Origin of the sequence: Vibrio sp. 10N.261.54.A5, assembly GCF_041471145.1 — a bacterium.
GTDB lineage: Bacteria > Pseudomonadota > Gammaproteobacteria > Enterobacterales > Vibrionaceae > Vibrio > Vibrio crassostreae_C.
Genome location: NZ_JBFRNU010000060.1, coordinates 1 through 88,021 on the forward strand (window position 1 = coordinate 1; position 88,021 = coordinate 88,021).

General features: G+C 44.7%; 65 protein-coding genes and 1 pseudogene. 34 read left to right on the forward strand and 32 right to left on the reverse strand.

What is annotated here, in order from left to right; all coding sequences use genetic code 11:
• Positions 1–41: 41 nt before the first annotated feature.
• On the reverse strand, positions 42–1,502 hold the full coding sequence (locus tag AB4329_RS18395) for a DUF2867 domain-containing protein (RefSeq protein WP_372138980.1): 1,461 nt from the start codon (positions 1,500–1,502) through the stop codon (positions 42–44).
• 98 nt (positions 1,503–1,600) lie between these two features.
• On the opposite strand from AB4329_RS18395, the gene AB4329_RS18400 reads away from it, so the two are divergent.
• The 5 genes from AB4329_RS18400 (at position 1,601) to nhaA (ending at position 8,779) form a co-directional block, all read left to right on the forward strand.
• The gene (locus tag AB4329_RS18400; protein WP_017060384.1) at positions 1,601–2,974 is read left to right on the forward strand and encodes an MATE family efflux transporter; all 1,374 of its coding nucleotides are present in this window, start codon (positions 1,601–1,603) and stop codon (positions 2,972–2,974) included.
• 122 nt (positions 2,975–3,096) lie between these two features.
• Entirely contained in the window at positions 3,097–3,768 is a 672-nt protein-coding gene (locus AB4329_RS18405; RefSeq protein WP_017060385.1) for an ABC transporter ATP-binding protein, read from the forward strand.
• Positions 3,749–6,202, forward strand: a complete 2,454-nt coding sequence (locus tag AB4329_RS18410) for an ABC transporter permease (RefSeq protein WP_137001714.1) — start codon at positions 3,749–3,751, stop codon at positions 6,200–6,202. The genes AB4329_RS18405 and AB4329_RS18410 overlap by 20 nt, the downstream gene beginning before the upstream one ends.
• Positions 6,192–7,340, forward strand: coding sequence for a lipocalin-like domain-containing protein (locus tag AB4329_RS18415; RefSeq protein ID WP_017068753.1), 1,149 nt, complete (start codon positions 6,192–6,194; stop codon positions 7,338–7,340). Before AB4329_RS18410 ends, AB4329_RS18415 begins: the two co-directional genes overlap by 11 nt.
• 275 nt (positions 7,341–7,615) lie before the next feature.
• The gene (gene nhaA / locus AB4329_RS18420; RefSeq protein ID WP_372074202.1) at positions 7,616–8,779 is read left to right on the forward strand and encodes a Na+/H+ antiporter NhaA; all 1,164 of its coding nucleotides are present in this window, start codon (positions 7,616–7,618) and stop codon (positions 8,777–8,779) included.
• A 220-nt stretch (positions 8,780–8,999) separates the two neighbouring features.
• Here nhaA and AB4329_RS18425 read toward each other — a convergent pair whose 3' ends face one another.
• Together AB4329_RS18425 and AB4329_RS18430 are read right to left on the reverse strand one after the other, a co-directional pair.
• Entirely contained in the window at positions 9,000–9,611 is a 612-nt protein-coding gene (locus tag AB4329_RS18425) for an OmpA family protein (RefSeq protein ID WP_017060388.1), read from the reverse strand.
• Positions 9,611–10,918, reverse strand: coding sequence for a TolC family outer membrane protein (locus AB4329_RS18430; RefSeq protein WP_017095900.1), 1,308 nt, complete (start codon positions 10,916–10,918; stop codon positions 9,611–9,613). The genes AB4329_RS18425 and AB4329_RS18430 overlap by 1 nt, the downstream gene beginning before the upstream one ends.
• Before the next feature lie 766 nt (positions 10,919–11,684).
• On the opposite strand from AB4329_RS18430, the gene AB4329_RS18435 reads away from it, so the two are divergent.
• From AB4329_RS18435 to fabV, 3 genes are all read left to right on the forward strand, one after another.
• Complete coding sequence (locus AB4329_RS18435; RefSeq protein ID WP_017065403.1) at positions 11,685–12,314, forward strand: TetR/AcrR family transcriptional regulator; 630 nt, start codon at positions 11,685–11,687, stop codon at positions 12,312–12,314.
• Between the two features lie 55 nt (positions 12,315–12,369).
• Positions 12,370–14,652 (forward strand): acyl-CoA dehydrogenase, encoded by a 2,283-nt coding sequence (locus AB4329_RS18440; protein WP_017071963.1) that lies wholly within the window; start codon positions 12,370–12,372, stop codon positions 14,650–14,652.
• 210 nt (positions 14,653–14,862) lie between these two features.
• Positions 14,863–16,065, forward strand: a complete 1,203-nt coding sequence (gene fabV / locus AB4329_RS18445; RefSeq protein WP_017060392.1) for an enoyl-ACP reductase FabV — start codon at positions 14,863–14,865, stop codon at positions 16,063–16,065.
• Positions 16,066–16,370: 305 nt separating this feature from the next.
• Here the strand turns inward: fabV and AB4329_RS18450 are convergent, their stop codons facing one another.
• Both AB4329_RS18450 and AB4329_RS18455 read right to left on the reverse strand, forming a co-directional pair.
• Entirely contained in the window at positions 16,371–18,053 is a 1,683-nt protein-coding gene (locus AB4329_RS18450) for an aspartate:alanine antiporter (RefSeq protein ID WP_017060395.1), read from the reverse strand.
• Between the two features lie 249 nt (positions 18,054–18,302).
• Positions 18,303–18,566: a GrxA family glutaredoxin gene (locus AB4329_RS18455; protein WP_009847069.1), complete on the reverse strand. Its 264-nt coding sequence runs from the start codon at positions 18,564–18,566 to the stop codon at positions 18,303–18,305.
• Between the two features lie 406 nt (positions 18,567–18,972).
• On the opposite strand from AB4329_RS18455, the gene AB4329_RS18460 reads away from it, so the two are divergent.
• Entirely contained in the window at positions 18,973–20,265 is a 1,293-nt protein-coding gene (locus AB4329_RS18460; RefSeq protein ID WP_017060396.1) for an iron-containing alcohol dehydrogenase, read from the forward strand.
• A gap of 124 nt (positions 20,266–20,389) precedes the next feature.
• Here the strand turns inward: AB4329_RS18460 and AB4329_RS18465 are convergent, their stop codons facing one another.
• The 5 genes from AB4329_RS18465 to AB4329_RS18485 form a co-directional block, all read right to left on the reverse strand.
• Complete coding sequence (locus tag AB4329_RS18465; RefSeq protein WP_004734686.1) at positions 20,390–21,244, reverse strand: MurR/RpiR family transcriptional regulator; 855 nt, start codon at positions 21,242–21,244, stop codon at positions 20,390–20,392.
• A gap of 358 nt (positions 21,245–21,602) precedes the next feature.
• The gene (gene panP / locus AB4329_RS18470; RefSeq protein ID WP_017060397.1) at positions 21,603–23,246 is read right to left on the reverse strand and encodes a pyridoxal-dependent aspartate 1-decarboxylase PanP; all 1,644 of its coding nucleotides are present in this window, start codon (positions 23,244–23,246) and stop codon (positions 21,603–21,605) included.
• A 118-nt stretch (positions 23,247–23,364) separates the two neighbouring features.
• Positions 23,365–23,892 carry a hypothetical protein gene (locus tag AB4329_RS18475; protein WP_017066066.1) on the reverse strand — a complete coding sequence of 176 codons (528 nt, stop codon included), beginning with the start codon at positions 23,890–23,892 and terminating at the stop codon, positions 23,365–23,367.
• Between the two features lie 174 nt (positions 23,893–24,066).
• Positions 24,067–24,972, reverse strand: a complete 906-nt coding sequence (locus AB4329_RS18480; protein ID WP_017071961.1) for a lysine exporter LysO family protein — start codon at positions 24,970–24,972, stop codon at positions 24,067–24,069.
• A gap of 54 nt (positions 24,973–25,026) precedes the next feature.
• Positions 25,027–25,947: an HDOD domain-containing protein gene (locus AB4329_RS18485; protein ID WP_372138982.1), complete on the reverse strand. Its 921-nt coding sequence runs from the start codon at positions 25,945–25,947 to the stop codon at positions 25,027–25,029.
• A 357-nt stretch (positions 25,948–26,304) separates the two neighbouring features.
• Between AB4329_RS18485 and AB4329_RS18490 the strand changes: the two genes are divergently transcribed.
• Positions 26,305–26,886 carry a TfoX/Sxy family DNA transformation protein gene (locus AB4329_RS18490; protein ID WP_372138983.1) on the forward strand — a complete coding sequence of 194 codons (582 nt, stop codon included), beginning with the start codon at positions 26,305–26,307 and terminating at the stop codon, positions 26,884–26,886.
• Between the two features lie 161 nt (positions 26,887–27,047).
• Here AB4329_RS18490 and AB4329_RS18495 read toward each other — a convergent pair whose 3' ends face one another.
• From AB4329_RS18495 to AB4329_RS18505, 3 genes are all read right to left on the reverse strand, one after another.
• A complete protein-coding gene (locus AB4329_RS18495; protein ID WP_017065409.1) occupies positions 27,048–27,590 on the reverse strand; it encodes a hypothetical protein in 543 nt (180 codons plus the stop codon).
• 286 nt (positions 27,591–27,876) lie between these two features.
• Positions 27,877–28,374 carry a response regulator gene (locus AB4329_RS18500; protein WP_017071960.1) on the reverse strand — a complete coding sequence of 166 codons (498 nt, stop codon included), beginning with the start codon at positions 28,372–28,374 and terminating at the stop codon, positions 27,877–27,879.
• Positions 28,367–30,310 carry an ATP-binding protein gene (locus tag AB4329_RS18505; protein WP_017060404.1) on the reverse strand — a complete coding sequence of 648 codons (1,944 nt, stop codon included), beginning with the start codon at positions 30,308–30,310 and terminating at the stop codon, positions 28,367–28,369. Before AB4329_RS18505 ends, AB4329_RS18500 begins: the two co-directional genes overlap by 8 nt.
• Positions 30,311–30,493: 183 nt before the next feature.
• Here AB4329_RS18505 and AB4329_RS18510 point away from each other — a divergent pair, with 183 nt between their 5' ends.
• The 4 genes from AB4329_RS18510 (at position 30,494) to AB4329_RS18525 (ending at position 36,424) form a co-directional block, all read left to right on the forward strand.
• The gene (locus tag AB4329_RS18510; RefSeq protein ID WP_017068763.1) at positions 30,494–31,756 is read left to right on the forward strand and encodes a DUF945 family protein; all 1,263 of its coding nucleotides are present in this window, start codon (positions 30,494–30,496) and stop codon (positions 31,754–31,756) included.
• Between the two features lie 163 nt (positions 31,757–31,919).
• Positions 31,920–33,014 (forward strand): 3-phosphoserine/phosphohydroxythreonine transaminase, encoded by a 1,095-nt coding sequence (gene serC, locus AB4329_RS18515; RefSeq protein ID WP_017065411.1) that lies wholly within the window; start codon positions 31,920–31,922, stop codon positions 33,012–33,014.
• A 351-nt stretch (positions 33,015–33,365) separates the two neighbouring features.
• Positions 33,366–34,514, forward strand: coding sequence for an extracellular solute-binding protein (locus AB4329_RS18520; RefSeq protein ID WP_372055821.1), 1,149 nt, complete (start codon positions 33,366–33,368; stop codon positions 34,512–34,514).
• Positions 34,515–34,534: 20 nt separating this feature from the next.
• Positions 34,535–36,424 (forward strand): GGDEF domain-containing protein, encoded by a 1,890-nt coding sequence (locus tag AB4329_RS18525; RefSeq protein ID WP_102320459.1) that lies wholly within the window; start codon positions 34,535–34,537, stop codon positions 36,422–36,424.
• Between the two features lie 210 nt (positions 36,425–36,634).
• Here AB4329_RS18525 and AB4329_RS18530 read toward each other — a convergent pair whose 3' ends face one another.
• On the reverse strand, positions 36,635–37,351 hold the full coding sequence (locus AB4329_RS18530) for a 3'-5' exonuclease (protein WP_017060409.1): 717 nt from the start codon (positions 37,349–37,351) through the stop codon (positions 36,635–36,637).
• A gap of 5 nt (positions 37,352–37,356) precedes the next feature.
• The gene (locus AB4329_RS18535; protein ID WP_372138985.1) at positions 37,357–39,246 is read right to left on the reverse strand and encodes a DUF294 nucleotidyltransferase-like domain-containing protein; all 1,890 of its coding nucleotides are present in this window, start codon (positions 39,244–39,246) and stop codon (positions 37,357–37,359) included.
• A gap of 150 nt (positions 39,247–39,396) precedes the next feature.
• Between AB4329_RS18535 and AB4329_RS18540 the strand changes: the two genes are divergently transcribed.
• Positions 39,397–40,038, forward strand: a complete 642-nt coding sequence (locus AB4329_RS18540) for an outer membrane beta-barrel protein (RefSeq protein ID WP_372138986.1) — start codon at positions 39,397–39,399, stop codon at positions 40,036–40,038.
• Between the two features lie 124 nt (positions 40,039–40,162).
• Here AB4329_RS18540 and AB4329_RS18545 read toward each other — a convergent pair whose 3' ends face one another.
• The 3 genes from AB4329_RS18545 to AB4329_RS18555 all read right to left on the reverse strand — a co-directional run bounded on the left by AB4329_RS18545 (position 40,163) and on the right by AB4329_RS18555 (position 43,647).
• Complete coding sequence (locus AB4329_RS18545; protein ID WP_017065416.1) at positions 40,163–41,353, reverse strand: amino acid aminotransferase; 1,191 nt, start codon at positions 41,351–41,353, stop codon at positions 40,163–40,165.
• Between the two features lie 202 nt (positions 41,354–41,555).
• The gene (locus AB4329_RS18550) at positions 41,556–43,097 is read right to left on the reverse strand and encodes an HD-GYP domain-containing protein (RefSeq protein ID WP_371725315.1); all 1,542 of its coding nucleotides are present in this window, start codon (positions 43,095–43,097) and stop codon (positions 41,556–41,558) included.
• Positions 43,098–43,347: 250 nt separating this feature from the next.
• Positions 43,348–43,647, reverse strand: a complete 300-nt coding sequence (locus AB4329_RS18555; protein ID WP_017060414.1) for a hypothetical protein — start codon at positions 43,645–43,647, stop codon at positions 43,348–43,350.
• Between the two features lie 218 nt (positions 43,648–43,865).
• On the opposite strand from AB4329_RS18555, the gene AB4329_RS18560 reads away from it, so the two are divergent.
• Together AB4329_RS18560 and AB4329_RS18565 are read left to right on the forward strand one after the other, a co-directional pair.
• Entirely contained in the window at positions 43,866–45,269 is a 1,404-nt protein-coding gene (locus AB4329_RS18560; protein WP_371725314.1) for a PLP-dependent aminotransferase family protein, read from the forward strand.
• A gap of 127 nt (positions 45,270–45,396) precedes the next feature.
• Positions 45,397–45,603, forward strand: a complete 207-nt coding sequence (locus AB4329_RS18565) for a hypothetical protein (RefSeq protein WP_004734707.1) — start codon at positions 45,397–45,399, stop codon at positions 45,601–45,603.
• A gap of 133 nt (positions 45,604–45,736) precedes the next feature.
• Here AB4329_RS18565 and asnS read toward each other — a convergent pair whose 3' ends face one another.
• Entirely contained in the window at positions 45,737–47,137 is a 1,401-nt protein-coding gene (gene asnS / locus AB4329_RS18570; protein ID WP_017060416.1) for an asparagine--tRNA ligase, read from the reverse strand.
• A 558-nt stretch (positions 47,138–47,695) separates the two neighbouring features.
• Between asnS and AB4329_RS18575 the strand changes: the two genes are divergently transcribed.
• Positions 47,696–49,186, forward strand: a complete 1,491-nt coding sequence (locus AB4329_RS18575; RefSeq protein WP_017068770.1) for a SulP family inorganic anion transporter — start codon at positions 47,696–47,698, stop codon at positions 49,184–49,186.
• A gap of 118 nt (positions 49,187–49,304) precedes the next feature.
• Here the strand turns inward: AB4329_RS18575 and AB4329_RS18580 are convergent, their stop codons facing one another.
• Positions 49,305–50,927 carry a methyl-accepting chemotaxis protein gene (locus AB4329_RS18580; RefSeq protein ID WP_372074216.1) on the reverse strand — a complete coding sequence of 541 codons (1,623 nt, stop codon included), beginning with the start codon at positions 50,925–50,927 and terminating at the stop codon, positions 49,305–49,307.
• A gap of 780 nt (positions 50,928–51,707) precedes the next feature.
• Between AB4329_RS18580 and AB4329_RS18585 the strand changes: the two genes are divergently transcribed.
• A complete protein-coding gene (locus AB4329_RS18585; RefSeq protein WP_017060419.1) occupies positions 51,708–52,850 on the forward strand; it encodes an amino acid permease in 1,143 nt (380 codons plus the stop codon).
• Between the two features lie 133 nt (positions 52,851–52,983).
• On the opposite strand, the gene AB4329_RS18590 is transcribed toward AB4329_RS18585, so the two are convergent.
• The 3 genes from AB4329_RS18590 to AB4329_RS18600 all read right to left on the reverse strand — a co-directional run bounded on the left by AB4329_RS18590 (position 52,984) and on the right by AB4329_RS18600 (position 56,628).
• Entirely contained in the window at positions 52,984–54,345 is a 1,362-nt protein-coding gene (locus AB4329_RS18590) for an L-serine ammonia-lyase (RefSeq protein WP_017060420.1), read from the reverse strand.
• Positions 54,346–54,465: 120 nt separating this feature from the next.
• Positions 54,466–55,719, reverse strand: coding sequence for an aromatic amino acid transport family protein (locus AB4329_RS18595; protein WP_017065422.1), 1,254 nt, complete (start codon positions 55,717–55,719; stop codon positions 54,466–54,468).
• 309 nt (positions 55,720–56,028) lie between these two features.
• Complete coding sequence (locus tag AB4329_RS18600; protein ID WP_372074218.1) at positions 56,029–56,628, reverse strand: CoA pyrophosphatase; 600 nt, start codon at positions 56,626–56,628, stop codon at positions 56,029–56,031.
• Positions 56,629–56,931: 303 nt separating this feature from the next.
• Between AB4329_RS18600 and AB4329_RS18605 the strand changes: the two genes are divergently transcribed.
• Together AB4329_RS18605 and AB4329_RS18610 are read left to right on the forward strand one after the other, a co-directional pair.
• Positions 56,932–57,474 (forward strand): heme NO-binding domain-containing protein, encoded by a 543-nt coding sequence (locus AB4329_RS18605; RefSeq protein ID WP_017060423.1) that lies wholly within the window; start codon positions 56,932–56,934, stop codon positions 57,472–57,474.
• A gap of 1 nt (position 57,475) precedes the next feature.
• Positions 57,476–59,194, forward strand: coding sequence for an ATP-binding protein (locus AB4329_RS18610; protein WP_372138988.1), 1,719 nt, complete (start codon positions 57,476–57,478; stop codon positions 59,192–59,194).
• Positions 59,195–59,356: 162 nt separating this feature from the next.
• On the opposite strand, the gene pabB is transcribed toward AB4329_RS18610, so the two are convergent.
• Positions 59,357–60,736: an aminodeoxychorismate synthase component I gene (gene pabB / locus AB4329_RS18615; RefSeq protein WP_017065426.1), complete on the reverse strand. Its 1,380-nt coding sequence runs from the start codon at positions 60,734–60,736 to the stop codon at positions 59,357–59,359.
• Between the two features lie 254 nt (positions 60,737–60,990).
• Between pabB and AB4329_RS18620 the strand changes: the two genes are divergently transcribed.
• The 8 genes from AB4329_RS18620 to AB4329_RS18655 all read left to right on the forward strand — a co-directional run bounded on the left by AB4329_RS18620 (position 60,991) and on the right by AB4329_RS18655 (position 68,882).
• On the forward strand, positions 60,991–62,508 hold the full coding sequence (locus AB4329_RS18620) for a fumarate hydratase (RefSeq protein ID WP_102320448.1): 1,518 nt from the start codon (positions 60,991–60,993) through the stop codon (positions 62,506–62,508).
• Positions 62,509–62,672: 164 nt separating this feature from the next.
• Entirely contained in the window at positions 62,673–62,858 is a 186-nt protein-coding gene (locus AB4329_RS18625) for a hypothetical protein (protein WP_004734731.1), read from the forward strand.
• Positions 62,859–63,057: 199 nt separating this feature from the next.
• On the forward strand, positions 63,058–64,431 hold the full coding sequence (locus AB4329_RS18630; protein ID WP_372138989.1) for a YcjX family protein: 1,374 nt from the start codon (positions 63,058–63,060) through the stop codon (positions 64,429–64,431).
• A 14-nt stretch (positions 64,432–64,445) separates the two neighbouring features.
• Positions 64,446–65,498, forward strand: coding sequence for a YcjF family protein (locus AB4329_RS18635; protein ID WP_017068778.1), 1,053 nt, complete (start codon positions 64,446–64,448; stop codon positions 65,496–65,498).
• A gap of 123 nt (positions 65,499–65,621) precedes the next feature.
• The gene (tyrR, locus tag AB4329_RS18640) at positions 65,622–67,166 is read left to right on the forward strand and encodes a transcriptional regulator TyrR (protein ID WP_229647229.1); all 1,545 of its coding nucleotides are present in this window, start codon (positions 65,622–65,624) and stop codon (positions 67,164–67,166) included.
• Between the two features lie 18 nt (positions 67,167–67,184).
• A complete protein-coding gene (gene rimJ, locus AB4329_RS18645; RefSeq protein WP_372138990.1) occupies positions 67,185–67,772 on the forward strand; it encodes a ribosomal protein S5-alanine N-acetyltransferase in 588 nt (195 codons plus the stop codon).
• A gap of 152 nt (positions 67,773–67,924) precedes the next feature.
• Positions 67,925–68,398 carry a DUF2947 domain-containing protein gene (locus AB4329_RS18650; RefSeq protein WP_017060433.1) on the forward strand — a complete coding sequence of 158 codons (474 nt, stop codon included), beginning with the start codon at positions 67,925–67,927 and terminating at the stop codon, positions 68,396–68,398.
• A 268-nt stretch (positions 68,399–68,666) separates the two neighbouring features.
• Positions 68,667–68,882: a hypothetical protein gene (locus tag AB4329_RS18655; protein ID WP_017065431.1), complete on the forward strand. Its 216-nt coding sequence runs from the start codon at positions 68,667–68,669 to the stop codon at positions 68,880–68,882.
• 171 nt (positions 68,883–69,053) lie between these two features.
• Here AB4329_RS18655 and AB4329_RS18660 read toward each other — a convergent pair whose 3' ends face one another.
• The 3 genes from AB4329_RS18660 to AB4329_RS18670 all read right to left on the reverse strand — a co-directional run bounded on the left by AB4329_RS18660 (position 69,054) and on the right by AB4329_RS18670 (position 74,644).
• Positions 69,054–71,894 carry an Hsp70 family protein gene (locus tag AB4329_RS18660; RefSeq protein WP_372138991.1) on the reverse strand — a complete coding sequence of 947 codons (2,841 nt, stop codon included), beginning with the start codon at positions 71,892–71,894 and terminating at the stop codon, positions 69,054–69,056.
• Between the two features lie 153 nt (positions 71,895–72,047).
• Positions 72,048–74,012: an Hsp70 family protein gene (locus tag AB4329_RS18665; RefSeq protein WP_372138993.1), complete on the reverse strand. Its 1,965-nt coding sequence runs from the start codon at positions 74,010–74,012 to the stop codon at positions 72,048–72,050.
• Complete coding sequence (locus tag AB4329_RS18670; protein WP_017060436.1) at positions 74,012–74,644, reverse strand: DUF2760 domain-containing protein; 633 nt, start codon at positions 74,642–74,644, stop codon at positions 74,012–74,014. The genes AB4329_RS18665 and AB4329_RS18670 overlap by 1 nt, the downstream gene beginning before the upstream one ends.
• A gap of 348 nt (positions 74,645–74,992) precedes the next feature.
• Here AB4329_RS18670 and AB4329_RS18675 point away from each other — a divergent pair, with 348 nt between their 5' ends.
• Both AB4329_RS18675 and AB4329_RS18680 read left to right on the forward strand, forming a co-directional pair.
• The gene (locus AB4329_RS18675) at positions 74,993–76,531 is read left to right on the forward strand and encodes a diguanylate cyclase domain-containing protein (protein ID WP_372138995.1); all 1,539 of its coding nucleotides are present in this window, start codon (positions 74,993–74,995) and stop codon (positions 76,529–76,531) included.
• Positions 76,532–76,618: 87 nt separating this feature from the next.
• Positions 76,619–77,149 carry a 3'-5' exonuclease gene (locus AB4329_RS18680; RefSeq protein WP_017068784.1) on the forward strand — a complete coding sequence of 177 codons (531 nt, stop codon included), beginning with the start codon at positions 76,619–76,621 and terminating at the stop codon, positions 77,147–77,149.
• Between the two features lie 122 nt (positions 77,150–77,271).
• Here AB4329_RS18680 and AB4329_RS18685 read toward each other — a convergent pair whose 3' ends face one another.
• The 3 genes from AB4329_RS18685 to AB4329_RS18695 all read right to left on the reverse strand — a co-directional run bounded on the left by AB4329_RS18685 (position 77,272) and on the right by AB4329_RS18695 (position 80,449).
• Entirely contained in the window at positions 77,272–77,721 is a 450-nt protein-coding gene (locus AB4329_RS18685; protein WP_017060439.1) for a TerB family tellurite resistance protein, read from the reverse strand.
• A gap of 146 nt (positions 77,722–77,867) precedes the next feature.
• Positions 77,868–79,895, reverse strand: a complete 2,028-nt coding sequence (locus tag AB4329_RS18690; protein ID WP_372138997.1) for an alkaline phosphatase family protein — start codon at positions 79,893–79,895, stop codon at positions 77,868–77,870.
• Positions 79,896–79,996: 101 nt separating this feature from the next.
• Positions 79,997–80,449, reverse strand: coding sequence for a hypothetical protein (locus tag AB4329_RS18695; RefSeq protein ID WP_102428589.1), 453 nt, complete (start codon positions 80,447–80,449; stop codon positions 79,997–79,999).
• Between the two features lie 80 nt (positions 80,450–80,529).
• Between AB4329_RS18695 and AB4329_RS18700 the strand changes: the two genes are divergently transcribed.
• The 3 genes from AB4329_RS18700 (at position 80,530) to AB4329_RS18710 (ending at position 86,738) form a co-directional block, all read left to right on the forward strand.
• On the forward strand, positions 80,530–81,858 hold the full coding sequence (locus AB4329_RS18700; protein ID WP_017070881.1) for a MipA/OmpV family protein: 1,329 nt from the start codon (positions 80,530–80,532) through the stop codon (positions 81,856–81,858).
• 198 nt (positions 81,859–82,056) lie between these two features.
• Positions 82,057–86,100: an ATP-dependent RNA helicase HrpA gene (hrpA, locus tag AB4329_RS18705; RefSeq protein WP_372138999.1), complete on the forward strand. Its 4,044-nt coding sequence runs from the start codon at positions 82,057–82,059 to the stop codon at positions 86,098–86,100.
• 143 nt (positions 86,101–86,243) lie between these two features.
• Positions 86,244–86,738: an outer membrane beta-barrel protein gene (locus AB4329_RS18710; RefSeq protein ID WP_274134781.1), complete on the forward strand. Its 495-nt coding sequence runs from the start codon at positions 86,244–86,246 to the stop codon at positions 86,736–86,738.
• A gap of 153 nt (positions 86,739–86,891) precedes the next feature.
• On the opposite strand, the gene AB4329_RS18715 is transcribed toward AB4329_RS18710, so the two are convergent.
• Complete coding sequence (locus AB4329_RS18715) at positions 86,892–87,659, reverse strand: hypothetical protein (RefSeq protein ID WP_372139001.1); 768 nt, start codon at positions 87,657–87,659, stop codon at positions 86,892–86,894.
• A pseudogene (locus AB4329_RS18720) lies at positions 87,580–88,021 on the reverse strand (hypothetical protein); the annotation flags it as partial. The pseudogene AB4329_RS18720 and the gene AB4329_RS18715, both read right to left, overlap by 80 nt.

Sequence of the window (88,021 nt, forward strand, 5' to 3'; positions counted from 1 at the left end):
TAGTCTTTTGGCATCCCGCTACTCGAATCCCGTATCTGCTTTTAATCTTTTCGCATCTCGACACTCGAATCTCGCATCTGCTCTTGTGCCTGCTTCTCAATCGCCTTTACCATGCCTTTAAAAATAAACAGGTGGGCTGGCATCATAGCAAACCAATACAGTAACCCTAGAAACCCCTTTGGATGCCACCAAGCCGAGATATTCAGCTCGCGAGAGTCACCGTGGTCAGAGACAGTAATCTCGAGTCGCCCTAAACCGGGGCCTTTCATACCGAAAAGCAGAGATAAAAACTGATTCTCTTCACAGCGAATGACCTTCCATGAATCGATTTTGTCACCGACTTTTAGGTTGGGCCCTTCTGGCATTTGTCGAACCGGTACACCGCCACCGAAAAGAACATCCAACCATTCGCGTGTGCGCCATAAAGTGTTAGCAAAGAAGTAACCTTGCTTCGGGCTTCCGATTTGCTGAGCAACATGCCAAAGCGATTCCAATGAAGCGCTTGAGGTGATACTTGCGCCTGTTTTCTTCGGGTAATAGCCATACCCAGCTTGCCAGCGTTTGAATGCGGTTTTATCAAAGCCCCATACATTGCTTTTGACAAAGTTTCCTTCAGCGTGAATGGCTTGTTCAACCATATTTTCGAATGAGATAAGCTTCTGAGGGTACTTTTCTCTAATGATGGTCGAACTGGCGATGAAGTCGTGCTTTAAGCCTGCAAGTAGTGCTCTACCTATGTTAGACGGTACAGAAGTCACCACGCCTAACCAATATGAAGCAATCTTTGGTGTCAGTAGCGATGTCGCCCATAGCCTGAGTGGACGATCGGCAGTTTTGGCAATATGAGCAAATTGGTTTCGGTAAGAGACAATATCCGGCCCGCCAACCTCAAAGGTTTGGCTTTCGCTAGGCGTGTCTTGTGCGAGTTTTAGTAAATAGTGGTTCAGGTTCTGCAAAGCAATCGGGTTGGCTTTAGAGTCAACCCATTTTGGCGCAATCATAATCGGCAAGTTGTACACGAAATCTCGCATGATCTCGAATGCCGCAGATCCTGGGCCAATGATCACGCCAGCTTGAAGTTCGGTAACGGGTACAGGCCCTTTACGAAGCAGTTCGCCGGTTTTCTTTCTCGCTTGAAGGTGCTCTGAATCACCAGTCTGAGGCTGTAAAGAACTCAGGTAGATGACGTGTTGATTCTTTGGCCCAAGAGCAGAAACAAAGTTACGGGCTAAGTTCAGCTCATAATCGATAAAGTCGTGGCCTTCTGCCATGCCATGGACGAGAAAGAAGATAAGATCAAAGTCGGGGACTAAGGCTTGTGTCGCAGCTTGATCGGCCAGATCAAGATACTCAAGCGATAAGCTTTCGTGAGGCTCGGTCCGTGCCTTTAAATAGTCGATATGCCTTGCTGCTGCCGTGACTTGATAGCCTTGCTCAAGCAGGAGAGGGAGGAGTTGCGAACCAACATATCCAGAAGCCCCTAAAACCAGTACTTTCTTCATTGTTACTCCATTTATATCTGTGGTTAAAAACCGAACATTGATATAATAGCGCGATATTTATCTTTATTCATCAATACGTTCCGTTTAGGTATCTCTCTATGTTGCTCTCTTCAATTATTCATCACACACGAGGTGATTTTGTTCGCAGGCTTATTGCGATTGCACTGCCCATCACCTTGCAGAGCATTATGTTTTCAAGCCGAGGCTTGGTGGATGTATTGATGTTGGGTCAACTTGGCGAAGCAGACATCGCAGCTGTGGGTGTGGCGAGCCGAGCGATGTTCGTGACGACCATTATGCTGGTGGGTGTTACCACGGGCGGTGCTCTTCTTACTGCTCAATATTGGGGCGCGGGTAATAGACAAGGTGTGAGAGAAAGCACTGCGCTGACGTGGCTGGTGTCGACACTGTTTGCTTTACTGACTATCGCGTTTTTCGTTTCATTTCCTGCACAAATCATGGGCGTGACGACCGACTCTCAAGAGGTCATCAACTTAGGCGTTGAATACATCGTAATTACGTCATTTAGCATGCTAGCGGTATCGTGTGTCAGCAGTATGGCTGTGGGTTTGAGAGCGATGCACAAACCCGGGCTAAGTACATTTTTCAGCGGTATCGGCATCCTGTCTAACGTGTTCTTAAACTGGGTGCTGATCTTCGGTAACTTAGGCTTTCCTGCGCTTGGAATCAAAGGTGCGGCGATTGCGACGGTACTGAGTGGCGCGATTGAAGTCGCGACTTTGTTTGGTTATCTCTATTTCTCTAAGCATTTATTAGCATTTAAGTTTTGCGATATTAAAGCGGCAGCTTCGATTGATAAGGTGGTTCGCTTCTTGAAGCTGTCTCTGCCGACCACGTTTAACTTCTTAGCATGGGCGGGTGGTTTGTTTGCTTACCACGCGATCATGGGGCAATCGGGCGTTCAAGGTCTGGCTGCGCTATCGGTCATGACGCCGGTTGAATCTATCTCATTGAGTTTATTGATTGGCCTTTCGAATGCGGCAGCTGTTTTGGTGGGTAATCAACTTGGTGCGAAAAACAATGAAGCGGTTTACTATCAAGCGCTTGGCTTAACAATTTTGTGTTTCTTAACTAGTATTGTTGTAGCCGTTTTTCTCTATTTCGTTCAAACGCCAATACTTAATGCCTTTAGCGCACTGACGGAAGAAACCAGAGCCCTCTCAGAGAAGTTCATTCTGATCCTCTGTGTGGGTATTGTCATTCGCTCGGTGCCATTGACTGTGATCGTTGGGGTGTTGAGAGCGGGTGGTGATGTGAAGTTCTGCCTCTATCAAGATTTGATTGCTCAGTGGGTGATCGGTATCCCATTGGCAGCCATCGCGGCTATCTATTTTAAGTTTCCACCTGAGTGGGTATATCTGCTTTTCCTAACGGAAGAAGTCCTCAAGTGGGGCGGGTCGCTCTATCGCATGAAAACAAGAAAATGGATTAAAAACTTGATAGGAAGTTGAAGTAGGGCGCACCAATCGCATCACTTTATCGTTGGCGTGTGATCTATCTTTCAAAATACTTCCTCCTAACAGGGAATTAGTGTAGATTCTCCTTCCAAATTCTAACTAATGCGAGCTGTTTAATGTTAAAGCTGTCAGACCTATGTAAAGGCTATGTCGATGGGGGGGAGTTTCACCCTGTTTTGCAAGGTGCTGAATTAACATTAAACCAAGGTGACCAGCTGGCATTAATGGGAGAAAGCGGTTCAGGTAAAAGTACTTTACTGAATCTTATCGCGGGCTTAGACCTAGCGGACTCAGGTGAAATCGCTTTTCCTCACTTCAATATGCACGACTCAACCGAGCGTGACCGCACCGCTTATCGCAGAAACAACATTGGCCATATTTTTCAGCAATTCAACTTACTGCCAACGTTAAATATTGCCGATAACATCCGTTTTTGCCGCCAGTTAAAAGGCTTACCTGAAGACAAAGGTCTCTGGAGACAGATTCTCTCTGCTTTAGATCTTATGCCTTTACTTGGCCGTTACCCTGAAGAAGCGTCTGGTGGCCAACAACAACGTGCGGCCATTGCGCGTGCGCTGTATATGGAACCAAAAATATTGCTGGCCGATGAGCCGACCGGTAGTTTAGATGAGCGTAATGCAGAAGCGGTAATGCGTTTGCTGACCTCTTTGGCTCGTCAATTAGAATGTACGTTGCTGTTGGTAACACACAGTGAAAAAGTAGCTCTGCATATGGATGGTAGGATCCGTCTGCAAGGAGGGCAACTGCATGTTATGGCCCGTAGTTAAGGCACTACTCGGTCACTATCGACGTTACCCACTGCAGATTATTTTGGTATGGCTTGGTTTAACCCTCGGCGTATCACTTTTGGTTGGTGTTACTGCTATCAACCAACACGCCAAGCAAAGCTATGCGCATGGCGAAAAACTCTTTTCGAATCCTCTTCCTTACCGTATTCGACCAAAACACAACGCCAATAAAATCCCGCAAGGCTTTTATATCCAACTTCGCCGTGAAGGTTTTCAACAGTGTTCTCCTCTTGATCACCATCGTATCACTGATGAAAATGGCGCAAACTTCATGGTTGTCGGTATAGATCCTGTTTCTATGCTTCAGCTACAACCTGGTATAGCGTTAAAAGATCTCACCGCTTTGAACCTCATGAAGCCACCATATCCAATCCTTGTCAGTGATGATCTTGCTGAACACATGGAATGGCACAACGGTGATTACATCCCTTTGATGGATGGTTCTGAACTTGGTCCTGTGGTTGTTGATCAAAATAATATGATTAATGGTACAAGGTTGATTGCGGATATCTCCTTGCTCCGAATGCTTAAACGCAGTGCTGGGCTTTCAGTGATTGCTTGTTCAGACATGCCCACTGAGAAGTTTGAACGTCTTAAAAATATGTTACCTAATGGTTTGACGATCTCTCGTAGCTCTAAGGCAGAGCTTGAGTCGCTGACCAGTGCGTTCCACTTAAACCTAAAAGCGATGGGTATGCTGTCGTTTGTGGTTGGCTTGTTCATTTTCTATCAAGCAATGTCGCTTTCTTTTATTCAGCGTCAACCGTTAGTCGGGATTTTAAGACAAACGGGTGTGTCTGGTTGGCAACTGACTAAAGCGCTCTGTTTAGAGTTACTGCTATTGGTTTTACTGAGCTGGATCTGCGGCAATGTATTTGGCGTGATGCTAGCAAACCAATTGTTACCTGCCGTATCTTCAAGCTTGGGCGATTTATACGACGCTAACGTCGGCTTAACGATCGACTGGAATTGGCGTTGGAGTGGTTACAGCTTACTGATGGCATTGATTGGTGCTTTCTTAGCGTGTGCGTGGCCACTGGTTCGTTTACTTAAGTCTCAACCGATTCGTCTGTCTTCTCGTTTGTCTTTGATGCGTTTTGCGGGTACCGAGTTCACTTGGCAAGCGTTGATTGGCTGTGGCTTCTTGGTTGCTGCTGTTGCTGTGTATCAAGCCCCTCAGACTCAAGAAACGGGTTTTGCGATTATCGCGCTAATGCTGATCAGTGTGGCGCTATTTACCCCGTTTTTGATGTGGAAGTTATTTAACAGCCTCTCTTATTCGTTGCGCTGGGTTCGTGCTCGCTGGTTCTTTGCTGATGCAGCTTCCAGTATGAGCTACCGTGGCGTGGCGACGATGGCGTTTATGTTAGCCTTAACAGCCAATATTGGTGTAGAAACCATGGTCGGTAGCTTTAGAGATACCACTGATAAATGGCTAACACAGCGTTTGGCTGCCGATCTGTATATCTACCCAACCAACAATGCCGCTGCTCGTATGAGTAATTGGTTATCCGACCAACCTGAAGTGGATTCGGTTTGGTGGCGTTGGGAGAAAGATGTGGCGTCTCCAGTCGGTAGTATTCAGGTGGTCAGTACGGGGCCTTCTGAAGGTGAGCTAGAAGCGCTGACGATCAAATTAGGTATTCCGAATTACTGGTATCACTTACATCACTCTAAAGGCGTGTTGATCAGTGAATCGATGTCTCTCAAGCTGGGGATTCGCCCTGGCGACTACATTGACCTCTATGATAGTCTCGGCTCTGGTTGGCAGGTTGTCGGTGTTTATTACGATTACGGTAATCCTTACCATCAAGTCATGATGTCGCATCGAAACTGGCTGTATGGCTTTGCAGGGCGGGGTAATGTCGGCCTTGGGGTAATACTCAAAGACGATGTGAATTCATTAGGGCTTCGCAGCCGATTAGAAAGCGTATTCAGGCTTGGCTCCGAGCGCGTTTTCGATAACAACAACATCCACAGTCAAGCGATGCGGGTGTTCGATAGGACGTTCGCGATTGCAGATACATTAGGTAACATCACCTTGGTTATCGCCGTCTTCGGTATTTTCTTTGCGACGGTTGCGGGAGAAGTGTCTCGCCAAAGGCATATTTCCTTGCAGCGCTGTTTGGGTGTCTCGGCGAAAGAACTGATCCTGACAGGTAGTTTGCAGTTGTTTGTGTTTGGGCTTATTTCCTCCTTAATTGCGATTCCGCTCGGATTAGCGCTAGCGAGCCTAATTGTTGATATCGTGATAAAGCAGTCTTTTGGGTGGTCACTTGAGTTACAAGTGATTCCTTGGGACTATTTGCAGACATTTGCATGGGCCATGGCAGCATTGATGCTAGCTGGTGCTTTACCAGTGATGAGAATGATTCGGAACACTCCGATGAAGTCACTGAGGGATGCGCTTTAGTATGTTTTTACGGAATACTTCAACTAAGTTAAGACAACGAATTCTGTCTTCTCTGCTATTAATCAGTTTCTTCGGCATCTTTTTAAGTGTTTGGGGTTATTACTCCTATTTCATCGATCCTGGTGAAAAGGGCGTGAATGAAGTTAACTCAATATTGGTTAATGAACACTTCAATGTGTTCGAACCTGTTTTGCCAGACCGTAATGTTTCGCTACCACAAGATTTTAAGTTCCACCCAGAGTTTCAGCACGAGTGGTGGCATTACTTTGCATCTTTGAAAGGTGATGATGGTAAAGACTATTCGGTCCAGTGGAGCTTTTTCCGTATCGCAACGGACGAACGTGAAACACCAGGGTGGCAAAGCCCTCAAGTCTATATCTCAAATGTAGTGGTCTCTTCTAAGTCCAAAGTATGGAAAGAACAGCGCATGGCTCGTGGCGGCATTGGCCAAGCGGGAATGACTAATCGTCCATTCAGGCTTTGGATTGATAACTGGAACTGGCGTGCACTCGGCAACACCCCATTCCCAGGACGCCTTCAAGTGCAAACAGACACGTTTGGACTTGAACTCGACACCATTGCAAAAGGGCCCTATGTGCTCAACGGCGATAACGGTTATCAGAAAAAGCACGACTTATTACCTGTCGCGTCTTATAACTTCAGCGCTCCATTTTTATCGTTGAGTGGTGTGTTGAACCTAGACGGCGTTACCAAGGAAGTGGAAGGAACTGCGTGGGTACATAAAGAGTGGGGCAGTGGCTTACTTGGAGTGGGCCAACAAGGTTGGGATTGGTTTGTATTTAACCTCGATGACGGCACAGCGCTGAGCATTAACCGCTATCGTCATAACCAACAGTTGCCTTACATATTCGGGACATTAGCAACGCGCTCAGGCAAAGTTTACCAATTAACGGAATCCGACATTTCCATTCAACCATTGCAAAATACAACGTTGATGAATGGAAGACGGATGCCTTTGCAGTGGATCATTAACGTCCCTAAGCATGATATTAACCTCACAACGCGTATTATACGCAGGGATATGTGGCTTCCATTTGTCATACCATATTGGGAAGGGCCGATTAAGGCGAGCGGGAGTCATGAAGCGACAGGCTTTATGCAGTTAACTGGCTACTAAAAAACACCTAAGGCTATAATTTGATAGCCTTTTTTTATGCCTGCGCCTTTTAGCGTCCCCCAATGAATTGTGCATACAGGTTCGATGATCTCATCTATACTTAATTCATGGTGCATAACAACATTATGGAATATACGACGTATTGTTTAGTATTTGTAGGAAAAACCGAAGTTAAACATCCGAAGAAGTGATTATCTATCAATTAAACTTGGATATAAACTCGTGGTTATTCTTTGTTATTCGTTTATTTAAATAATAAATATAAGGGCGAAATCATGACCGACGTCATCCGTGACTTCTTTAAAATGGAATCTGCTGGCGGCATCATACTAGTCATCGCTGCGGCGATCGCAATGTTTGTAGCAAACTCACCACTGAACGAAATGTACCAAGGTGTACTTCACAGTTACGTTCTTGGTATGTCTGTGTCTCACTGGATTAACGATGGCTTAATGGCTGTCTTCTTCCTTCTAATCGGCTTAGAAGTTAAGCGCGAACTTTTAGAAGGCGCATTAAAGTCTAAAGAGACAGCAATCTTCCCAGCTATCGCAGCTGTGGGTGGTATGCTAGCTCCTGCACTTATTTACGTGCTATTTAATTCAAGTAACCCTGAAGCGCTTCAAGGTTGGGCTATCCCAGCAGCGACTGATATCGCATTCGCATTGGGTATTATGGCTCTTCTTGGTAACCGTGTACCGGTTAGCTTGAAGGTGTTCCTATTGGCTTTAGCAATTATCGATGACCTTGGCGTTGTTGTTATCATTGCACTGTTCTACTCAGGCGACCTATCAACGCTTGCGTTAACGGTTGGTTTCATCGCAACTGGTGTGCTGTTCATGCTAAACAACAAGCATGTAACTAAGCTGAGTGTGTATCTCATTGTTGGTGCAATTCTGTGGTTTGCAGTATTGAAGTCTGGTGTTCATGCAACGCTGGCTGGTGTAGTGATTGGTTTTGCTATCCCACTGAAAGGCAATAAAGGTGAACATTCTCCGCTGAAGCATCTAGAACATGCTCTGCACCCATACGTCGCTTTTGCAATCTTGCCAGTCTTTGCTTTTGCAAACGCAGGTATTTCATTGGAAGGTATCTCAATCTCAAGCCTAACAGGTATGCTACCGCTTGGTATCGCTATGGGTCTATTGATTGGTAAGCCTCTTGGTATCTTTGCATTCAGCTGGGGTGCGGTGAAATTGGGTGTTGCTAAGCTCCCTGAAGGTGTGAACTTTATGAACATCTTCGCAGTATCTGTCCTGTGTGGTATTGGTTTTACAATGTCTATCTTTATTTCATCACTAGCATTTGGCCCAACGAATGTAGAGTTTGATACGCTTGCTCGATTAGGTATCCTGATGGGCTCAACGACTGCAGCTATCTTAGGTTACTTCCTGCTAAGTATTTCTCTACCGAAAACTAAGCATCAAGAAGTAAAACTATAATCGGTAGTCGGCTCGCTTAATAGGGAGCCTACTCACTGAGTAACAAGTCAACTTCTGAGTAGCAAGAAGAGTCACAGAGTCTCCCTCGACTCATGTGACGACAAAGAACAAAAAAGCCGTGATGGGCAACCCTATCACGGCTTTATTGATCTTATAACTAAGCTGCTGTTGTTCGACACTCGCTCTATGTCACATCTAGATCCACAGTGACAATGTCACGCTACTTTTCAAGCGTGGTAAATATGGTCCACTCCTCGACGATCTGTTCGCTTAGTCCGACAACTGTGGCTGTTACTCGGCGGTTCAGTGCATGAGACGTAGCATCGTTGCCATCGCTCTCTAAGCGGTTTTCACCGTAACCAACAACTCTTACTCGGCTCGGGTCGATACCATTCGACAACAGTTCATCTTCAACGTGGTGAGCGCGTTTCTTTGATAGCTCTAAGTTGTATTGACTCGCGCCGACTTTACTGGCGTAACCTTGAATCTCTATCGATGCACTTTGGTAGGTTTCTAAGAACTCAGCCATAGTGGTGATTTGATCTGAGAAGATAGGGTTAACTTCATAGGAGTCATTGGCGAAAAGGATGTTCAGCCGTCTGACTTCTTGCGAGCTAACCGTCTCTCCACAGCCTTCGTTGTCTACCAGAGACGACTCTGGTGTGCCAGGACAGGTGTCTCGTGCATTGACCACACCATCGTTATCATCGTCTTGCAGGTCTGAAATTTGCTCCGCTTCTGGCGTTTCTATGTAGGGCTCTTCATTTTGGCTAGAGCATGCACATAGCGTTATCGTTAATGCGGAAAGTAATAAATAAGGTCTCTTCATCATTAATACTCCACTGCCGTTGTCCACTCGTCTGGAATGTCGACCAGTAGAGCGTTCAATAGAGAGCCTGTCGCGTTCATTACACGGTATTTAGCGTACTGTTCAGAGTAATGCGCATCTAAGTAATCTTTGCGGGCTTCAAACAATTCGTTTTCAGTGTTAAGCAGATCAAGTAGCGTACGTTTGCCGATTCGATATTGTTTCTCATAAGCGATAACGGTTTCTGACGCCGAATCCACGTGATCAGACAAGAAGTTCTTTTGTTGTAACGTCAGATCCAATGCACTCCAAGAGAGGCGAAGGCCTTCTTCAACTTGTCGATAAGCACGATCTCTTAGATCTTTTGCTTTATTGAGTTGGTAAGCTGCAGCTTCTGAATTAGCACTATCGGTACCACCGTTGTAGAGGTTGTATCGCATTCTCAACATTGCCAAAGTCTCTTGGCTCGAACCTTCATCGCCTCCAGCATCATCTCGCCATGATTGAGATGCCTCGATAGAGAACGTCGGGTAGTTAACCCCTTTTGATTGTTTGTACTGGAAGTGCGCTGAATCGACATCTGCAGTCGCGACTTTGATGACTGGGTGTTGGTCCAGAGCATCAACAAGCGCGTCTGATAATGACAGAGGAATCATAGAAATATCGGCTCTTGGGTAGACTAAGCCAAGCGGTTCTTGACCCACTATTCTTCTAAATTGGGTGTGGGTATCAATTAGGTTGTTCTGTGCGGCTAATAAGTTGCCGTGAGCTTTTGCAATCCTTGCTTCTACCTGAGATACATCTGCGGTTGAGCCTATGCCTGAGACTGCACGCTTTTTGATGTCTTTATAGATTTTCTTGTGGATAGCGAGGTTACTTTCCGAAAGGGCTAAAACTTCAGTTGCTTTGACTGCATCTAGATAGATTTGTGTTACCTCCAGCGCTTTGTCTTCGGCATCCGCGAGCAATTGCAAACGAACCGATTCTGCTTCTGCGGCAGTACGATCAATATCATTGAGAGTCGATGAACCATCCCACAGCAACTGAGTGAGGGAAATCGTCGCTTCCTTTCTTGTGAGATCGGTATCGGGGCCGTTATTTGGTGCAGGGTTTATGCCTTCGTAACCAATACCAGCATCCAGGTCGATACTAGGTCTATAAGCACCACCTGCGGCGTCATTTCGTTTCCGTACACTCACAAACTCATTAAAGATACTCTTTATCTCAGGGTTTGTAGCCAAGGTAATGGCTACGGCCTGTTCTAAAGTTTGAGCAGATAGTGGAGCTGCAATAACTAAGCAACACATAATAGGTAATTTCAACAGTCTCAAAGTAGGTCTCCTTCTACTTTTAAAAGCTCCCGCCGCTTCCCAACAAGCGTTTAACTACTTAATTGAAAAGGGTATTAAACGAAGCTTAGGACATCTGCAAGAAATTGCTAAGTTTGTTGGCTTTATTTCGAATGTAAGTCTCTATCCTTATTGATTAATTTACCAATAGTAGCAAGTGGCAAGCTTCGAATGGATGCACCGTAAATAGAGGAAACGTAGTATTAGGTTTGGACTCAGATAGGTAAACGTTGGCTAGTAGGTTGTTTGAAATACGAGTTCCAGTGATAACAATGTGCCAAGCATGGTAGTTCGATTTTTAGTAAAAAATGACAATATAAAAAGAATCGATCGCGCTGTTTAGTTTGTAGTTGTAGCTGTAGCTGTGAAGAGGGGTAAGTAAGGCTCACTCTCGTCCCAAACAACAAACAAAAAAAAAGCCCAAACCAACGTGGTTTGGGCGGATACAAGTATAGGAGTTAATAAGGAAAATGCAGTAATTAAGAAAGCAGTGAGAAGAACAAGTTTGACGGCCTGTTAAACTTCTAAATACGCTGTTTTCTATATAATTTATGACCCACCATTTCCATTTCAGTTCCAAGAAAATTCATTATTTTTTTCTTTTTTTGTAAACATACAGCGATTCAATCGGTTAGTGCTGAGTTTTATTAACTGGTACGACCAATTTGTGAAAATGTGATGTTGCTTGCTTGTTAAATAAATGTACTAAGCGTATATTTCAAACAGTTGTTTAATACGAGTGATTGAAATGGCACCAAGAAGTACAACCAAAGACAAAATCTTAGATGTGGCTGAAGGCTTATTTGCTGAGCACGGTTTTAATGACACCTCTTTACGCACGATTACGAGTAAAGCGAATGTCAACTTAGCTTCAGTGAACTATCACTTTGGCGATAAGAAGACTCTGGTTCGTGCGGTACTCAATCGTTACTTAGAAGCATTTATGCCAGCACTGCAAGATGCATTAGTGAACTTAAACTTGAACGAAACGTATTCTATGAGTGACGTGTTTGAGTCTCTGAGACAGCCACTAAGAGCACTTAATGATGTTAGGCCAAATGGTACAAGCCGGTTCATGTTACTTATCGGCAGAGGCTATACAGATGTGCAAGGACACTTGCGTTGGTTCATTACTACCCGTTATAGCGAAGTACTTTCTTTGTTTACAACGTCAGTAATGAAGGCGAATCCGAACCTCACTCAAGAACAGTTATTTTGGCGATTACACTTCACCCTAGGGACTTGTGTATTCACCATGGCATCAAGTCAGGCTCTGGTAGAAATTGCAGAGAATGACTATGACAGAAAGATAGATGCTAAGGCAGTGGTCGATATTCTTATTCCATATTTAGCCGCAGGCATGTCAGCAGAAGAATAAAACAATAAAAAGCGAAACATTCACAACCAATATAGTGAACAAAAGGATCTGAACTATGAGCTCTCTAAGACAAAAATGGGTAAGTGACCCAGCTTTTAAACTCTTTAAAAAAGTACTACCACCACTATCTAGCACCGAGAAAGAAGCGATGGAAGCGGGTAGCGTGTGGTGGGACGGAGAGCTGTTTTCTGGTAAACCAGATTTCACTAAGCTGCATCAATACCCAAAACCTCAGCTGACAGCAGAAGAGCAATCGTTCATGGATAATGAGCTTGAAACCTTGCTCGCTATGCTTGATGACCACCAAATTGTAAAAGAAGATCGAGACCTTCCTGAAGAGGTGTGGAACTTCTTACGCAAAGAGCGTTTCTTTTCGCTAATTATTGCGAAAGAGTATGGCGGTCGTGAATTCTCAGCTCACGCTAACTCAACTATCGTAACTAAGATTGCGACTCGCAGTATCAGTACTGCGGTTTCAGTAATGGTTCCAAACTCTCTTGGTCCTGGTGAGCTGCTGTCTCACTACGGCACTCAAGACCAAAAAGACTACTGGCTACCTCGTCTTGCTGACGGTACAGATATCCCATGTTTCGCACTAACAGGCCCAGAAGCGGGTTCTGATGCGGGTGGTATCCCTGATGTCGGTACTGTGTGCATGGGCATGCACGAAGGTAAAGAGACGCTAGGTATCAAGCTTAACTGGAACAAACGCTACATTACACTAGCACCAGTGGCGACGGTACTTGGTCTGGCTTTCAAACTGCACGATCCAGAAAAGCTACTGGGTGACAAAGAAGACATTGGCATCACTTGTGCGCTAATCCCGGCTGACCACGAAGGTGTTGTGATTGGTGAGCGTCATGACCCACTTGGTCTTGCGTTTATGAATGGTCCAACACGCGGTCACGATGTATTTATTCCTATGGAATGGTTAATCGGTGGTGCCGATTACGCAGGTAAAGGCTGGCGTATGCTGGTGGAATGTCTGTCTGCAGGTCGTGGTATCTCATTACCCGCACTTGGCACGGCGATGGGCCACCTAACGGCGAAAACGACCGGCGCATACGCTTATGTTCGTAAGCAGTTCGGTATGTCGATTGGTAAGTTTGAAGGAGTTGCAGAGAGTTTAGGTCGTATTGGTGGCTTAACGTATCTACTAGAAGCGACTCGTACACTAACAACTACTTCACTCGATATGAAAGAGAAGCCGGGTATCGTTACGGCTATCGCGAAATATCACATGACAGAAATGGCGCGTACTATCCTGAATGATTCAATGGATATCCACTCTGGTCGTGCAATTCAAGATGGTCCAATGAACTACTTAGCTGCGCCTTACCTAGGTATTCCAGTTGCTATCACAGTAGAAGGTGCGAACATCTTAACTCGCAACCTGATGATCTTCGGTCAAGGTGCGACACGTTGTCACCCATACGTGCTAAGCGAAATGGAAGCGGCAGCAAACCCAGATGAGAAGCAAGGTGCGAAGGATTTCGATAACTTGTTGTTCAAGCATATCTCTCACGCAACTAAGAACACGTTTGGTGCGTTCGGTGCGGCATTGACAGGCTCTAAGTTCATTAAAGCGGATATGAGCGGTCCAACGAAGCCTTACTACCAAGACTTAACTCGCTTGAGCCGTGCGCTTGCAGTGAGTGCGGATTTCGCAATGCTTACACTAGGTGGCGAACTGAAACGTAAAGAGCTTATCTCTGCACGTCTAGGTGATGGTCTAAGTTACCTATACATGGCGTCTGCAGCGCTTAAGAAGTATGAAGATGAAGGTCGTCAACAAGCTGACCTAGACTACGTACACTACGCGGTTCAACACTGTTTCCATAACGCGGCTAAATCGCTACAAGAAGCGTACAGAAACTTCCCGAACAAGATGGTAGGTAAAGTACTTAAAGGTCTAGTTTTCCCTGTCGGTAACCACTTCGAAAAACCAAGTGACAACCTAACAGTGCAACTAGCAGAAAGCTTGATGACTCCGGGCGCACACCGTGAACGTCTGACTCACCTTTGCTACATCGGCAAAGAAGAAGAGGACAGTGTTGGCCTAATGGAGAACGCGTTCAATGCGATGTACAGCATCAAGCCTCTCGAACGTAAGATCTTCAAAGCAGTGAAAGAGGGCAAAGTGGCTCGTAAAGGTCTATTGCAAGATAAACTTGCTCAAGCACTGGCGGCAGATGTTCTTACTCAAGACGAAGTTGACCAAATCATTGCAGCAGACAAACTTCGCTACGCAGCGATTCAAGTTGACCACTTCAGTCATGATTACAGTGAAACTTTGACGCGAAAAGAGTTAAAACCTAAGCTAAATAGCGTTGCTTAGATAAAGAAATGACAAAAGGCACCTTATTAGGTGCCTTTTTTTGTTTTTGTCGTAGAAGTTGCAATAGACGCGTTAACAAATGGTGACTTAGTCAGCAAATATACACTGAGTGCTCCAACCACTTGCATTTTCACCACATTTTTACAGAAATTAGATGCCATTTGCGTACGAAACTTTTATCCTTAACCTGATTTTTTAAGGAAGTTGAATATGATCATCAAACCTCGAATTCGCGGATTCATCTGTACTACAACACATCCAGTCGGTTGTGAAGCTAATGTAAAAGAACAAATTGCTTACACAAAAGCTCAAGGCCCAATCGCAAACGCACCTAAACGTGTACTAGTTGTTGGCTCTTCAAGTGGCTACGGCTTGTCTTCACGTATTGCGGCTGCATTTGGTGGCGGCGCTTCAACTATCGGTGTTTTCTTCGAGAAAGCCGGTACTGAGAAAAAGCCGGGCACAGCTGGTTTCTACAACTCAGCAGCGTTCGACAAGCTAGCTAAAGAAGAAGGCCTGTATTCAAAAAGCCTGAACGGCGATGCTTTCTCTAACGAAGCGAAACAGAAAACAATTGATCTGATCAAAGAAGATCTAGGTCAAATCGATATGGTTGTATACTCACTGGCGTCTCCAGTGCGTAAAATGCCAGAGACTGGCGAAGTAATTCGTTCATCTCTAAAGCCTATCGGTGAAACGTACACGTCAACTGCGGTTGATACGAACAAAGACACAATCATCGAAGCAAGCGTAGAGCCTGCAACTGAAGAAGAGATCAAAGACACTGTTACTGTAATGGGCGGTGAAGATTGGGAACTTTGGATCAATGCTCTTTCTGAAGCTGGTGTTCTAGCGGACGGTTGTAAGACGGTTGCTTACAGCTACATCGGTACTGAACTAACGTGGCCAATCTACTGGGATGGCGCACTAGGTAAAGCTAAGATGGATCTAGACCGTGCAGCGACAGCGCTGAACGAGAAGCTAGGCCAAACTGGCGGTACTGCAAACGTTGCTGTTCTTAAGTCTGTAGTGACTCAAGCAAGTTCTGCAATCCCTGTAATGCCTCTTTACATCGCTATGGTGTTCAAGAAGATGCGTGAAGAAGGTATTCACGAAGGTTGTATGGAACAGATCTTCCGTATGTTCAGCCAACGTCTATACAAAGAAGACGGCAGCGCGCCAGAAGTGGATGAAGTGAACCGTCTACGTCTAGATGACCTTGAGCTTCGCGAAGACATTCAAGATCACTGTCGTAACCTATGGCCTCAAATCACAACTGAGAACCTAAAAGAACTGACTGACTACGTAGAGTACAAAGAAGAGTTCTTGAAGCTATTTGGTTTCGGTGTTGAAGGTGTTGATTACGAAGCTGACGTTAACCCAGCTGTTGAATTTGATGTAGCTGACATCTAATTCAAGTTATCGAATCTAAACGAAATAGGCGCTCATTGAGCGCCTATTTTTTTGTCTGCTATTTGGTTCAAGAGATTAAGAGCAGATATGGGATTCGAGTGGCGGGATGCGAAGAGATTTAAGAGCGGATACGGCTACCGCGATTCGAAGGGGGACAAGAGTAGAAATAAGGGATGAAGAGAGTTAAGAGCAGGAGTGGGGAAGAAGGCTTGAACCGCTTAAAACAGGTTATAAAAAATGCACTAACCCAAAGTGAATTAGTGCATTTAAAATATCTAATCTAAAGCGCTATAACGCTGAATAAACTAGCTAATGATGATGATAAAAGTACCAGCTAAGGTCATCAATATATTGGCTATCGCATAAGTACCCGCATAACCCAGAGCCGGAATCGTTGAGCGAGCGTGGTCATTTACGATGTCCATCGCTGGAGCGCAAGTTCGCGCGCCAATGATTGCACCGAACAACAAAGCTCGGTTCATCTTCAATACGTAAGCGCCAACCAAGTAAGCGAAGAATACTGGCAGCACACTCACTACTAGGGCAATACCTATTACCTGTGGGCCAACTTGGGTTAAGTGCTCAAATATCTTACCACCGGCGCTCAAGCCGATACCGACCATAAAGAACATCAAACCGAGGTCTTTGACCATGTTCAGAGCACCTTGAGGCACATAACCGAAAGTAGGGTGGTTCGCTCGTAGGAAACCAAGCATGATGCCCGATAGAAGCAGGCCAACCGCGTTACCTAGCCCAAACGATACCTGACCGAATGTCATGGTGATCAAACCAAACAAAATACCCAAAATGAAGAAGCTACAGAAGGCCATCAAATCCGCCATTTGGCTGTGGATTGAGATGAAACCAATTTTCTCAGCTAGGCCGTGCACTCGACTCTTTTCACCACTCACCTGTAGGACGTCACCTTTAGAAAGCACGATGTTTAAGTCCATCGGCATTTCAATCTGAGCACGTACTACGCGGTTAAGGAAACAGCCGTATTCAGACAGGTTTAAGTCTGATAGGCGCTTACCTGCGATACTGTCACTCTTAACGACGATCTCTTCTTCCACGATACGCAGATCGAGAAGGTTACGGTCGAAAACTTCTTTACCGTTACGGAAGCTTGGGTCTAGACGAGCGTGGCTATCTGGGAAACCAACCAATGCGATCTCATCGCCTTCTTGCAGAATTGCATCACCATCTGGATGGGCAAGAATACCATTACGTCGAATACGCTCGATGTAACAGCCTGTTTGGCGATAGATGCCCAGTTCACGCAGATTCTTACCGTCAGTCCAAGAGATGAGCTCTGGTCCCACTCGATAAGCACGAATAATGGGCAAGTAAACCTTACGCTGACCTGAAGCGCCTAACCCACGTTCTTGGGCGATTTGCTCTGCCGAGTCGTGTAGGTTCACTTTTTGAAGTTTTGGAATCAAGCGAGCAAACATAATCATACTGATTAAGCCAACCAAGTAAGCCATCGCGTAACCGACTGAAAGGTTTTCGATAATCAGGCTCAAGTCCATGTTTCTTGGTAATTCTGCAAGCCCAGAATTCAGAGCATCTTGAGCACCTACCAATATCGGCGTTGCTGTTAAGGCACCTGCCATCATGCCTGCAGATAAACCAAAGCCTAGGCCAAGGTAATGACTACTGAAATAGGTTAGGGCAATTGCGGTAGAAAGTACCACAAGGCTCAGAATGAGGTAGTGCTTACCGTCTCTGAAGAAGATACCGAAGAAGTTTGGTCCAGCTTCAATGCCAACACAGTAGATGAACAGCATGAAACCAATGGTGAGCGCATCTGCGTTAAAAGAAAAGCCAAGATGTCCCATGATAAGGGAAGTAATCAAAACACCGATTGAATTACCAAGTTGGAGGCTACCGAAACGAATTTTACCAATGGCTAATCCAATCGATAAAACAACAAAGATGAGGAGAATGGGGTTTTGTTCTAACAGAAAAACAACGTCGATATTCACGGTGGTCGCTCAATAATTGGCGTGGAACACAGGGTAAGTTTGAGAGGTGAATTGTATCTAAATATAAATAAATTATAAGCAATATTTTGTTAATTTACTTGATTTTGACCTTATTCTTATTCCGTATGAAAACTGGTCATAAAAAAGCCCGCTACAGTGAGCGGGCTTTCTATAAATCGTACAGTCTAACGCCTAAATGGGTCAGCTGTTTAAGGCTTTAGCCCTGATTCTCGTTTGAGAAATCCTAGCTTAGTCGAAAAGACCTAGGTTTTCTTTTGCGTATGCTTCAAATTCTGTGCAGCCGCCGATGTGGTCTTGGTCGATGAAGATTTGTGGAACTGTATCGACAGGTTTACCAACAGTCTTCTCTAGATCAGCTTTGCTGATACCTTCAGCGTGGATGTCAACGTAACGGTAGTTGAAGTCATCGCGTTTAGCTTTAAGAGTTTCAGCATGCTCTTTTGCACGAACACAGAATGGGCAAGCAGGGCGACCAAAAATAACTACAAACATTTAATTTCTCCTAAATACGGGATGAGGCTCGTTAACTCGATTATGTTAACTATTCTTTAGTGAATGCCACTCAAAATTTCATAAAACTAACTATGCCTCAATGCCATGGGGAAATAAAGATGGAATTACCTCTTAATACAATAGGTTTTGTCTATCAGAGCAAATAATGGTCACAAAAAGGATCCATGCTGATTTCTGATGGGTATTCAGATTGATTACCCTTAATTTAAGAGTGTGAATTACCCCTAAGAATACGACATTAATCCATCTTTAATGCGACAAGTTGCACCTCGTCAAAAAAAGCGCATACAGAACGAGGCATCTTAATACTGATGCACTATATAAAGGCTAAATTCCAATAACCAAGAGTTCGCAGTTTTGTTCGGTCATAGGCGCAGGAGGCACCATGTTTCAATTTATGACATCTACAAAGATCATCTTTGGTGATGGAGCACTTTCCGCTTCATTGTCTCTCTTTAATCAATATGGCTACAGCGTGCTATTGGTTACAGGCAATACATTAGAGCGCACTTCAATTGTTACTGACTATCTTGATGCGCAGAGTATGCGTTATCAGCACATTGCCGTTTCCGGTGAACCTAATATCAAAATGGTTGAAGAGGCGGCTATTTCTGCTCGTCGATTTAAGCCAGATATGGTTGTCGCCATGGGGGGCGGTAGCGCCATCGATATGGGCAAAGCGTTGGCTGCGGTTTTACCTAATCAAGGCAATTTATATGACTATGTTGAAGTGGTCGGGCGTAATGTTCCTCTTAAAACCAAACCACTTCCGTTTATCGCAATTCCAACCACAGCGAGTACCGGCGCCGAGGTCACTAAAAACGCGGTGCTGAAATCAGGCCAAGACCAAGTAAAAATCAGCCTGAGAAGCCCAGACATGCTGGCCGACGTTGCGATTGTCGACCCAACCCTAACTCATGGAACCAATCTATATCTATCGGGGCGAGGTGCGATGGATGCCTTTACTCATCTAATGGAAGCCTACGTGTGTGGTGAACCGAATCCGTTAACCGATATGATTTGTGAAGAAGGGCTGCGTAAGTTGAGTGGTTCTGTGGTTAAAGCGTGTGTTTATGATGAGCCTCAAGCGCGTTCTGATCTTGCTTTCGCTTCTATGCTCGGTGGTATGGCGATAACTAATGCCAAGCTTGGCGCAGCCCATGGTTTAGCCTCCGCACTAGGAGGTAAGATTTCTGCGCCTCATAGTGTGATTACCGCGCGTTTAGCGCCGTTTGTGATGTTGGAGAACATAGCCGTTGCAAAAGAGCAGCAAAGAAGCGACATCCTAGCGCGTTATCAGCGAATCGCTCAGATAGTAACAGGTAACGTAGAAGCAATAGAAGAGGAGGCAATTTCTTGGTTATCGGAAGTGCTTGATACGCTTAAGTTACCCAACTTGTTGGAATTTGGTGTCTGTGAAGCCCAGTTTGATGAGGTGTCTGCCGACGCGCTCAAATCAGTGGCGATTAAAGGAAACCCTTTGCCGCTTAACCAAGAGAGGCTCGTGCATATTTTGAAGCAAGTATGCGAGAAGTGCAGTTGTAGAGAAGGGCATCATGAGGGAGCTTCAATGAATCAAATTGGGCAAGAGCCAGCTGTCGAGTCGAGCTTTACCATTATCAATTCTTATGCGTCCGAAAACAGCGTGGTTGAGAAGGGCAATAGTTGGACTATCTAACGGTCTTAAACTTGTTCGTTGTATAAGTCATTTTATACAGACAAATAAAAACGGAGCTCTAGGCTCCGTTTTTTTAATTCAACTTGTTCTCTGGTCATCTGTTTTCAGTTCATGACTAAGCAGATTAGAACTGAGAGTACTTCTCGTAACGTGAATCACGAAGTGACTCTTTGACGCGCTTTAGGTTCTCTCTGAAACCAGAACCACGACGTAGCGTAAAGCCTGTCGCTAGCACATCGATAACCGTCATCTGAACAACGCGACTTGCCATTGGCATGTAAACGTCAGTGTCTTCTGGAACATCCAGAGAAATAGACAACGAGCTCGCTTTATCCAGTGGAGAATCTTTTGCTGTGATAGCAATAACTGTCGCACCGTTTTCACGCGCTAAGTTTGCAATCTCAACTTGGCTTTTAGTGCGGCCAGTATGAGAGATAAGAACAATAACGTCGTTATCACTGCAGTTAATGCAGCTCATTCGTTGCATCACGATGTCTTCGAAACATGTGATTGGGATATTAAAACGAATAAACTTGTTTTGAGCATCTTTGGCGACAGCAGAAGAGGCACCCAGTCCGAAGAACGAAATGCGTTTTGCTTGAGTCAGCAAGTCAACAGCACGGTTTACTTGCATCGCGTCTAGACTGTTTTTAGCAACGTCTAGACAAGCCATAGTTGATTCGAAAATCTTATGCGTATAAGCATCTGGACCATCATCTTCTTCAACATTACGGTTCACGTAAGGTGTACCGTTTGCCAAGCTTTGAGCTAGGTGAAGTTTGAAGTCAGGGAAGCCCTTTGTGTCTAATCGACGACAGAAGCGGTTAACTGTAGGCTCACTCACGTCAGCCATTTTAGCTAAGGTAGCAATGCTAGAATGAATTGCAGTTTGAGGGGAAGCCATAATTACTTCGGCTACCTTGCGCTCAGACTTGCTGAAATTTTCCAGGTTTTTTTGTATTTTTTCTAATGTATTCATAGTGTTCACAAGGGTATAGAGAACAACTTGCTAGTTAATATCTTTTACCAGGGGGTATGGCTGAAGCAAATATCAGTAAACACAAAGCCGATGTATATTCGGTTTCGTAAATACTGCTGCGTCAAATAGATATCAAGCTAACTAGCACCATAGAGTCAGTATAAACCCAACATACTATTTACTAATACAAAAACAGGGCATGAATGCTTAAGAATATGACAAACCTCAACAAAATTTTAGAAAACTACAGAATTGGAAGAGAGTTTGAGCAAAAAGAATGCAAAATGGGTATGAACTGACAGCTTAGTTACATCAAAAAGAAAGAAATTTTCAATTTGATGCAACTAAAATTGAATGACTATGCGTTGATTTGCGTAACCAGTTTGTTGATTTTGCCCATCAAGTTTGGTGCTAGTTTAGAGATCTCACGCTGTTCTTCAAGCACTGACGAAAGAATGTCATTGCCTGTTAGTGGGTTTGCTAATACCACGCGGAAAACGATGATTGGCTGATGTACCCATGCTTCAGGGTTTAAGCGTGTACGTGACACGAAAGACTTACCTGTTTCACGCTGCTTCTTCTGAATAAACTTAGTCAGCTCATTGAGCAACTCATTCAGTTCGACACGATGTTCAGGCTCAGCTTTAAGCAGTGCCGCTTTGACTGACTCAGGGACATAGCGATAAGTCAGTAGGCAAAGCTCAGGTTCTGAAACCAGCTCGAAGTCGCTCTGATCTTTAATTAGGTCGGCAAAGTAGCGCGCTTTGTTGATGCTTTGGTCGATCAGCAGTTCATAACCTGGGCGGCTAATGATGTGCATTGCGGCGTAAACCAGCATTGCCATACCTGAACGAGAACCTTCTAACGTATGGCTGCCTAAATCTTTTGAGCCTTTACGAAGAATGTATTGAGCATGATGTTCAATCGCAGTCATCGCATCTGGCTTCTTAAACAGAACCATACCCGCACCCATAGGGATATAAAGCTGTTTATGCGCATCAATCGTGACTGAATCCGCCAGTTCAATACCATCAAGTAGGTGACGATGATTGTTAGACATCAGAGTCGCACCGCCCCAAGCTGCATCAACGTGGAAATGACAATCGGATTCGGCACACACCTCAGCAATGTCTCTTAGCGGGTCGATATTACCGGTTTCGGTTGTACCAGCCACACCAATGACGGCGAAAGGTTTGATCTTGTTCTGCTTGAGCTGCTCGATCTTGAGTCTTAAATCATCAGTACAAATACGGTTGTCGTTATCTGTTTTAACAGACACTAGACCTTCTTGACCAATACCAAGGACATCCGCGGCTTTTTTCAGAGAGTAGTGGCCACGTTCAGAGACTAAGATGGCAAGGCCTTCGTAGTCGTAGTGCTTCATGGCTTTAAACAGGCCTTCTTTTTCTACACCTTTGAACGAACCTTGCGCTTTTAGTGCGTTGTTACGTGCAACCCAGAGCGCTGTAATGTTCGCGATGGTACCGCCAGAACAAAACGCACCTAAAGAGTGGTTTGCGCTGTGCATCCAACGAGAATAAAACTGGTCACTATCTTGATAAATAAGGCGATGTAACATGCCCAGAACTTGACGTTCTAGGGGAGTGAACGCTTTTGAGGTCTCGATTTTTACTAGATTCTGATTCAACGCAATCATGATTTTTGAAAGCGGCATCAGGAAGTACGGCAACGCAGAGGTCATGTGGCCAATAAAACTTGGCGAAGACGTGTGAACCGAATGAGACACAAGAGAATCGAGGAGATGCTCAGTATGTTCAGAAACAAACTCAGGCTGCTCTGGGATATGAGCATTTGAAAAATCTTTCTCAATTTCACGTAGCGGCTTTTCTTCAGCCACAATATGTTCACGTAAGAATTGATTCAGGTTTCGTGAAAGTTTGTCTTCAATTTGAGTGAGTGTTGAATCTGGGCCTTCAGGTACCGTGAAGATACGTAGAAGACTGTCGAAGCTAACATCTGCTGTTTTTTGTTCCGTAACCATAGCAAGCGAGTTATTTTTCTAATATTGACGCGAGCGGGACAATCTAAACGAAAACGGGAACAATGTCCCGTCTTAATTATGAAATCCAACTTCTCAAAAAAGCATATTAAATGCGGGGTTATTTACACTTAATCGCTTCAAGTTTACTGATCGACTGGTTGTAACGCTGCAGCGCTGAGTCGATTTGCTTAGGGTGACTAAGCAGCTCTGCAAAGGCAGAACGTAGTTCGTAGTTTTGAGCGTGAGGCGTTGATTGGCGGTCATCGAATGTTGTTTTCGCGATTTTACCAAGCTCATCATCACGTGTTGATAGCGTTTTAATGTCGTGTTGCTCAAGTTGCAACCAACCTTCTACAGGTTGCTCTGTTGCCACTTTGCTTGAGTCGTTTACTAAGTAGTAGTGAACCGCAGCACGGTTAAGCTCAAAGTGGTGCTTACGACCTTCTAGGAACCACTCACTCACTTCTGTTAGCTCTGGATATTGCTCAGAGGTTAATGCAGCAAGGTCGGCATACCAATTCAAAGAAGCGTCGATGTACGCATCATATTTTTTTGCTTGGCACTGGTTTGTCTCAGACATTGAATCTGCTGCAAAAGAGAAAGTAGAAGTTGAAGCTAGCAGTAATGCGACGCAAAGGCGTTTCATAGTGGTTCCTTTTGTAAGTTTATTCTTTTTATAACTTTGTCGTTACAGGTTACCGTGATCGTTATTTGTTGAGCAATGACACTTAGTGTCTTTTTATTTCGGTAACTGTATCGGTGTCTTAGGCATTGGTATTCGAGTTGCATTCTAATCTAAAACAAACGCTATTCCTGCGATCTAGTTAGCAAGAGATACAAAGAACAACATCAATATCGGAACAAGCAAGCTGAGGATAAAGCCACTGACGATAGCGATAGGCACACATCTAACGCCGCCTGTTGTTTGAATGACCGGTAAGGTGAAGTCCATCGCAGTCGCACCAGCATAACCAATGGAAGTGCATGGGTAGCTGCGAATTAGCACTGGAATCAGTACCAAGGCAACTAACTCTCTTAACAGCTCAAGCATGAAAGAAGCGCCACCATAGACAGGACCAAAGGCGTCACCCATTAAGATACCAGCCAGAGAGTACCAACCAAATCCAGAAGACATTGCCAAGGCTTTGAACAGAGGGATATCTAGGATGTAAGCCGCGATTACACCACCTAACATTGAGGTGATGATAATGGTGATTGCGATAACCATACCGTGCTTGTTGAGTAAGATCTGACGAAGTGTGAGTCCGCTATTACGCAGCTGAATGCCGATAAAGAATAGAAGAACAAACAGAATCCATTCGCTTGCGGTATCAACCCAATCAAGGCCAATAGGCAGCACTAAGCCAGCGATTAGCCCTGAACCTACCACTAAGATGAGTTTTGCAGATTCCATCGCCATAGAAGAGAGGGGAAGCTTCTTCTTGCTACTGTCGGTTTTGAGTGGCAATAACTTATCAATAGCGGGCAGTGCCATTAGGTTACATACGCTTAAGCAGACAAAGAAAGTGACGGTATATAGAAGGATTGTCTGCAGGTTACTGCCTAGGTTATCGAGGGCGGCTAAGCTTAGTCCCATTAACGCCAGAATCACGTAGATCAACCGCGATGTTGAGCGGTTGATAAATTCTAATGTCTGAGCGTTCGAAATTGCAAAAAGATACCCCACGACGAGTGGCGCAAATATAAAGATCATCCCTGTAAACATGCTTTCCCCATTGCATTTACTTCATATTACACTTACTTGTAATTTAACAGTGACTTAGAAGCCGCTAGTATTGATCACGTCGCTTAGCTTTGCATTAAAATCATGCTTGCTCAAGTTGCTTAATTTATAAAGCACCTCTGCACCTGTCACGTTAAGTTCAACTTCGTGATCATCGATGTTCTCATCCTTGTTTCTGAACATCAGCAGGTGGTTAGCGATTCGAGCGATATCTAAGTAAGAGACTTCACGCTGTTCGTGGTTATTGATGGTATTGCTGCACACATCAATAAAGTCGCTGTCGAAGCCCCAACGGTTAAGCACCAATTTACTGGTAGCAGAACATTGGCCTTGGAAGATTTGTAGAGCGATGTCGTGATCTAGGTAATTGCCATTTTCGAGGTAGAGGTGGTATTCGCTAACCAAACAGAACAAACCAATATCAGCCAGTAATCCAACAAGCAGCGATTTTTCATGCTCAAGGTAACGGTATTCAGTAGGGGAGAGCTCTTTGAAGCTGTTGGTAACAAGCACCATAGTAGCGCCCAGCTCTTTTGATACAGAAGCGCTCTGAACCAATACCTTATTACATTCTTTACTGAGGTTGACTGAGTGTTTGAGTTGCTCAATAGCCTGAGCCGTCACGATGTCACGTACTCTTAATATGCCAAGGCGCGACACCGCCGTCATAATATCAACACAAGTAATATTACGTCGGTTAAAGACGACAGAGTTAGCCACACGAATGACAATAGCAGCGAGGCCTGGGTCTTCGAGTAAGCACTCGGCAACGTCAGCAATCCCAGTTGATTCAAGGGTACAAAGCGATTGAATCTTCAGTACAACGTTAGGGATAGGAGGAAGTGTTATTTTTCCCGCTGAGATAGAATGTCCAACAAGTTGGGCAAACTCTGATTCTAGACCCTTTAAGAGAAGAGCCTTATTTTGAGGTAGCCAGAAAAACGATAAATGATTCATATAAAAAGTAAAAACAGGTCTGTCCTGCCATTTTACAAGCCACGATGCTGCGAGGCAATACTCACCCGTCTACATAACCTTTAATAATTTGAACCGGTGTATCACTAGGTGTCCAAATTCAAGCATGGTTTGATAGTTTACTGTGAAGTCAATCATGAAAAACCGGAATACTCAATTGATTGATGTGAACTAAGTCCAGACTTATTTTTCTTTTCGAAGTATGATTTATTTAAAGGTGAAAAACGAAACCATAATATTCACCTATAGAATAACAAAATAGATTTAAAATTTTCGCATAACAAGCTGCTTGTCTGGTGATCAACCTAATCGGGGTAATTTGATTAAGGATCAACGGATATGACCGAGACAGCATTTATTAATTACGTGAATCAATTTGGTGAGCATCAAAAACGTTCTATGTTCGGAGGTATTGGCCTCTTTCAAAATGACGCTATGTTCGCTTTATTGAGTGAAGGTTGTTTATTCATTAGAGGTGGAAAATCATTAGATAAAAAACTGACCGATCTTGATTGTGAAAAGTATCGTCATGTAAAGAAGCAGACAACAGCAACCGTAAACTATTACGACATTACGGATCTGTTTACCTGTGAACATCCTGAATTGGATAGTATTATTCGTACTTCAATCGATAATTCAATTCAGCAGCGTAGCTTCAAGAAGTCATCAGCTAGCCGTAGATTAAGAGATCTACCAAACATGCAGCTTACGTTAGAGCGCATGGTTAAAAAGGCGGGTGTGGATGATGTTTCAATGTTTATGCAGTTGGGCGCATCTGAAGTGTTTAATAAGGTTCGCGAAGCGTACGGAAACGATGTTGACCTAAAACTACTTTGGAAATTTGCGGGTGCAATTGATGGTATTCACTGGAAACTATTACAAGAGCCACGCAAGCAGCAATTACTAAAGAGCTGCCACTAAAGAAGTTTACCTTATATGCTTAAGATTACTGTTAATAAATAAAAACCGAGGAATGTCCTCGGTTTTTTTGTTTCTGTCTTAGCCGGATTTCTTAAAAGACTAAGTATCAAAAGGCTAAGTGCTCATAGATAGCTTATTTGCTAGGGCTTGAGCTTTAAGTATTAGTACTTGAAGCGAGCAGTGAACATAAGTTGGTCACCGTAGAAGTCGTTAATACGAGCTTCAGCACCTAAAGAGAAAAGCTCTGTAGAGTGGAAACGCGCGTAAACAGAACCTGTCCAATCATCGTTGTCATCGATAGAAACGTAACCACCTTTACCACCAACTTCTAGTTGTGGACCAAGCCATTGGCGAACACCAATGTTGATTTCCATACCGATATCAGTAGAGCTTGAGTTCTCAGGTTGAACGATACGAGCTAGCATTTCACCTGTTAGGTCTGCCCAGTTGTTTAATGGAGCGTGGAAACCAAGACCTACAGCTGAGTCGTAATCGCTTTCAAATTCTGAATCGATACGTGCTATAGCGTGAGCGTTCGGGTGAATGGACTTACTGAACGCACCACCAAATGTTACTGGGCTAGCACCGATACGTGCTTCAAAGTAATCATAGTTAAAGTTGCTCATTACCTGTGGTTGTTCATCAACAGCTAGTGCTTGACCAGAAGCCAATAGCATAGCGGTAGTAAGTAGAATTTTGCGCATAACGACCGTAAACCTATATTAGTGTTAATTCCTTTGGTTTGAGACAAATCGGCAAACCATAAACATTGAGACAGTTTAATCTAACTCACGGAAAAGTAATCCTTTAAAATGTAAAACCTTACTCATTTAGTTAAAAAACAAGCAAATTAAGGATCAGTATGTAACGGAGATCTCATGTTTAGGGCGAATGAGAAAAATAGACGAGCGAATTATCCAAAATTTGTATACATTCGGAAGGTTTTTATATCGGATGACGCTATTCTCAGTATCCATTAACCAATCAGTGCTATTCACCAAAACTGGTGCGTTTATCCGCCATTGAAGTCAGTATGCGCTCGGTATCTAAGATGGAAGTCCAGTTTAGCAATTGCTTGTCGTTGGCAATGACATAGTCAGTCAATTGTTGAGTAATCGTGTCTCTCAGTTGATCGCCTTGCCAAGGTTTTGAAATATAGAAATCAAGTGCAGCGTTGTTAATGGCCGTGACGGTATCTTCCAGCCCAGCTTGCCCTGTGAGCAGCAGCTTACGTGTTGGTTTCGTCGCGTCGTGTTGGTTGAGTTCGATCAGAAAATCGATGCCGGTCTTTTCTGGCATGATGTGGTCGCACAAGATTAACGCGAGCTTAATACCATCTTGTCCCATTTCTTTGATTACTTGCTTGGCTTCATCGACCGACTCTGCACCTTCAACCAGAAAGTTCTCTTCAAATATCGCCAAGTCCTGAAGGACACTATTGAGAACTTCAGGTTCATCATCGACACATAAAATTAGGTACTTATTCATGAGGTGCTCCTTCTTGTTTGAATGGAAGCCACACTTGCATGTTTGTATGGCTGCCTACCTCTGACTCCACCAAAATAAACCCTTGATGAGCCGAAACGATTTGTTGAGAAATGGATAACCCAATCCCTAAACCAAAGTTGCCTTCTTTTTTAGTCGTGAAATTTGGGTTGAAAATGGTGTTGATGTCTTCTTTGGCAATGCCGTGGCCAGTATCGGAGATTTGCACCACAAGAAACGCGTCGTCGCCTTTTGTCTGTTGAGAAGTGGTGATGGTCACTTTTCCTCGTTCAGATAGGGCATCGAGCGCATTGGAGATAAGGTTGGTCCACACTTGTTGCAGCGAGAGCGACTGGCACAATAAAGGCGGTAAGTCGGTATCGTAATGCTTTTCGAGTTGGTGGTGTTTAAGCCTGTTTTCGAAGATCACTAAGGTATCTTCAAGCCCTTCGTGGATATCTGTGTAGTGGCGAACTTCTTCATCTTCTCTAGCATAGCTTTTTAAGCTTTTGACCATATCGGCAATACGCTTGCTGCACACTTGAATTGAGCGGATAGAGTTTCCAACATAATGGTAATGCTCTAAGTCATTGAGCAGCTCTTTGCCTGCGACAGGGGACGCCTTTAATGTGTTTAGAACCGTAGAGTCTTGGCTTAGGTTTAGTCTCACGGCTTTTTTTGCTAAAGCACGGTCATTAATCGTCGACGTAAGATGCTTTACGAGCTGTCTTTCTTGGGCTGTTGATAGTGGCTTAGCTAACTTTGAATGTGCCAGTACGTCAGTCCCTTTATTGGACTCTGGAACGGATAGGTTTGCCAATATTTGGTCGAGATGGTCTGACAGAGTTTCGATGCTTCTTAATATGGCAGCAATCGGGTTATTCAGCTCATGTGCGACTCCCGCGACTAGCTGCCCGAGCATCGCCATTTTCTCTTTCTCGATCAGTTGTTGATGTGCAGACTCTAATGATTCTAGTGTCTGCTGCAGTTTGATCTTATTGGTGATGCTGCGTTGCAAACGTCGATTAAAATGACGGAGCAATAGATTGGTAAATAAAGGCAGCAGGGTATTGTTTGAATGCATCACCTGAGCAAAGCTATCTTTATCCAGTTTGATAACGCGAGTCTGCGTTAGGGTGATCGCCGTAGAAAACGAAGGCTCGCCTGTTACAAATGACATCCCGCCAACAATGTTCCCTTTGGAGTGACGTACCACTTCCCGCTGTTGCCCAAGTTCATCTTTCTTATAAAGAGCTGCTTCACCCTCAATGATCAGCCATAAAAAGCGATTGTCTTCGCCTTCCACAGTGAGTAGATGCTCGGGGGAATAGTCACGAATGGCCTTAGTTTTGTCATCTTTTGAAAACACATCTTGTAAGGCACTGACGACACGTTCTGCAAGGGCATTATCAGAAAGCTGGTGGTAGTCGTGAATGAAACCCGATTGGAAAGAGTGAATCTTTTGCTCAATGTGCGCTCTGAGTAAGCGTTGTTGATCCAATGCATCGCTGTAAGAGAGCAGGTTTTCTGAGTCGTATTGGATAACAAAAGAGGTCAGCTCTTTTTGCGCTGATTTGAACAGAACCTGATCTTGAACCGGTTTGGTTAAACAGTGGTTGAGCCTACCTTCATTCACAGCGGTTAAAATGGATTGAATGTCTGACGAAGCGCTGACTAATATCGTTCTTGCGGTATTACTATGGGGCAGCTGTTGAAGTTCAATCAGGAATTGCACGCCATTAAATTCAGAATGATGATGAGTGATCACCAAGGCAACGGTTTGGTTGTGATCATGAATATCTTCTAATGCGTGATGTGCGTCTTCTATGTTCTCGGCAGTATAAATATCGAATACAGAAGCCAACGGAGCCAGCTCCGAACGTATTCTTTCAATGCTAACCGGATTATTGTCCAAACAGATAACAGCGTATTGATTCACAGCTCAACCTTAATAGTAGCGACGTCTCTAGCCTAGCAAGAACCGCCGAATAAGGATGAGAGCTAGCCGTTAATTTATTGAGGCAATCGAAGTATCGAGCAATAGACTGATTTAACTCAATGTTTCTTGTTTGCTACTGATGGGGTAGACTAAAAAAAACAGACACGTGTAGAAAGAGAACTCATGGAACAGTTAAGAAAAATTGGTGCAATTGGCGGAGCAATCTCATTGGCACTATGTTGGCCTTTAGCGGTTGGCCAAATTGGACAAAATGCTATTACTGACGGTGTTGCAAAGCTTAACAATTCAAGCATTCAAGCTGAGATCGTGGAATACGATAGAGGTTACTTGTCTTCCAACGTAACCACTCGTTTAACTGTGACGGATGAAAACCTGAAAGAGCAACTTGCGATTGATGGGTTGCCGAGTGAGTTTGTCATAAATAGTGCGGTTAGCCATGGTTTGGTGAGTCTAAATGCACTGTCGACGTTTGAGAATACCGATATTCTGCCTTTAACTCTGACCACTAGTACTGAGCTAAACGGCAACACTGACTTTAACTTTGAGTTAAGCCAGTTCAATCACCAAGGTTCTGATGAGAATGGGACTTCGGTCTCGATCACTAAATCGAATCTTTCTGGCCATGCGACTGTTTTAGGCCAAGTTGATTACGAGCTTTCAATCCCTTCAGTTCAAATTGATTTTGAAACCGGTGAAGAGGTAACGCTGTCTAATCTGAAAGGTGTGGGTTCAGGCCAACAAGCGAAAGGCTACTGGTTAGGTACTCAGAATTTTACTATCGATAGCTTCTTGGTTTCAGATTCTGCAATGCAGCCTTTCATGACCATTGAAAATTCTAAGTACGATTTTGAATCACATCTAGATGAAGCAACTAAGCGTCTGCGCAGCAACCTCAAGCTGGATATCGCAAACATCGAGACCAGCGAAGGCCAGTTGAACAACCTAAACGTCGATTTTGAAATGTCGAAGTTGGATAGCGAGTCGTTTGAGAAAATCTTTGAGATTTACCAATCTAATCCTGTGATGACGCAAGAAGACGTTGCAGAGATCATTCCATTTATCGATATCCTGTTTGCTAAAGGTTTCGACCTTTCAATGAACAACATGTCGTTAGAGTTAGGTAAGGGACAGTTCGAATCTAAGTGGTTGGTGAGCGTGCCGGAAGGGACCGAAAACATCAGCAGCAACCCTTCGATGATCATGCCTGCATTAACGGGCAACGTTCACTCTAGCTTCTCAAATGAACTTGTTGAAGAGTATCCATTCATCCGTGAAGGTATCGATGAATTGCTTGTGATGGAAATGATCAAGGAAACAGACAGTGGTTATGAAATCAGCGCTGACTTAGAAAATGGAAACCTAGTGTTCGAAAATGGACAAGAAATTCCATTAATCGCTCTACTTATGCCGGTTTTGGTTCAATAAACAGAGCAGGCGTGAATACTGATAGGGTGATTTAGCAGGTTAAGCTTAAACATTTTATACGGTACAAAACAAAAGAGGTCTTAAGACCTCTTTTGTTGTTTTTATGTTGGGTAAAACATGGTATTACTTGCATAGTTATTATTTAGCAGGAGCAATCATCCCCATGGAACTTACATTAGATAACGTATTCAACTTCAGTGCTGGCCCAGCTGCACTGCCTAAACCGGTAATGAAACAAGCGCAAGCGGACTTTATTGATTGGAATGGTTTAGGGACTTCCGTGATGGAAATCAGCCATCGCAGCAAGGAATTTATTCAAGTTGCTGACGAGTCCGAACAGGACCTACGTGATCTTCTGAACATCCCAGACAACTACAAAGTTCTTTTCTGTCAGGGGGGCGCTCGTGCTCAATTCGCTGCTGTTCCTCTAAACCTTTTAGGTGATGCGACGAAAGCGACTTACATTGATGCGGGTTACTGGGCAGAAAGTGCAGTGACTGAAGCGAGCAAATATTGCGAAATCGATGTATTCAACGCGAAGACGTCAATTGATGGTAAAGCAGCGGTTGTTCCAGCTAAAGATTGGAAAATTGACCCGGAAGCTGCGTATGTACATTTCTGTCCGAATGAAACCATCGATGGTATTGAAATCAGCGAGCTTCCTCAAACGGATAAGCCAATCGTAGCGGATATGTCATCTAACATTCTGTCTCGTAAGATTGATGTGTCTCAGTACGGTGTTATCTACGCGGGCGCGCAAAAGAATATCGGCCCTGCGGGTATCTGCATTGCAATCGTACGTGATGATCTACTCGAACTCGCAAACGACGTGTTGCCGAGTATTCTGAACTACAAAGTACTTGCTGAAAAAGACTCAATGTTCAACACACCACCAACCTACGCTTGGTACCTATCAGGCCTTGTGTTCAAGTGGCTGAAAGCTCAAGGTGGCGTTGAAGCGATGGAGTTGGTGAACAAAGAGAAAGCAGCGCTGCTTTACGATGCAATCGATAGCTCAGCTTTCTACAAAAACGATGTTCACACTGCAAACCGTTCTAGAATGAACGTGCCGTTCCAACTGGCGAAACCTGAGTTAGATGGCAAGTTCCTAGAATTGGCTGATGCTGCAGGTCTGAAATCACTGAAAGGCCATAGAGCAGTAGGTGGAATGAGAGCTTCACTTTACAACGCAATGTCTCTGGAAGGCGTTCAAGCGCTGGTTAGCTTCATGAAAGATTTCGAAGAGAAATACGCTTAATCGATGATAGGGCTTTGACTGATAAATTGCTTATTTGATTTTTATTGTGTCGAATGCACCGAACGAGATAGATGCCGCTTTTGCGGCATTTTTTTTGTCGTTAATAATAAAGGGTATGGTATGTTGATTTATTGTAAGAACAGTCATCCAGAGATATGACGGATGTATCAGAATGAGCAGACCTTTCTCTTAAAGCGAGAGTATCAACTGTTATTTAGGCACTTTTTACTATATAACGTGTCGCCCAAAGCTAGGTCTCTAATCATGAGCAGTGAGCGATAAGCCGCATCGCCCGGTTTATTGATGGGCGATTAAAATCCAACGTCTAATTTTTACCACAAGGAACCAAGTGTGAGGTTATTGAGTCTATTTGCGATGCTATTTCCGGCCGTTGCTTGTTCGTCCACACTTGAAATATGGGCTGGTATTAATTATGAAACGGCCGATTATGTAAAAGAACATATCGAAGCGATGACTGATCATCGTGTAGAAATTCGTTCGTTTGACGTCAACAGTATTCGTTCTGAACTGCTTGTTGCTGATCCTAGAGACAATACCTTTCCCGACGCCATCTGGGTTCCTTCTGACTTCTTAGGTCTAACTGAATATATCGATTTAGCGACGCTTCCTGATGCTTGGGTCGATACCCAACGCTATGAGAAAAAAGCGCTCGATGCAGTGGTCATCAACGGTGAGCTTAAGGCGTTACCGGTTGGTATTGGAAACCAAGTCGTTCTGTATTCGAGCAAGCCTCAAGCGCAAGTCGTGACATGGGAGAGCCTAATTGAACGCTCTGCTCAGTCCGATCAAGTGAGCGTGCTTTTTCCCAATCCAAACATGTACTTCTATCTAGCTTTCTATCAGCTTTTTTCTGAAGACTTATTATCGTCGAAGAATGTTAATGGTGAAGGGTTAGTTGCTATCTTTGATTTCATCGACATGTTGCAGCAGAAAAAAGTCATCGAATCATCGTGCAGCGATATTTGCGCGAGGCAGAGGTTCATCAATGGGGAAGTCGAGTTTTTGATTGACGGTGATTGGGCGTTCAGCGAACTCGATGCCGCCTTTGGTCGAGATTTGTACATCAATTCGTTGCCGACCTATCGTGGTGAAAGTATGTCTTCATTTAGTGGCGCAAAGGTTTTTGCTGTCACGGAAAAAGGCATGCAAAACCCAGATAAGAAATTGGCTTTGAAAGAAGTCGTTCAATACCTGCAATCAAACAGTTTCACCTCTTTAGCTCACTCGAGTGCCATGGTTTCGCCGTTTTATGAGGTTAATCAACGCCGTGTTGAGGAAGGTAACCAGACACTTTCAAATATGTACGATGAGTTTCAAGCATCGCAAATGATGTCGAGTGACTACAAGATGGCGATCGTTTGGGAGGCATCGGCTCGGGCGTATCAGCGTTACAAGTCAGGGATGCCAAAGAGTGAACTGCATAAATTTTACAATGATTTTGTTCAATATTACTCGGCGAATATGAGGGTAAGAGATTGAAGCTATCATTAAAATACACCATGGGCTTGGTGTTGCTGGCTTGCTCAATGCTTCCTGTTTACCTAGCGGGACAGTTGATTCTCAATAAACAAAACCAAAGTTCTTTAGAGCAAAAAGAAACCAAGCTGGACAACTCTACGACCGGTATTCGTCAAACCGTACAAGAGCAAATTAAGCTGACGGCGAGCCTAACTCAATGGTATTCGCATGACCGATCATTGATTAAAGCGGGTGGTAATATCTTTTTCTCGAGTGTTATTTGGGACAAGATGGATAGCTTCAATGCGCTAGCGGAGAGTGTGTCCGCGACTTATATTCTGGACCAAAACTGGAAGCCCATTTATGACAGCAAAGGCAGCTTGTACCATTTTGAGCAGAGCCAGTTATTAGAAAGCTTGAAGCGTCCTCAATCGGTTTATGGGCAAGGGAAATTGTTCCACACCGAGTTTACCGAAACTGAAGTGGCGGATAATGCCGCTACAGGTATCGTTTTTGTCGCGCCGATTTTACCTTATCGTTTGATAGAAGGTTCTACATACACGCCGCAGGGTTATCTTGTGGTTCTTATGGGGTATGACAGACTTAAGACTAAAGTGACGCCTTTCCTTTATCAAAATGAGTCGGTTGAGTTTAACTATATTGATTCAACGGATGCTCAATCTTCTGAACAAAGTGCGAACATTATCTCTATCGACAGCACATTCTTTACCGACAAATTGGTACTGAACGTCAAACATCATATTTCCGACAGTGAGCGTTTATTAGAGATGCAACAAGCTCAGGTGGTCTTTGTCAGAATATTGGTGGCGACGCTTGCCATCTCGATTGTGTTTGCTCTGTTCCTAAGCCGCTGGTTCTCAGGGCAGTTAAACTTGTTGGCTGAATCTGTTACGTCGTATTCGCATAACCAGTCACCGACTCATAGTGTGGATGAACATCGTTTTACAGAGTTCGTCACGCTGAGTCGTTTATTGGAAACCTTGTGGGGTCGCATACAATACCAAGTCCGTGAGCTTACCGAAAGTAACGATAAACTCGAAAGATTTAATGTTCAGCTAGAGGACTTAGTCGAAGAGAAAACCAGCAAGTTAACTAATTCGCTCGCGCGTGAAGAATCCCAGAAGCATCGTATTTTGAAGATCGTTCAGTTTGCATCATCAAGACACGCGGCTGAATATCGGTTGATTCCTCAAATGGTCGATCAAGAGTTAAAGACATTACTTGTTCAACATTCGATTCAGTTTCATTTTAACCGGACTGGCGAGGCTGACCTGATACTCTGTGACTCACAGGGGACGGCGATCGGGTATTTTTGTTCAAGTTCATTTGATGTCCTCAGTGAAGAAGATCTTCTGATTTTTGACATGTACCAAAAACAGTTAGCTGGTTGGCTAGAGCTCGAAAATATTACACGGATTAACATGCCGACTGGCTGTTTGAATCGTAAAGCTTTTAATGAAGATCTCGAATTCAGTAAACGCAGCATTAACGACAATCAAAATCAGATTTCTTTGATCATTATTGATATCAATGGCTTGAAAACGACCAATGATGTTCATGGGCATGAGATCGGGGATGAGCTGATACAGCGCTGCGTAGACGTAATCAGCCACGAATTGACACCTGCCAGTAATCTATACCGTTTGGGTGGAGATGAATTTGCGGTGCTTACCTTAACGTCTGGTGAGTCGAGTTCGCTCAATGTCGCAAAGATGACTGAGCAGTTGTACATTGCTCAGGAGCAACAGGCAATCGAGACTAAAGCGGGTATCTCTATTCCTGTCAGATTCTCGATTGGTGCAGCCTCTAGTGATTCAACAGACGTTGAGCAATTGTTCTCAGTCGCTGATGAGAATATGTATCAGCAAAAGCGTCTTTATTACCAAACGTTGTCTGTGGTTGGGAAGTAATAATGCCAATCGCGCTGACAAATAGCGATCACGATTTTCGACGCCCATTAGAGCGGAACTGCTGGGGTGTGACGTTATAATATGTTTAAACGCTTATGGGAAATGCGCTTAGTCGGGCCAACCGTTGCTTAAACACAGACGATAAAAATGAAAAAGCCGACCAATGGAAGTTGATGGGCTTTGTGTTTGTATTTAGCTTACGTAACTCAGCTAGAGCCAGAAACTCTTCAGAGGCATCTCAGAGTCAAAGTGATGAGCAATTTGCGCTTGGAGTAGCTCAGCGGTCGCAATAGCGTCAGTTAATGCATGATGCGGCGTGTAGTCGGGCAGATGGTATCGACGACGACTCTGACCCAGTCTCACTGAAGCTGGCTTCTTACCTTTCAGCTTGTTCCACAAGCCGCCAGCCAGTTTATTTTGGATCTGAGATTCAATCTCCAGCGTGTCGAGGACTGGGAACTCAATGCCTTCACCGAGTCGCACTTTCAATGCATTGTCCAAAAAGTCACGTTCGATACGACGATAGTGAACCACAGGGATATGTCCCGCCATTGATTCTAAGATCTCGCCCAACACTTCGCTAAGGTCTGGCGCATCAATGATGTCATTGTGAGTGATGCCATGAATCACGACAGACTCTTCTTCAAGTTTCTGTTTTGGTCTTAGAGTCCAGTGTTTGGCTTGTCGCAAGTAGATGCGATTGAGCGTAAATGGCACTAAACCAATGGTAATGATGCCGTCTTTGTTTGGGTTTAACCCCGTTGTCTCAAAGTCGACAGCCAAAAACATCACTTCTGAAAGTGGCGTATCAGGCGCAGGAAGAGGCTGGCTATAAAAGTGCTTTAAGCGCTCGTCTCTCGCTCGTTCAAGCTTCTGAGCAAACTTAAATGGCCAATCGACCGCAGGTGATCTGAATAGTTTGTTCATAGGCCCTACTTAAACTTGTTGCTGGCTTGATAACGGAACTTAAGGAAGTTTTGCGCATTACTTAATATTTGGAATGCATCCTTTAGGTTACGTCGTTCGAAGTCAGACAGGTTCTCTGGCTCGATGTTGTTATCAGGCTCGATGTTGTTGTCGACATCGTGTGCTTGGTGGCGAATACGAACCAGAGAGATAAACTCCATCGCATCTTTCAAATCTTGAGCTCGGCCTTTTGGCAGAATACCGGCGTCAATAATGTCATCTAAGCGTTCGAACGAGTTCTTAGAGCGAGACGCTACCGCGAGCGAGTGAACACGAATCAAATCGGCGAGTGGCGCAGTACCACGACGCTTAAGGTTGATAGAGTTGTTGTGACGGCCATCTTTCTCCATCACGAAATCTTTGAAGAAGCCGAGCGGAGGTGTACGGTTGAGTGCGTTACGTGCAAGACACGCCAAGAAGCGATTGTTCTTACGTGCGCGTCGAACAATAAAGCTGTTCAATTGCTCGGCCCATTTCAGACGACCATAAACGCCATCTAAGTCGAAGAAGATTGAAGCATTTAACAGTGCTTTCGGGTTTGGATCATCAATCCAATCGGCAAAGCACTCTTCCCATTGTCGACGAGTCATACGCCACGTTGGGTTAGTCGCCATGATATCGCCAGTACAATACACATAGCCACACTGATCTAAGCCATCACAAATAAAGGTCGACAGCTCCTCAAAGTATTTACCGTGCTTTTTCTCGTCGTAGGTATCATCAAGAATGATTGCGTTATCTTGGTCGGTAACCAGCAGCTGCTCATCACGCCCCATAGAGCCCAGTGCGAGGAAACAGTAAGGAATAGGCGACTTGCCCAATTTCTCTTCGCCCAGTTCGATAATTCGCTGCTTAAAGCTACGACCAATTACCGACATTGCAGTACCCACCATGTGGGCGTTGGCATCTTCGTTAACTAAGCGCACAAAGCTGTCTTTTACTTGCTCGGAAAGCACCTTCAGATCTTCGATACTTTGTTGCTGGAAGATACTACTTACCAATAACAGCGAGTTTTGAGACTCATAACGAACAATATCGGTCGCTTCGATAATACCAATCGGCTTCTTATCTTTAAGCACTGGTAAATGATGCACGTTATAGCGAAGCATGGTCATCATAGCTTCGTATACGTAAGCATTGTGATCGAGAGAGATAACCTCAGGTGTCATTACGCTAGAGACTTCATCCGATGGGTCAAGCCCTTCAGCTAAAACGCGAGTACATAAATCTCGGTCGGTGATGATGCCAATCACGGGTGTTGAGTCATCTTCATCATCTTCAACGATTTCTGGATCAATGATCAGCAGGGAAGAGACATTGTCTTCGGCCATCATAGTCGCGGCTTGTTGTATCGTACGAGTCTTCTCGATCATCGGCGCTTCGCTAGTCAGTAGCGTTTTTACCTTGGATGTCGTTAAGTCGTTAGCGTCGTTGCTGTCTGAGTTGGCTTGGCGCAGTCGCGCGTTGTCTTCTACTTCTACGAAATCTGCAAAGGAGTCGTAGTTGTCGTAGAGCTCTTGGAAAATTGGCTCAGGAATGCAGTAGAGAAGAGTATCTTCGGTCGCTTTTACTGGGAAACGAACCTTGTTGTTGGTCAGTAGACCCATTTGCCCGAACAAGTGGCCTTCATCAAGGCGGTTATAGAGTTCGCCTTTACGACGGTAGACTTCGACTTCGCCACTTCGAACGATGTATAAGTCATGAATTTGATCACCAAAGTGAATGATAGGGGTATCTTGGCGGTAATAAGAAATTTCCACGCTACTGGTCACTTTCGCCAACATCTCCTCAGGGAGTTCTGTGAAAGGGGGGTATTGTGCCAGAAAGTTTTGAATCTCTAATAACTCAGCATCCATAATGATCATCCATTGGTTTGTATGATTTCATGGTACAACATTTGATAATATTTTGCCGTCACAAATCAATCTGTGAGCTAAAACCTTTTTAAAGTCTTATGGATAGACTAACCTTTCAATTAATGGAGTGACAGTTTAAGGATGATAGGAATGTCGAAGTGGAAGCTTAGTTTTGTATCTGCGGTTTTTATGTTTTCTCCAAGTTTGTGGGCGGACACTAACGCGGTGGATATTTTAGATTACGACCATATTTATGCCACGGCGCATTCGGGCAGTTTAAATGAAGATGCAGGCAGTAATAATAACGCCTCGTCGTATGGATTAGGCGTCAGTTACGCGATGACGGATGATTGGTTGTTGCTGGGAGACTACAGCGCACGCTTTATTCACCCTGATGACACCACAACTCGAATTGATACGCTGATGCCAGGTGTTGGTTACCGTTACAGCATTAAGAAAGATTTAGATATAGTGGCTTACTACCTGCTTGGTATCACAAAAGGTAAGGTTGAAGATAATGACACCAACCGAACTGAATCTTCAGACACTGAGTTCATCCAAGGGGTAAAAGCTGAGCTTAACTATGGCTTTGCGAAACGTTGGATAGCTAACGGGAGTGTGCAAGTGAATCGAAGTGACCTGTTTGATGAAGAGGTCTATCACTTAGGTTTACGTTATCTAGTGACCAATAAGTTTGCGATTGGTGGGTCATATCAACATCGAGATGGTGACGGTAAAATTCGTAGCGAGCGTACTCACGAGCTAGGAGTGGAATTTTTCCTAGAGTATTAGCCAGTAACGAAAAGGCTAAGTGCACTAATAGCTCTTATATACAAAGAGACAGACACAAAAAAGCCAGCTTAATTGCTGGCTTTTACACATCTATTGGTCTGCAAATACAGGTTTCGCTTTTCGATTAAAGAACCGCAGCGATACCTTTACATAGAGGACCCATGTTTGACTTAGTCATACCAGCAACACTGATACGGCCAGAACCAACAATGTAGATTGCGAATTCGTCTTTTAGGCGAGTTACTTGCTCTTTGCTTAGACCTGAGAACGAGAACATGCCATTTTGACGTTCGATGAACGTGAAGTCTGCATCAACACCTTCAGATTTCAGTGTCGTTACGAATAGTTCACGCATCTCTTGGATACGGTCACGCATTTCTGCCACTTCTGCTTCCCATTCAGCACGTAGATCAGCATCACCAAGGATGTGAGTAACGACAGCACTGCCGTGGGCTGGTGGGTTAGAGTAGATAGAGCGGATAATGCTCTTAACTTGAGAGAATGCTGTCGTTGCTACGTCTGCTGATTCAGCAACCAGAGTGAATGCACCAACACGCTCGTTGTACAAGCCGAAGTTCTTAGAGAACGAGCTAGCAACAAGGATCTCTTTGTTGTATTGAGCAAAAATACGTAGGCCAGCAGCATCTTCTTCAACGCCTTTTGCAAAACCTTGGTAAGCAAAATCGAATAGAGGCAGCAGTTTCTTCTCAGCAACCAATTTAGCCAGTACTTCCCACTCTTCAGTTGTTGGGTCGATACCTGTTGGGTTGTGACAGCAGCCGTGAAGAAGAACGATATCGCCTTCAGAAGCTTTCTCTAGGTCAGCAACCATGCCAGCGAAGTCTTTGTCTTTAGTTTCAGCGTTGTAGTAGCTGTATTGAGCAGTTTCGATCCCCGCAGCTGCGAAAACGCCGTTGTGGTTAGCCCAAGTTGGGTTACTGATCCAGATTTTCACTTCGCCCAGTTGGCGCTTGATGAATTCACCCGCTACGCGAAGTGCACCTGTACCACCTGGAGCTTGTGCTGTTTTAGCGCGTTGAGATGCAACGATCTCTGCGTCTGAACCGAAAAGAAGTTTCTGAACTGCTAGACCGTATTCAGCTGTACCTTCAATCGTTAGGTAAGATTTGGTTTTTTCGTTTTCAAGAAGTGCAGCTTCTGCTTTCTTTACTGTTTTAAGTACTGGTGTTTGACCATCTTCATTTTTGTAGATGCCAACGCCAAGGTTGATTTTCTCTGCACGAGAGTCTTTTTTAAACTCTTCAGTAAGGCCGAGGATAGGATCGGCGGGAGCAGCTAACACTTTTTCAAACATAATCTTCATCCATGTCAATTGAGAGGGGATAGTATCTATGGGTAGTTATACCTGTATGGAATTTTTAAGACAATACGAAGTGAACAGAAAGACCAAAAAAAATCTATTTCAATCAGATTTATTGACTAAAGAGGATATTTGATAACAAAACACCCTACGGATTAACCTATAGGGTGCAAGAAGTTAGTGGATTTTGAATAGATTACGCTGGTTGAGCAATAAAGCTTTCGCGCTCGAGTTCACTCGCTACATTTTTGCCATCTTTGTAGGTCGCAGCAATTGAAACAAACGCTTGTTCGACGACCAGAAAAGCTTGGACAACTTGCGGATCAAAATGCGTCCCATTGCCCTCTAAGATGATCTGTTTAGCTTGTTCATGAGTAAAGGCTGGCTTGTAGACTCGCTTCGAGATGAGCGCATCATAAACATCAGCTAATGCCATTAAACGGCCAGATAACGGGATATCTTCACCAGACAACTGATTAGGATAACCACTGCCATTCCATTTCTCGTGGTGAGTCAGAGATATCTCCTTTGCGACTCTTAAGAAAGAGCTACTTCCCAACTGCTTTTCTGCAATAGATAACGCTTCAGCCCCAATCGCGGGGTGACCTTTCATTATCTCAAACTCTTCGTCCGTCAATTTGCCCGGCTTCAATAACACACTATCAGGAACACCTACTTTGCCCACGTCGTGCAAAGGCGCAGATTTGTAGAGCAACTCGATGTAGTTTGGTGTTAACAAGCTTGAGTGGGTTTCTGATTTGCTGAGCTCTTGTGCGAGCACCTTGACGTACTCTTGAGTTCTTAGGATATGTGCGCCCGTTTCATTGTCTCGAGATTCAGCCAATGCCGATAAGCTCACAATGGCCACGTCACGTGTGGTTTTGACTTCGTTTTGCGCGGTTTCAAGGCTATCAAGCATGGTATTGGTCATAGATGCCATTGAGCCAAGCTCGTTGTAGCCGAAAATAGGTAAGCGAACGCCTTGCTCGCCATTGGTGACTTTGTTTAATGCGTGCTCTTGGCTTAGGAGAATACGCTTAATTAGCTTGCTCCAAAGCGTCATGATGGTTATCGCGTAGCCACCCAGTACCACAGCCAAATAAATAAACTCTTTGATCACGCTGATCTTGCCGGTGCCATCCAATAAGCGGTCAGGGTTATGTTCTAACCAGAAGATGTCTTTGACAGCAATCATCGTCAACATAGTCGTCAGTGTTACCAGAAGCACGATAACCAAGCCTATCATCTGCTTGACCAGTGAACTTCTTTCACCAACCAGTTGGAAGTCGAATTGTCCAGTCGTCTCCATTTTATCCATTTGGCTGAGCTTGGCATTCAATTGAAGAATGGTTCCGGTAAAGAAGCCGAATAGACTCATGCCAAACAGCACCTTCAAATTACTATCTATGGTGAATTCATAGCTTAAGTTGTAGTAGAGCGCGAAAGGCACACTTGCAGCAAAAAATAGCAGGGTATCGAGTTGCGCGAATCGGCCTTGCTTGACCAAGGTATGTTGCGCCAATGGGTAACGACGTGCGAGCCATAATAAGATAAACACAATACTGACTTGTGTGAAAATCTCTAACGTCGTTAAGCTATCGAGCATAGGGCACACCCGACTGCCATAGGTGCCAAACAGCACGCCAGCAATGACGTATAACTTAGTCGTTAGCGATTGATTGTAATTTGAAGTATCCATCGGTAAGCCTTTGTTCTCATTCTTATTAGATTTACGCATTCATTGATTCACGACTTTAGAATTTCGAATGATTAGTATAACTGACGTGAATAAGGCCGGAAATTCTATCGATAGCTTTCGTGGATTGATACAAGAAACTGGTTTGTGTTAGAGATTTGTTAGCTAGGTGGGGGTTATTGCAGCATTTTTATGAAGATACTTGAATAGCCCCGGTCGAGGGTCGAGGCTATTCAGTCTGTGTATTGGGTTAGAATCGCGCGTGATTGAGTTCGCTATCTACTTTACCCCGTTACTTTTTGAGATTGATTTCAGCTTCGATTGAGCCGGTTTCAATCTCAGGGTGAGACGCTAGTTTGTCTGCAGCCCATTGGTTGATGTGTTTCAGAATAGCAGACACCGCGTGTTTTTCCGTTGGTGCTTGGTCTTGTTCGACATCGATCTTTTGCTTTGGATGTGAGCCTGTCGCATCTTCAGCAATATGGAGCCAATCTGGGTGCCAGTAATATGGCTGACCGCTCGGTGTTGTCCAACTGTGAACACCGTTTGACTCTCCTTTATAACTTAATTGGTCTGCTTCTATTTTTTTCATTGTTATCTCGCATGTTTTTGGGTTACATCAAATTATTGAGGTAGAAAGCCAACTTAGCTCCTACCTTGGGTACAAACTTAGCAAAGCTTACAAAGTTATCTGTGAATTAATTCACACTATTGTGGAAATTAGGTGCGATCATATGGATAGCAGCAATAGTTGTTGGCGTAAGTGATAAAATCACCGGCTCACAGAATTTCTCTAGGTAGTACAATTAGATGGCGCGTTATGAAGAGCTTGCAAAGGATATTCGAACTCAGATAGCCAACAATACGTGGCGATCCGGAGAGAAGATCCCTTCGGTACGCATGAGTTGTCGAAATTACAACGTCAGCAACAGTACTGTCTTACAAGCCTACCAGTTGCTAGAAAGCGAAGGGAGGATCATCGCTAAACCTCAGTCGGGCTACTTTGTAGCGCCAAGGTTGGACGGCGTTGATTACGCACAGCCACTCGTTAGTGAAAAGAAAGCCATTAATGACCGCTTATTTGATTTCTTGAAGTCGAGTTCAGCCGAAGGTGTGATTCCTTTCGGCTCTGCATTCCCAGATCCCGACCTTTTCCCGTTACCTACCTTGACTCGAAACCTTGCCAGCGCGGGTAGGAAGATGACTGGCGCGAGTGTGATAAATAATTTACCACCGGGCAGTGAGTCCTTGAGAAGGCAAATCGCACAGCGTTATCTGCAGCAAGGGATCACGGTTAATCATCAAGACATCGTGATTACGTCGGGTGCTATGGAAGCGCTCAACTTGAGCCTGCAAACGGTCACCAAGTCGGGTGATAACGTCGTGATTGAGTCTCCCGCATTCTATGGTGCTCTGCAGGCTGTCGAGAGGCTCGGGCTTAACCCTATCGAAGTGGACGTTTGCCCAATCAATGGGTTGAATATAGAGCAGTTTGAAAACGCGCTACAAAACCAAGATGTTAAAGCGTGTTGGCTGATGACGACTTTTCAAAACCCAACGGGAACCAGTTTGTCGGAACAGGCAAAGCGCCGTGTGGTAGAGATTGCAGAACAGCATGGAACCTACATTATTGAAGATGACGTGTATGGCGATCTTTATTACGAAGGGCATAAGCCGAAGCCACTAAAGGCCTTCGATAAGACCGATTCCGTCTTGCTTTGTGGGTCGTATTCAAAAAGTTTGTGTCCTGGTTATCGAGTAGGGTGGGTTGTGAACACGCGTTTTAACGACGCGATTCAAAAGTTACAGCTTCTTTCTACGTTATCGAGTAGCGCTCCTGTTCAACTTGGTGTCGCTCATTTCTTAACGCATGAAAGCTACGACAATCACCTTCGTAAACTGCGTAAAAACCTTGTCGTCAGGAAAGAGCGATTTATCGATGTCATTAAGCAGTACTTTCCGCATTCAATAGAGATTGAAGAGCCGGCTGGTGGTTACTTGATATGGATTCGCTTTTCTGAAAAATTCGACAGCCAACAGTTTCATCAACTGGCTATCGAACAAGGTATTAGCGTTGCATCTGGCGATCTGTTTAGTGAGCATGGCAGAGTGGATAACGCGATACGATTGAACTTCTCTTATGAACTGACAGAAGAGAAAGAACAGGCGCTCATCTGGCTTGGCAAACTGGCACATCAACTTACGCACTCGTAAAACCTTAAGTCCCTCATAAAAAAGACAATCATTCCAACTGTACGGGTTGTTTGTGGGGTAACTGTACGCCTAATTGACCAAAGAGTTGTGATTCAATAACGGTAGACCAAATATTGGAGATACCGTTATGTTGAAAATGACTATGGGAAATGAAGTTAAGCTGATTATTGTCGCTATTGTGTGTGCGCTTCTGCTTATTCTCGGCCACGTACTGCTGGCAAAAGCATTCGCTGATATGGCGTGGGCGGAATACACCACTGCCGCGATCCCATTCGTTATGATGGCAATTTGCGGTCTTGCAATAAAATACGCTATCGACCAAGATGTGGATTAGCTTTTGAAATAATGAGTCTCAGATAGTGGCACGCAGAAGCATCTGGACTCGTTTTATTCCGAACATAAAAAAACCTCCGCAAGTGCGGAGGTTTTTGTTTGTTCTTAACTTTTAATATCGAATAGGTTTCGAATTAGAAGTTTGCAGAGCGTGGTGTACGTGGGAATGGAATCACGTCACGAACGTTACCCATACCTGTTACGTAAGATACTAGACGCTCGAAACCAAGACCGAAACCAGCGTGTGGCACTGTACCGTATTTACGTAGGTCGCGGTACCAGCTCATGTGCTCAGGGTCGATACCCATAGCAATCATACGCTCGTCTAGAATGTCTAGACGCTCTTCACGTTGTGCACCACCGATGATTTCACCGATGCCTGGTGCAAGTACGTCCATTGCTGCAACTGTTTTGCCGTCGTCGTTTAAGCGCATGTAGAAAGCTTTGATGTCTTTCGGGTAGTTCTTAACAATAACAGGTGCTTTGAAGTGCTCTTCAGCTAGGTAACGCTCATGCTCAGAAGACATGTCGATGCCCCACTCAACGTCAAACTCAAATTTCTTACCAGAGTCTAGTAGGATTTGGATTGCGTCAGTGTAGTCAACTTGTGCGAAATCAGCGTCTACGAATTGCTCTAGACGAGTAATTGCTTGCTTGTCGATGCGAGAAGCGAAGAACTCAAGGTCGTCGCGGCGCTCTTCAAGAACAGCAGCGAAAACGTACTTAAGCATGTCTTCAGCCAGTTTCGCTACATCGTTAAGGTCTGCAAACGCAACTTCAGGCTCAACCATCCAGAACTCAGCTAGGTGGCGGCTTGTGTTTGAGTTTTCAGCACGGAACGTAGGACCGAACGTGTAAACCTTGCTTAGTGCACAAGCATAAGCTTCAGCATTAAGTTGGCCAGATACTGTTAGGAACGTCTCTTTACCGAAAAAATCTTCGTTGAAGTCTACGTCGCCTTTTTCAGTGCGTGGTAGGTTTTCCATGTCTAGCGTAGAAACACGGAACATTTCACCAGCGCCTTCTGCATCAGATGCAGTAATAAGCGGAGCAGAAGTCCAGAAGAAACCTTGCTCGTGGTAGAAACGGTGAATCGCTTGAGATAGACAGTTACGTACACGTGCTACTGCGCCAATCACGTTTGTACGTGGACGTAGGTGAGCAACTTCACGAAGGTACTCGATAGAGTGACGCGTCTTAGCCATTGGGTAAGTGTCAGCGTCTTCAACCCAGCCTACAACTTTAACGTCAGTTGCTGCTAGTTCGAAGTCTTGACCTTTCGCCGGAGACTCAACAATCTTACCCGTTACTTCAACAGAGCAGCCAGTTGTTAGCTTTAATACTTCGTTTTCGTAATTATTAAGATTATTAGGAACCACGGCCTGAATCGGGTCGAAACAAGAGCCGTCATAAATGGCAAGGAAAGAGATTCCAGCTTTGGAATCACGACGTGAACGGATCCAGCCGCGAACAGTTACTTCACTGTCTACCGCTAGCTTGCCGCCAAGTACGTCTGTTACAGGCGCGTAAGTCATGTTGATTTCATTCTCCATTGAGGGACAAATTCAACTCAAAGTCTCTGGCATTGCTGCAAATAAAAATACATTTGCACAATAATTAGCCGAAACATTAAGTTGTATAAACTTTTTAAATCGATTGAACATATTACCTGTCATACCGACAGCTTCAACCTTTATTCTTGCTTGGTGAAAGAAATATTGTGTCTACTGACGATAAATAGGTTTGAGGGTGTGTTTTTTGTTCGATCTTAGCGTCAGCCTTACCTTTCACCCTATGTGAGCTGCTGAACGAGCATGGCGTAATCGAAACCTTTGTTTTCAATAATGGGAGTGTGATTGTGTTGAGACTCACTCTACATTGGCGCGGATTCAGTCATTTTGGACTTGATCACCTTCTTAATTTCCCACTAAAACAACAAGAGGAGTTTAATATCTACGTGTTAATTACGCCGCCTTAACCCCTGCATTCTCTCTACACCCGCACTTTTCGAGCGCTCGCTCATTCAAGAAAAACAGTCGATCAAATTATGTCTCAACAAGGCAGGACTGGCTGTACAAGCAAAAGAGAATTACATGCTTAATTATTTAAAAAAACACTGGTTATCAAACGTTAAAGGAGATTCATTATCTGGGATTGTGGTTGCACTCGCATTGATCCCTGAAGCCATCGCATTTTCAATTATTGCAGGCGTTGACCCTAAAGTAGGGCTCTATGCCTCGTTCTGTATTTGTGTCGTCACTGCTTTGGTTGGCAGTCGTCCGGGAATGATTTCCGGTGCAACAGGCGCTATGGCGCTACTAATGGTCACTTTAGTGAGAGAGCACGGACTAGAATATCTACTCGCCGCTTCATTTCTAGCTGGCGTCATTCAGATCGCAGCTGGTTATCTCAAGCTTGGTAACCTGATGAATTTCGTTTCCAAATCGGTGATTACTGGATTTGTTAACGCGCTCGCCATTCTAATTTTCATGGCCCAACTTCCTGAATTAATCAACGTCCCTTCAAGCGTTTACGTGTTAGTCGCTTTGGGTTTGGCGATCATTTATCTGCTTCCTTATTTCCCCAAGTTTGGTCGCGCAATACCTTCTCCACTGGTCGCGATTGTTACCCTGACAATCATTAGTTTGCTCTTCGGCTTAGATGTGAGAACGATTGGCGATATGGGCAAGCTTCCCGATTCACTGCCTGTGTTCTTGATTCCTAATATTCCATTCACGTTTGAGACGCTTGCAACCATCCTGCCATATTCGATTGCTCTGTCTCTGGTTGGCTTGTTGGAATCCTTGATGACAGCGACCATAGTCGATGACCTGACTGATACTGAAAGCAATAAAAACAATGAGTGTAAAGGGCAGGGCGTTGCGAACATCGTGGCTTCCCTTTTTGGTGGAATGGCGGGCTGCGCAATGATCGGTCAGTCGATCATTAACATCAAATCAGGTGGCTTAACCCGATTGTCCAGCATGATCGCTGGGGTGGTTTTGTTGCTAATGGTGGTGTTTGTTTCTGATTGGTTGAAGCTGATACCGATGGCCGCTTTAGTGTCTGTGATGATCATGGTTTCTATCGGCACATTCTCATGGCGTTCCATTGTTGAGCTTAAAGATCACACACTGCCAACCAATGTAACCATGCTAGCAACCGTGGCGGTGGTGGTGTTTACTCATAATTTAGCAATAGGTGTTGCGGTTGGCGTGGTGCTGTCGGCTCTGTTTTATGCACATGCCAGCAAATCCATGGTGTTTATATCCGATGAAGTCGTGACAAACGAAATGCACACCATTCACCGAGTAAAAGGCCATGTCTTCTTTGCTTCGTCAGATGCGTTTGTCGACTTATTTGATTATGACAACGCGACCTCTTTAGTGACCATCGATATATCGGATGCGTCATTCTTAGATAATACCTCGGTCGAGGCGCTTGATAAGGTTGTGTTCAAGTTCCGTAAAAAAGGGGCTTACGTTGAAGTGTCAGGAATGGATAGCGTGAGTGCGAACCTGATAGTCAAACACGCGATGTATCACAAGCATAAAGACTTAACCGCGGTTTCCATTACGCACTAATCTTGGTTTAAGGTACTTTTAAAGCCTGAAAGCCTGAAAGCCTGAAAGCCTGAAAGCCTGAACTAGACATTGTTATGAAGTTAAAGCGCTCATTGTTGAGCGCTTTTTTGTTGGCGATCTATGACTTCTTCTTTGTACTCGACAAAGTAAACTGATTAATCAGCGATTCAAGATGATCAGATAGCTCTTCTAAGTCATTGCTGATGTTGCGAGTTTCAGCCGCGGATTGCGATGTGTTGTTGGCGTGAGAGGTGATGGTTTCAACCTTTTGTTGAACATCTTGAGTCGCTTGTGTGGTGGATTGCGTTTGCTGCTGAATATTCTGTGCGTGAGCCAGCACCTGTTTCATCTCTTCGACCACACCATTCATTTCAATTGAAAGTGCGTCGATATCGGTTGAGCTTTGATGGGCTTGTTCGCAAACGCGATCGGCAGAAGTCAGCGACTCTTCGCTGCCTTGCTGGAACTGATGAATGATTGACTCAATACTGCCTGTTGCTTCAGCGGTTCGTGATGCAAGATGGCGAACTTCATCAGCCACCACCGCAAACCCACGACCTTGTTCTCCCGCACGTGCCGCTTCAATTGCTGCATTCAAGGCCAGAAGATTGGTTTGGTCAGCAATGCCACGAATCACACTCAATATTGAAGAGACCTCTCCGGTTTGCTCATTGAGTGTCAGTATTTTGTGTTTCACTTCTTCTATGCTGCTAACGAGGTTTTTTATCTCACTGCTTGCTTCGTGTGCTTGGTTGGCACTCTTACACGCCACATCAGCGGTGTGATTGATAAGCTCTGAAGCTGTTAAAGTCGCTTGTTCTACATTGACTTGCTGTGCCTGTATTCCTTCGACATTGTGTTGCACTTCTGCGGTTTCGCTTTGCTGGTCGCTGGCGGCTTGCTCGGTAATTTGCGCGACACTAGTCAGTTGGTTGGCAGACGCATTTAACTTGTGCGAGGTGCTTTGTACCTTTTCTAAGCTGTCAGATACGGTTCCCATGAACGAGTTGATGGAGTTAGCCAGCGTGCCAATCTCATCCTTGCTTTGTTCCGGCAGGCGAGTGGATAGGTTTTTATCGTTGCTGACTTGGGTCATAAAGCGAGAAGTCTGTTGCAGCGGGCGCACGATAATCTTACGAATTAATCCCATCGTAAGGACAAATCCGGCAAACGAGATCACTGCCATAATGCCAATAGCAGCCATGGTTTGAGTGTTAATCAGCGAGTTAACATGGTTAAGGTTAAATTCGAGACGAATCGCACCCAAGACTTCACCTTCTGGTGCCATATGACAGGCGACACAATTGGTTCCTCGGTAATCTTCACTCGACTTCATTGGCAGAGCAATAACCAAGCCTTTGCCCCAATCAGCAGAAAAAGGTTCGATAACGGTTTCGCCCGCTAGCGCTCGTTTATCAATATCGTCAACCGGTGTTTGGTTGTCATTACCTGGGCCATATAACTTGCTGACAGCGTCGGCGCGTAAAACACGAACGTCTTCAATGCCTTCTTGAGCCAGTGCTTTCTGACGAAGGGTCTCTTTTTGTGCCATGGTGCCGGTGAGCATCATCATATTGAGGCTATCGAAGTAGTTACTTGCTTTGTCGTGAAGCTGCTCACTTAGCACTGAGTTTACAAGTTGCTTTTGTTGCGAATATTGGAAATAGGTCGATATTGCCAGCAAAAAGGTGAACACGATGGCGAGGGCCACTAGGATTTTAAAGGTGATTGTTGAGCGCATAAGGTGTTTGTTTTTATTAATTATAATGACGCAAATACTGTACTAGTAAGAATTCTTACCACCTATGGGGTATAACGAATTGTGTGACCACACTCCGGTTGTGGTTATGCTTCTGTGATGTAGCAAGTTTGTGCGGAACCTGGTGTTGAAATGGAACGCGCTTCAAGCTCCTCGCTGTTCTTAAAACAGACTGTTGTTTTGGGAAAATTGAAGTGCAGCATCGAGTTTTGATTGTGCTGATAATTAGAAAAGCCTAGGTTGTTAATTAGCTCGATGTATTTGTCCGCTTGTCTTTTATCAATAAAGACTATTGTTTTAGACGACTTAGTGGTCAATTTATATCCAAATGGTTGTTTTGTTCAATTTAATAGCAAAAATTGTGGTTATAGCGTTGTGTTTCGAGGCTCATTCGATAAGATGAAAAGACCTCTATGATAGAGGTAGGGCAGCAACGGATACGCTGCTTCAAATACTATGGAATGTGACTTATTGGACACATACATGAAATTCAAGATTACATCACCGATTATTGAACCTACGGAAGGTTCACCACATCAGTTAATGCTTACTCACGCTTCTCGTTTTACCTCTTTTAAGACAAGCTCCCCTTTGAACGCCCTGTTCGACAACGTCTCTGCACGCTTCTTTACCGCTTATCGCTCCTATTGTTATTCGTTTTATAACTTTATTTCTATCTGAACTCCTTTGTCATCCGCTCGATGAACGAAGACTCACATCTATAAAAACTAAACAAATAAGTTAAAAACAATGAATATTAAAATGATGGGTAGCTCCCTAATTATCGCTGGTACCGCTCTCGGTGCTGGTATGCTTGCGATCCCAATGGTATTAGCTCAATTCGGATTGCTTTACGGCACACTGCTTATGGTACTGATCTGTTTCGGTACGACTTACGCAGCATTACTACTTCTAGAAGCGACCATCAAAGCGGGTGGCGGTCTAGGATTAAACTCTATTGCCCGAAAAACCTTGGGTAAACAAGGTCAGTTGCTTACCAACGGCTTGCTATACGCGTTGTTGATTTGCCTATTAATGGCTTACATTCTGGGCGCAGGTGACTTGCTGAGTAAGTTACTGTCTAACTTTGGCGTCGAAATTACCGCGACTACCAGCCAAACCGTGTTTACCTTGCTTGCTGGCGCAGTAGTCGCAAGTGGTACTGGTGTGATTGATAAGCTCAATCGAGCATTGTTCTTCGTGATGCTTGCTAGTTTGTTTGCAACCATGGCCTTCTTAGCGCCGAGCATGACTCAAGAAAACTTGATGCAGGTAACCAGCCATGACCACGTTGACCTAATCAAAACCAGTGCCATCCTGTTTACGAGCTTTGGCTTTATGGTGGTGATTCCAACCTTGGTTTCTTACAACCACGAAGCGACAGACAAACAGCTGCGTAACATGGTGATCATCGGTTCTCTGATCCCATTAGTGTGTTACTTGTGTTGGTTGTTTGCGGTAGTGGGCAACTTGAGTGAAGAGCAATTCAGAAGCTTTGAGAACGTATCAGATTTGATGGCGGCGTTTGAGGCTCAGTCTCCTTGGGTGGGTAACGTTCTGTCTACCTTCACGGGCTTGGCGTTGTTGACCTCTTTCTTTGGTGTGGCGATGGCGTTGTTCAACCAGAACAAAGACATGTTCAACCAAAATACAGCGGTAACGTACTGCATTAGCTTTATCTTGCCGTTGGCTGGTTCATTGCTTGCGGCAGACAAGTTCCTACAAGTACTGAATTACGCAGGTATCATCTTGGTGTTCCTAGCGGTGTTTGTTCCTCTGGTTATGGTCCACAAACAGCGTTTCATGAAAGTTGCTGATGACCGATACCGAGCAGAAGGTGGCAGCGCAATGATGTTGTTCTCACTGCTGTTTGGTTGCTTCCTGCTTATCTCACAAGTGATCTAGTTCTTTGGTCCATTATCTAAGATGCGAATCGAGCATCTTAGATATAAGTGGCCGGAATTCAGATACAAAAAAGGAACGCATCGGCGTTCCTTTTTATTATCTGCTGATTAAAAACAGATTGATTCAAAGGCTATCAACAAACAACCTTAACAGCCAAACCACCTTGAGAAGTCTCACGGTATTTAGCGTTCATGTCTTTACCTGTTTCTAGCATTGTTTCGATAACTTTATCTAGAGAAACAGTAGGAGCAGAAGAACGACGAAGTGCCATACGAGTCGAGTTGATTGCTTTAACTGCAGCAATACCGTTACGCTCGATACATGGTACTTGTACTTGGCCAGCAACTGGGTCACATGTTAGACCTAGGTTGTGCTCCATGCCGATTTCTGCAGCCATACATACTTGCTCAGGGCTACCACCCATAAGCTCAGCAAGACCAGCAGCAGCCATAGAACATGCCACACCAACTTCACCCTGACAGCCAACTTCAGCACCAGAGATAGAAGCGTTACGCTTGTAAAGACCACCGATCGCGCCAGACGCTGCGAAGTAACGGATGTAATCTTTCTCTGTCACTGTTTGGATGAATTTATCGTAGTAAGCCAATACAGCAGGGATGATGCCACATGCGCCGTTTGTTGGTGCCGTTACTACACGACCGCCAGCTGCATTTTCTTCGTTTACTGCGAAAGCAAACATGTTTACCCAGTCAACAACCGACATTGGATCATTGGTTGTTTTTTCTGAAGTCATTAGCTGTTGGCGAAGTGCTGCTGCACGACGAGGTACACGTAGTGGACCAGGCAGGATACCTTCAGTATTCATACCGCGATCCATACACTCACGCATAGTTTTCCAGATGTTAGCGAAGTAAGTGCGAGACTCTTCGTCTGAGTGGAACGCTGCTTGGTTTTTCATAACCAGTGTACTGATAGAAAGACCGCTTTCTTTGCACTGATTAACCAGCTCTTCAGCTGTTGTGAATTCGTAAGGTGCTTTGATTGGGTTTTCTTCTTCTTTGCCGAAGTTCTCTTCGTCAACGATGAAACCGCCACCAATTGAGTAGTACGTTTTTGAGTATGCAACTTCGTCACCAACCCATGCATGAATGCTCATGCCGTTCTCGTGTAGAGAAAGGTTGCTAGTGTGGAAGTTCATACCGCCATCGCGTGGGAACGATACTGTATGACAGTGCATGCCAACAGGAAGGCGCTCAGTTTCTTCTACGCGAGCAATGAAGCCAGCAATAGAATCGATATCAACACGCTCAGGAGTATTGCCAGCAAGACCCATGATGATTGCGATATCTGTGTGGTGACCTTTCCCTGTCAGTGATAGTGATCCATATACGTCCACGGTGATTTTAGTGATGTCGCGCAATTTTCCCATTGAACGTAGGTCATCAATAAATTCTTTACCCGCTTTCATTGGTCCAACTGTGTGTGAGCTCGATGGACCAACACCGATTTTATAGATATCAAATACACTAATCATAGCGATTACCTCAAAAAGAGAGCCTCCCAAGGGGAGTAGGGAGGCTCATTTATTATCATTATATTTTTTGTCTAATCTCGCGATATAAGATGGATGCCATCTTATAAAAAGGGCTTGAGATTAAAGAGCGCCGTAGATTACAGAACTAATAGCCGCTAGACCACATAAAGCTGTAAAGATTTGCACAGGTGCTGAAGTTTTGTACTTAGCCATAGCTGGTACTTTCTGCATCGCGAACACAGGCATTAGGAACAGGATAGCTGCAATCATTGGAGCACCCATTGTTTCAATCATACCTAGGATACTTGGGTTAACTACCGCAACAATCCAAGTTGTAACAACGATGAACGCTAGAGATGCTTTTTCAATCTTAGAGATTGAAGAACCAGAGCGAGACTTGATTAGACCAACAAGACCTTCGTGAGCACCTAGGAAGTGACCGAAGTAGCTAGAAGTAATCGCTGCGAACGCTACTAGAGGACCCATGTAAGAGATAAGTGGAGACTCATGTACGTTTGCTAGGTAAGAAAGAACAGAGATGTTCTGTGCTTGTGCTGTTGCTAGTTGCTCTGGAGATAGAGAAAGAACTACAGAGAATACGAAGAACATTACAAAACCCATCAGCATCATTGCTGCGCCGCCAGTGATCGCGTCAGTTTTCTTAACTGCGTTTTCACCGTATACACGACGTTGCTCTTTAGAGAACTGTGAAATGATTGGGCTGTGGTTGAAAGAGAACACGATGATTGGAATTGCAAGCCAGATAACAGAAGGCATTGTTGACCATTCAGGTGTTACTTCCATCATTGAAGTGTTCCAATCCGGAACTAGGTAGAAAGACAGTGCTAGTAGGATGAATACTAGTGGGTAAACCATTGCTGAAGTCGCTTTCAGCATCAGATCTTTACCGAATACAACACCTGTAGTCATAGCAAGGATAAGTGCACCAGAAAGAAGAGGACGAGGAATAGATTCCATACCCATTTGGTTTACTAGGAAAGAATCAACAGTGTTTGTGATACCAACACCGTAAATCAGAACGATTGGGTAGATAGCGAAAAAGTAAGCGAAAGTAATAAGGTTTGCGCCAGTCTTACCGAAGTGTTCTTCTACTGTATCTGTAATGTCAGCTTCAGGGTTTTTAGCAGACAGTACGAAACGAGCTAGAGATTTGTGTGCGAACCAAGTCATTGGTGCCGCAATTAGAGCTAGGATAACTAATGGCCAAAAACCACCCGCACCAGCTTTGATTGGAAGGAATAGTACGCCAGCACCAACTGCTGTACCGAATAGTGATAAACACCAGGTAAAATCTTTATAGTTAAACTTGCTTGAATCTTTAACGGCATTTGCCGAAGAAGTTGTTGTGTTCATGTTAAATTACTCATTTTTTGGGAACAGGAAATAAGTCGGGGCTAATTCTGCAGAATTTTCTTCTGCAAAAAATAGATCTAAATCATGTAATGAAACGGCGTGTCACATGATATGCGAAAAACGGATTTTTGATCACGAAAATAGCGTGCCACAGGTGATTTATGTTTATGCTTGGTATTACTTTTATTTATGCGAAAGGCGGGGTTGTATAGATTTATACCAGGGAAACGTTTGCGCAAAATTGCATTAATAAATCTGTTCCATAGAAAGTCTGGATTTTGTTAACAGAGATTAAACAAAACGTAGTTGCTATGTAATTTGTTGCACTACATGTTGCTGCAGTGAATGGATGATTTGCGCCGTAACGCCCCAAATTAGGTGCTCTTGGAAGGGCATAGCAAAAACTCGATGCTTGATTTGTTTAAAGTTAACAGTGTGGCTGTGTAACTTGGCTTGGTCTAAAACATAGGTAGCGGGCACCTCAAAAATTGAGGCAACTTCGTTCTCATCGATGATGGCTTTATAGTCAGGATCGACCATGGCAACAATCGGCGTCACAGAAAATTTACTAATAGTACTCAATGCAGGTAATTGCCCAATAATTTTAACTTGATCCGATCGAATTCCCACCTCCTCATGGAGCTCTCTGAGTGCAGTGAATTGCATAGAAGGGTCAGAAAGTTCGTGTTTACCACCAGGAAAGCTGACTTGGCCGGGGTGATGCTTTAAATGAGCCGCTCTTTTAGTAAAAATGACATGTAAACCATCTTCTCTTTCAACTAAACCTACCACCACTGCCGCTTTACGTAATTGCTCGCCACTGATGTGCGAAACACGCTCTACTGACTCAGGATGATAGCCAACGGTAGGGTTAAGTTGGAATTGCTGAAGGAAGTTTTCTTTATTCATATCAAGCCAATATATTGATTATTATGATTTTAAGTATAGACATAACCGTGGGTTGATTACCAATATCGAGTTTTTCTTCATTCACTTTCCCTCTTTTAGTTATCAATTGGGCGTCATGAGAGGCTGTTTACCGATGAATCTCCTCAAAATGACGATTTTTGCTATATTCAATATGTGCATACAGGCGAGTAAGCGTTACCCATGTCATAAAATTGGGTGACGAAACGTAGATTTTTTGTTTAAGAATTTGATAACAATAACTTAGTGGACCATTCTAAAAAGAAATAGAAGAAAAGGTATGAGATGAAAGGAATCATATTCACTGAATTTTTAGAGCTTGTTGAAGACAAGTTTGGGCTAGAGCTTTTGGAAGAAGTTCTAGAAATGTCAGAAGATGAAGGGATCTATACGTCGGTCGGCAGTTACGACCACAAAGACCTTGTCAGGTTGATTATCAACTTGAGTAAGAAAACCGATATTGATGCGGCAAGCTTGCAACGCGTGTTTGGGCAGTCTGTATTTAAGAACTTACTGGCCTCATTACCGAATAAAGCGAGCCTTGCTCACAGCAATACCACCTTTCAATTTATTCAGCACGTAGAGCGTTACATTCATGTTGAAGTGAAGAAGCTCTATCCAGATGCTGAGCCACCTGAATTCAGTTTTATCACCACGACCGAAGCACAACTTGTTTTTGACTACAAAAGCGCAAGGTGTATGTCTCATGTTTGCTTAGGGCTTATTGAAGGATGTGCTGAATACCACGGTGAATCTATCGCGGTGGAGATGACGCCACAAAATGATGACCAAAGCGTGGTTAGGTTTAATCTCAAAGTAGAAAAGTAATATGGATCTGGCATCTGCCCTAGAGAAGAAGCTTAAGCGTCAAATCGCGGCAAGGAAAGCGGCTGAAGGATTGTTGGAACAGAAGAGCCTCGAACTGTTCGAGGCTAACCAACAGCTTGAGCTTGCTTTGCGTCAGTTAGAAAAACGCTCCAACGCGAATATACGCCGCATTGAATTCCAAGAACAAATCGACAACCTGTTGATTGATTTTGGGCGCGCGTTTCTAAGAAATGATCTCGATGATGTCATGCTATCTGAATTAACGACCAACGTGACTAACAGCTACCTAATCGAAGCCAGCCGTTTGATTCTGCCTCCCAAGCTCATCCCACAGTTGCAGACCTATGATTATGGCGATGAAACCGTTGAGGTGCTAGAGCAAGACATTCAAGAACCTCATTGGCAAGACAACCTACTGACCGTGCCCTTAGAGGTTGAAAAAGTCATAGTTGGTGCGTTAATCGTCAGAGTCAGGTTGTTAGACCAAGACTACGAGTTTATCCAAAGCCAACTGTTGTTGGTCACGGACCTTATCTGCAGTGCCTTAACCCATCAACTAGCAATCAACCGAAATATTGAATCACGTAAACGAGCGGAAGAGTCCGAAAGGGCAACTCGTGATTTTGTGGCGATGATTAACCATGAGTTAAGAACACCGCTTAATGGCCTGCTAGGCAGTGCCGAGTTGATCAGTGATACGGAACTGAACAGCTCTCAGCGTGAAATAGTGAACAACCTGAGCCAGTCTGGAGAGTTTCTCAGAACCATCATTAATGACTTGCTAGATTTCAGCAAAATTAACGCAGGGATGTTAGAGCTTATTCCAAAGAAATTTGCCCTGAATGACTTGCGAAACACGATTGATAGTATTTTCGTCAATCGAGCAATCGAGAAGCAGCTTGAATTTAATATCAGTGTTGCGTCAAATGTTCCCTCCCATTTCCAAGGTGATTTAGAGCGCATCACTCAGCTGTTTGTGAACCTAATCGGTAATGCGATTAAATTTACAGAAGAAGGACATGTGAATGTCGATATCGAATGGGACAAAAACCAATTTGTTTTCTCTGTAGAAGATACTGGAGTCGGAATTGCTGAATCAGCACATAAGACGCTATTTGAACCTTTTACACAGGCAGATAACTCAAGTAGCCGAAACTATGAGGGCACCGGGCTTGGCTTAGCGATTTGTCGCAAACTGGTGGCTCTGATGAATGGCGATATTGGGGTGACCAGTGTTGTTGGCTCAGGCACGACCTTTACCATCTCGATTCCTCTTCAAGTTGTCGATGTTCCGGCAGAGAGTGATAGTGTCGCCAAGGGCTTTGAGTATGAGGCGGAATTGTCACTACTTAAAGTGCTGGTGGTTGATGATATTAAGATGAACCAGATCATCATCCAACAGATGCTTCGTAAACATGAGATTGAACCAGCTATCGCAAGCAATGGTGTCGAAGGGTTTGAGCTCGCGTCAGACAACGAATACGACATTGTATTCATGGATTGCAGAATGCCTGTTATGGACGGGTTTGAAGCAACAGAGAAGCTAAGAGAGAAGGGTTACGTTAAATCTATTGTGGCACTGACCGCCGGAACGACATTGGAAGAACGCGAACGTTGTATTCAGTGTGGAATGGATGACATTTTGAGTAAGCCTTACACCGCCAACGATCTGAAAGAGATGCTCAAGAAGTGGGGTGTCTCAGCGGTGAAGGTCGCTTAAACACGCGAATAAAGCGTTGTGAGTTATGTACTCTAACTTACAGACTAAAAAACCGAAGTGATCTTACGATCCTTCGGTTTCTTTTTATATCGAACTTTTGCTAGCCGTTAAGCTACGGAACTCGTCATTAAGTCGCGGAACTCGCAGTTAATGACACTAGGTTTAGCAATCTTCAAGTACCGGTAGAATTCGACTCAGCTTATCCAGTGTTTCTTGGTATTCAGAAGCACAATCACTATCAAATACCACACCACCGCCAGCCCAAGCATAAAGCGTGTTGTTCTCGGCGACTAATGTACGAATGGTAATACTGGTATCCATTCTGCCATTTCGGCTGATGTAGCCAATACTGCCGCAGTACGCTGAACGTCGATGCGGTTCTAACTCTTCAATGATCTGCATCGCGCGAACTTTTGGTGCGCCAGTAATCGATCCTCCAGGGAAACAGGCTCTCAGAAGGTCAGTTGCAGAGTATTGGTCATCAAGGTCCGCTCGTATCGTGCTCACTAAGTGGTGCACGGCAGGGAAGCTTTCAATATCGAAGAGCTTTGGTACATGCACTGTGCCCGGTTTTGCTACTCGGCCAATGTCATTACGAAGTAGGTCGACGATCATCAAGTTTTCCGCCTGATCTTTATCGGCACTTGCTAGGTCTTGCGCGTTGGCATTATCAATCATCGGGTCCTCAGAACGAGGTCGTGTGCCTTTGATTGGCTTGGTTTCAATGACGTTGTCTTTGAGTTCTAAGAAACGCTCTGGCGAAACACTGATGATTGCGCAGTCGGCCAAACGGATAAAACCCGAAAAGGGCGCTGAGTTGTACTGTTCTAACTTGTCATAAGCCAGCCATTCACTACCTTGGTATTGGGCATTGAAGCGCTGAGCTAAGTTAATCTGATAGCAGTCCCCGGATAACAGGTACTCTTGAACACTATCGAACTTAGTGGCGTAGCTCTCTTCGCTCATATTGGATTGCCACGGTGTGGTTAACCCAAAGGGCGCATGTGATAGGTGTGATTGAGCCATCTGCTGCATTAGCCAATCATGATGTTCATCGATATTGCTACCGACAATACACGCCGTTTTCAATTGGTGGTCAACGATAACAGCCCATTCATACAAGCCAACTGCCATGTCAGGTGCTTCAATATCACGCTTTGCGAGTGATGGAAGTGTCTCGACTCTGCGCCCTAAATCATAGCTAAAATAGCCTAAAGCGCCGCCAACGAATGGCAACTGAGTGTGCTCTTTAGTCGCAGGCAATAATTGTTGCTGATATTGGTCGAGTAGTTCGAAAGGATCAGAGTCTGAAACCTCGCACGTCTCATTAACATTAACGGTCGTTTCTGCACCGATTGTCTCGAAGGTGGCGATGGGTTGAGCAACTAAAATATCGTATCGACTATCAACGTGGCTTTCTGAAGCGGAGCGTAATAGCATTGCCCACGGCAGGTTTTCAATATGGGAAAACAGCTGTTTAGCTAAAGTTGATTGATATTCAAGCGGCTTGATTTGGATAGAGCGAAATTCGTTGTTATTCATTTGTTTAATTTGTGACAAAGAGTTCGATCACTGCATGGCGTGTGAGAGGAAGCAAGAGTATCATAAATTGAAAATAAAATGGGTTCTTGATTAGAACGGAGTAATCCAAGTGGTTTAGTTTAAAGCTATGCAAGCGATTGCTAAAGCAACTAAATACAGCTCAACACAATAAAAAGCTAAACCACCTAATTCGATTTGGCACATATAGTCAAACTGTGAACCCACATGGAACCAGAACAATAAAGAGGCATGCAATGACGGTTATTCGTAAGCAAGATGTGATCAGCAGTGTCGCTGACGCACTTCAGTACATTTCTTATTATCACCCTTTAGACTTTGTCCAAGCCCTAGAAAAAGCGTACGAGAAAGAAGAGAGCCAAGCAGCTAAAGATGCGATCGCTCAGATTCTTATCAACTCGCGCATGTCTGCGGAAGGCCATCGTCCAATTTGTCAGGATACGGGTATTGTTACTTGTTTCGTGAACATCGGTATGGATGTTAGGTGGGAAACGGATCAAACAGTACAACAGATGGTTGATGAAGGCGTTCGTCAAGCTTACAACAACCCAGATAACCCATTGCGTGCATCTGTCCTAATGGACCCTGCAGGTAAGCGTATTAATACCAAAGACAACACACCAGCGGTTGTCCACATTAATATGATTCCAGGCAACAAAGTTGAAATTCAAATCGCGGCTAAGGGCGGCGGTTCTGAGAACAAAACCAAGATGGTTATGTTGAACCCTTCTGATGATATTGCAGAATGGGTAGAGAAGACGCTGCCAACAATGGGTGCAGGCTGGTGTCCACCGGGTATGCTAGGTATAGGCATTGGCGGTACGGCTGAGAAAGCAGCGGTACTAGCGAAAGAATCTTTGATGGAACACATCGATATTCAAGAGCTTATCGAAAAAGGCCCTGAGAACGCAGAAGAAGAGCTTCGCCTAGACATCTTCAACCGTGTAAACAAGCTAGGTATTGGTGCACAAGGTCTTGGCGGTCTAACGACTGTGGTTGACGTAAAAATCAAAACAGCACCAACACACGCAGCATCTAAGCCAGTTTGCTTAATCCCGAACTGTGCAGCAACGCGTCACGTTCACTTCACACTAGATGGCAGCGGCCCAGCAGAGCTAACGCCACCTAAGTTAGAAGAGTGGCCAGACATCACTTGGGAAGCGGGCGCAAATACACGTCGTGTTAACCTTGATGAAGTGACTAAAGAAGACGTACAAGAGTGGAAGACCGGCGAAACGGTTCTTCTGTCAGGTAAGATCTTAACCGGTCGTGATGCTGCTCATAAACGTATTCAAGGCATGCTAGAAAGCGGCGAAGGCTTACCAGCCGGCGTTGATTTCAAAGGCAAGTTCATTTACTACGTGGGTCCTGTTGATGCTGTAGGTGATGAAGCGGTAGGTCCTGCGGGCCCAACAACTTCAACACGTATGGATAAGTTCACTGACATGATGCTGAACGAAACTGGCATTATGGGCATGATCGGTAAAGCGGAACGTGGCCCTGCAACGGTTGAATCAATCAAAGAGCACAAAGCGGTTTACCTAATGGCGGTTGGTGGTGCAGCTTATTTAGTCGCAAAAGCAATTAAAAAAGCACGCGTTGTTGCGTTTGAAGATCTCGGTATGGAAGCGATTTACGAGTTTGAAGTTGAAGATATGCCTGTAACGGTAGCGGTTGACTCTAACGGCGTGAACGCACACCAGATCGGACCTGACACGTGGAAAGTGAAGATTGCTGAAGCTGAGAAAGCGTAATTAATCGACGCCAAAAAATCGTAATTGTCGCTAACTTCAGCGTTTGAATTGCAATTTTTGACAGAAAGTTAAAGACAAAAGTGCAGCATTATCTGCACTTTTGTCTTATTATCAATGATATAGTGATAAACACATAGTTTGATATAAGAACATAGGAGAGAGGAATGCCTCGTTTTATTCAGATCCTACAGATTATCTTGGCAGTGGTGATTGGTGCTTTTGTTGGCTACGACCTGATCTTGAAAGGGATCAGTATCTTTGATAATAAATACGTGACGATTACATGTGCGCTTTGGCTAATTGCAGAGATTGCACTGTTTGTTATCTACAAGTTGATTGAAGACGATTAGACGTCGGATATCGTGCAAAAATTCTAAAGCCCCTGATTATGAATGTAGTCAGGGGCTTTTATTCATCTAGCATTAAGAATGTGTATTGCATACTCATCAACATAAGCAAAAGCATACAAACTATCCCAACGGGGAAAGAACATAGGCTTGCCTTTCTATTATCATAACCAGCTAGCCTAACTATCACGGAGTCGTTCAAATGAAACACCTAACTCAAGAAATGAGTGACTTTATAAGCAGAGGAACGGATTCTCATATTCGAGTAGCGGTCACGGGGCTCTCTCGTGCGGGTAAGACAGCATTCATTACTTCGCTGGTTAATCAGCTTCTTCATACGTCTACCCACAAAAACTTGCCACTGCTTGCATCTGCGAGAGATGGAAGAATTATTGGCGCAAAGCGCATCCCGCAACACAACATGATGATTCCACGCTTCTCTTATGATGAAGCGATGGAGTCGTTGAATGCACAGCCACCAGAATGGCCGGTACCAACGCGTGATGTCAGTGAGATTCGTTTAGCCATCAAATATAAGCCTGCGAAGGGCGCAAAGAAGCTACTGAGTAAAAACAGCACCCTTTATCTCGATATTGTCGATTATCCAGGTGAATGGTTGCTTGATTTGCCGTTACTGGATATGGACTTCGATACCTGGAGCCAATCTCAGTTTGCCGCATTGAAAGGCGACAGAGAAACTTACTCGCAACAGTGGAACGTAATGCGTGGTGATATCGATTTACTAGCAGAAGCGGACGAAAAGAAACTGGTCGCGATTGCCGATAGCTACACCCAGTACCTTCATACTTGTAAAAGTAACGGACTGCATTGGGTACAACCGGGTCGATTCGTATTACCGGGTGAGCTTGAAGGCGCGCCTGTGTTGCAATTCTTCCCCTGTCTCGCACCTGAGGGTAAGTTCTCAAAAACAAGTAACTATGCGGTACTGAAAGCGCGTTATGAAGAGTATCAACAGAAGATCGTGAAAGCGTTCTACAAGAATCACTTCGCGACGTTCGACAGACAAATCGTGTTGGTGGATTGCTTACAGCCACTTAATGCGGGCTATGACTCTTTCATGGATATGCGTGGCGCGTTAGAACAGTTACTTAAGAGCTTTAAGTACGGTCGAAGCAATATCTTAAGACGTTTATTTGCGCCGAAGATCGACAAGATCTTGTTTGCAGCCACCAAGGCTGACCACGTGACACCGGATCAACATCCGAACTTGGTGTCACTGTTACAACAGATGGTACATCCGGCTTGGCAGCAGGCGGCGTTTGAACACATCGACATGAGTTGTATGAGTATCGCGTCTATTCAAGCGACCAGCGCGGGTTATATCTCGTCTGGCTCAGACAATGTTCCGGCGTTGCAAGGTGTGACTTTGGATAATGTCCCTCAAACCATGTATCCGGGAGAGGTGCCGCGTAAGTTGCCCAACAAACAGTATTGGGAAACCAACCAGTTTGATTTCACGAGCTTTAGACCGATGGAGCAACATTCCGATGAGCCTTGCCAACATCTAAGAGTCGACAAGGTTTTAGAGTATCTCATTGGCGACAAGTTGAAGTAATTGAGGCAATCAAAATGAGTGAATTAAAAACAAAGCAGGTCTTTAATGAACCGTTGAAGACCTCTTTTGATGAGCAAGACAAGACCGACGTTGGCCCGGATTTAGGTGCTCAACAACTGTTCACAGAGCAAGAGAAATTTGTCCCTGTCGCACCGCAAGTGGAAGCCGAACTTGATGGTGAAGCTGAGCAGCAATTGGAACAAGTGATTCGACCGAGCAAAAAGAAGAAGTGGTTTGGAACGGGTTTATTGGTCGCTTTTTCTGGCCTAGTTGGATGGCAAGCAATTGAATCGGTCATTACCGCAATTCAAACTGCTGATTGGCTTGCGTTAGGTTGGGCAGGCTTTATTGCTGCCATTGCTTCATTGGGTTTAGGCGCAATAGGCAAAGAGCTGTGGAAACTGCGTTCACTTAAAGATCACTTTAGTGTGCAAGAGCAGAGTGAAGAGCTACTCCAAAGTCAAAGTGTCGGCAAGGGCAAAGCGTTCTGTGAAAACATCGCCAAGCAAGGTGGCATTATCGCTGAGTCTCCTTCGTACGATAAGTGGCGAAACAGCATTAACCCAGCACACAGTGATGCAGAAGTGTTGGATATGTACGATGCGTTAGTCGTGAGTCAACAAGACAAAGTAGCGACTCAAATCGTCACTAAGTTTTCGACCGAATCGGCGGCTTTGGTCGCGGTGAGTCCATTGGCGGCGGCTGATATGTTGCTGGTGGCTTGGCGAAATTTCACCATGATCGACAAGCTTGCTGATGTGTATGGCATTGAGCTTGGCTACTGGTCTAGGATTAAGCTATTTAAATTGGTGTTAATCAACATGGCAGCAGCGGGAGCCAGTGAACTCGCAATTGATGCAAGTATGGATCTCGTCTCGATGGATCTTGCAGGCAAAGTCTCAGCTCGAGCAGGGCAGGGGCTAGGTGTTGGTATTCTTACTGCAAGACTGGGTCTAAAAGCCATGACATTGCTTCGACCTATGCCTTGGCATAACGAGAGAAAAGTAAAACTGGCAGACCTCCGCAAAGCCGTCCTTTCAGAAATAAAGCGTATCACTCTCAAATAAAGCATTTAAAGCTCAATAGTTTGAGAAGAAGAGTAAACATATGTTTACTCTTCTTCTTGACTGAACTCAGAGCTTAATCCACACTACTGTCAACTTATCCTGACACCTATAATAGGACTATTTGTGCGTCTTGAAGTATTGTGTGAAGACAGACTCGGCTTAACACGTGAGTTGCTCGATATCTTGGCCTCAAAAAGCATTGATTTAAGAGGAATCGAAATTGATGTTAAAGGTATTATTTACCTAAACTGCCCTGATATCGATTTTGATGCTTTTAGTGAACTTATGGCTGAAATTCGCCGAATTTCAGGTGTGAAGGATGTACGTAAAATCCAATTTATGCCAAGCGAAAGGCATAACACAGAGCTGATTGCTCTGCTGGCAAACCTACCTGATCCTGTTATTGCGATTGACCTTAAAGGCTCAGTCGATATGGCTAACCACGCTGCATTGAACCTTTTTAATAAGCAAGAAGACGCAGTCATCGGTGAACCGCTAGCGACGTTTGTTCCTAGTTTTAACTTTGCTCGTTGGATCGAAGGCGATGTAACGCGCCATCGTGAAGTTGTCGTGTTGGATGGTTTAGATTTCTCTATTGAGATCCTGCCGATTTACCTTGGTGGTGATGTCAACGAAGCGGTACTGGCAAGCGCAGTAATGACGATTCGTTCTTGTAATCAAGAGATGAACTCGCCAGATTCAATCCCAGAACAGAACAACCTAGGTTTCGAACACTTTGTTGGTGTCTCTAATCGCCATAAAGCCTTGATCAGCCAAGCTAAGAAATTGGCTATGCTGGATCAGCCTCTATTAATTGAAGGCGATACAGGGACAGGCAAAGAGATGCTGGCGAAAGCGTGTCATAACCGTTCAAATCGATCGTCTTTCCCATTCTTGATTCTAAGCTGTGCATCGATGCCTGATGACGTAGCGGAAACGGAATTGTTTGGTCATGCGCCGGGTTCATTCAACCATGAGCAAGGTCATAAAGGTATTTTCGAACAAGCGAATGGCGGTACCGTATTTTTAGATGAAATTGGCGAGATGAGCCCGCATCTACAAATCAAATTGCTGCGTTTCCTACAAGATGGTTCATTCCGTCGTGTTGGTGAAGAAGAAGAGATGCACGCTGATGTTCGTATTATTGCATCAACGCGCCACCGTCTTTCTGAATTAGCCGACTCGGGTTCGTTCCGTGAAGATTTGTTTTACCGCTTGAATGTACTGACTCTGTCTATCCCTGCATTGCGTGAACGCTCAAACGACGTAGCACCGCTATTGGAACTGTTCGTTGCAAAGTACGCGCAGCAGTTAGGTATGTTAAAACCAAAATTGACTCAAGAGTTAGTCGACCAGCTTGGTAATTACCAATGGCCGGGCAACATTCGTCAGTTAGACAACATGGTTCTACGCGCACTAACAGAGTTGGATTCAGACACGCTAACGGTTGAGCAATTCCACTTGCCACAGCTTGAAACATTGACGGCAGGAATGGCGAACCTGAGCTTAGATGGTTCGCTCGATGAAATCATGAAAGACTATGAATCTCAGATTCTAGAGAAGCTTTATCAGTCTTTCCCATCAAGCCGTAAGCTAGCAAAACGTTTGAATGTATCTCATACCTCAATTGCGAATAAGCTTCGTGATTACGGTATCAGAAAGAACTGATCGAATAAGAACAAGATTATGGAAGATTTGAGTACACCAGAGCGCATTTATAAGCATGATGGTAATCTGATTTTACGCACGGCTGAAATCGATGACGCTGGCATGATCAGCGAGTACTTTCAGTTTAACAGAGAGTACCTGAAACCTTGGGAGCCGATACGCGAAGATGCGTTCTTTGATAGAGCGAGTTGGGCGCAGCGACTGATTAAGTTAAACGAGCTTCATAAAATGGGGCTAGGCTATTACTGTTTACTGATTAACGCTGACTCTAATGAAATGTTAGGCACCATATCGTTCAGTAATTTGTCGCGTTTCCCGTTCTACGCTTGTAATGTCGGTTACTCATTGGCGCAAAGTGCACAAGGCCACGGTTACATGCGCAGAGGTTTGAGCATGGCCAAAGACTACATGTTTGATGTGCAGAACATGCACCGCTTAATGGCGGGCTACATGCCTCACAACGAACGCAGTGCTGGTGTATTAGAACATCTTGGTTTTGTCCGAGAAGGTTTTGCTAAAGACTACCTACAGATTAACGGTAAATGGGAAGACCATATACTGACGGCATTAGTTAACCCAAACTGGGAAGATAGACGCGCTGTATAGAGATCAATAGTCATTAGGCGTAAGTACCAATTAAGCGTAAATACAGATTTAGAGGCAGTGATGACATAGATAAAATGAAACCGTCACTGCATCAAAAAGAACAGATAGGCATGGTAAATCCATCAGCCTGAGAAGATATTTGAGGAATTTTGATGTCATACACAACTTTGGACGAATACCAAAGAAAATGGATTTTCACACACCAGTCAATGCCGCTGCCGGCAGAGGACTTGGAAAAGATTAAGCCAATGACACAGGCGAGAGCTTCTCAGTTCTGGAAAGAGAACGTGAGCCCTCAAAGCCCAGACGCAGAACGACTGAGCTCGCAAGACTGGCCAAGCAAAGCATCGAACTGGAATGAAGAGATCAGCTGGATGGCGCATTGGGAAGCGGATGAGCCTGAAATGCCAGAAGAGATTCTTAACTTTATTGATTGGCAAGATGACGTAACTGTTTATTTTTGTTATGAAAAGTACAATGTTCTTGAAACCAAATGGGCGATTTTCAAGAAGCATTGGAAGAACTTTTTGTTCTACGATGATGGCCCGATTTTAATCGGTCGTCGTCGTTCAGAAGCCCTTTGGTTTGCTACCAATGGCAAGGTGAAAATCGGTAACCGTGCTTAATCTCGGTGTGATTTAATCGAGTGAGTGTTGGTGTTTCGATCAACAGATAGAAAAACAAAAAGCGAGCATCGAGCTCGCTTTTTTTGTGCCTAATGATCTTCGAAGATCATGGGGAAAGACCCACTATTTGAGCCCAACTAAAGGTGACCATATCCACTCATTTAAAGCGAGTGAATTACGAAATTGAGATCGCTATCTCATTGGGTTAGTTGAAGTTTCATGGGGTTGAGCTATCTTTATATTACTGCCTTAGTGGAGGTGAAGTATTATGATTTGGGATACTCTCGAACGTGTAAATAAACTTCGCAAGGAAGCAATGGAGGATCCAGAGTTTTTGGATTCAGCAAAAATGCATGAGGAATGGCTTTTAAGCGAAACTCATAATCAATCGAACAAAGGAGCAAAAGAGAATAAACCGAAAAAACTATCTGACATTTATGAAAATACGGATTTTCCTATCAACCCAACTGGAACCAAACATTAACAATGATGAACTGCAACACGGCTAAGGCTCTTAACCAAAAAGCTATAAGTCGATTACACATACCAGCCTTAAGCCACCAATAAAAAAGCCACTTTCAACGAATCGAAAGTGGCTTTTTCTTTTCTTGCTAGCTTCTTTACCATTAGCAACGAAAGCTAATCGTTTTCAAACCTAGTTATTGATTAGGCTTAATCCGCTTGGTAACGCATCACCAAACACACGCTTAGATTCACTCTCAGAAAGCTCAGTCACTTCACTCACTAGTGTTAACCATGAGTCAGGTACCTTGCTTTGCTTAAGCTTCTCAATCACTTGATTGCGATAGTCGTCAGAGATATCAAACTGACGGTCACCGGTTTTTCGACAAATCATCACAGCAGCGAAGGCGATCATCTGCTCTTTCTGCCAGTTCTGTTCAAGCAGTTTTGGTAACCACTGTTCAGCTTGCTCTCTAGGAATTACGCTGTGTTGGCTGCCATACAAAGGCGTTCTTGATGCTAATCGTCCTAGCGCCCACCAGTGAGCCTGTTCAAATTGGTTATGGTTGATCGCTTTGCTTAAGAACCAACTTGCCAGCAGCACTTTGTCTTCAACCTCAAGTTGCTCAAGTGACGCCGCTAAACGGACCATGGCTTCATAACCATTATCTTGCGCATCTTTGGCTGTCTTAGGGTTCTTCATTGCACCTGGGTGAAGGTATTTAGCGATGTCCGCCAAGATACTCTCTTGCTGCTCTTGGTTTAGCCCACCAGCGACACGACGCCAGAATACCCACCAGTCTGTCCAGCCTTGGTGGTTCTTGAACTGAATGTTCTGTTGGTAAAGGCCCCAAATCTGTTCGATACGCCATGAGTCAGTCGGATCGCCAAAGCCAGGACGTAGCGAGTATCCCGCCAAACGTAGCCAGTTCTTCTCGTGTGCTTCTGAGCGGCGACGACGTTTACGACCTAATGAGAAGGTATCAAATAGATGACGAAGGGTCGTGAAGTCCCATTCATCGCGTTTACCTAGTCGCTTCTCAAGATCTTTCGATAGTGTTTTGATCTCTTTCGATTCAGCACTCTTCTTGTTGCCGCTGTACAGGCGAGAAATCAACTCCTTACACTCTTCCAATCTTGGGTGAAGCGCGGAGGTATCAGATTCATCGCCTTGCTTGTTTCTTACTTCAAACTCAAGCAACCAACGCTTAGAGTCATCTTCTATACTCACACACTCCATTTTCAATGTGCCGACTTCGGTTAACTGACAAGCGAGCAGTACTTCAACACGCTCTTTTTGGTTGGCTTGAAGTTCTGCAGTACCTGAGCCTTCCAGCGTAGAAATATACGGTGGGAGAGGGGAGAACAAGTCGGCATCCACATTGACCATCACACCGTTTTGAATGGCGGTGTCATGAGCAATTTGATCGTGTGTTGAAGTCAGAAGATTAAATCGTACTGGCTCACCTAAAGTCAGCGAGAAACGACGGCTGTTCAAGCGTATCTCTTGGCCTTCTTCGGTTCCTTTGGCAAGCAGACAAAGCGCTTTACCCATCTTGTTTTTCTCTTGCAGATGCAAGAAGTAAGAACGGGCAGCACCGCCACCGATTTTCAGCTGTGCACCGCGGCGTGCTTTACCAAAGGCAACCGCGCCAAGGGCAACAGACCAATCTGGATGAGGGTTATCAAGCACTGTGATAGGAGAACCGTTCCAGTTGCCCAGTAGCTGAGTAATTCGCTCTGTTACCAGTTCACTGTTAAACACACCACCATTGAGCAGCACGCCAACTGGAATTGCAGGTTTGGTGTCATCGAACTCAATAGAGTCTGAGTTTTCCAATGCGGCTTTAGACACTTGTTGGTGCGTTGCTAGGAATTCTGCAACGTGCTTACTCACCGCAGGGTCAGCCACGTAAGGCAGACCAAACTCAACCACAGCACTGCGGCGTTTGTCGGGTGTTTCAGTAAACTCAGAAAGCGGGAAGAAACCTTCCAATGCGATTTGATGGACTTCTTGTTTAGTTAAACCAATACTCTTAGTACCGCCAAGCAGTTTTGAACCGCTGCCCAGCATGGTGATCTTTACATCATCGGGCGCATTGGCAGAAAGCAGGCTCTCTTTTGCGGCGCGAGTCTGTTGAATCAGTTTGGTTAGGCTAGAGGCATTCAGCTTTTTGTTTTGATTGAAGCGTTGCTCTGCAAGGTGGGCAAGGGCTAAATCGAGGTTATCACCACCAAGCATCAAGTGTTCACCAACACCAATACGGTCGAGTGCGAGCTCGTTATTACCGTCGCTGTTCGCATCGAATTTGGCTTCAATTAAGCTTAAATCGGTGGTACCACCTCCAACATCACACACTAGAATCAGTGGGATTTGTTGAAGTTCATCTGCTGCGGTTTGTTGGTGACGGGCATACCAGTCATAACAAACGGCTTGCGGCTCTTCGAGTAATAGAATCTTACCTAAGCCCGCCAGTTCTGCGGCTTCGAGTGTTAGCTTGCGTGCTGTCTCATCGAAGGAAGCAGGAACGGTAACCACAACATCTTGGTCTTCAAGCTTGTTGCTCGGGTTACGGTAGTTCCATGCTTGGCGAATGTGGTTGAGGTAGCTTGCACTCGCCACAACTGGCGAGACTTTATCGACATCTGCTGCGCCTGCCCAAGGCAGAATGTCGGAGTTACGATCCACCGCTTGGTGTGACAGCCAACTCTTAGCACTCGATACTTGGCGGCCTTCTACCTTCGCACCCAGTTCACGAGCCCATTCACCGACGATAACGTTTTTGATATCGCCTTTTACTGGGCTTGGTTCCCACGGCATCGTCAGGTCAGAAGGGGAGATTTGACCTTGCGCTGGGTGGTAACGAAACGATGGAAGTAGGGGCTTACGAACCACTTCACCGGGGCCGATGAGCTGATCGATATCGAAAAGAGAAACGGGAGCGTGTTGTAGGTCGTCGTTGATTTCACAGTAAGCGACAACCGTATTGGTTGTACCTAAGTCAATGCCGACTAAAAAACGAGGAGTTGCCATACAAAACCTTATTCTTCCAGAGTGATGACCAGTTTTTTGATAGATTTGGTCTTATTGTTGTTATTCGTAAACGTCATTCCTGAGAAACAGGCAGGACTAGATTGAGAAATGCATTGATAAAGTAACGGCACCCGCTAAGGTGCCGTTGATTCATTATGCTTGTTCGTTTGAGTCGTTATTCGAGTCTTCACGAACATCGAACTCAACGTGCCACTTCTGACCGTTGTCAGTAGCAATCGCTTCTAGGTGTAAGGTGCCTAGCTCAGTAACGCGAGAAGCCAAAGTCACTGGAACCACTTCACCTTCGCGACGGCCTTCAGAAACCGGCAATGTCACTTGGATTTCAGGAAGCTCATCAAGCTCTTCAGGCGCCCAGTGATCAAGGTGCGTACCCGCTTCATCTTCACGACGAATGGTTGAACCGAAGAACTGGAAGTGTACTGGCTGACCAATCACTAGACCGAATTCTTGGCTAGGTACTTGTACGCTTGAACCTTCTTCCATACCAAATGGTGCAACACACAAAGCTTCCATCGGAGGAGCCATACCTGGGATAGCTGGCATCGCGCTTTCAATTCCTACGTAGTAAGAAGAAGCGATACCACCGCGGATACGAACGCCTTGGCCACGACGAACTGCGCCGTAGTAAGAAGCGCCACTTGCAACCGCTAGGTCTAAGTCTAAACCTGAAAGTTGTTTAGCAAATTCAGCGTCGGCATTAATTAGCCATTCATTGATCGTGTCTGAAAGACGATCAGCAAGTAGATTCGATTTTAGAACACCACCATTGAACAGTACCGCTGTTGGTTTGATGAAGTCTGCCGCTGGCGCTTCTGACCCTTGCGCTTCTGTACCGGGCATACCGGGCATGTTTGCAAACGGGTTGAAATCTTGCTGAGCCGTTTCGCTATTTCCAGAAAGCGCGTTCGCTTGCTTAGAAAGGAATGCGGCAATGTGACGAGTAATACCTGCGTCTTGAGCGTAAGGCAGACCCATTTGAGTCAGTGCGCCACGCGTCTTTTGTACAGGGTGCTCAGTTACAGCAACTTTAGGGAAGAAGCCGTCCACTAATGTTTGTTGAACTTCTTGCTGAGTCAGTTCTGTTTTCAGTGTTGCGCCAAGCAGTTTAGAACCACGGCTTGGAACAACGATAGGCACAGATTGCAGTTCAGCATCGTTAAGCAGTGCTTCTTTCGCATCACGACATGCGTGAGTCATTGCTTGAACCTGCCAAGGAGCCAGTTCTTTGCCTTCTTGCGCCAGTTTCATCTTCAAGCGGTAAGCCAGTGCTAAGTCCATGTTGTCGCCGCCAAGTAGGATATGTTCACCTACTGCGATACGGTTCAGGCTTAGGTTGCCGTCATCTTGTGTTACTTCAACTAACGAAAGGTCGGTTGTACCACCACCGATATCGACAACAAGAACGATGTCACCAACGTTTACTTCATCACGCCATGTGTCGTTGCTGTTATCAATCCAGCTGTACAGAGCCGCTTGTGGCTCTTCAAGAAGCGTTAGGTGAGTGAAACCAACATTACGTGCAGCTTCTGCTGTTAGGTCACGAGCCGCAGGATCAAACGAAGCTGGAACCGTGATCGTTACATCTTGGTCTGCCAGTTTGTGTTCTGGGTTTGCGTGGTTCCATGCGTCTTTAAGATGCTCAAGGTACAATTCAGTTGTCTTAAGCGGAGATACTTTTTCAACTTCTTCAGGGCTGCCTGCAGGAAGGAAAGCATCGCGACGGTTAACACCACCGTGGCATAACCAAGATTTTGCACTTGCTACCAAACGGATAGGGGTTTTAGAACCAAGGTTACGAGCAATTGCACCCACTAGCGCTTTTGGCTCTGAAGACCAAGGAAGAACGCGAGAGCCCGCATTCATTTCATGTTCGTGCGGTTGGTATAGGAACGAGCCAAGTTGGCTGCGAGTTTCTACTGTACCTGGCGCCGTCAGTTGAGGGATTTGCATCACCTCAACGCGAGCGTCTTCATTGCTTGTGTCTATGTAAGACAAAACGCAATGTGTAGTACCTAAATCGATACCAACACTGAACTTGGGTACCTGGTTTTGCTCTTGAGAAGATGGCTCTTGAGCTGAATGACTTTGGTGTTCCATTATAGCTCCACCTCTGCCGGTGCAATTACAGATGCATCGTAGTTTTCAGCAAGCTTAGGCAGGTTCATGTCAGTTGCTTTCCAACCTTTGTGAACTAGTGTGCCGTTGAATGGTGCATTGCCCGTTACGTTGCCAGTTAGGCGAATTTCTTGAGGGTTGAAACCTTCAGCGATAGTGATACGTGTTTCTTCATCTTCAGTGCGGATGTGAGACAGCGTTACGTAATCAGCCAATACTTTTTGACCGCCAGTGTGAATAACACGAGCTGCTGCGCCAACTTCTTCATCAGAGAATGACGTTAGGTCTTCTTTTAAGAAGTCGATAAGGCGCGCTTCTTGCTGCATGATAGACAGTAGCTGCATTGCAGAGTCTGTTGGTGCTGTAGCAAGCTTAGATTCAACTTCTACTACTTTTTCGATCACACGTTCAACTTCTACTACTTTCTCTACTTCGACAATTTTCTCAACTGGCTTTTCAACTTCAACGACCTTTTCTACTGGTTTTTCTACGACTTTCTCAACCACTTTGGTTTTACGAGAAACGGCAATTAACAGTAGTAAAACGCTTGATGCAGTTAGGCCTGCGTGAAGCATATCAAACGTTTGTGGGATTAGGTTCAAATCAACGATCATAGTGATTTCTCTTTAAAATTGATTTAACGGTATATTCGTCGGTTAAAAGGAATATACAGGTTGGAAAGAAACTCATTGGCACTAAGCCGAAACGGTCACTTTCAAGCTATAAATATGGATGGATACTAGCATATTCAAGGCTTAAGAGTGGTATTTAATGTTTTTAATCAAGTGGGTTTTTGGTGTGTTAGCTTGAAATTTAGTCGAGATTCGGTCGAATATTGGTCGTCGATGTGAGGGCAAGGTAAACAATGCCCGTTTTATGTCAGTTTTAAGACTAAACAGAAATGGAGCATGATTCCCTTCCGTTATATACTTTTAACTCATTAGAGACTATTTGGAAGCCACATGCCGCACACTACCGACCCACTTACAGGGTTGAAGAGACGAACTCTCCCATTGGTCGTATTTTTGGTCAGTTTTTTGATTACTGTGTTGTGTTTTATATTAGTCGCGTTAAACCAAAACCGCGCGTTAAATATGAATTTGGATAGCTTTACTACTCACCAGACACTGAGTTTGGAAGCGTTTATCGCTAATGACGTGGCTTACATTGGTTCTGGTGCTAATTTTTTCTACGCAAATGATCCTGAAAACAGGGATAAGTTTGATCGTTTTGCACAGCAAACCATTAACGGTTCAAAGAGCTTGATTGGCTTGCAGTGGATGCAGAAAGTTACGGCAGATGAGATTGCCGAACATACCGCGAAAATGGAAGCAAAGTATCCGGCTTACCAGTTGTTCACTATCCCTAAACATGAAGAGAAAGCTTATGGCTACATTCTAAATGGAGAGCCAGCTTATATCGCGACTGATATTTACCCAAATACCGAAGCCAATGACAAAGTGATTGGTTTCTACTCTTCTCGTGAACGTTTTAGACTGATCATCGAAAATATTAAGCAGACGCGCCAAGCGAATATCTCGGACAAAGTACGTCTGATTCAAGATGGTCTAACTCAAGATACGCCTAAGACAGGCATGCTGGTTTATCACCCTGTGTTTGAAGGCGAAAGTGATAACCTACTTGGTGTTGTGATTGGCGTGGTTCGTACAACTTACTACTTTGAGAACCTGTTAGCCTCTGCCGTCGGTGATATGGACGTGTACATTCGCGTTACGGATACCGGGTTTGAAGCTGAAGACTCCCCAATTCTATTTGAAACTCAAGGTTATGAGGGAGTAACAGGGCACCATATAACTAAGACAATCGAGTTGACCAACCGAAATTGGAAGATCGATTACAAGATAGATTCCTGCATCTCTTTTTATGGCTACCTTGTGTTGACTGGCATCGCGCTAGTCGGAACAACCATCTCATTGTTGTTAGCGTACATCGTGAATATGCAGATCAGAGAAAAAGAGCGCCTGTATCAAATGCTTGATAAAAGAACAGAAGAGCTTCGTTTTCTAGCCAACCACGACAGCCTGACCGAGGTTTATAACCGACGTGCTTTCAATAAGATGTTAGATAAAGCGATACAGCGAAATGAACCCTTTAGTCTCATCGGATTTGATGTCGACAAGTTCAAAGGCATTAACGACCAATTCGGTCACCCTTCAGGGGATGCTTTACTCATTCATGTAATTAAATTGATTTCAGTGAGCTTGAAAGAGGGGGATAACCTGTTTCGTATAGGTGGAGATGAGTTCTGTATCATTTCTAGTATTACAAACCATGAAGCCCTAGAACGATACTTACAATGTATTCTAAGAACAGTGAGCCAGTCTCATTGTGAGCACAAAGGTCGACAGCTCAGTTGTACTTTGAGTATTGGTGCTGCTATTTACGCTAATGAAAACACGGAAGAGATTCTGCAAAAAACAGACAGTATGCTATATCAAAGTAAGTCGAATGGCCGAAATCGAGTGACAATTGCAGGCTAAATGAGCACTTGATACAACTAGGGTCGAGTTCTGTATTGGGCTCATGTACAATTTCACAAAATTTTTGACGAGAGAATTAGGCGACGTATGAATCACAATCGAGTTGTGTGTTTCGATTTGGAAATGTGCTGTTGGAGCGAAGACGGTGTGGGAACAACAGGAGAGATCATTGAAGTTGGTCTTGCTGAGATTGATCTAGCATCCGGTACTATCGTGAAGCGAGCACAATACTACGTTAAGCCAGAGAAAGACGAAGTCTCTCTATTCTGTGCCGAGTTAACGGGCATTACACCTCGTAAAATCGAAAAGCAGGGTCGCCCATTAGAGTCTGTCATCAAGTCGATGATTAAGAACTTTGGTGGTCCCAAAAAAATCTACGCAGCGTGGGGACGTGACGACCTTATCTTACACAAAGAGTGTATTGAAAAAGGCATCGAGCCTCCGTTTAGCGAGTTCTTAAACATCGCAACGCTTTACCGTGTTCAGAATCGCTTGAAAGACAAACGCATTGGTCACCGCGCTGCTCAAGAAGCCAAAAATATTGAGTGGGAAGGTCGTCAGCACTCGGGTTATGTCGATGCTTATAATCTTGCGAAACTCACATTAACTATGTTGTAGCTAAATTTTTAGCTCCTCTCAGCCCTGTTTAGTCAGCTTTCAGTTGACCGATTCAAAAAAGCGACCGGTTTCTTAACCCGTCGCTTTTATTTATTTCAGTTTCCAATTCATTATTTCAGGCACTAATTTTCGCCTAAAACACTTAACTTACTCTTGATGAAGTCACAGTGGTCGACGTAGAGCAGTTCTGCTGTTTTACGGATCACAGAATCTTCGATAGGGTCAATTTCCCCGTCGGCATGCGCTACTTCCCACATCGCTTTGATTAAGTCGATTCGCACTGGCTGAGATAGGTCTCTGAGTTGCGATGTAAAGTCATACAGCGATACTGATTGCTCTACTTTCGGCTCTGCTTGCGCGAGCAGTACCTTTGCTTGTTCTTCATCTAAATCCAGCAAACGCTGCAGAAGCTGTAGCTTAGCGACTCTTTCTGATTCATTGATCTGATGGTCGGCACCCGCGACTTCACACAACAAACTCGCGATGGCGATATTAGGTGATGTGCCTTGGTTTTTGCTTAGGTCCTGGCCTTCAATCAATTGTTTAAACATTGATGTGAGAGAATTGAACATAACGAGCTCCAGTTAAAATTTGTATCGGGTTCCGTAACGCTGATAGTTATCGACTATAACCATAACTATTGGGTCTACAGAGTGTGATCGCAAGCGTCTTTACTAAAAACTGACATTACGGATACGCGAGCGATAAGGAGCACTTCCTAGTCCGGTTCCGGAAAACGTGTAACCTTACCATCGCCGCTCAGGGTGGTGATCGATTGCGGTTTCCCATCGGTGTCTAGCCTCAATTCACCAATCGCACTGCGGTTTGAAAGGCGATAGAAGGTCTGATTGTCTGGGCTTCGTTTTTCGATCTTCAAGCGTTTACGCTTAGTGAAGTAGTTCAAAACTGAGCGAGGGCTGTATAACAGACGGTCCCATACATCGCAGAATTTAAGCAGCGGAGCAGGGAACTGATTTTTAATGCCACTGCAGGTGATTTGATAGATGTTCGGGCTGTTGCGGCGATATCTAAGCTTGATGTCATAAGCGAAGGAGTAGTGAACGTCACCAGAAAGTACCACAAAGTTGGTTGGTGTTTTGGTATGTGTAAAGATACTGATCAGCGTATTCGCACTGCCCGGATGTGCCATCCAGTTTTCAGCATCTATCACCAATGGCTTGCCGATTGTGGTCGCCATCTTTTGCAGTGTTTCAATAAACTTCACGCCAAACATCGGTGCAGCAGAAACGATCACCACTTTATCTTGATTCATTAACTGATGTTGAAACTCAATCAAGGCTTCCCAGTCCATTAAACCTGAAGGCTTATTCATGCGTGACTCTGAACGCCAACGACGCGTACGAGTATCCAACACAATGACTTTGGGTGAAGTCTCTATTGTGTAATGCCATTCTTCAAAGCGACTCAGCATCTCAATGAAGGCTTGATGCTTGTCTGGCTCGATGTTGCCAATAGAGTGAGTAGTCGCTGCATTGCCGGCTTCATTATGAGTTTGTTTACTAATGCGCGGTTGTTTAGTAATGAGCGGTTGAGCGACAAAAAGCTGTTTTGCTTGCTCGATAAACGTTTCATCGAAGCTCTCCGGTTTGTTACCCCAACCTTGACACATCCAGTAAGCCGCAAGGCCGTTACCAATGACTTGGGTCGCGAACTGGTTTTGGTCGACGGCATGCTCCCAACCCACGGTAAGGTTCCAATCATCCGTCACATCGTGATCATCGAAGATCATGTACGTTGGAATATGCGCGAACAGACGTTGCACTTGCGGTAAGCCAGCAATGAAATCATCCATGATGACGCTTTCATCACGCCATTGTTGCTGCTCAGTCGGTGTTAATTGGCGTCCACCTTGAGTGAAGTTATTCTCAATTAAACGCTCTCGATTGACGCATTGCCACAGTGTCGGAGACCAAACCAATAAGTACATCGCGATAAACTCAGACAGCGTGACCAAGTGGTTTTCACAATCGGTAGAGCTAAAAATCGGCACGCCACGGTTCGGGAATAACTTATCGAGCATGGATTCTGAAGCTGTGTGGTGCGGCAAATAGTGATGACGCTGGTATAAGTGGTATTCACTGTTATACAGAGCGTCACTGTTGTTGATTTGTTTAATTTGCGAGTCAGTCGGTAAGCTTTCGCCTACAAGGCCAAGCAGGTGAATCACTTGTTGAATAGCATCAAGTGTTGGGCCTGCCACATGGTCGGCGTAGATCTGATCGCCGCTCATCATCAGCATGTCGGGTCTTTCAGCGACGGTTTGATCGGCCATCTTGTTATCGGCTGAAACTAGGCTGTCTTTGCTTGGATGATGCGGGTTGCGGCAAGAGCCATGAAGAATGTAATCAGCTGAGGTCGATATCTTAAACTCAACGCGAGATTTACCGTTGTAAACAAGGTGAGGGGCGAGCTCTTTTAGTGAACCTGACTCTGTGTGAATGTCATATTCAAGCAGCGTATTAGTCGGAAACTCACCTTGTAAGCGAATTAGCGTTATCCACGCATGTGTACCGATTTGAATCGAATCATGTTCTTCAAGCGATGAGGTATAAAACGGCTGGTCTTGTGCTGCTTCAGAATCGTCTATTTCTTGAGTATGAAGCTCGGCTCTGCCTGTAAGAGGCGAGCTGGTGGCTAACCAAAGTACTACTTCAGTCGCGGTGGTTTTTCTTAAAATGGGTCCGGCGAGTAACAGGGGAAGAGATGATGTCGTAGAGGGTTTCAATACGGTACCTAAAATCGTTGGTGGCTAGTCGTCGTGGTGTTCTTTTGTTTCGAGCTTGTTCGTGTCTGGCTTTGTGGTTCCAAGCGTTGATGCTTCAAATTCTACTGAGTCAGATTCTGTTGATTATGCTCTGCAATCTCAGGCTCTGTCGTTTCAGATTCTGTTGATTCAAGAACTTCGATAACTTCTGAGCTAGAAAGTTCATGGCCCATTAGAAATATTGCCAATAGGGCATCGGCTTTGGTCTTGGTATCGGAAGGCTCGTCTAATAACAGTTCGAGCTTTTCTCGAATCATAGCAATCTCGTGCTCAACAAAGCCACGGCCTTCTTCATCCCCTTGATTGTCTTCAGGGGCATTATCGAATTCAAGAAATAGCATGTCACCGTCTAGGTTGGTATCCACCAAACGCTCAGGCAACCACGCCTCACCCATAACAATATCTGGATCGGAATCTTTGGGTAAGTGATCTATAATGTTTTGTAATTCGGAGACTTTCACAATACTTTCATTTAACCGAGAATATTCTACATTGTAACGGTCAATGCCGAGCAAACCTAAAAATAGTTAGCCGTCATGGTTAATAAATGTCTAATCAGTAACACAATATTTTTTCAAAGAGTAATTACACAAGAATGAAGCTCAAATATTTACCGACTCTTCCTTCATCTGGATTGGTTTTACTAGGTAGCGCTTTCCTAAGTGGCATTTTCGTAAGTGCTAATGCGTGGGCCGCTGAAGAGCAAGAGTGGGGCATCGCTGCAATGTTCCGTACAGCAAGCATCCCTTATGACACGTCTGGTGGCGACCAATCGGTTAGCTCATTCGTACCGATGCTGTTTTTCAAGAACGATTATGTGTTTATTGACGGTACTGAGATGGGGGCATACCTCTATCAAACTGACGATGAGAAGTGGTCTTTCAATGCTATCTCTCGCATGCGCTTTATTGATATTCCTGCATCTGAGCAGAACGCGATTGAAGGCGATACGGCGGACTTTGGTGCTCAACTGACCTACCAACTTGATGATTCTTGGTCTGTCGAGACGGAGTTAATGAGCGACAGTGAATACAACTTCCACGGTAACTTACGAGCTAAAGCCAAGTATGAAACTGGAGATTGGGAGTTTTACCCGAGCGCGACGCTGCGTTATAAAAGTGCTGATTTCAACAGTGAGTATTACTCCGCATCTAATGAAACCATTGGTGCTGGTGTTGACTTAAATGTTGGTGTTGAAACGCGTTACCATGTGGTTTCTAACTTGTACTTATTGGGTTCAACCAGTGTGACTCGATTGGACGATAACGCTTACGATTCTTCGATTGTTGAAGACCGTTATCAGGGGGAATTGTACCTTGGCTTTGGTTTCTTTAACGACAAAGAGAAAGCGCCAAAACCTAAACTGAGCAATGCGCCGTACTTACGTGTCGCACACGGCTGGGGAACGCCATCCAATATTGGCGACATCATGAAGTTCAATCGAGAGAAAGACGAATACAACAACCAGTTGACCTCGTTCTTCTATGGACACCCGTTAACCGATGAGATCTTCGGTTTGCCACTGGATATCTATTTAACCCCAGGTATTGCGCACCACTGGAGTTCAGACGTTCAATCGAGCAGCACCGAATACATTATCGCAATCAAGGCGTACTACACCTTTGATTGGCCAACTCAGTGGCGTGTTGGTGTGGCAGAAGGTATGTCTTACATCGATTCGATTACCTATATCGAAGGCTCTGAGATGGACCGTAAAGGTTACACCGCAAGCCATCTATTGAACTACTTAGACTTCTCATTCGATGTCAACGTTGGCGACTTGATTGGTAAGAATGACTTGAACAACTTATGGTTCGGTTATTCATTGCATCATCGTTCTGCGATCTTTGAAAAATCCTCTCAGTATGGTCGTATCAAAGGCGGCAGTAACTACAACACGGTCTACTTCCAATATGAGTTTTAAGCGCAGTTTTTAACGTTAGCTTTAAACCAGAGTTGACTAAGTACGAATTACATTTGACCGCGCTTTCATAGCTCCTGCGAGTGTTAGCGAGATTAATCAGCCTGATAGCTAAAGGTTTTCCCTTTGCTGTCAGGCTTTTTTGTTTGAGACTTGTGATATAATCGCGCGAGTTTAATAAGTACAAGAATAGGACACGCTTTGACTTCGTCTCCGGAAAAAGCAGATAACAACAAGAATGCAGCACAGCCAAGTTCTTCACAGAGCAAAGCGAAACCAAACCAAGCTGCATCGAAAAAATCTGCTGAACAATCAGCGAAAAACAACAAATCATCTCAGAATAGCCCAGCCTCTCTTCGTAAAGCGCTCAACGAATGTATGATACGCGATCGCTTCCGTTTGAGTAAGCGAATTGCTGGTGCGAGCAAAATTAAGAACGAACAAGCTAAGCACGCTGTCTTTGATGAGATTGCGTTAGACATTGCTAAGTCGATGATGACGGCAACTCAGCGTGCGGCACAGAAACCAACGATTGAATACCCAGAAATTCTCCCGGTTAGCCAAAAGCGCGAAGACATCGCGAAAGCCATCGCTGAAAACCAAGTGGTTATCGTGGCGGGTGAAACGGGTTCGGGTAAAACCACTCAGCTACCAAAAATCTGTTCTGAGCTTGGCCGCGGCCGCTTTGGCTTAATTGGTCACACTCAGCCCCGTCGTCTTGCGGCGCGTTCGGTTGCGAACCGTATTGCTGAAGAGATGGAAACACAGCTGGGTGAGTTCGTTGGTTATAAGGTTCGATTCAACGACCAGATTTCTGACAATACCCAAATCAAACTGATGACCGACGGTATTCTACTGGCGGAGATTCAACACGACCGTTTCTTAAATCAGTACGACACCATCATTATCGATGAAGCGCACGAACGTAGCCTGAACATCGATTTCATCATGGGTTACCTGAAAGAGTTACTGCCAAAGCGTCCTGATCTGAAAGTGATCATCACGTCGGCAACCATCGATCCAGAGCGTTTCTCTAAGCACTTTAACAATGCGCCAATTATTGAAGTGTCTGGTCGTACTTACCCAGTTGATACGCGTTACCGCCCATTAGGTGGTGATGAAAGTGATTCAGACCGCGACCAAATCGAAGGCATCTTTGAAGCCGTTGATGAGCTGTGTGATGAAGGCCTTGGCGATATCTTGATCTTCATGAACGGTGAGCGAGAAATTCGTGATACCGCAGATGCATTAAGTAAACGCAACCTTCGTGATACCGAAATTGTCCCGCTTTACGCGCGTCTATCGGCGGGTGAGCAGAACCGTATCTTCCAGTCTCATACTGGTCGACGCATCGTTCTGGCAACCAACGTGGCAGAAACCTCGTTAACCGTTCCGGGCATCAAGTATGTTATCGACCCGGGTACGGCGCGTATTAGCCGCTACAGCTACCGAACTAAAGTACAACGCCTACCGATTGAACCAGTATCTCAAGCGAGTGCTAACCAGCGTAAAGGTCGTTGTGGTCGTGTTGCGGAAGGTATCTGTATTCGTCTGTACTCAGAGGAAGATTTCGAATCACGCCCAGAGTTTACTGACCCAGAGATTCTTCGTACTAACCTAGCATCGGTTATCCTTCAGATGACAGCGCTAGGCCTAGGCGATATTCAAGCGTTCCCATTTGTTGAAGCGCCCGATAAGCGCAACATTCAAGACGGTGTAAGGCTGCTTGAAGAGCTTGGTGCGATCGCCACCGTTGAACCGTCAGCGAACAAAAACAAGAACCACGGCGACGACAAGAAGAAGCTAACCGCGATTGGTCGTAAGCTGGCAAAACTGCCTATCGATCCACGTTTAGCGCGTATGGTAATTGAAGCGCCACGTAACCGATGCCTACACGAAGTGATGGTGATCGCGTCTGCGTTGTCGATTCAAGATCCGCGTGAGCGTCCATCAGATAAGCAACAATCGTCTGATGACAAGCACAAGCGTTTCTTCGATAAAGAGTCTGACTTCATCACGTTTGTGAACTTATGGGATTACATCAAGCAGCAGCAAAAAGCATTGTCGAGTAACCAGTTCCGCAAACAGTGTAAGCAAGATTACCTCAACTATTTACGTATCCGTGAATGGCAAGATGTGTACTCCCAAATTCACCAAGCAATGCGTGAGCTAGATACTAAGTTGAATACAGAACCGGGCAGCTACGATGGCATTCACATGTCACTGCTATCAGGTCTGCTTTCGCACATCGGTATGAAAGACCAAGAGAAGAATGAGTATCAAGGTGCACGTAATGCACGCTTCCACATCTTCCCTGCGTCTGGCCTATTTAAGAAACAGCCTAAGTGGATCATGTCTGCGGAGCTGGTAGAAACCTCAAAACTTTGGGGCCGTGTTATCGCGAAGATTCAACCTGAATGGATTGAACCGCTAGCGAAACACCTGATTAAACGCAGTTACAGCGAACCACATTGGTCGAAGAAACAAGCAGCGGTAATGGCACACGAAAAAGTGATGCTTTACGGAATCCCAATCGTACCTAAGCGCCTTGTGAACTACGGCGCGATTGATGCCACCGTCAGCCGTGAGTTGTTTGTACGTAGTGCATTAGTAGAAGGTGAGTGGGAAACCAAACACGCTTTCTTCAAGCAGAACCGTAAGCTTCTACAAGAAGTCGAAGAGCTAGAGCATAAATCGCGTCGTCGTGACATCTTGATCGACGATGATGAACTGTTCGATTTCTATGACCAGCGTGTTGGTGAAGAGGCGGTTTCTGGCCGTCACTTTGATACATGGTGGAAGAAGACCAGTCAGAAAACCCCTGAGCTGCTTAACTTTGAAAAATCGATGCTGTTCCGCGGTGATGCTAGCCACGTTACTGATTTGGATTACCCGAACTTCTGGCACCAAAACGGTATCAAGCTCAAGCTGAGTTACCAATTTGAGCCGGGCGACGATAACGATGGTGTAACGGTACACATTCCGCTGCCTATCTTGAACCAGATCGACCAGAACGGTTTTGATTGGCAGATCCCGGGTCTACGTCAAGAGCTAGTAATTAGCTTGATTAAGTCGTTACCTAAAACGCTACGCCGTAACTTTGTGCCTGCGCCAAACTACGCAGATGCATTCTTGGCACGTGTGACACCGCTTGAAGCACCGTTACTGGATTCTCTTGAGAAAGAGCTACGCCGCATGACGGGTGTGGAAGTGGTACGTGATGACTGGAAGTTAGACCAGATTCCAGAGCACTTAAAGGTAACATTCCGCGCTGTAGATCATCGCAAGCGTAAGCTGAAAGAACAGAAAGATCTGCATGAGTTGAAAGAGAGCCTGAAAGACAAGGTTCAAGAAACGCTTTCTAAAGTGGCAGACGACGATATCGAGCAGCAGAACCTGCACACGTGGAGCTTTGGTGAATTACCAAAAGTCTACCAACAGAAACGTGGTGGCTACGATGTTAAAGCCTTCCCTGCGCTGGTGGATACCAAAGACAGCGTAGAGATCAAACTGTTCGAAACCGAGCAAGAGCAAATCTCGGCAATGAAATCGGGTCAGCGTCGTTTAATCTTGTTGAACGTGCCATCACCGATCAAATACTTGCACTCGAACCTGCCGAACAAATCGAAACTTGGCTTGTACTTCAACCCATACGGACAGGTACTCGATCTTATCGATGACTGTATCGCTTGTGGTATTGATAAGCTGATTGAAGAGAAGGGCGGTTTGGTTTGGGAACCAGAGCAGTTTGAAGCTCTGAAAGAACACGTACGTGCAGAGCTGGGTGATACCGTAGTAGAGATTGCTCAACAGGTTGAAACCATCCTAACCACGGCATTCAGCATCAGTAAAAAGCTGAAAGGACGCGTGGATCTTTCTATGGCATTCGCACTTTCTGACATAAAAGCTCAAGTAGAAGGTTTGATTTTTAAGGGTTTTGCCACAGAATGTGGGTGGAAACGCTTGCCGGATATTCTACGCTATATGAGAGCGATTGAACGCCGCATGGAAAAACTGCCAATTGACCCGAACAAAGATCGTCTTCACATGATCAAAGTTGAGTCAGTAATGAATGATTACAAAGAACTGCTGAATAAAATTCCAAAAGGGATCGCGGTTCCAGAAAATGTAAAAGAGGTGCGTTGGATGATAGAAGAGCTTCGTGTAAGCTTCTTCGCACAGCAGCTCGGTACGCCTTACCCAGTATCAGATAAGCGTGTTAAAAACGCGATTGATGCTTGCTAAAGGAATAAAGCTAGACGCAATGGCAAGGTTTGGGTATAAATCTTGCTTATTGCATTACTAATTGAATAGTTATTACATACAGGGCGACTTGGTGGCAATTTATTACCACTCAAGGCCTGCCACTAGGACGAAAAAGGTCGAATATGAAAAAAACGTTATTGGCACTAGCACTACTAGGTGCATCTTCAACAGCAATGGCTGATTCTTGGTTGTACGGCGGTGTAATGGGTGGTCAAAACTCATTCGCTGGTGAAGATGAAAACGCGGTGGGCATCCACGTAGGTACAGGTATCCTTCCACTAATCGGTGTTGAAGCGGGTTACTGGGATCTAGGTTCTTTCGACAACGTTAGCTACGGCAACCGTGCTAAACAAGGTGTTGACGTAAGCACTGCTTACCTAGCGATCAAACCAAGCATCGACTTCGGTCCTCTTCACGTATACGCGAAGGGTGGTCTTCACTCATACGAAGTGAAAGGCGATAACTTCAAGCAAGACGATGTAGACGTAATGTACGCTGTAGGCGCTGAATACTTCATCTTCGGTCCACTATCTGTAGGCGCTAGCTACCAAAACTTCAAAATGAAAGATGACGACGCAGGCGTTTTCTCTCTAAACGCAACTATTCACCTACTGTAATCAATCAGTAAAACGATCGTAAATAACGGTCGGATAGTCGTTAAAGAGTTCGTTAGAATTCATAAAAAATGCCAGCTTGATAGCTGGCATTTTTGTATCTGTTAACCGGGTAATTGCAACTCTGTTTTCTTCTAACAGGCAGCGGGTAGACGGTTACTTTTTACTGTTCAGAATACGCTGGATTCTTGGGTTAATCGCTTTGCCGTGCTGGCTTTCGTACTCTTCACGTTTTAAATCGTTTAGGTTTTTCACTGAGTTAGCGGCAAGCAGGAATTGCGGCAACTCCGTTTCCAGCATGCCTTTCTCATCTAAACGTTTTGCTTCCAAGTAGTACTTCTTAAACAGACCATCCAGCTTGTTTTCAGCCGTACGCTTCAAGTCATACAGTTTGTTCTGAATCAGCCATTTTTCAATTTTGTTGGCAGCGGTGCGAGACAACACACGGATACGGCTATCCAGCAACTCTTCTTCAGTTAAAGAATCTTTCAGGATCCACAGCTCACCCATTTGCGGCGGCCAGCTGTTGCCAAGCTGAATACGTTCGTGGCAGTGCATTAAAACGCGGTTAAGGCCGTCTGAATCAACAGAGTTGGCAAACTCAATGAACTTACCGCTTGGCTCACTACCGTACTGATATTCCCACTGCGTTTCGTACACGCTCAAGAAAGAGCCGAACACGTGAATACACCAATCGGTTAGTTCCAGCTCTGCAGGATCTTGATCAACAACAGGTACTTGTTGAGACGCACCAGAATCCGCAGCTTGTGCAGCCGCTACATTAACTTCAGTGCTTTTTGCTTCAATTATTTCAGATCGTGCAGGAACGTCAGATACAACAGGCTCAGAAGGTTGGCTTTTTGCCTTTTTGAATGAGCTGCTGCCTGAAGCGTTCAGATGGGCTAAGCTTTTGTCTATACCCATTTCCTTGAGCTTGTCCTGCATTTCCTGAATATTGAGAGGTCTTCTGCTGTTGTTGTCTTTCATTTTGCTTCTCGTTAACTAGCCAGTACTGCAGCTTGGATTCAATCCGAGATAATGGCATTAATTCATTGGCTTTGGCTTTATACCAGAGGACAAATTTCTTCCATACTAAACTATGGTCACCGGTCAAACCGGAGAATTTAAACGCACGTTCTGCCCATGATGGTATCTCTTCTTCGTTGAGATCATGAGTAGAGACGGTGTTGCTGTTCATTGAGCCTCGACCTTGTGGGCGAGGGGCCTGCTGCATATGTTGCATTGGTGCCGGAGCAGGCTGAAACTTAGGTGCAGGTGCAGGTGCA

Bases quoted from the DNA above. Each gene is read 5' to 3' on its own strand.
- AB4329_RS18585 (WP_017060419.1), top strand. From the start codon at position 51,708: ATGATGGGTAGCTCCCTAATTATCGCTGGTACCGCTCTCGGTGCTGGT.
- AB4329_RS18680 (WP_017068784.1), top strand. From the start codon at position 76,619: ATGAATCACAATCGAGTTGTGTGTTTCGATTTGGAAATGTGCTGTTGG.
- AB4329_RS18565 (WP_004734707.1), top strand. From the start codon at position 45,397: ATGTTGAAAATGACTATGGGAAATGAAGTTAAGCTGATTATTGTCGCT.
- AB4329_RS18440 (WP_017071963.1), top strand. From the start codon at position 12,370: ATGAGCTCTCTAAGACAAAAATGGGTAAGTGACCCAGCTTTTAAACTC.
- fabV (WP_017060392.1), top strand. From the start codon at position 14,863: ATGATCATCAAACCTCGAATTCGCGGATTCATCTGTACTACAACACAT.
- AB4329_RS18410 (WP_137001714.1), top strand. From the start codon at position 3,749: ATGTTATGGCCCGTAGTTAAGGCACTACTCGGTCACTATCGACGTTAC.
- AB4329_RS18480 (WP_017071961.1), bottom strand. From the start codon at position 24,972: ATGTTTACAGGGATGATCTTTATATTTGCGCCACTCGTCGTGGGGTAT.
- AB4329_RS18485 (WP_372138982.1), bottom strand. From the start codon at position 25,947: ATGAATCATTTATCGTTTTTCTGGCTACCTCAAAATAAGGCTCTTCTC.
- AB4329_RS18535 (WP_372138985.1), bottom strand. From the start codon at position 39,246: ATGGATGCTGAGTTATTAGAGATTCAAAACTTTCTGGCACAATACCCC.
- AB4329_RS18665 (WP_372138993.1), bottom strand. From the start codon at position 74,012: ATGGAACACCAAAGTCATTCAGCTCAAGAGCCATCTTCTCAAGAGCAA.
- AB4329_RS18685 (WP_017060439.1), bottom strand. From the start codon at position 77,721: ATGTTCAATTCTCTCACATCAATGTTTAAACAATTGATTGAAGGCCAG.
- AB4329_RS18630 (WP_372138989.1), top strand. From the start codon at position 63,058: ATGAAACACCTAACTCAAGAAATGAGTGACTTTATAAGCAGAGGAACG.
- asnS (WP_017060416.1), bottom strand. From the start codon at position 47,137: ATGACTTACGCGCCTGTAACAGACGTACTTGGCGGCAAGCTAGCGGTA.
- AB4329_RS18655 (WP_017065431.1), top strand. From the start codon at position 68,667: ATGATTTGGGATACTCTCGAACGTGTAAATAAACTTCGCAAGGAAGCA.
- AB4329_RS18465 (WP_004734686.1), bottom strand. From the start codon at position 21,244: ATGAATACATTAGAAAAAATACAAAAAAACCTGGAAAATTTCAGCAAG.
- AB4329_RS18715 (WP_372139001.1), bottom strand. From the start codon at position 87,659: ATGGGTATAGACAAAAGCTTAGCCCATCTGAACGCTTCAGGCAGCAGC.
- AB4329_RS18510 (WP_017068763.1), top strand. From the start codon at position 30,494: ATGGAACAGTTAAGAAAAATTGGTGCAATTGGCGGAGCAATCTCATTG.
- AB4329_RS18595 (WP_017065422.1), bottom strand. From the start codon at position 55,719: ATGAACACAACAACTTCTTCGGCAAATGCCGTTAAAGATTCAAGCAAG.
- AB4329_RS18575 (WP_017068770.1), top strand. From the start codon at position 47,696: ATGCTTAATTATTTAAAAAAACACTGGTTATCAAACGTTAAAGGAGAT.
- AB4329_RS18600 (WP_372074218.1), bottom strand. From the start codon at position 56,628: ATGAATAAAGAAAACTTCCTTCAGCAATTCCAACTTAACCCTACCGTT.
- AB4329_RS18675 (WP_372138995.1), top strand. From the start codon at position 74,993: ATGCCGCACACTACCGACCCACTTACAGGGTTGAAGAGACGAACTCTC.
- rimJ (WP_372138990.1), top strand. From the start codon at position 67,185: ATGGAAGATTTGAGTACACCAGAGCGCATTTATAAGCATGATGGTAAT.
- AB4329_RS18670 (WP_017060436.1), bottom strand. From the start codon at position 74,644: ATGATCGTTGATTTGAACCTAATCCCACAAACGTTTGATATGCTTCAC.
- AB4329_RS18550 (WP_371725315.1), bottom strand. From the start codon at position 43,097: ATGCGTAAATCTAATAAGAATGAGAACAAAGGCTTACCGATGGATACT.
- AB4329_RS18525 (WP_102320459.1), top strand. From the start codon at position 34,535: ATGGGCTTGGTGTTGCTGGCTTGCTCAATGCTTCCTGTTTACCTAGCG.
- AB4329_RS18545 (WP_017065416.1), bottom strand. From the start codon at position 41,353: ATGTTTGAAAAAGTGTTAGCTGCTCCCGCCGATCCTATCCTCGGCCTT.
- AB4329_RS18500 (WP_017071960.1), bottom strand. From the start codon at position 28,374: ATGAATAAGTACCTAATTTTATGTGTCGATGATGAACCTGAAGTTCTC.
- AB4329_RS18455 (WP_009847069.1), bottom strand. From the start codon at position 18,566: ATGTTTGTAGTTATTTTTGGTCGCCCTGCTTGCCCATTCTGTGTTCGT.
- AB4329_RS18625 (WP_004734731.1), top strand. From the start codon at position 62,673: ATGCCTCGTTTTATTCAGATCCTACAGATTATCTTGGCAGTGGTGATT.
- AB4329_RS18710 (WP_274134781.1), top strand. From the start codon at position 86,244: ATGAAAAAAACGTTATTGGCACTAGCACTACTAGGTGCATCTTCAACA.
- AB4329_RS18605 (WP_017060423.1), top strand. From the start codon at position 56,932: ATGAAAGGAATCATATTCACTGAATTTTTAGAGCTTGTTGAAGACAAG.
- AB4329_RS18530 (WP_017060409.1), bottom strand. From the start codon at position 37,351: ATGAACAAACTATTCAGATCACCTGCGGTCGATTGGCCATTTAAGTTT.
- AB4329_RS18405 (WP_017060385.1), top strand. From the start codon at position 3,097: ATGTTAAAGCTGTCAGACCTATGTAAAGGCTATGTCGATGGGGGGGAG.
- AB4329_RS18555 (WP_017060414.1), bottom strand. From the start codon at position 43,647: ATGAAAAAAATAGAAGCAGACCAATTAAGTTATAAAGGAGAGTCAAAC.
- AB4329_RS18435 (WP_017065403.1), top strand. From the start codon at position 11,685: ATGGCACCAAGAAGTACAACCAAAGACAAAATCTTAGATGTGGCTGAA.
- AB4329_RS18400 (WP_017060384.1), top strand. From the start codon at position 1,601: ATGTTGCTCTCTTCAATTATTCATCACACACGAGGTGATTTTGTTCGC.
- AB4329_RS18700 (WP_017070881.1), top strand. From the start codon at position 80,530: ATGAAGCTCAAATATTTACCGACTCTTCCTTCATCTGGATTGGTTTTA.
- AB4329_RS18475 (WP_017066066.1), bottom strand. From the start codon at position 23,892: ATGAAACGCCTTTGCGTCGCATTACTGCTAGCTTCAACTTCTACTTTC.
- panP (WP_017060397.1), bottom strand. From the start codon at position 23,246: ATGGTTACGGAACAAAAAACAGCAGATGTTAGCTTCGACAGTCTTCTA.
- AB4329_RS18610 (WP_372138988.1), top strand. From the start codon at position 57,476: ATGGATCTGGCATCTGCCCTAGAGAAGAAGCTTAAGCGTCAAATCGCG.
- AB4329_RS18415 (WP_017068753.1), top strand. From the start codon at position 6,192: ATGCGCTTTAGTATGTTTTTACGGAATACTTCAACTAAGTTAAGACAA.
- AB4329_RS18650 (WP_017060433.1), top strand. From the start codon at position 67,925: ATGTCATACACAACTTTGGACGAATACCAAAGAAAATGGATTTTCACA.
- nhaA (WP_372074202.1), top strand. From the start codon at position 7,616: ATGACCGACGTCATCCGTGACTTCTTTAAAATGGAATCTGCTGGCGGC.
- AB4329_RS18635 (WP_017068778.1), top strand. From the start codon at position 64,446: ATGAGTGAATTAAAAACAAAGCAGGTCTTTAATGAACCGTTGAAGACC.
- pabB (WP_017065426.1), bottom strand. From the start codon at position 60,736: ATGAATAACAACGAATTTCGCTCTATCCAAATCAAGCCGCTTGAATAT.
- AB4329_RS18660 (WP_372138991.1), bottom strand. From the start codon at position 71,894: ATGGCAACTCCTCGTTTTTTAGTCGGCATTGACTTAGGTACAACCAAT.
- AB4329_RS18395 (WP_372138980.1), bottom strand. From the start codon at position 1,502: ATGAAGAAAGTACTGGTTTTAGGGGCTTCTGGATATGTTGGTTCGCAA.
- AB4329_RS18490 (WP_372138983.1), top strand. From the start codon at position 26,305: ATGACCGAGACAGCATTTATTAATTACGTGAATCAATTTGGTGAGCAT.
- AB4329_RS18590 (WP_017060420.1), bottom strand. From the start codon at position 54,345: ATGATTAGTGTATTTGATATCTATAAAATCGGTGTTGGTCCATCGAGC.
- AB4329_RS18540 (WP_372138986.1), top strand. From the start codon at position 39,397: ATGTCGAAGTGGAAGCTTAGTTTTGTATCTGCGGTTTTTATGTTTTCT.
- AB4329_RS18425 (WP_017060388.1), bottom strand. From the start codon at position 9,611: ATGATGAAGAGACCTTATTTATTACTTTCCGCATTAACGATAACGCTA.
- AB4329_RS18560 (WP_371725314.1), top strand. From the start codon at position 43,866: ATGGCGCGTTATGAAGAGCTTGCAAAGGATATTCGAACTCAGATAGCC.
- AB4329_RS18495 (WP_017065409.1), bottom strand. From the start codon at position 27,590: ATGCGCAAAATTCTACTTACTACCGCTATGCTATTGGCTTCTGGTCAA.
- AB4329_RS18580 (WP_372074216.1), bottom strand. From the start codon at position 50,927: ATGCGCTCAACAATCACCTTTAAAATCCTAGTGGCCCTCGCCATCGTG.
- serC (WP_017065411.1), top strand. From the start codon at position 31,920: ATGGAACTTACATTAGATAACGTATTCAACTTCAGTGCTGGCCCAGCT.
- AB4329_RS18460 (WP_017060396.1), top strand. From the start codon at position 18,973: ATGTTTCAATTTATGACATCTACAAAGATCATCTTTGGTGATGGAGCA.
- AB4329_RS18620 (WP_102320448.1), top strand. From the start codon at position 60,991: ATGACGGTTATTCGTAAGCAAGATGTGATCAGCAGTGTCGCTGACGCA.